98 protein-coding genes, 1 tRNA gene and 2 pseudogenes (2 of these 101 running past the window's edge) are annotated in these 115,343 nt (G+C 38.5%); 26 read left to right on the forward strand and 75 right to left on the reverse strand.

The annotated features are described in order from the left end of the window. The 9 genes and pseudogenes from MUN88_RS20710 to MUN88_RS20750 all read right to left on the reverse strand — a co-directional run. Positions 1–1,153, reverse strand: the 5' portion of a protein-coding gene (locus tag MUN88_RS20710; protein WP_244718911.1) for a heparinase II/III domain-containing protein. Its footprint begins 548 nt before the window's first position; the window shows 1,153 of its 1,701 coding nt (coding positions 1–1,153); the start codon lies at positions 1,151–1,153; its stop codon lies off the left edge, out of view. Next, entirely contained in the window at positions 1,150–2,760 is a 1,611-nt protein-coding gene (locus tag MUN88_RS20715; protein ID WP_244718914.1) for an AraC family transcriptional regulator, read from the reverse strand. Before MUN88_RS20715 ends, MUN88_RS20710 begins: the two co-directional genes overlap by 4 nt. Beyond that, entirely contained in the window at positions 2,738–4,564 is a 1,827-nt protein-coding gene (locus tag MUN88_RS20720) for a cache domain-containing sensor histidine kinase (protein ID WP_244718917.1), read from the reverse strand. Before MUN88_RS20720 ends, MUN88_RS20715 begins: the two co-directional genes overlap by 23 nt. A gap of 92 nt (positions 4,565–4,656) precedes the next feature. Further along, positions 4,657–6,048: an ABC transporter substrate-binding protein gene (locus tag MUN88_RS20725; protein WP_244718919.1), complete on the reverse strand. Its 1,392-nt coding sequence runs from the start codon at positions 6,046–6,048 to the stop codon at positions 4,657–4,659. A 108-nt stretch (positions 6,049–6,156) separates the two neighbouring features. After that, positions 6,157–6,960 (reverse strand): carbohydrate ABC transporter permease, encoded by an 804-nt coding sequence (locus tag MUN88_RS20730; RefSeq protein ID WP_369810011.1) that lies wholly within the window; start codon positions 6,958–6,960, stop codon positions 6,157–6,159. Between the two features lie 54 nt (positions 6,961–7,014). Beyond that, positions 7,015–7,965, reverse strand: coding sequence for a carbohydrate ABC transporter permease (locus MUN88_RS20735; RefSeq protein ID WP_244718923.1), 951 nt, complete (start codon positions 7,963–7,965; stop codon positions 7,015–7,017). Continuing rightward, positions 7,955–8,623: a YesL family protein gene (locus MUN88_RS20740; protein ID WP_244718925.1), complete on the reverse strand. Its 669-nt coding sequence runs from the start codon at positions 8,621–8,623 to the stop codon at positions 7,955–7,957. Before MUN88_RS20740 ends, MUN88_RS20735 begins: the two co-directional genes overlap by 11 nt. 164 nt (positions 8,624–8,787) lie before the next feature. Next, positions 8,788–11,763: an Ig-like domain-containing protein gene (locus MUN88_RS20745; RefSeq protein ID WP_369810012.1), complete on the reverse strand. Its 2,976-nt coding sequence runs from the start codon at positions 11,761–11,763 to the stop codon at positions 8,788–8,790. A gap of 39 nt (positions 11,764–11,802) precedes the next feature. Next, positions 11,803–12,102 (reverse strand): annotated as a pseudogene (locus tag MUN88_RS20750) (glycoside hydrolase); the annotation flags it as partial. A 200-nt stretch (positions 12,103–12,302) separates the two neighbouring features. Between MUN88_RS20750 and MUN88_RS20755 the strand changes: the two are divergent. From MUN88_RS20755 to MUN88_RS20800, 10 genes are all read left to right on the forward strand, one after another. Next, the gene (locus tag MUN88_RS20755) at positions 12,303–14,402 is read left to right on the forward strand and encodes an ATP-binding protein (RefSeq protein ID WP_244718927.1); all 2,100 of its coding nucleotides are present in this window, start codon (positions 12,303–12,305) and stop codon (positions 14,400–14,402) included. A 31-nt stretch (positions 14,403–14,433) separates the two neighbouring features. After that, on the forward strand, positions 14,434–14,790 hold the full coding sequence (locus MUN88_RS20760) for a hypothetical protein (RefSeq protein WP_244718929.1): 357 nt from the start codon (positions 14,434–14,436) through the stop codon (positions 14,788–14,790). A gap of 11 nt (positions 14,791–14,801) precedes the next feature. Further along, a complete protein-coding gene (locus MUN88_RS20765) occupies positions 14,802–16,946 on the forward strand; it encodes a CD3337/EF1877 family mobilome membrane protein (RefSeq protein WP_244718931.1) in 2,145 nt (714 codons plus the stop codon). A 3-nt stretch (positions 16,947–16,949) separates the two neighbouring features. Next, positions 16,950–18,056 carry a lysozyme family protein gene (locus MUN88_RS20770; RefSeq protein ID WP_244718933.1) on the forward strand — a complete coding sequence of 369 codons (1,107 nt, stop codon included), beginning with the start codon at positions 16,950–16,952 and terminating at the stop codon, positions 18,054–18,056. A 2-nt stretch (positions 18,057–18,058) separates the two neighbouring features. Further along, positions 18,059–18,634 carry a YddI family membrane protein gene (locus MUN88_RS20775; RefSeq protein WP_244718936.1) on the forward strand — a complete coding sequence of 192 codons (576 nt, stop codon included), beginning with the start codon at positions 18,059–18,061 and terminating at the stop codon, positions 18,632–18,634. Positions 18,635–18,654: 20 nt separating this feature from the next. Next, positions 18,655–18,930 (forward strand): AbrB/MazE/SpoVT family DNA-binding domain-containing protein, encoded by a 276-nt coding sequence (locus MUN88_RS20780; protein WP_244718938.1) that lies wholly within the window; start codon positions 18,655–18,657, stop codon positions 18,928–18,930. 74 nt (positions 18,931–19,004) lie between these two features. Then, on the forward strand, positions 19,005–19,205 hold the full coding sequence (locus MUN88_RS20785) for a hypothetical protein (protein WP_244718941.1): 201 nt from the start codon (positions 19,005–19,007) through the stop codon (positions 19,203–19,205). A 377-nt stretch (positions 19,206–19,582) separates the two neighbouring features. Then, positions 19,583–20,074 carry a peptidoglycan-binding domain-containing protein gene (locus MUN88_RS20790; protein WP_244718944.1) on the forward strand — a complete coding sequence of 164 codons (492 nt, stop codon included), beginning with the start codon at positions 19,583–19,585 and terminating at the stop codon, positions 20,072–20,074. 21 nt (positions 20,075–20,095) lie between these two features. Next, positions 20,096–20,725, forward strand: coding sequence for a hypothetical protein (locus MUN88_RS20795; protein WP_244718947.1), 630 nt, complete (start codon positions 20,096–20,098; stop codon positions 20,723–20,725). A 97-nt stretch (positions 20,726–20,822) separates the two neighbouring features. Continuing rightward, complete coding sequence (locus MUN88_RS20800; protein ID WP_244718949.1) at positions 20,823–21,359, forward strand: hypothetical protein; 537 nt, start codon at positions 20,823–20,825, stop codon at positions 21,357–21,359. 39 nt (positions 21,360–21,398) lie between these two features. Here the strand turns inward: MUN88_RS20800 and MUN88_RS20805 are convergent, their stop codons facing one another. From MUN88_RS20805 to MUN88_RS20905, 21 genes are all read right to left on the reverse strand, one after another. Then, positions 21,399–21,995, reverse strand: coding sequence for a DUF4030 domain-containing protein (locus MUN88_RS20805; RefSeq protein WP_244718952.1), 597 nt, complete (start codon positions 21,993–21,995; stop codon positions 21,399–21,401). 306 nt (positions 21,996–22,301) lie between these two features. Next, positions 22,302–22,697, reverse strand: coding sequence for a hypothetical protein (locus tag MUN88_RS20810; protein ID WP_244718954.1), 396 nt, complete (start codon positions 22,695–22,697; stop codon positions 22,302–22,304). Positions 22,698–22,844: 147 nt separating this feature from the next. Next, complete coding sequence (locus MUN88_RS20815; protein WP_244718957.1) at positions 22,845–24,566, reverse strand: glycoside hydrolase family 35 protein; 1,722 nt, start codon at positions 24,564–24,566, stop codon at positions 22,845–22,847. 154 nt (positions 24,567–24,720) lie between these two features. Next, positions 24,721–25,770: a LacI family DNA-binding transcriptional regulator gene (locus tag MUN88_RS20820; protein ID WP_244718960.1), complete on the reverse strand. Its 1,050-nt coding sequence runs from the start codon at positions 25,768–25,770 to the stop codon at positions 24,721–24,723. 625 nt (positions 25,771–26,395) lie between these two features. After that, positions 26,396–33,169 (reverse strand): immunoglobulin-like domain-containing protein, encoded by a 6,774-nt coding sequence (locus tag MUN88_RS20825; protein ID WP_244718963.1) that lies wholly within the window; start codon positions 33,167–33,169, stop codon positions 26,396–26,398. A 774-nt stretch (positions 33,170–33,943) separates the two neighbouring features. Further along, positions 33,944–35,287, reverse strand: coding sequence for a GH1 family beta-glucosidase (locus MUN88_RS20830; protein WP_244718966.1), 1,344 nt, complete (start codon positions 35,285–35,287; stop codon positions 33,944–33,946). A gap of 18 nt (positions 35,288–35,305) precedes the next feature. Then, positions 35,306–36,268 (reverse strand): acetylxylan esterase, encoded by a 963-nt coding sequence (locus MUN88_RS20835; RefSeq protein ID WP_244718969.1) that lies wholly within the window; start codon positions 36,266–36,268, stop codon positions 35,306–35,308. 266 nt (positions 36,269–36,534) lie between these two features. Further along, entirely contained in the window at positions 36,535–37,161 is a 627-nt protein-coding gene (locus tag MUN88_RS20840) for an SGNH/GDSL hydrolase family protein (RefSeq protein WP_244718972.1), read from the reverse strand. Positions 37,162–37,183: 22 nt separating this feature from the next. After that, positions 37,184–38,149, reverse strand: a complete 966-nt coding sequence (locus MUN88_RS20845; RefSeq protein WP_244718975.1) for a glycoside hydrolase family 113 — start codon at positions 38,147–38,149, stop codon at positions 37,184–37,186. 144 nt (positions 38,150–38,293) lie between these two features. After that, positions 38,294–40,756 carry a beta-mannosidase gene (locus MUN88_RS20850; protein ID WP_244718978.1) on the reverse strand — a complete coding sequence of 821 codons (2,463 nt, stop codon included), beginning with the start codon at positions 40,754–40,756 and terminating at the stop codon, positions 38,294–38,296. A 71-nt stretch (positions 40,757–40,827) separates the two neighbouring features. After that, positions 40,828–41,757 carry a glycoside hydrolase family 113 gene (locus MUN88_RS20855; protein ID WP_244718980.1) on the reverse strand — a complete coding sequence of 310 codons (930 nt, stop codon included), beginning with the start codon at positions 41,755–41,757 and terminating at the stop codon, positions 40,828–40,830. 38 nt (positions 41,758–41,795) lie between these two features. Then, positions 41,796–42,626 carry a carbohydrate ABC transporter permease gene (locus tag MUN88_RS20860; protein WP_244718983.1) on the reverse strand — a complete coding sequence of 277 codons (831 nt, stop codon included), beginning with the start codon at positions 42,624–42,626 and terminating at the stop codon, positions 41,796–41,798. A gap of 1 nt (position 42,627) precedes the next feature. After that, entirely contained in the window at positions 42,628–43,500 is an 873-nt protein-coding gene (locus MUN88_RS20865; protein ID WP_244718986.1) for a carbohydrate ABC transporter permease, read from the reverse strand. Between the two features lie 145 nt (positions 43,501–43,645). Beyond that, positions 43,646–44,995: an ABC transporter substrate-binding protein gene (locus MUN88_RS20870; RefSeq protein ID WP_244718989.1), complete on the reverse strand. Its 1,350-nt coding sequence runs from the start codon at positions 44,993–44,995 to the stop codon at positions 43,646–43,648. 742 nt (positions 44,996–45,737) lie between these two features. Next, positions 45,738–46,343 (reverse strand): YesL family protein, encoded by a 606-nt coding sequence (locus MUN88_RS20875; RefSeq protein ID WP_244718992.1) that lies wholly within the window; start codon positions 46,341–46,343, stop codon positions 45,738–45,740. A gap of 89 nt (positions 46,344–46,432) precedes the next feature. After that, positions 46,433–47,440, reverse strand: coding sequence for a substrate-binding domain-containing protein (locus MUN88_RS20880; RefSeq protein WP_244718995.1), 1,008 nt, complete (start codon positions 47,438–47,440; stop codon positions 46,433–46,435). 169 nt (positions 47,441–47,609) lie between these two features. Then, positions 47,610–48,785, reverse strand: a complete 1,176-nt coding sequence (locus MUN88_RS20885) for a glycoside hydrolase family 130 protein (protein WP_244718998.1) — start codon at positions 48,783–48,785, stop codon at positions 47,610–47,612. Beyond that, positions 48,785–49,957 (reverse strand): AGE family epimerase/isomerase, encoded by a 1,173-nt coding sequence (locus MUN88_RS20890; protein ID WP_244719000.1) that lies wholly within the window; start codon positions 49,955–49,957, stop codon positions 48,785–48,787. Before MUN88_RS20890 ends, MUN88_RS20885 begins: the two co-directional genes overlap by 1 nt. A gap of 106 nt (positions 49,958–50,063) precedes the next feature. After that, positions 50,064–50,612, reverse strand: coding sequence for a methyl-accepting chemotaxis protein (locus MUN88_RS20895; protein ID WP_244719002.1), 549 nt, complete (start codon positions 50,610–50,612; stop codon positions 50,064–50,066). 8 nt (positions 50,613–50,620) lie between these two features. Then, entirely contained in the window at positions 50,621–50,764 is a 144-nt protein-coding gene (locus tag MUN88_RS20900; protein ID WP_244719004.1) for a hypothetical protein, read from the reverse strand. A 68-nt stretch (positions 50,765–50,832) separates the two neighbouring features. Continuing rightward, on the reverse strand, positions 50,833–52,635 hold the full coding sequence (locus MUN88_RS20905; protein ID WP_244719006.1) for an ABC transporter ATP-binding protein: 1,803 nt from the start codon (positions 52,633–52,635) through the stop codon (positions 50,833–50,835). A gap of 176 nt (positions 52,636–52,811) precedes the next feature. On the opposite strand from MUN88_RS20905, the gene MUN88_RS20910 reads away from it, so the two are divergent. After that, the gene (locus MUN88_RS20910; protein ID WP_244719008.1) at positions 52,812–55,040 is read left to right on the forward strand and encodes an alpha-galactosidase; all 2,229 of its coding nucleotides are present in this window, start codon (positions 52,812–52,814) and stop codon (positions 55,038–55,040) included. Between the two features lie 637 nt (positions 55,041–55,677). Here the strand turns inward: MUN88_RS20910 and MUN88_RS20915 are convergent. The 5 genes from MUN88_RS20915 to MUN88_RS20935 are packed head-to-tail and all read right to left on the reverse strand — an operon-like array spanning position 55,678 to position 60,283. Next, a complete protein-coding gene (locus tag MUN88_RS20915; protein ID WP_244719010.1) occupies positions 55,678–56,451 on the reverse strand; it encodes a sugar phosphate isomerase/epimerase family protein in 774 nt (257 codons plus the stop codon). A 24-nt stretch (positions 56,452–56,475) separates the two neighbouring features. Then, positions 56,476–57,516: a Gfo/Idh/MocA family protein gene (locus MUN88_RS20920; protein WP_244719012.1), complete on the reverse strand. Its 1,041-nt coding sequence runs from the start codon at positions 57,514–57,516 to the stop codon at positions 56,476–56,478. Positions 57,517–57,532: 16 nt separating this feature from the next. Continuing rightward, positions 57,533–58,501: a sugar phosphate isomerase/epimerase family protein gene (locus MUN88_RS20925; protein WP_244719014.1), complete on the reverse strand. Its 969-nt coding sequence runs from the start codon at positions 58,499–58,501 to the stop codon at positions 57,533–57,535. Positions 58,502–58,521: 20 nt separating this feature from the next. Further along, positions 58,522–59,547 carry a Gfo/Idh/MocA family protein gene (locus MUN88_RS20930; protein WP_244719016.1) on the reverse strand — a complete coding sequence of 342 codons (1,026 nt, stop codon included), beginning with the start codon at positions 59,545–59,547 and terminating at the stop codon, positions 58,522–58,524. 4 nt (positions 59,548–59,551) lie between these two features. Beyond that, complete coding sequence (locus MUN88_RS20935; RefSeq protein ID WP_369809910.1) at positions 59,552–60,283, reverse strand: ThuA domain-containing protein; 732 nt, start codon at positions 60,281–60,283, stop codon at positions 59,552–59,554. Between the two features lie 219 nt (positions 60,284–60,502). On the opposite strand from MUN88_RS20935, the gene MUN88_RS20940 reads away from it, so the two are divergent. Continuing rightward, the gene (locus MUN88_RS20940; protein WP_244719020.1) at positions 60,503–61,267 is read left to right on the forward strand and encodes a helix-turn-helix domain-containing protein; all 765 of its coding nucleotides are present in this window, start codon (positions 60,503–60,505) and stop codon (positions 61,265–61,267) included. Positions 61,268–61,270: 3 nt separating this feature from the next. Here MUN88_RS20940 and MUN88_RS20945 read toward each other — a convergent pair whose 3' ends face one another. The 8 genes and pseudogenes from MUN88_RS20945 to MUN88_RS20980 form a co-directional block, all read right to left on the reverse strand. Next, entirely contained in the window at positions 61,271–61,948 is a 678-nt protein-coding gene (locus MUN88_RS20945) for a response regulator (protein ID WP_244719022.1), read from the reverse strand. A 182-nt stretch (positions 61,949–62,130) separates the two neighbouring features. Beyond that, positions 62,131–63,192, reverse strand: a complete 1,062-nt coding sequence (locus MUN88_RS20950; protein WP_244719024.1) for a hypothetical protein — start codon at positions 63,190–63,192, stop codon at positions 62,131–62,133. Beyond that, entirely contained in the window at positions 63,193–63,531 is a 339-nt protein-coding gene (locus MUN88_RS20955; RefSeq protein WP_244719026.1) for a helix-turn-helix domain-containing protein, read from the reverse strand. A gap of 20 nt (positions 63,532–63,551) precedes the next feature. After that, positions 63,552–64,673 (reverse strand): glycosyltransferase, encoded by a 1,122-nt coding sequence (locus tag MUN88_RS20960; RefSeq protein ID WP_244719028.1) that lies wholly within the window; start codon positions 64,671–64,673, stop codon positions 63,552–63,554. Positions 64,674–64,734: 61 nt separating this feature from the next. Continuing rightward, positions 64,735–65,199: a YveK family protein gene (locus tag MUN88_RS20965; RefSeq protein WP_244719030.1), complete on the reverse strand. Its 465-nt coding sequence runs from the start codon at positions 65,197–65,199 to the stop codon at positions 64,735–64,737. 445 nt (positions 65,200–65,644) lie between these two features. Beyond that, positions 65,645–67,645: an LPxTATN C-terminal sorting signal domain gene (locus MUN88_RS20970; protein ID WP_244724678.1), complete on the reverse strand. Its 2,001-nt coding sequence runs from the start codon at positions 67,643–67,645 to the stop codon at positions 65,645–65,647. 444 nt (positions 67,646–68,089) lie between these two features. Further along, positions 68,090–70,330: pseudogene (locus MUN88_RS20975) on the reverse strand (rhamnogalacturonan lyase); the annotation flags it as partial. Between the two features lie 756 nt (positions 70,331–71,086). Continuing rightward, a complete protein-coding gene (locus tag MUN88_RS20980) occupies positions 71,087–71,530 on the reverse strand; it encodes a DUF5392 family protein (RefSeq protein ID WP_244719032.1) in 444 nt (147 codons plus the stop codon). A gap of 154 nt (positions 71,531–71,684) precedes the next feature. Here MUN88_RS20980 and MUN88_RS20985 point away from each other — a divergent pair, with 154 nt between their 5' ends. The 4 genes from MUN88_RS20985 to MUN88_RS21000 all read left to right on the forward strand — a co-directional run bounded on the left by MUN88_RS20985 (position 71,685) and on the right by MUN88_RS21000 (position 74,626). After that, positions 71,685–72,404, forward strand: coding sequence for a metallophosphoesterase family protein (locus tag MUN88_RS20985; RefSeq protein ID WP_244719034.1), 720 nt, complete (start codon positions 71,685–71,687; stop codon positions 72,402–72,404). Between the two features lie 291 nt (positions 72,405–72,695). After that, entirely contained in the window at positions 72,696–73,079 is a 384-nt protein-coding gene (locus MUN88_RS20990; protein WP_244719036.1) for a GntR family transcriptional regulator, read from the forward strand. Continuing rightward, on the forward strand, positions 73,060–73,920 hold the full coding sequence (locus tag MUN88_RS20995; RefSeq protein WP_244719038.1) for an ATP-binding cassette domain-containing protein: 861 nt from the start codon (positions 73,060–73,062) through the stop codon (positions 73,918–73,920). The genes MUN88_RS20990 and MUN88_RS20995 overlap by 20 nt, the downstream gene beginning before the upstream one ends. Further along, positions 73,913–74,626, forward strand: a complete 714-nt coding sequence (locus MUN88_RS21000) for a hypothetical protein (RefSeq protein WP_244719040.1) — start codon at positions 73,913–73,915, stop codon at positions 74,624–74,626. The genes MUN88_RS20995 and MUN88_RS21000 overlap by 8 nt, the downstream gene beginning before the upstream one ends. Before the next feature lie 491 nt (positions 74,627–75,117). On the opposite strand, the gene MUN88_RS21005 is transcribed toward MUN88_RS21000, so the two are convergent. The 4 genes from MUN88_RS21005 to MUN88_RS21020 all read right to left on the reverse strand — a co-directional run bounded on the left by MUN88_RS21005 (position 75,118) and on the right by MUN88_RS21020 (position 77,809). After that, on the reverse strand, positions 75,118–75,711 hold the full coding sequence (locus MUN88_RS21005) for a histidine phosphatase family protein (protein ID WP_244719042.1): 594 nt from the start codon (positions 75,709–75,711) through the stop codon (positions 75,118–75,120). 8 nt (positions 75,712–75,719) lie between these two features. Next, a complete protein-coding gene (locus MUN88_RS21010) occupies positions 75,720–76,370 on the reverse strand; it encodes an HD domain-containing protein (RefSeq protein WP_244719044.1) in 651 nt (216 codons plus the stop codon). A gap of 64 nt (positions 76,371–76,434) precedes the next feature. Beyond that, positions 76,435–76,908: a tRNA (uridine(34)/cytosine(34)/5-carboxymethylaminomethyluridine(34)-2'-O)-methyltransferase TrmL gene (gene trmL, locus MUN88_RS21015; protein ID WP_244719046.1), complete on the reverse strand. Its 474-nt coding sequence runs from the start codon at positions 76,906–76,908 to the stop codon at positions 76,435–76,437. 70 nt (positions 76,909–76,978) lie between these two features. Next, positions 76,979–77,809: an amidase domain-containing protein gene (locus MUN88_RS21020; protein ID WP_244719048.1), complete on the reverse strand. Its 831-nt coding sequence runs from the start codon at positions 77,807–77,809 to the stop codon at positions 76,979–76,981. A gap of 194 nt (positions 77,810–78,003) precedes the next feature. On the opposite strand from MUN88_RS21020, the gene MUN88_RS21025 reads away from it, so the two are divergent. Both MUN88_RS21025 and MUN88_RS21030 read left to right on the forward strand, forming a co-directional pair. Then, on the forward strand, positions 78,004–78,393 hold the full coding sequence (locus tag MUN88_RS21025; protein ID WP_244719049.1) for a hypothetical protein: 390 nt from the start codon (positions 78,004–78,006) through the stop codon (positions 78,391–78,393). Between the two features lie 357 nt (positions 78,394–78,750). Then, positions 78,751–78,909, forward strand: coding sequence for a hypothetical protein (locus MUN88_RS21030; RefSeq protein WP_244719051.1), 159 nt, complete (start codon positions 78,751–78,753; stop codon positions 78,907–78,909). A 58-nt stretch (positions 78,910–78,967) separates the two neighbouring features. Here the strand turns inward: MUN88_RS21030 and MUN88_RS21745 are convergent, their stop codons facing one another. The 4 genes from MUN88_RS21745 to MUN88_RS21055 all read right to left on the reverse strand — a co-directional run bounded on the left by MUN88_RS21745 (position 78,968) and on the right by MUN88_RS21055 (position 82,621). Further along, the gene (locus tag MUN88_RS21745) at positions 78,968–79,477 is read right to left on the reverse strand and encodes a methylated-DNA--[protein]-cysteine S-methyltransferase (protein ID WP_305852485.1); all 510 of its coding nucleotides are present in this window, start codon (positions 79,475–79,477) and stop codon (positions 78,968–78,970) included. A 20-nt stretch (positions 79,478–79,497) separates the two neighbouring features. Next, on the reverse strand, positions 79,498–80,637 hold the full coding sequence (gene queG / locus MUN88_RS21045) for a tRNA epoxyqueuosine(34) reductase QueG (RefSeq protein ID WP_244719054.1): 1,140 nt from the start codon (positions 80,635–80,637) through the stop codon (positions 79,498–79,500). A gap of 53 nt (positions 80,638–80,690) precedes the next feature. Then, complete coding sequence (locus MUN88_RS21050) at positions 80,691–82,391, reverse strand: ABC-ATPase domain-containing protein (protein ID WP_244719057.1); 1,701 nt, start codon at positions 82,389–82,391, stop codon at positions 80,691–80,693. 156 nt (positions 82,392–82,547) lie between these two features. After that, a tRNA-Gly gene (locus MUN88_RS21055) sits at positions 82,548–82,621 on the reverse strand. A gap of 177 nt (positions 82,622–82,798) precedes the next feature. On the opposite strand from MUN88_RS21055, the gene MUN88_RS21060 reads away from it, so the two are divergent. Continuing rightward, entirely contained in the window at positions 82,799–82,933 is a 135-nt protein-coding gene (locus MUN88_RS21060) for a lmo0937 family membrane protein (RefSeq protein WP_244719060.1), read from the forward strand. A 48-nt stretch (positions 82,934–82,981) separates the two neighbouring features. On the opposite strand, the gene zupT is transcribed toward MUN88_RS21060, so the two are convergent. The 19 genes from zupT to MUN88_RS21155 form a co-directional block, all read right to left on the reverse strand. Then, positions 82,982–83,791, reverse strand: coding sequence for a zinc transporter ZupT (gene zupT / locus MUN88_RS21065; protein WP_244719062.1), 810 nt, complete (start codon positions 83,789–83,791; stop codon positions 82,982–82,984). A 505-nt stretch (positions 83,792–84,296) separates the two neighbouring features. Continuing rightward, a complete protein-coding gene (locus tag MUN88_RS21070) occupies positions 84,297–85,742 on the reverse strand; it encodes a PH domain-containing protein (RefSeq protein ID WP_244719065.1) in 1,446 nt (481 codons plus the stop codon). Then, complete coding sequence (locus tag MUN88_RS21075) at positions 85,732–86,214, reverse strand: PH domain-containing protein (RefSeq protein WP_244719067.1); 483 nt, start codon at positions 86,212–86,214, stop codon at positions 85,732–85,734. The genes MUN88_RS21070 and MUN88_RS21075 overlap by 11 nt, the downstream gene beginning before the upstream one ends. A gap of 14 nt (positions 86,215–86,228) precedes the next feature. Next, on the reverse strand, positions 86,229–86,855 hold the full coding sequence (locus tag MUN88_RS21080) for an ABC transporter ATP-binding protein (protein WP_244719069.1): 627 nt from the start codon (positions 86,853–86,855) through the stop codon (positions 86,229–86,231). Positions 86,856–86,858: 3 nt separating this feature from the next. After that, positions 86,859–87,608: an ATP-binding cassette domain-containing protein gene (locus MUN88_RS21085; RefSeq protein ID WP_244719072.1), complete on the reverse strand. Its 750-nt coding sequence runs from the start codon at positions 87,606–87,608 to the stop codon at positions 86,859–86,861. Next, on the reverse strand, positions 87,586–88,395 hold the full coding sequence (locus MUN88_RS21090) for an ABC transporter permease (protein ID WP_244719075.1): 810 nt from the start codon (positions 88,393–88,395) through the stop codon (positions 87,586–87,588). Before MUN88_RS21090 ends, MUN88_RS21085 begins: the two co-directional genes overlap by 23 nt. Next, positions 88,392–89,372, reverse strand: coding sequence for an ABC transporter permease (locus tag MUN88_RS21095; RefSeq protein ID WP_244719078.1), 981 nt, complete (start codon positions 89,370–89,372; stop codon positions 88,392–88,394). The genes MUN88_RS21090 and MUN88_RS21095 overlap by 4 nt, the downstream gene beginning before the upstream one ends. A gap of 18 nt (positions 89,373–89,390) precedes the next feature. Then, positions 89,391–91,001 (reverse strand): ABC transporter substrate-binding protein, encoded by a 1,611-nt coding sequence (locus tag MUN88_RS21100; protein WP_244719081.1) that lies wholly within the window; start codon positions 90,999–91,001, stop codon positions 89,391–89,393. A gap of 443 nt (positions 91,002–91,444) precedes the next feature. Then, positions 91,445–92,191, reverse strand: coding sequence for a nickel pincer cofactor biosynthesis protein LarB (gene larB / locus MUN88_RS21105; RefSeq protein ID WP_244719084.1), 747 nt, complete (start codon positions 92,189–92,191; stop codon positions 91,445–91,447). Between the two features lie 107 nt (positions 92,192–92,298). Then, on the reverse strand, positions 92,299–93,762 hold the full coding sequence (locus tag MUN88_RS21110; RefSeq protein WP_244719087.1) for a gluconokinase: 1,464 nt from the start codon (positions 93,760–93,762) through the stop codon (positions 92,299–92,301). 60 nt (positions 93,763–93,822) lie between these two features. Further along, positions 93,823–94,623, reverse strand: coding sequence for an ATP-dependent sacrificial sulfur transferase LarE (gene larE / locus MUN88_RS21115; RefSeq protein WP_244719089.1), 801 nt, complete (start codon positions 94,621–94,623; stop codon positions 93,823–93,825). Positions 94,624–94,659: 36 nt separating this feature from the next. Then, positions 94,660–95,430: an SDR family oxidoreductase gene (locus tag MUN88_RS21120; RefSeq protein WP_244719091.1), complete on the reverse strand. Its 771-nt coding sequence runs from the start codon at positions 95,428–95,430 to the stop codon at positions 94,660–94,662. 21 nt (positions 95,431–95,451) lie between these two features. Beyond that, the gene (locus MUN88_RS21125) at positions 95,452–96,720 is read right to left on the reverse strand and encodes a nickel pincer cofactor-dependent isomerase, group 22 (RefSeq protein ID WP_244719093.1); all 1,269 of its coding nucleotides are present in this window, start codon (positions 96,718–96,720) and stop codon (positions 95,452–95,454) included. A gap of 34 nt (positions 96,721–96,754) precedes the next feature. Next, positions 96,755–97,678 (reverse strand): AEC family transporter, encoded by a 924-nt coding sequence (locus MUN88_RS21130; protein ID WP_244719096.1) that lies wholly within the window; start codon positions 97,676–97,678, stop codon positions 96,755–96,757. A gap of 823 nt (positions 97,679–98,501) precedes the next feature. After that, complete coding sequence (locus tag MUN88_RS21135) at positions 98,502–99,578, reverse strand: Gfo/Idh/MocA family protein (RefSeq protein WP_244719099.1); 1,077 nt, start codon at positions 99,576–99,578, stop codon at positions 98,502–98,504. A 66-nt stretch (positions 99,579–99,644) separates the two neighbouring features. After that, positions 99,645–100,505 carry a sugar phosphate isomerase/epimerase family protein gene (locus tag MUN88_RS21140; RefSeq protein ID WP_244719102.1) on the reverse strand — a complete coding sequence of 287 codons (861 nt, stop codon included), beginning with the start codon at positions 100,503–100,505 and terminating at the stop codon, positions 99,645–99,647. Further along, positions 100,502–101,512 (reverse strand): Gfo/Idh/MocA family protein, encoded by a 1,011-nt coding sequence (locus tag MUN88_RS21145; protein WP_244719105.1) that lies wholly within the window; start codon positions 101,510–101,512, stop codon positions 100,502–100,504. Before MUN88_RS21145 ends, MUN88_RS21140 begins: the two co-directional genes overlap by 4 nt. A 20-nt stretch (positions 101,513–101,532) precedes the next feature. Further along, the gene (locus tag MUN88_RS21150; RefSeq protein WP_244724681.1) at positions 101,533–102,675 is read right to left on the reverse strand and encodes a Gfo/Idh/MocA family protein; all 1,143 of its coding nucleotides are present in this window, start codon (positions 102,673–102,675) and stop codon (positions 101,533–101,535) included. After that, on the reverse strand, positions 102,675–103,535 hold the full coding sequence (locus tag MUN88_RS21155; protein ID WP_244719108.1) for a helix-turn-helix transcriptional regulator: 861 nt from the start codon (positions 103,533–103,535) through the stop codon (positions 102,675–102,677). Before MUN88_RS21155 ends, MUN88_RS21150 begins: the two co-directional genes overlap by 1 nt. Positions 103,536–103,876: 341 nt before the next feature. On the opposite strand from MUN88_RS21155, the gene MUN88_RS21160 reads away from it, so the two are divergent. The 3 genes from MUN88_RS21160 to MUN88_RS21170 are packed head-to-tail and all read left to right on the forward strand — an operon-like array spanning position 103,877 to position 105,510. After that, positions 103,877–104,581, forward strand: a complete 705-nt coding sequence (locus tag MUN88_RS21160; protein ID WP_244719110.1) for a GTP pyrophosphokinase — start codon at positions 103,877–103,879, stop codon at positions 104,579–104,581. A gap of 16 nt (positions 104,582–104,597) precedes the next feature. Next, complete coding sequence (locus MUN88_RS21165) at positions 104,598–105,200, forward strand: TetR/AcrR family transcriptional regulator (protein WP_244719113.1); 603 nt, start codon at positions 104,598–104,600, stop codon at positions 105,198–105,200. Between the two features lie 22 nt (positions 105,201–105,222). After that, complete coding sequence (locus tag MUN88_RS21170) at positions 105,223–105,510, forward strand: DUF3817 domain-containing protein (protein WP_244719115.1); 288 nt, start codon at positions 105,223–105,225, stop codon at positions 105,508–105,510. A 1,071-nt stretch (positions 105,511–106,581) separates the two neighbouring features. On the opposite strand, the gene MUN88_RS21175 is transcribed toward MUN88_RS21170, so the two are convergent. Continuing rightward, complete coding sequence (locus MUN88_RS21175) at positions 106,582–107,154, reverse strand: TetR/AcrR family transcriptional regulator (RefSeq protein ID WP_244719118.1); 573 nt, start codon at positions 107,152–107,154, stop codon at positions 106,582–106,584. Positions 107,155–107,354: 200 nt separating this feature from the next. Between MUN88_RS21175 and MUN88_RS21180 the strand changes: the two genes are divergently transcribed. After that, the gene (locus tag MUN88_RS21180) at positions 107,355–108,116 is read left to right on the forward strand and encodes an SDR family oxidoreductase (protein ID WP_244719121.1); all 762 of its coding nucleotides are present in this window, start codon (positions 107,355–107,357) and stop codon (positions 108,114–108,116) included. Between the two features lie 120 nt (positions 108,117–108,236). Next, complete coding sequence (locus tag MUN88_RS21185) at positions 108,237–109,427, forward strand: M14 family metallopeptidase (protein ID WP_244719124.1); 1,191 nt, start codon at positions 108,237–108,239, stop codon at positions 109,425–109,427. A gap of 1,014 nt (positions 109,428–110,441) precedes the next feature. On the opposite strand, the gene MUN88_RS21190 is transcribed toward MUN88_RS21185, so the two are convergent. From MUN88_RS21190 to MUN88_RS21200, 3 genes are all read right to left on the reverse strand, one after another. Continuing rightward, positions 110,442–111,089 (reverse strand): hypothetical protein, encoded by a 648-nt coding sequence (locus tag MUN88_RS21190; protein WP_244719143.1) that lies wholly within the window; start codon positions 111,087–111,089, stop codon positions 110,442–110,444. 73 nt (positions 111,090–111,162) lie between these two features. After that, the gene (locus tag MUN88_RS21195; protein WP_244719145.1) at positions 111,163–112,080 is read right to left on the reverse strand and encodes an aldo/keto reductase; all 918 of its coding nucleotides are present in this window, start codon (positions 112,078–112,080) and stop codon (positions 111,163–111,165) included. 76 nt (positions 112,081–112,156) lie between these two features. Continuing rightward, positions 112,157–113,023 carry an ROK family protein gene (locus MUN88_RS21200; protein ID WP_244719147.1) on the reverse strand — a complete coding sequence of 289 codons (867 nt, stop codon included), beginning with the start codon at positions 113,021–113,023 and terminating at the stop codon, positions 112,157–112,159. Between the two features lie 114 nt (positions 113,024–113,137). Here MUN88_RS21200 and MUN88_RS21205 point away from each other — a divergent pair, with 114 nt between their 5' ends. Beyond that, positions 113,138–113,431: a hypothetical protein gene (locus MUN88_RS21205; RefSeq protein ID WP_244719149.1), complete on the forward strand. Its 294-nt coding sequence runs from the start codon at positions 113,138–113,140 to the stop codon at positions 113,429–113,431. Between the two features lie 61 nt (positions 113,432–113,492). Continuing rightward, positions 113,493–115,217, forward strand: a complete 1,725-nt coding sequence (locus tag MUN88_RS21210; RefSeq protein WP_244719151.1) for an ABC transporter ATP-binding protein — start codon at positions 113,493–113,495, stop codon at positions 115,215–115,217. An 11-nt stretch (positions 115,218–115,228) separates the two neighbouring features. Here the strand turns inward: MUN88_RS21210 and MUN88_RS21215 are convergent, their stop codons facing one another. Next, positions 115,229–115,343, reverse strand: partial view of a helix-turn-helix transcriptional regulator gene (locus MUN88_RS21215; RefSeq protein ID WP_244719153.1) — the 3' portion only. It continues 86 nt past the right edge of the window; 115 of the gene's 201 nt are visible here — the last part of the coding sequence; the start codon falls outside the window, past its right edge; the stop codon is at positions 115,229–115,231.

Consider the following 115,343-nt stretch of genomic DNA (forward strand, 5'->3'; position numbering starts at 1 on the left):
GAAATACCTGATTCTTTCCATAAAGAATGAATTGTCCGACATCATTGTGATTATGTGGTTCTTCATTATGACCTGCCTTTACAGCGAAGCTACCTTCTTTCTTACGAGATAGAAAGATTGCAGATTCCTTTAAGTAATAATTTTGCTTAGGCCAATCACTACCTTGCAGCCTGTCATCATACCATTGTAATTCCCGAATTGCTGGTGCCCATCTGCCACAATGATCCACAATCTCAGTCCGGGCCAGATACTTATTAGGCAGATGAACCTCAGGAAACTGCTGATGCAAATAATGCGTAAAACCAATCATTGGTGCTGCATGAGGGGGAGCATCTGAGAAATTGACAATGTGATTATCTGATAAGAAGATTTTTTCCTGAAACAACGCAATTTGCTTAACTTTCGGATCATGAAACAAATTAACCGGCTCAACCTTTTTCAACAAATCGGCATAATAACAGAAAAAGCCAAAGCCGTATTGCCAGTATAAATAGCCTTCTGTACACCCTCCATCTTCTTGAAACCCGGATAGATAATATTTCATCGTCTCATTGACACGAGTAAGGATCGAATTCCTCTCTTCTTCATCCGCTATTAAATAGATAGCTGCAGCACCGATTGATCCTCCGCATACACTCGCCCAATTGTGGGCAGCCCTCTCCCAATGAAAAGTTTGTTGTTTGAAAGGAGTGAATACTCTTCTGTCTACCTCAATCGCCACTTTGTCTATGAGGAAAGGATCCAGCCTCTCCTTATACATAGTCACCATTTCAGCTAGCATAAAGGCTGTTTCGGCTGCAAAAAGGTCAACTGTATATGCTAAATGATTCGTTTGTAGATACATTGTATAGCTTTGTTCTTCCCTGTCCGGATCCAAGTGGGCTGGCAAACACCAGGTAAATTCATTACATATTTGCCAGATTTCATTTTCCAGCAACGATACATAATGCATATCATGCGGACATACATACAGCATTAAACCAAAAGTTGTGACTCGTTTTCTTCGGTAGAAATATTGCTGTTCATAAGCTTCACGCTCTCCATTCGTCATAAACTCCCGATACGTTCGAAAATCAATCTCCGTTACTTTTTCCTGTTCCAATTGTGCAGCGTCTGCTCGCAGCTTTTCGATTACTCGATTTCGCCAGGTCATTTAGCATTTACCCCATTCCATTTGTTGCCTCTGAATTCCAGTGGGGTACAGCCAACCAGCTTCTTAAATACTTTGATAAAATAACTCTGATTGTCGTACCCCAACTGATCACAAATGTTACCAACGGAATCATCCGTTACTTCTAATAACTCTTTTGCCCGTTCTACTTTGCGTTGTTTAACATATTCAACAAAGGTTACTTGCATTTCTTTTTTGAATAACCTGCTGAAATAACTTGCATTTAGATAAAGATGTTCTGCCACTTCATCTAATGACAGCTTTTTGTGCAGATTATGAGAGACATAATAGCAGGCTTCCAACACGTCTTTATGATAATTGTTCTTCAATTGCTGAGCGGTTTCATCTAAGCATTTTTTGGCATAGTCTTGCAGCCAGTCTTGTAATTCATAGATGGAATGGAGAACAAGTACCTCTTCCTGTAATGCTTCCACATGATAATTGGAAGGTAAATAGGGCATCGTTCGTAATCGCATATTCACATCCAGAACCATACGCAGGAACCATTCTTTTACTACTTTAGGGTGAAATTGTTTTTGTATACAGAATTGAATCCACTTCTCTAAATAACGAGAAAAATCAGTAAGGTTTCGTTCAAACAAAGCTTGCTTCAATTGAGAAGTGACCTCTTGGTAATATGAGAAAATTTCCTGGTTAAAAGCCTCCCGTTCCATCTGTTTATCGATTGTTAAAATGGCTCTTGACCGGGCGTAGAACAATTGTGATTCATTGTGCAATATGGACAGTATTTCCGGTCTCAGTGTCTCAACATCTGTTTCATTACCAATTAAAAAAGCAAGATCAATATTCAAGAATTGCTTTAGCGCTTCTTGTAATGATTTCAGCAGAATCCGCAGTTCACCGTAGTTGTCATGCTTGATTGTGACTCGATAGGGATAAAAAATGAAGCCTTTGTTAGCCTCGAAATTCACACAAACAACCTTCAGTCCCTGCTGATGCTCTGTCATTTCCTGCAATACATTTAAAATCGCAAATTGCAAGGTATCTTCCGATATATAATTTTCTTTTACTTTGTAAAAATCCTCGATCGAAAATTGGACAGGAATATAAGAAGTCTGTTTATGTAAGACTTCTAAAAATCGTTTAGAAGATCCTTGGATTAGTTGACGTAACAGCTTTTGATTTTCGATATCCGTATTTATTTTCACCTTATGCTGTAACTGTTTTACTTCTACCAACTTCGTAATATCACGATCTAATTGTCGTTTGCAATGTAATAATATTTCTTCCAAATCATCGGGATTGAGTGATTCTTTTAATATATAATCTTGCACATCCAATTTTAATGCTTGCTGTGCATAAGAAAATTCATTATGACAGGAAATGATAGCGACTTGCAAGTTATCTTTCATTTCCTTCATCTTTCTCGTTAATTCGATACCATCCATCTTCGGCATTCCGATATCTGTTACTAATATATCTGGCATCTCTTCTTTGGCAGACTCATAGGCTAGAAGACCATTCTCATGTGAGCTCAGTAACTCCATCCCCAGTGCTTCCCAATCAATTGTTTCCGATAAAAATTCGATCGTTGGGTAATCATCATCAACTAACATTACCTTGTACATCCTCTTCACCACCTAAAGGAATAATGATTTCAATTGTTGTTCCTACTTTTTCGCTGCTTTTCACTAACATTTCAGGTTTTTGCCGATAAGAAAGCTGCAATCGTTCATATACATTAGTCATACCAATACTGGAAAATCCAGAATGGCTTGCTGGTCGTGTCGTATTCGTTGATTTTCCAAATGTTTCATTTACACGTGTTAGTGCAGCCTCACTCATACCGGCACCATTATCATGAATCAAAATGATAAACTGGTATTCATTTACATCAGCCTCAATTCGAATTTCGCCTTCACCCTGATTTAAACCATGAATAATTGCATTTTCTATTAACGGTTGTAGCAAAAATCTCGGCACCAGTTGGTCTTTGGTTCGATCTGTACACTCTATTAGTAATGTTACTTTATTTTTTTGGCGCATATTCATCAGGTTGACATAGTCACGAATTAATCCAAGCTCATCACGAAATAATATTTGATCATCTTGATTATCAATCGTCCAACGCAGAAGCTTAGATAACGATTGAATCATACCGGCACTGTCTCTATCACCAAAACGAAATACTTTCATTCGTATTGAATTTAAGACATTAAATAAAAAATGCGGATTAATTTGAGCCTGAAGCATCGCTAATTCGGCTTTTCTTTTTCTTTTATGTGTATGGCTAACCTCTGTAATCATCATATTAACGCGATCTAACATATTATTTAATGATTGTGAGAACTCTCCGATTTCATCTTTACTTTCCACCTGAGAACGAACAGACAAATCTCCTCCCTGGACCTTCCTGACTACACGTTCAAGATAGCGGAGCGGCTTGGTAATACGGCTCATTAAATAGGCCAGAATCAAAAAGAAAACAGCAAAAGAAACCGCTAACAAAATAAACACCTTTGAAAAAATGGCATTAATATTTGATGTCGCTTCTTTATAGGGAATCTTTGAAACCAGCTTCCAATCATTAAAGGTTAATTTCTTTTGCGTTACGACATATTTTTGACCTTTTAATTCTACGATTTGCGAGGACTGACGTGGATTCAATTGTGCAACGAATTCTGCCTTACGATTAATTTGTTGTGGGTCCTGATGGGATAAAATTGTATCATCACCGTCAACCAGCAATAGATCTTCTGATTCATTTTTGTTCATTAACACGGTTCTGACTTTTGTTTCTAAAAGTGTCACGATGACATAGCCATAAATTTCTTTGTTATTACTTCTTAACGTTTTTCCTACTGACAGCTGATAGGGATTCTGAATTTTTTCGTATTGGAGCATTGTCGGCTCTACTCCAGACCAGTATGTTTCATACCCGTTAACTTCCTCTAATTTATCGAGCCATTTCTCATCATACAACGAATATGGATCAAATTGTGCAGTCGTGTAATTGGTATAATATTTGCCGTTCTTCAGCAAAATGGTCACATAAGACTTTTCGCCAAGCAGTGTAATGTCCTCGATCGTTTTTTGAATTTGACGATCTTCCAAAAAGCCACTGTAATTCTGATTTTCCAACGCAGACAACGTCATATTGGATTTGTTTTTTAAAATCGTGTTTAATTCCGAATCAATTTGGACAAAGTTGGAAACGTTCAGCATATCATCTAAGATATGTGAAACATTCTCCTCTGTTAAATCCAATGCTTTGATCGCATTTTGCATTGCTTGCTCTTCCACTGCATCTCTTGTCAAATAATTATAAATAGATAAGGACAGGATGACAGGAATACCGATACAGATAAAGGATGCAAGAAAAACTTTAGAACGAAAAGAAGGAGACGTTAATCTCCGAAACAGTGCCCTCATGTACATCCTCCTCACGTTAAAAGAATGGTTGGGGACAACGGATTAACGCCCCTTGCTTAATTGTAATCGTTTTATTAATAGTGCTTCAAGTATTATTGATTATTTTCGATAATCTCGTTAGCCCGTTGATCCATTGCTTCAATCGTGGCATCAATATCCTGCTCTTCGTAGATCAATTTTTCGTATTCTTCATTCACCATTTCATAAATCTCTGCCTGATATGGCGCAGGAGGAATAATTTCAGATGCTTTTGAATTTTTCAATACAGAGATAAGCGCTTCTTTATCTACTTTTTCTGGATTATTTGTATCCTCTAAAATAGTCGTAACGATGCTTTCTAATTCATCATCACCTACACCATTCCATGAAGGAATATTCTTACCTTGGACGATTTGGCCTTCTGTTGTGTACCAACGGATGAATTCATACGCTGCCTGTTTGTGTTCAGAGCTGGATGCAACCGCCATGTAATCCGTTGTTACAGGTGTATAACCGCCTTCATCTCCTTCATCATTTTTAGGATATGGTGCAATGCCCACATTAAAGTTTAACGGGAATTGATCCGTACCACCAAGCTCGGTATTCATCCAGCTTCCAATTGTGACGAGGCTGGCATCTTGATTAAAGAACTGATCACGATAATGAAGTTGCTGTGACATAATATCGGTATAAGGTGTTGCGGACTTATCTTCTTTCTCCATTTGCCAACGAAGCTCTAATGATTTCTTAAACATTGGATCGGTAAAGTTCGAGCTGCCATCCGCTTGTAAAAATTCTGTATTTTCGGCTTTACTTGCTAATGCTAGTTTCATATATTCCATCCAGCCACCATTTTGCGGGCCATGGAAGTACGTACCATAATGGTCATCAGTCGTTAATTGTTTGGCATATTCAGCAAATTCATCCCAAGTCCAATCAGTCGGCATTTCAAGACCCGCCTCTTCTAAATGGTCTTTGTTCACCAGTACGTACCATGGGTTGAATTTACCTGGTAAAGCATAATAGCTGTCACCTAGCTTGGTGTTTACTTTATACTCTTCATTCACTTCAAAACCTTCTTCTTCAATAAATTCATCAATCGGTGCTACCATACCTAAATCCACTCGTTGTGCATAAGAAGCAGGATCACTAAACATTAATACATCCAACTGTTCGCCAGAGGACGCTGCAAGATCCAGTTTCTGCAGTGCTTCATTCGTGTCCCCTTTCTCACTAAGAATGACTAGTTCAACATCAATATTAGGATGGGCTTCTTCAAATGCCGGAATTGTTTCTGACCAATTATAGGAAGCTTCATTACCATGCGTGTGGAACATAATTTTAACCGGTTCATCTGAATCATTTGTTTCAGAACTTGTATCTTCCCCACTCGCATCATCAGAGCTTGAAGCTGGCTCATCCTCCCCAGCATTACACGCAGTCATCAAGATCGCGATACATGCCAAACCTAGCAACAACATCCATGCTTTACTTTTTAAATTCATTCAACAAACCCCCTGTTTCGTTTTTTGTAAACCCTTACAAATTAAATGCTATCATATAGGAAAATGATCACATATCACTATTTTTACCTTTGACAGCACTTTTTTTACTTACCCTTTCACACCACCTAGTGCAATACCATCAATAACATGTTTTTGTCCAAGTATAAAGACAATTAATAATGGCAGAATCGCAGATACAGCAGCCGCCATAATCAAGGTATAGAAGCTTCCGTTCAATGTCGTAAACTTCTGCATCGCAAGCTGAATCGTATATAGTGCATCCGTGCGCAAGAAAATTAACGGATTCTGATAGTCATTCCATGTCCAGATAAATCGCAAAATCGCATACGTTGCAACTGCTGGCCTAACAATTGGTAAGGCAATGCGCCAGAAAATCCGCCAATGGCCGGCGCCATCAATCTTGGCTGCATCAATAAAATCGTTGTGAATGCCTATAAAGAATTGCCGGAGCATAAACGTACCTAACACACTAAAACTACCTAATAATATCAAACCAATGTGGGTATCAAATAATCCTAAATAACGGTATAAAATAAATTGTGGCACTAGACTTGCTTGTGGAGGAACCATGTAGGTCGCTAACACAACCAGAAACAGCCACCCGCCTGCTGGAAATCGGACTTTAGAGAAACCATAAGCAGCCAAAGCAGAAACCGTTGCTGAAATAACCGTTGTTAACACAGCTACCTTTATCGAGTTCCAATAGTATAAATAAAATGGCTGTTCACCAAACCAGACTTCCTGATAGTTCGCAATGCCATTCCATCTCGAAGGAATCCATTCAATCGGATACTTAAACACATCTGCCTCGATTTTTAAGGACGTCGATAACATCCAAATGAATGGAAGCAAAAACGCAATACTGCAAAAGAATAATATAATAGTACTCACTAATTTCTTGACGTCAAAGCGTCGTTCTTTCTTCAAAACAATCACACCTTTCGATTAATAATTCACCCATTTTTTCTGTCCAATCCATTGAATGATCGTAATCAGGAAGACAAACAGGAATAAAACTACAGCGATAGCTGACGCATAACCGACATCTAACTCCAAAAATGCTCGTTCATATAAATGCCAAACAAGCATAGTCGTTGAATTTAACGGTCCACCCTGGGTCAGTACGGCAATTAAATCAAATACTTTAAAGGATGCAATAATACCTGTAATTAATAGAAAAAAAGATGTTGGTGAAATCATCGGAAACGTGATACTTTTAAACTTATACCAGCTGTTAGCACCATCGATGTCAGCCGCTTCATAGAGCTCTTTCGGTATTGACTGCAGACCGGCAATATACACGATCAGACTAAAACCGATGGAAATCCAAATATGAATTGTCATTAACGAAATTAATGCAAAATTGGGATCAGAAATCCAGGTAGGCGGATTATCAATTCCCAATGACATTAACACCTGATTAATCGGCCCCTGTGAAGGATGAAAAAGCACTTGCCATACCACTGCGATCGCAACAACACTAGATATATACGGCATAAAAAAGGCAACTTTAAAATAGCCCTTCAAGTAGACATTTTTATCAATGATTACAGCTAAAAACAAGGCAATGATCATCGTGATCGGGACAGTAAGAATAAAAACGGCATTGTTGATAATAGATTTAATAAATTTCTCATCGTTTAAAAGTGCACGGAAATTATCAAAGCCTACCCATTGCAACTGATCAATACCAGTGACAAATTTCCAGTCGGCAAAAGCTAAGATAAAGGTTGCAACAATCGGGAACAACACAATGACAGATATTCCGATAAACATCGGTGAAATAAATAACAGCCCTGCCAGGCTTTCATTTTTTTCTATTCTTGATTTTTTCGCTTTTTTGGAGGAATCTTGTTGTTGCCATTCCTCAACGGATGCTACTTGTTTACTTGCCATGGATAACACCTCTCTCTTTCAAAATGGAAGTATGTGCTGTTGGAATCATGATTGATTCAATTCTCGTTAAAGCAAATCGACTAAAGTACATGGCAATACATGATAAGCCACTGCCCATAAATAAAAAGCCAATCCCTGGGATTACCCAGCAAATGAAAAGAAAACTGATTAAAGATAAGCCCATCCAGACCGTTTGTAACGGAAACAATGTACTGATTTGTATCGCTCTTTTGATCAGGTCAATGAGCCTGCTATCTGGAAAGGTAATCATTAGACCAAACACATAGAGCAAGACAATGATCGACAATACGAATACAGTTGCACTACTGCTAAGAATAAGGTAATAGAAAATACCTGAAAAATTTTGTAACAATGCAAAATCGATATACAAAGCAGTGCCAGTGAGCAAAACAGCCAACCCCACTACATTACTTTTTACAAAATGCTGCTTAAACGCTTCCCAGAAGGTTTTCGTGATTGAAAAATCCTCTTGCGCAAGCCATTTACTATTTAAAGCGAACATTGCTGTAATCGCTGGGAAAATCCCAAAAATAATCCCTCCAGCCAATGTAAAGATGATGGCGATAATTTGAAGTAACGCCAGGCGATAGAGCCACTCACAAATCTTGAATATTCCACCAGATGTGTCAAACTGCATATGGCTTCCCCCTTCCTTACCCAAAATTATAAACGCTTTCATTTAATGAAAAATAGCACTATTTTTACTTTTATCGATAGATATTTGACATCATTGTATATGTAAATGAAGCTAGCTGAATAATGACTCAGCTAGCTTCATCTCCCTTCACTGCGAAATAGCCTTTATTTGATTCGACTTCGTCTGTCTCTCCATGCAAAACTCCCTATAATGAGCAAACATAAACCAGCAAATAATAAATTAAATTGGTTAGTCGCCGTATTTGGTAAGTTATTGTTACTCGCATTTTCTTCATTCTCCGTGTTTTCTTCCGCTGATGTCTTTGTCAATACCGCATAACTTGAAAATTGAGAAACCATAACGGTCAATGTTTGTTCTGGTTTATCATCCGTTGCAGCTTGTGCTTTCCATTGATCGCTCTCTTTATTGTAATAATAAATGTCTTTATCGCCGTCAACTTTTTCATCATATTCAAGGGTTAACTGAAAATTTTTGTTTGGTGATTCGGCACCTTCAGGATATTTAAAAACAAACGTGTAACCATCCCCAGCTTTTTGCAACCCAGTGTGATTGGCTTCCATGATATCTTTTTCATAAATCGCTAGTTTCGTTCCTGTTGGTAGATCGAATGGCATTTTTATTTTCGACTTTGAACCTTGAATTTTATATGTTTGACCTGCTTCAACTTCTTTATAAATCAAGTTATCTTTTTCACTTAGATTTATCTCGGAATATACAGGCTTTTCCTGATCAGAATCGTCAGTAGAGTCATCACTATCTCCCTCTTCTGAATCATCCTCTGGATTCGTTGGTTCAGGTTCCTTTGCAGTTATATGGATTGTATATGTTGCGGTGTCTTCTCCATTCTCTGCTGTTACTATTATTTTTGCTTCTCCGGGCACTGACTCTGGCAATACCGTTTCATAAGTTGCTAACAGATCACTCGTTTCTACCTGAATAACAGGTATTTCTTCACCTTGTTCTAATTCCATTTCATAGTTGTAATTAGTAGATTCAAAGTTTTTTAACGGTTGCTCATTTACCCATATATTGTCCAATGTGGTCTGATCACCAACAACTGGTACATCCCCTATTCCGTAAACCTCCATTTCCCTAATCGCAATACATGTATCCGCCATGGCCGTTAACTTTGCTCTTACCTTAGAAGTGGTGATCTCTTCAAAGTCAATAGTTATGTCATCTTCTGCTTCCACGTTGACATCTGATCCAGCTATTTTTATCCATTCATCGCCATTCCAATATTCCAAGTATAACGATTCTGGAGGTCTTGTACCGCCTTCATCATCATAGAAAGAGAAGGTAACGTGGGATAGTAATTGCTCTTCTCTAAAATCAATTTCAACCCAATCCTTTTCTCTCCATTCGTTTGGATCCCAATTTGTCCATCGTGCATCAGAGTAATCACCATCGTTTAACTGATTAACATCATCCCATTGTCCAGTAAACGAGGCTGAAGCTTTTGGAAAAGGCTGGTCACTTTCATTTAATGCCACATTTTCGAGACCACCTTTTACCACTTGTATATAGGCAATTGCTTGCATGTTTGTTCCTTCAATAACACCTTTTACAGTGAATTGTCCGAATTCAGCATAAGCATTAGAATCGACTTCATTCCAATTCACCGCTATATCCACTTTCTCGCCATTTGTTAGGGTTGCCGTTACTGTATCTGGTAAATTCGGCGCATTCCCTTTCACTGTTTTTTGTTTTAACACTTCCAATTCCTTTATATCACTAACATAAACCGTTGCAGTAGCTTTTTTTGCAGAGTTTGGAATTTCTCCCTCTACTTTAATCATACCTTCTGATTGATATTGGTCACCTTCGATTGACTCCCAATTGACAGAGACATCATCTTCTGTACCATCACTGTAATACACATGAACGGTTTCTGGAAGTGTAGGTTCTGTTCCAACTGACGTCCACACTTTAACATCCTCTACTTTTGCAATACCTGTTTCTGTGATTGTCCACTGTTGATTAGCACCAGAAGTTGCTTTCCACACCCCGACGGAAGCACCTTCATTCGTCGATTGATCACCTACATCTAAAAGGGTGCCACTCTCTTTGTTAATAAGGGTATATATACCGTTTCCTGAAGTCGAAAGCATCCATTTCTGTGCGTCTAAGTTCTGAAAAGGAGCCAATGTCACAGTTCCATCCTTATGGGTTAAGACCTGGCCGCCGGCAAGATTCTTTATTCGATATAGTTCCTTAGAGGTATATCCATCTGTAACTTTTAGTAATTGCCATTGTTGGGTTGTCCTGTCACGGTCTTTTGAAAATTGAACTACTGAATTATCATTCAGATCTAAAACTTTTTCACTGTTCACATTTTCTATATGGTATGATTTATCAGCTTTAATATGGCTTTCAGTTTGATCCACACCTGTTACACCATCAATCACAAAAGTGGTAACAGATTTTGGTTCAACTGTTGTCATTAATTTCTCTTTTTCTATCTCAATCGCTTCCCCTTGCTGCAGATTTGCTGAAGCTGAAGTAATATGGGGCGTGGCAGTCGCTGATGAATCCACTTGTTTAAATCCTGAGGAATCAATATCAATGTTCTTTTCCGTATCAGATGTATTTGTATAAACCACCACGGCTTGATTTCTAGAAGTATTAATGGAAGCAAGGGTATTTTCATTATCATTATTAATCACATGATCACCAGGACGAATGAATTTTGTATAGTTTGCCATTGTGTAATATTTTTTATTTTTATGCCATTCCAGTGTTTCAAAATTATCCGGAGTGAAATCTACGTGGATGAGTCCCCAGTTCATATTTTCGTTTTCGGCGTTCATATTTTCTTGGTCTTCAATGGCTTGCCAAAGTACCCAAGCTTTTGACTCCAAGTTGGTAATATCAGAAGTAATCCTTTCCGACAATGCTAAGCCTGGTTCTATGTTGTCAAAATCCTGAGGAATTCCACTTGGTCCCAGATCCACCTCTGACATCCACAAGCGTTTGTCCGCACCCTTAGCAACATCCCTCGCTGCATTTCTTTCAGCGGGCCAATACGTATGTACATTGAGTTGATCAATATTATTTCTGGTTGTCTGATCGTATTGATCCCAGTTTTGACGAAATTTCTGAGGGTTTGTTTCATCCATGGCAGCTACCTGTGTATCAAGATTTAAAGGCTCCAGCTGCTTACTCACTTCATTGATGATCTTGGCCTGTGATGCCGGGTCCCAATGTGAGCCTTCCTGTCTGTTTCCAGCACCCCAATAGTCCGTATTAGGCTCATTGACTGGTGACAATGTCTGAAACTGAATATTTTTTTCTTCTGCAAAGTATTTCACCACTCTAGTTAAATACGTTGCAAAATTTTGATATTGGTCTTCTTGGAGGTTGTCTTTTGATGAATTTTCATTTCCTGAGGTATAACCACTTTTTGTCATAAAATATGGGGCTGAGTTGGAGAAGGCTTCAAATGTATCAGCTCCGCGCTGTTGCGCTGCTTCAAGCCACCATTGTTGATTACTATCTTTGTTCCAATCCCAATGATTAGGGTTTTCTGGATCCCACCAATCTTCTTGTTCCTGCCAGTCCTCTCCAGCATTTTCTTATAGGTAAACGTTATTTTGATCGAGCGAAAGTAACGTTGGAAAATGAGGTATTCCTTCACGATTATAAGGTGTATGTAGCTGTGAAATTGAATAAAATGGATGCTATAGTTACTACTGATGTATCAGATTTTTTGAAGAAATTTGTTAAACGAGTTCGTGAAGACATTTCTAAAGTGATGACTTTGCAAACAGAAGCAGAAGACGATTTCAAATACTATGAGGAATTAGAAAAAGCTTTCTGGCAGAAAACAAGTTATCACAAAAATTATAATAAGTTAACCAAAAAAGAAGTTTACCACTTACTTTATTATCATTTCCACCGTACTAGCGATATGTTTGATGTTCCAAACAGTCAATATAATTTAACCGAAGGAGTTATTAAAAATCATTATGGCTATCTCACTATAGCACATCAAGATTATACAGAGTATATCAGCTTTCTTCCTATGGCTGAAATGCCTGTTACAGCTGAAAATAATCAATATATATTAGATATTATTGAAAGTACCGACTTCCCAGTTGAGTTTCAAATTAGATATCATTTCAAAGAAAATGAAAAGAATATACGACAAGTACGAAAATTAAAGCGACGTTTCCGTAATTTTGATCAAGAAATCCATTCAACGAATACAGCTGATGAAGATACTATTGTAGAGACAGCCAGTGAACGCATGGGTGATTTGTTGGATGATGTAAAAAAGAATTCACGTCAATTATTATATATGACGTTCACATTAGTAATATCGGATAGAGATAAACAATTGTTAGAAGAAAAGTATCAAATGTTGCAAACGATATTCAAAAATACTGGTTTTAAACTCTCCAGACCATTGGTAGATCAACTAACATTATTTTCACAATCGTTACCAGGTTCATTTACTGCTTATGATTACTTTGAGCAAGTGGTAGATGAAACCTATTTAGCACAATCTTCAATGGATATTAATAACAAAATTGGGAATCGTTTCGGTATGGTTTTAGGTAAAGTGGTGACTGGTAAAAAGTTAAGTAGCGTTGAACAGGCGAGGGAGATTAATAATAATATCGTGGTATTTAATCCAACTCTAACTAAAAGAGCGATTAAAGGAGCTGTACACACCAATGGTAATATTTTAATCACAGGACCTCCGGGAAGTGGTAAATCCATGTTGGTTAAATATTTCTTTACATGGTCAACCTTTTTTGGATCCAAAGTGTTATATATAGACCCGAAAAATGAGTTGCAACGGTATTATCAAGAAGCTTTGGAAAAGTATGGAGATATACCAGAATTTCGAGAAATGTATGAACGTATCAATTTTGTTCATCTATCGGAAGAAAGCGAATTTGCAGGAGCTCTTGACCCTCTTGTGTTTTTAGAAGGAGATAAAGCTATTCAAACAGCTATGATGATTTTAAATACGCTTGCGGAGGTTTCTGTTAACCAAGGTAATAGGAATGAATCCGTCACGATTTATGAATCGATTTTGGAGGAAGTGAACAATGCTGAAAGCCCTACTTTGACAGGGGTGGTTGATCGTATTATTGAAAAAGATGATACGTTAGGTAAATATATTGAAAAATACAAATATGGTATAGGGCGCATGTTGTTTGGTCAAGAGGATTCGCAAGGTTTAGATTTCAAAAGACAAATTAATGTTCTTGGGTTGCAGGGATTAAAACTTCCGACCTCCGACAATATGAATGATGAGGAACGTATAGGGCTTTGTTTAATGATGAGTATATCAAAGTATGTTCATACCTTTTCTACTAATAAAGGTGAAGATGCGCAAATTATATTTGATGAAGCTTGGATTTTGAAACGTTCTACTCATGGTCAAGATTTAATTGACGAAATGTTACGTACAGGGCGATCTTTAAAGACTGATATTATCCTCGTTACACAAGCATACGACGATTACAACGTGGACACCACAAAAGAGCAAATAGGTGTTAAATTTGCTTTTCGTCCTAAATCAGATGAAGCAATTAAACCAATACTACGATTCTTTGATATGGAAGAGAATCCTGAAAATATCGAAGTTGTTAACAGCTTGAAATCTGGTATGTGTCTTTTCCAAGATCATATAGGTAGAAATCAAGCGATTGCTATAGATATTCTTTTTGATGAATGGTTCGAAGCGTTTAAAACAACAGATCGCGAAAGTACAGCTATTCAGTATGAAGAAGTTTACAGTTAGTTCATAAAAGATGGTTAAGGAGGAAAAAGCAATGAAAAAACGTGCTATGGTGATGGGTGGTATCTTAGTTGTTTTGTTAACTGCTTGTGGAGGGAATAAATTAGACCTTGATTTAGAAAAAGTCCAAGAAATGACAGCAAAAGAAGCGTTGAATAAGAAATCAATTGAAAAAGATGATTACGAAGAAGAAAACATAGAGATTGTTAAAGTTTGCGAAGCGGTTAAGGTAGGAGAAGAAAATTATGGATTTGACGGTCAATACTTAGTTTATTGGCAAACAGATGATGGAGAATTTAAAAATGATTTTGTGATGCAAGATGATTACGATATTGGATATGGAACACAACGGTTAGTAGAAATTGAAGATCGCTGTCTTGATGTTAATTAGGAGGGTTGTTTTTGAAGAAACGCATATTTTTAATACTAGTGCTTACATTCGTTTGCTTCTTTATTCCTTCTACCACAAATATGGTTTATGCCGAAGATGGTCAAGAAAGAGAATCTCAAGAATATGATGAATCACGTTATGACCTTATGACCTATGCCGACAATAGTTGGTATGAGTGGGCGGATAAAACTGGTACATCTGCTGTATCTGCCATAAAGAACTTTTTGTGGCAAATCAATGTAGTAATTGCCAATATTACGCTAATGATTGTCTATCAATTATTTTCATTAGATATTGTCGAGTTAACCAGAGATTCTGTCATGGCGATAGCGTCAGGTACAGCAGGTTCATTAATTACCAATTTAGGTATGTTCGCTTTTGCAATTGCTTGTATAGGGATTGTTATTCGAGCTTACGTTCAACAGAACTGGCAAGCGTTCTTTAAGATCGTGACAATCATTATATTAAGTATGGCAATGTTGTTCTCTATATCTAGTGAAAAATTTAATTATGTAGATATAGCGCATGGTATATCTGTTGCGGTTGAGAATGCGGTAATGCAAGTTAATCCTTCTTTAACTGATGCGACTGATTTTGATGTATCCAGTGGTAGTGTCGGTGAAGATGTATCGGTTCAAGTAGAAAATAAAGCATATCAATCACTACTATATAAACCTTATTTATTACTTCAATATGGAACAACGAATGAAGATGATATTAATGCAGAAGGTAGCCTAAATGGAGATGAAACGAGGATTTCCGAGTATTTAAATGCAAACCCAACGACAGAAGATGGGATGGAATTAAGAGAAGAAATTGCTGAACGTGAATATGACATATTAGAAAACCAAAATATATTTGCGGGTAATGCATTTAAAATATCAGCTTACATCATGGGAGCAACCCTATCAACCATTATTCAAGCTGTTGTCTTTTTCTTCTTGGCATTAATGCGAATCATGTTGCAATTTGCGTTTATTTTCTTGTTGATTTTAGCACCTTTTATGCTATTTATATCGATTTTTCCGACTTTTGAAGGGTTAGTTGGACAATATTTAAAAGGTACATTTATGCTCATTCTATTTAAAGGTGGCACTATGTTTCTTGTATTGATAGCCACTAGTTTTATAGCTCTAAGTTATGATATGGCTGATATGTCAAACGATATTTACTATCGTATTTTTATCCAGTCTATTTTTAGTATTTCGATTATCTTCATGTATATGAAACGTCAATTTGTTTTCGATATGCTAAACGGTTCTAATTTATCCTTAACAGGAATGGGAGCAGGAGAAGGCATGGGAAGACAGTCTATGAATCGTTTTAGAAAGGGAGCGAATACGACAAAAAATATTGGAAAGAGAACTGCTGCAGGAACGAAGAAAACTGGAAAAGTGGCATCTAGAACTATTGGAAAAGCAGGAGCTATCGCTTCCGGTGTAAACAAAAAAACATCCAATATGTATGACCAAGCAGGTAGAAGTGTATCCGCCAAAGGCATGTCTATGAAAGATAGAGTTGGCGAGAAGATGAACCAAGCAAAAGACTATGTAAAGAAATCGCAACTTGGCGAAGTTGGACCAAAAGAAAGTCCGTATCACACACAAGAACAAGATCGGACGCAATCAACAACTAACGTATCTAATATCAATGAGGAGCGTACTCGAGATAAACAACAAAGTCATACTAAACAGCAATCTATTGGTCAAAAAGGAAGACAGGATAATGGTGCTAAACCTAATAATGCTAGATCAAAAGGAAACTCATATCGTGATCCACGTGTAGCTCAACAGAATCTAAAAGATTCCTCTAAAAATCGTAAAGACAAGTCGAATAAAACGGTTAAAGATGCAGGCGTTAATAGTAATCAAGCAAAATATAAATCTAAGAAAAATCAACAACAGACTTCACCAAAAAGAGATCAAGGGCGCTCAACAAAGAGACAGTCACACGATTCAGGAACTAAAACAAATAATCAATCCGTTAGCTCTAATGTGAACAGTAGTACAGGAAGGAATCCTTATGCTACAAGAGAAAACGTGCAAAGAACAGAAAGAGCAAACAGAGAAAACAAGAGTATTCAATCCAATCAAGGCGGTATGTTACATCAACGTTCTTTATTACATGGTGATGATAACAACAATGAAAGGATTTAAGGTATGGAAACAGCTAAAGAAATCGTAAAAGAAGTGGCAAAAAGAAAAGCTCAAAAAGTGGCTTTTCTGGTGTTTTTGAAATACATTTTACCGATTCTTTTAGTGTGTGCGCTAATTTTTGGGGTGTTATTTATGATATTAGCAATAGCCGGTAGTTTTGTTCAACAAGATGGAGGGTTAGAAGGTGGCGAAGCAGTTAATTTGAGTGAAGAAGTGTTAGCGTATAGACCAATTGTGGAGGAATATGCCACAGAATATGGTGTGGAAGAATATGTAGGGATTATCCTTGCTCTCATGATGCAAGAATCGGGAGGGCGAGGGGATGACCCTATGCAAGCGTCAGAAAGCCTATGCGGTAGTGTAGGATGTATCACAGACCCAGAACAATCCATAGAACATGGTGTTAAATATTTTTCGCAAGTGTTAGAACGTGCGGAAGGCGACGTGAAGCTTACGCTTCAATCTTATAATTTTGGCGGTGGTTTTATCGACTATGTCATGGATAATGGTGGTAGTTATACGCAAGAATTAGCTATTGACTTTTCTTCCATGAAATACGAGGAATTGAAGCACACAGGAAATTATTCTTGTGTTCGACCAGAAGCTGTTCAATATAACGCTTGCTATGGTGATATTTATTATGTAGATGCTGTTTTAAGGTACTATGATTACACATTGGTGATCGAAGGTGAATTCGCGATGCCAGTACAGGGGACTATGACAAGTGATTACGGAATGCGAAGTGACCCCCATACCGGAGAACAAGATATGCATACAGGGATAGATTTTGGTTGTATTAACCATGTTACGCCTATTTATGCTACGCATCCGGGGAAAATCGTCTATTCTCAATTTCATGTGAATAATAATGGGACGCCTGGTTACGGAAATCTTGTCATGGTACAGCATGGCGAACAATTCATTACGGCTTATGCTCATATGTCCAGTTTGAATGTAGATGTTGGAGAAACCGTCGATCAAGGTCAAAAAGTCGGTGTGTGTGGCTCTACAGGTTCGAGCACAGGACCCCATTTACACTTTGAAACAAAGACTGGTTTATGGGATGGGCATCAGAATCCTGCTGAGGTATTAGGGATAGGAGATTTATAGATATGGCGAATAAAAAAGATATGTTATTGAAAACCATTATTTTCATCATTGGTATTGGTATCGTGCTCTTCGTTTGGTTCGGTCTTCAGACGATTGATAACCAGGCACAGGAAATAGAACAACTGCAGGAAGAAATAAATAAGAAAGATAATACGATTGCTTATTTAGAAGAAGATAACGAATCCCAAACGGAAGTAATTGAAAAGACTGCAAGCAGTGTCATACAAGAGAACATTCAAGCTTTTGTCGAATCAACATTTGCAGTCCAGGAAGGGAACTATGAAGATCGAAAGGAAGTAGCTGATCAAGTCTTAACGCAAAGAATGATGCGTCAAGTCTTTCCAGAAGAAGAAGCATATGAAGTGATGTATGAATATGAGGTCAGTAATATTAAAAGTTATGTTAATGAGAGTGAAAGTGAAGCTGGTGCGTATGTGACATTTGAACAACGTACAACCAATGTGAACAATAATGAAGAGAATGATCAATATATAACCATGGAAGTTTTCTTGCAGAAAGAAGGAGAAAACTGGTTGATTAACGATTTTCAGCAACTCAATGCAGAATCATTATCATAAGTACAAAGGAGAGAGAACAAGTGAAGAGTACAGGTGTTGTAAGAAATACAGATGAGTTAGGTCGCGTTGTGATTCCAAAGGAGCTTCGTCGATCGTTGGAGATTAAAGAAAAAGACCCTTTAGAAATCTTTGTAGACAATGAAAAGGTTGTTTTGCAAAAATATAAGGCTATGAAAGAGTGTATGGTAACGGGTAAAATCAAAGAAAGTAATATGACGTTGGCTGATGGTAAGATAACATTAAGTCAGGAAGGCATGGATCAGTTATTGCAAGAAATAAAAAACAAATCTAGTTAATAGCAGTGTTCGCCCTTGATGGGCGATCTACTGCTTTAGCATAAATAAATACATAGTAAATGGGGGTTATATTGATGGCAGGAGGAAATCAAAAGAAAACATACGGTTATACGAAGAAAGTAGGAGAAGAAATAACCATTTATTTTACGGATGGAAAAGCGTTAAAAGGGAAACTCATAAAGGTTTTTCAATACGATATCATTATAGAAATTGTAAAAAATGAAGAACCTATAGAAGTGACTGTATTTAAAGGTGCTGTGAAATATATCATCTAAATTAGAAAGCTGAAGCTAATAGAATTTTACTGGCTTCAGCTTTTTTCTTTTGCTTCAGGTATCGAACCTTTGCAAAAGAACAGTCTGTCTCTTATACGATTATGGAGTAATACCAACAAAAAGCGGAAAACATACGTTAAGCAAAATTCAACACAAAGAAAGCTGATATTTCCTACGTTAAGTAATAACAAGAAAATTAGGTTTTCCGTAAATCTATAAGAAAAGCAACTGAGGGCGTTAAAACAATATGTTTAAAATGAGCTGATAGGATTAATTAAAAAAATACTATTAATTCGACAAAAAGAAACAAATTTTCCATTTGCTTTATGTTAGGGTACTAGAGTAAATAGAAATAAAAGGATATAGGAGGGTTTTTAATGAAGAAACTAAAAAAATACTTCATTGCTTTCATGTTGTTAACTTGTGTCTCCTTTACAGCAGTGAGTAGTGTTTCAGCCTATGAATATCGTGATAAAGCAACATGGGCAACAGTTGGTTACGGGTACACCACATCAGGGGGGTTTGTAGGTGCTGTTCAAGCTGATTTATGGGCAACAGGATATCAAACAGCAACAGGATCTGTAGATGAACTTTATGGTTCCAGGACCAATCAAGGTGTTAAGTATTTTCAGAATAAATACGGATTATCTGCAGATGGAATTGTTGGATCGAACACATGGCATAGATTTGAGCTATACACATATGATAGACCTAATAACAAAAGGGTATATAGCAATACAGGTAGTTCAATATATGAAGTAAGGTACGCTACTTATGCTCTGGGTGGACAATCTTTTTCAGTGAATTATTATCTATATAATACATCTACAGAAAGTACTGAAGCAAGTGGTTCGGTATATAATTATTAATATATAAAGGGAGTGTTTTTCTTGAAAAAAGTAATGATAAGTATTTTGTCATTTTGTGGTTTGAGTTTACTATTAGGTTTTACTATTTTAAACCTTTCGACTAATGAAAATGAACTAAATGCTAATGCCAATCCAAACAATAAAGTTAATGAAATTAAAACTGAAAGTATAAGCAATACTGAAAGTAACACCTTGAAAAAAAAGGAGATTAATCAAAAGTCTGAAACGGAAAGAACATATACTCCCTCTTCAGAAGAAATAGAAAGTTTAAACATACCAAAACAACTGAGTAATATAGCTACTTCTAAAAGTATTGAATCCACTTCGAATGAGGAAGTAGATTATATTGTGACAGATGATGAAACAGTTAAGGATGTTCGAGCTTGGCATAGAATAGGTGATAAGAGTATTTTAGTAGCTGAAGCAACCTATAAAAACGGTATTTCCATTCCGGAACTAAAACAAACAGTTAAAAGTTGGTATGCACAAAAAAGTTTTGAGGAAATAAAAGTTAGTGGACAAATAGCCATTTTACACGAACCTGTTCCTGAAGTATGTGAACTTCAAATAATTACTGAAGGAAAGTTATATACTGTAGCAGGTGCTGATCGAGAGACAGTTATAAATATTGCAAAAAGCATTAGTTTCTAATTCAAATAAATGTAATCTATTGAAATATTTGTAATGATATGTTATCGTTTGCATTAACAAATATTTTAGGAGGGTTACTATTAAATTAAGTAAATTCATGTGGTCATTCATTGCTGTTTTAGGTTTAGGACTCTTACTTAGTCCTAGTGCGTTTGCGGAAGAACAAACGACAATGAAGTTTTATGATGCAAGCGGTGAGGAAGTACATCCATATACTGATGAAGAACTCGAGCATTATATAAATGGCGGTAATAGTTTTAATAGCAGCGATAGATTACTAGAATCTAAAACAATTTCAACAGCAGCAGTATGGAGAAAGTATTATTTCGGATCAGTCACCATTAATTATAGTTGGTTTATATCAGGAGGAACTATTTGGGATCCAGATACAAGATCATTTTATAATCCTGGAGCAGTAAATATAGGTGAAACTAGTGGAGATGATAGTTTAACTGTTCATGCATATGATGAAGATAATACATCCACGCCAGTTAGTACAATAGAGATTGATTATGGAGTTGCAGGCGTCTCTGTTCCTTTCACTCACTTATCCAGAGGAGAAAGTTATTATTTTGAGTTGGAAGGAGATGGGATTACCATCAATAGTGGAAACGTTTGGTATGACCAAGAATAAATCCCAAAAAGCTGTTGCCTCATCTTGGCAACAGCTTTTTTATTCGTTTATTACACGAACCGTGTATGGATGATTGTTAATTAATTTCTTCATTTCAGGTGTATGTAAAAATTCCTCGATATGTTTTTTTATAGACTTATTTGGTAGTTGTGAGTGATTTTTAATTACTAATCCGACCTTCATGTTAGACGTATTTACAGACTTTAATACTTGGATGTTTTCTATGTGCTTTTTTTCCTCTAGATACTTTGACGCTGCAGAAGCTATATTTGACCAATTCTTTTCTGTTTTCACTTTCGACAAATCCTGTTGGTTAATGGTTACATGATAATTTAAATTTAAATCTTGAATTTTTTTATTGATTACTTCTTCTAGTTCTATTACATCTACCTTGGAACTGGTTAATATAGTCACGCTTGAATAAGCACTATTGGGGTCAGCTATGATACCATAATCCATATATTCATAGTCTTTGCTTTTTTCATGGAGAAAATTTTCAAATGCTTGTTCTGCACTAGCATGGCTTTCACTTATAGTTATATCATTTTCGTTTGTTTCATTGCTGTTATTCTGAAACCAAATAAAAATAATAACAAAAGTCAAAGTTACAATAACCAGTAGGATTTTATTTTTCATATAACATTCCCTTTTCTTGAAGTATAGTATTAAGTATAGCATTCCCTTCCTATCAGTCACAATACTTAAAAGACTAGCAAGACGATTTTCCTATAATAACGGAACAAGTAAAGTTGTTTAAAAAATAGGAGTAATTTTCATAAGTTTAAACATGGTGAGTTGCGTTGAAACAGAGGGTTGTTCATCTTTTCAAAAGAAAATGCAAATGAGAGCTTTATAGCAACACTTAAATCGTAGAAAATACCTCAAATCGCGATTCGGGGTTGCCTGAAGGTCTGCACATAGGTTGTAAGGCAGCAAAGAACGCTACCTAAGTGGATCATATTCAACGGGACGATTCCAATATCCAGGAACAGCACCACCTGGTCTCATATATTCCTCTGTTTCTGGTGAATCTTCTCCCCCGATATTATATCTGGCAATATTTAAATTTAAACCGCTTTCATTAAATAGCGCGTCAGCTAACTGATTACGAATTTGATCCGGCCATCCACCTGTTACATTGGCGAACCAAACTAATGCTGTGCCCCAGCCATCAAATGCATCATGCTGGTAACTAGGATCTAACTTGATAGTAGTATCAATAGCGCTTTGTTCATTTTGTGCAGATTCTTCGGCAAGGATTGAAACAGGACTGAATATTCCCATTAGCAAAATAAAAATGGTTGTAATTATACTGATTTTACGAACATACCTTTTCACTTTTTTCATCCTTTCTAATTATTAATCTGGCAACTTGACAATCGTTAAAAAAGTTGAAATAAGAAAGCTAACACCTCCTTTATAGAAATGTTCAAGAAGTTTGTAAAAAGTAACTTCTTTTACACGATGAAATAAGTTTATAAATTACTAAGACAATTTTGGCTCATCCACTAATTGGACAGAATCAGTAGCAGCATTTTCCAACTCTAAAATGACGATTTCGTTTTCTTCTTCATTTATTAATGGACCTGGTACATACAGTCTGCGCTGTGGTCCAACTGTCACCCAGTATCTCCCCAAGTTAAATCCGTTGATAAAGACATTACCTTTCGTAAATCCTTCCAGGTCAACGTAGGTATCCGCTGTTTCAGCTACGGTAAAATGACCTTTGAAAAATTTAGGATAGCGATTTTCCGATCCGGCATAGTTTTCAGGCAGTGTATCTAATTCAATAGCGTACATGTCCCAATTGAACCAATATTGTTCGCCCAGCCAAATGTTTTTCACTACCCCTTTTTGATCGCTTAAATGTTCTCCATAGTTGGCGTGGCCCATGTTTTCCACTAAAATTTCCAACACATTCTCTTGTCGTGGGAAATGCAAGGTTCTTTCCGTATCTTTATCGTTTTTATATACGGTATCCACATATACACCATTGATATAGATAAAACCTCGGTCATGAATCGCATCGATATCAAACTTTAAATCACCTTGTCTGTTTACTGTTGTTTTGTATAGTGTGTAACCGTAAGATTGATCGATTTGCTCCATTGATAATGGTGTAATATGTTGCACTTTTCGGCTAATTTCAGGTAGTGTATCAAAGATACTGACTGATTCTGTTACTTGAACTTCTCCAAAAGATTTAGTTTGAATCTTGCTCTGATAATCCTCCGGTACTTCTATATAATCTGCCAGTACTTCTTTTGCTTTACGGTATTTTTCAGTTGGCTGACCACTTTCTGTAAGTAAGCTGTCATAATCATAGCTTGTAATGGTCGGATAATAAATATCGTAATGATTGGCACCATTAAAAAAGCCGAAATTTGTTCCGCCATGGAACATATAGAAATTCACAGAACTTTTATGTGTCATTAATTCTCGAAAAACATCCGCTGCATCCTGCGCATCTCTCGTATGATGCTCACCGGACCAGTAATCAAACCAGCCAATCCAAAACTCCGCTACCATTTTCGGAGAGCCAGGCTTGAACTTATCTAATGTGGCAAACGCACTTTCCACTTTGGAACCAAAATTAAGCGTTGTCGTAACATCTGGCAGAGAACCTTGTTCGATAAATTCCGGACCGTCTGATGTAAAATAGAAAGTATCAAGGCCATGCTTTTGATACAATTTTTTGAGATAGGACAGATACTCCAGGTCATTTCCATATGCACCATATTCATTTTCAATTTGCATCGCAATCACCGGTCCACCATTTTGATACAAATGTTTTTTGAATTTTGGCAATAGCACATTATAATAGTCAGTAATATGCTTCAAATAAGTTGGTTCACTGCTTCTAAGTACCAGATTGTTCTCTTTTAACAGCCATGAAGGTAACCCGCCCATGTCCCATTCTGCACAAATATATGGTGATGGTCTCAAGATCACGTATAATCCGAGCTGATGAGCCAGTTCGATAAATTTCTCTACATCGCCAAGTCCTGAAAAATGAAACTCACCTTTTTTCGGTTCATGAAAGTTCCAAGGAATATACGTTTCCACTGTATTCAGACCCAGTGCTTTTAACTTTTGCAGGCGGTCCTCCCAGTGTTCCGGGACGACCCTGAAATAATGAATACCACCCGATAAGATTTGAAACGGCTTTTCATCTAAATAAAACTGACCATTTTTAGTTGTTAACATATTGTCTCCCCCCTCTATAAATCAATAATATGAAATGGATTTCATTATTATTTAATTATAGTATATCCATTCATTCAACAATTATTATATCACTATTTGAAATGGGTTTCATAAAATGATAATGTAATCCTTTTCAATAAGATTACATTTAAAGCTATTCTTTGTCAACCTCTTCTCTTTTTGCTAATTGACAGGAATTCCTTAACTGTAGCTTCGTTGGTACTGTACTCTTCTTTTTAGCGGATTCGCCATTTATTAATTTCACTAATACATCGACAGCAGTCTTTCCCAGTTCCTCATAGTTCTGGCTGACAGAAGTAATACCTGGAGGAAAATCCTTTGCCAAATAAATATCATCAAATCCCACTACAGAGATATCCTCAGGAACTCTAATGCCAAATTTATTCAGCGTTTTGATGACACCGATAGCTACGAAATCATTAACACATACAATCGCGGTTGGCTTTTCATTTAAATAAAGTAAGTGGTTAGCGAGTTCTTCTCCTGATTCAATATCGAATCCCTCATTCATAATCCATTGCTCATGGATAGGTAAATGATGTCGAGCAAGTGCTTCTTTAAAGGCGTTAACCTTTACTTCTCTTGAAGTTACACCTTGTTCTCCCCCTAAAAAAGCAATTCGTTGATGATTCAAATTGTGAAGTAAATCGATGACATTGGTGATTCCTTCTTTTTCATCTGTTTGGATTACATGAGCATCTACTCCTGCCATTTCACCATTAACAAATACTACTGGTACACGATCCATAATTCTATTCATCTCTTCTGCAAGCTTGGGATCTGTAGCTACTTGATTTATACGGCCACCTAGAAATAGAATACCATCCACTTGTTTGTCGATAAGGTTTTGCAAATAGGTAGATTCAACATCTGTATCATTCATTGAATTGCACAAAAAAGAAGTATAGCCTAATGACAATGCATGTGCTTCACTTTTTTGCACTAAGGTAGAAAAAAAAGGGTGATTAATATCAGGTAAAATAATTCCGATCATTTTCGATTGTTTATATAATAAGCTTCTAGCCAGACTGTTCGGACGGAAGTTATATTTCTCGATTATCGCATCTACCTTCTGCTTGGTAACAGGTTTTACTCTTTCGTTACCCGTTAACACACGTGATACGGTAGATGGGGAAACATTCGCTTCCTTTGCAATATCATAGATTGTGATGTTTTTTTTCATTTTTGTCACCTAAATTGAAATTCAAATTTTTATTCGAAACCGATTCCATTATACTATACTTTATAACTTATGATAAATGTTTATTATTACGATAGCTACCTATAATACGGATTATGTAAACTAACTAAGTGGTAATTTTGAAATCATTCGTATGCTAGGATATCGCTTCGCCCAACCACTTCGCGTCCTGCGGGGCACGGCTGAAGCTAACTTTGTGAAGAAAAGCACTTCACAAAGTGGATCTTCAGCACCTGCATGTCCCGCGGGAGTCTACGTGGTTGGTCTACGCTAGGATAGGTTTTCTACAACTTTTGTAAGAGCTAGCATTTTGAGCCCATAGTTGTCCATAAATAGCATTTGAATTAATAACTCAATGCCTAGCACCACTGCTTTTTACTATTCCGAACTTGTAGCACGTCACTAAAGCGGAGCATATTTCTGGAGCTTTGCTTAGCATATAAATCATTTCAAAATTACCACATTGTCATACAGTTCCACTTTACATAATCCGTATTATAAGAAGTTGCGTTAATGTTAAGCGAAAACTTTTTTTATTTTGCTTTAATGATGAATTATATGCTTTCTTAACTCGTAAATAAAGATCGGGCAAAATGCCCGATCTTTATTATTTTACAGCTTTTCTTCTTATAACGATGATCGCAACACCAATCAACAGGAAAATAATACTTGCTCCTAGATAACTAAATATATTGGTTGCTGTATTAGGCAGTTGCTCATCGGATTTATTTTCTTTTTCAGTTGATTCCTGTTTATCATGTTGATCAGATCCAGTTTCTCCTTTTTCATTCTCGTCAGAAGTCTGATCTGTTGATTGTTGATCACTTGCCTCCTCGTCTTCTGACGATTGATCTGTATTATCATTGGAATCTGCTTCATTGTCTGAGTTGTCCTCATCAGAAGTATCCTCCGCTGCTTCTGCAAACACACCATAGCTGGAGAAATGCGAAACATTCAATGAAATTACTTGATTTTCTTCATCAGTGTTTCCACCAACATGCTCCCATATATCCTCTGATGCATTATAATAATAGATTGCAATTTCATCTGTATCTGCTCCCGTTTGATACCCTAAAAAGATTGTAAATTCACCTGTCGGCTCTGTTGCATGATCCGGATACTCCATTTCCACATCAAATGCTTCGCCTGCTATCATTAGTTCAGCATAATTTGTATCCTTCACCTCAAGTGGATGAACGGTTATCATCGTACCTGCTGGTAAATCTTCCGGCATCTTAATTCGGGCACTTATACCATTAATCGTATAATTCTCTCCGGCAAAAACTTTCTGGGATTGACCTAATGTTAATTCTGTATCCACCACAGGCGGCTCTGGCTCTTCCTTATCCAAAACGGTTACGCTGACAACTGCCGTATAGCCGCCATCTGCTGAAGTGACTGTCACCAGTGCCCCTCCTTCTCCAACTGCCTTCATCACACCGTCTTCAGTCACTGATACGACTTCGGGATTATTGCTGCTGTACCACACGTTTTGATTTGCCGCATCTGCTGGCTCTACCTTCACATTAATCGATGCTTCTTCTCCCGTTGCTAGTGTTACTTCCGACTGCTCTACAGATATTCCATTAACGGAGACCACATCATTTTCTATTTCACTTGGAATATTCTCCAATAATGCGTCATACTCCTCCTGCGTCACTGGCAAGACTGTACCATGACGGGGACTGTCAGGTAAATCATATTCTTCTGAGATCCGCCATTCACCCGACGCTAAATCAGTCGTTTCAAAAGGAATATATCCTCGCCCTCCAAATTCATCAATGAACAAGTACCATTTATCCTCGGTATTTGATTTAAAAATGGCTGGGCCTTCTCCTTGGCTGATCGTTCCTTTTCCGATTCCTTCTGTTATTAACTCAAAATTCGGGTCCAGTACAGAATCACCTGATTCTTGTAAAATAAATTTGCCATTTGGAGCGTTTTCCGGATCATTCCCTCGTTCATCTTTGGTAAAACGATAGATTTTTCCGGCATCCTCAATCATTGTTGTATCAATCACAGAATAACCATAATCCAGATAAATTTCTGGTTCACTAAAGGTATGGAAATCACGAGTAGTCGTATACATCATTCGTTGATAGCTGTCCCCGGAGTTTCTGTTTTCTTCACTATCATACAATTTGGACGCCCAGAAAATAACGTATTTTCCGATGGATTTATCATAGAAAATTTCTGGAGCCCATGTGTTTCCTGCTTCTTTCGGAGCTACTTCGACCATTCTTTGTTCAGACCAATTAATAAGGTCTGTTGATTCCCAGACCATGATCGATCTGCTGCCTTCAGTCTGTGCTCTTCCCCAGTCACCATTTCCATGGATTTTCAGATCCGTTGCAATCATATAAAATTTATCGCCTTCGGGTGATCGAATGATAAATGGATCCCGTAAACCTTTTTCACCCATATCAGACGTAATAACCGGCTCTCCATTATTTAACTCCTGCCAATGTAAGGGATCATTGCCCTCACTTAAGGCAAAATATATTTGCTCACCATCTGCAGTACTTTCTCCTGTAAAATAACTGAATAAATATCCTTTGTAATCTTTTTCTTTCGGCAATTCCTTTACATTTGCGACAAAAGATTTAATAATAGTCTGGTCATTTAGTGTAATAGTAGCTTTCAGGTTAACCTCCTCATCTCCTTTTCCGTTGGCAGGACGAGTAACCTCTCCAGTATTACTGATCATTGATTCATCTTCTGACTTCCAGCTGATGACGGTACCATTTTCACCTTCTGTTGGCAACGTGATGTTACCTCGTACATCATTGATGTTATACACTTTTAATGCCGCTGCAGCTTCTTTCAATAAGTCGGTATCTTGTGGCAAACGCTTGACCGTAATTGTGAATTCTTTTTTCGCAGTGCTTTCTCCTATTGTTATCGTTGCAGTTAATACCACTTCTTGGTCTCCTTCATCATAAGCTGGACGAGTTACCGATCCCTCTTTTGACAGATAGGTTTCATTATTGGATTCCCAGCTAACATCTGCTGTTAATCCGTTTACTTTTACCTGGTTAGGCAAAGAAAGATCTTTGGTTACTTCACTTTCCAAACTCAATTCCGCTTTAGCCTGTTCAACAAGCTCCTGATCGCTATATCCAGTAATTTCTTGTTCACTCAGCGTATAGTTGTATACTTTAAAATCCTTTAAGATTCCTTCAAATGGTGGATCTGTATTATAAAGTGATTTGCCAATATAACCGATAAAATCCTCTCCATCTGTCACACCATTCTTCAAAATATTTTGTACGATATAGTCATGTTGAATGGAACCGACTGGTACATCATTTAGATACAGCGAAATGTTACCTTCTTCAAATGCTGCCGTAAACGTATTATATTCTTCCGTGCTGATGCTCGCATCTTGGAACAATAACTCTGTTTCTTCGTCTTTTATACCAAAACGAACCGTGTTATCCGCCTGATTCGGATTTAAGAAAATATAATTGTTGACGTTCGGCCAGTTCCCTTGTTTCGTTCCAATGCTATATAGCCAGTGATTGGCACCTGTGCTTGTCTTAAATGTTGTTTCAATCGTAAATGATTCATCAGTAATTAAACCTTTCGGCAAGCTAACATATTTCGATTCATCTCCAGCAAAAGGCAAAACTTTGACGCCGTCTTCCTGTTTGACATCCTCTGATGTAAATCCTACCAAACTGGCATCCATTTCATTCTCTGTTATGTCTATTAAATGATCACCTGACACAGACATATCATAATGGGCTAACAATTGATCCTCTAATGGTTCTGTTGGTTCATCTGGATCTGTATCATCTGATGTACTAGCTTCACTGATTACATCCATACCATCTAATGTCAGCCCTCCACCTTTTACAACGATTTCGGCAGTATGCTGTTCAACATCCAATCCTCTTATGTGATAAAATGTTTGTCGATCCCCTTTAGCATCAACACGGTAATCCTGCTCTATTTGCTCACCATCGATATATACATCCATCAAGGCGTCAGGAGTTGCACCAAACAGGTTAAAACCGCTACCTTCAAAGTCAAAGATTAATTTATTATCACTTTGTTCAGGCGTAGAATAAATATTGACACCTCGGTAATCCATATATGTTTCTTTCACTTCATTATCTCCGAGCGAAACTTTTAACGTATGCTCCTTATCCTCCAGATCACGAACAGAATAACGTATACCATCTTCACCGACATCATAATTACCTGCAACTTCTCCATCCAATTCAAACTGGTAAGTCGTGGCATTATCACTGCCTGCTAAATAATCAATCCCAGTTCCAGTAAAATGAATGTAAATATACGGGTTATCATTGAAATTAGCCCAAGCATTATTATCGTTAGCTCCCCAGGTATTACCGTTTTCCCTGTAGGCATACACAGTATTTTCTTGACTGCCTATCTCTGCATCTTCAGTAATGGCAGTAAAATCATTTGGTGCTAATGTTGTAACAGATTCTGCATCAATTGGTTTATCTGTATCAATTTCTGCTTTAACAAAACTTGTGTAAGATTCTTTCGAAACCACTTTCAGCGTATGCTCGGTATCCTCAAGATCCTCAGCAGACCATACTTCTTTTACAATCGAACTGTTATTTAAATAATTTGCTTCACCAACAAGCTCTCCGTCTAAATATACATCCGCCGTTCCGTTGTTAGGATTTGTTTCTCCATACAACCGAATGGCATTTCCTTCAAAGGTAATCTCAAAGGAATCGCCATCATTTCCCCAAGCATTGCTGCTATTGGAACCCCAATCTCCTGAATAGAAAACTTTATGAAGCGTTCCTTGTTCCGACGTGGTATCCGTATGTTCAACGAGATAACCGTTCCAAACTGGATAATCACTGGATGTTGTCATTTGTGTACGATTAAAATGGGCATAGCCAGATTGCATAAACTCCCAATCTCCCACATAACCAATTGGATTCCATTCGTCTTCATTATTTAAGGCCGCTCCTTCTGATCGATAGATTTGTCCTTGCGCATTATCTACTTTCAAGGATTTATATGGATAGCCTTCAATTGGTTCAATGCTCAAATTATCAATCAATGTTTCATAATAGCCTGTTCCAAGCGTAACTCGCCCAGCCATTACAGTTGCATCCTCATCAGTGTACGTTGCAATTGGTTCACCATCTAAATAAAGTGTAAACACATTTTCTTTGGCCTCAAAGGCTAATCGATGCCAAACACTGTTATCAAAACCTTCGGTTGTTCCTTGTTTGACTACACTTCCCATTTTTGAAATCTCGTATTTTCCATCTGCAAATATTTTGGCATTATAGGTTGCCTGAGAATCACTCCAGCCTGCTTTCACTTGACGGACTCCGATAAGCGCATAGTTATCTCTTCCTTGTACCGTCTCCGTATGTGTATCTAATAGAAAGTCAAAGGATGCTTTATAGTTCACCCAACGAAAATCTCCTATATTCGTATTCGGATTAACATCCGCTGCTGCTCCATCTGTTCCTCCCCAAACAGCCCAATCCGCTCCTATGATATCAGTTGTCATTTTTTGTTGAAGCATATTTCCGTGTGCTTCTGCCTCCGGAATATCAAGAGGTTCTTTTTCAAAACTGCCATCTTCCGCTTGTTTGGTTGCTTGTTTAACTACTTCGAAAGCTCCAATTTGATCCGTTGTATACCGGGGTGTCCCACCTCTTCTATCAACATAATCACGATCCTGTTCATCAAGCGGATATTCATCATATTCGAAATCATCGCTATATGGTAATGACATAATGGTATCTTCTGCTAAGTCAACAGGATCTGACTGATATTCAAAACCATCAATTTCTGCTGCCTTATCCAACGTAGTGATTGTCACAATCGAATATGGCTTAACCTCTACTTGATAAACACCCTCTTCAGGCTGTATGACATCAACATTTTTGAACCAGTTCGCATCATACGCCTCTCCTTCACTAGGCCCTTTCGTTTCCCAAACAAATACTTCGGCATTTTCTTTACCGCTTAAATTTTTTGCTTCAATTGTATAAGACCGAGTGTCATTGGTATTGTTTGCAAACACGGTCGTATAATCATCCGTTTCAGGGTCTTTCAATGTCATATAGTTATGTGTACTTGTATCGACATCAACACCGCCATCAAAAAAATCTCCATCACTAAAGGTGGCATCTTGGACATATTGCCAGCGTTCATTTTTCCCGGTGGATAAATCATCATGTTCTGTAAAATTCATGACATGTCTGACACCTTGAATACCACCATCCGCTTCATAAAAACCGGACCAAGGATCAAATGCACTAATTAGTTGCTTTGGATTGTATTGTGCACCTTGATAAAAAGCTGCAACCGACGGCTGAAAGTCAAAGGACACCGCATTTAATGGTTGATCATTTGCCCCTTCCCATGAATAGACAGAGATAATTCGGGAAGTTACATCAATAATCCCTGCACGGCCGCCCAAACCATTATAATCAGGTTCCATGTTGTCGCGATACCTTGCATTGATCATTGGAGAAATCCCTTCTGATACCCAGACTTCTTTTGGCTTTTTGCCCTCTTCTTTTAATTGTTCCTGTAACGTGTTTAATTCAGTCGAACCAGTTAATCCATAATGAGAACTGATCACATCAATTTCATCTATTAAATCAGGATTATCCAGTAACGTACGACTGATAGTGGCAGTATCTCGATAACCATCCGCAGCAACCAGTTTTATATCTTGATAATCTGCTTCATAATTCGGTTCATCTTTAATATGGGTTGTGAAATATTTCAGCCACTCTACTTCATTTCTGCCATTCCCATTTTGTGCTCTCTCGTTTTGAGAGATTCCGATATAATCCAACTTAAAGCCATATTCTTCATATACCGCATCAATCGTTTGTTTATACCATTGATAGCGGTCTTCATACTCATGATTTGCGGCTGATTCCCACGTCCAACGCGGCTCACCCCAGCGCAAAATTTCTGTCGTTATATCAGGATTAATCGATTTAGCATCTGCAGCAAATTGGAACCCTGCTCCTCGTAATACATTAGCCGGCTCGTCCTCAAATCGCATTGTAGCTGGCTCCGTTCCTGATGATGAATTAATATCAGCACCTAACTCCACTTTTACATGAGTTAATCCTGCACCTGTATCTTTATTAAATAATTGATTCATGATTTCCCAATATTGATCAGGATGCTCTTCTTTATAATCTAATAATAATCGTGACGTATTATTTCCTGAGACCGTACCAAATCCTTTAAAGCGGTTATGAGGATCAACATTTTCTCCATCAATTGTAATGGTTTTGGTAACGACTTCTGCTTGTGATTGTTGCATTCCAATTATTGATCCTGTAACCGTCAGGAGGATCAATAAAATTAAAAGACACCATGGCTTTTTAGTAAAACTCGTTTGCATGATTATTTCATCCCTTCCTTTAAGAATACACAACAACAGCTATTTTCATCATTCATTTAATAGATGACATATAGAATCCTTTTCACCTCCCACTTATTGGTTGCGCTTACATTATTTCATAACCTCTCTGCATTGTTTGCCACGATCTTTACTACTTTTATCATTTTTTTGACCTTTAGACGATTGGATGCTACCGATAATACAGATTATGTTAACTAGAACCGGATAACAGTGTGGTAATTTTGACATGTTTTGTATGCTTTAGCCAAGCTCCGGAAATATGCTCCGCGTCCAGTGGGGCACGGCTTCAGCTAACTTTGGAAAGAAAATTCTTTTCCTTTCCAAAGTGGATCTTCAGCTCGTGCTGATCACCACGGGGTTCTACGCATATTTCCTACGCTTCAGTGAAGTGCTACAATGTACGGAACAGCTAAAAGCAAGTCCTAGTTATCAGGTCCTAGATCCTAGTAAATTTCGATACTTAGAATGTAGGTGTTCTTATCAATAGATCTTATTATAAAAGATCAATCAATATCCTCGATCTTGCTACAGATGTAGAGTCTGTACCCTAGCGTAGGCCAACCACGTAGACTCCCGCGGGATCTTCAGCCGTGCCCCGCAGGACGCGAAGTGGATGGCCGGAGCGGTATCCCAGCAGATGAATTATTTCAAAATTACCGCTAGGCTAGTTAACATATTATAAGCACTCTTTTCTATAATATATTTTCTATAATAGAAAAATCCCCGCCTGATCAAATCAAGCGGGGATTGCGATTAACTTTCGAACCAGTTGTTTGCAATGGTTTGTTTGTACCAGTAGAAACTATCTTTCTTCGTGCGTTCCAGCGTTCGGTAGTTGACGTGGACAATTCCGAAGCGCATGGTATAGCCTTCAGCCCACTCGAAGTTATCCATTAATGACCAGGTGATGTAGCCTTTAATGTTAACACCAGATGCTATAGCACGACTTAATGCTGTTAAGTGCTGCTCTAGATAATTGATGCGACCTGTGTCATGGACGCGGCCTTTCTCTGGTTCATCATTGTAGCAAGAACCATTTTCGGTAATAAAGATTGGTACATCGCCGTAACTTTCTTTAATGCGTGTCAACACGTTATACAAACCTTCCGGGAAGATTGGCCAGCCGATATCAGTACGGTCGTAATTCATTTCGACTAACTCCCAATCAAGTAATCCTTCATTTTCTTTATATCTTGCAATATGTCCAGTGTAGTAATTGATTCCAAGAAAATCTACTGGCTGGGAGATCGTTTCCATATCGCCATCCTCGATTACTAATTCCACGCCTTTTTTCTTGAACCAATCAACCATAAATGTTGGATAAGTTCCTTTGAATACCGGATCCATAAACCATTCAATATACCAGCCAATTTCCCGATTACATGCATCAATGTCTTCCTGTCTATTGCTGAATGGCTCTAACCACGTTGTATTAGGTGCAAAACCAATTTCACCATCAATGCCAAGCTCGCGGAATTTTTGAACACTTTTTCCATGCGCTACTAATAAATGATGGGAAATTTGCGTTGCCAATTGTAAATCATGATTACCTGGAGCGTGCACACCAATATAATTAGACAAAAAAGAGATACACCACGGCTCATTCAATGTTAACCATTTATTGATTTTTCCAGAAAATTCATTGAACATCAATGTCGCATATTCCACAAAGGCATCAATTGTTTCGCGATTATTCCAGCCACCCTTATCCTGCAATGCTTGTGGCAAATCCCAGTGATAGAGAGTACACATGGGTTCAATTCCATTTGCTAAAAGTTTATCGACTAAACGATGATAGTAGTCTAATCCTTCCTGGTTCACTTCACCCGTACCATCTGGGAAAATACGTGGCCAGGCAACGGAGAATCGATAAACATCAATTCCAAGATCCTTCATCATTTCTACATCTTCTTCATAACGGTGATAGCTGTCACAAGCAACATCCCCATTGTCACCATTTGCGACTTTACCTGGAGTTTTCGAGAATGTATCCCAGATGGATACACCACGGCCACCTTCTTTTGCTGCACCTTCAATTTGATAAGATGCTGTTGCTGTTCCCCATTTCATATCTTTCGGAAACTGAATAATTGTCATGGTAAAACCCCTCTCTTATTATAAAATATTGATGAATTGCTGAAAAGCTTCATCCGCATGATTCGGTAAATGCTCATGTCCATATTCGTGATATAACGTCAAGTCTTTTCTGGAGCGAATTTTGTTATAAGCTGCAAATTGCGTTGATGGTGGACAGATTGGATCTCTCAAAGCTGTTAACCAATGCACACTTGCCTTGATTCGGTCAGCCAGATGCTGGATATCTATATAACCTAGTTTCGAAAAAATTTCCCGGTGCCGATGATGTGCAGGATCGAAGCAACGGAAAAAGTAAGCGATTTCTTCATAGGCAGAATGTTGAATGTCCATTTCCCATGCTCTTTCATAATCAGACAAAAACGGGTATACAGCAAATAAGTGCTTGATCGTTGGTTCTAATGCTGCACAAGCCGTTGCGAGTGCTCCACCTTGTGATTGACCGTAAACACCAATTCGTTCCGGATCCACCCCATCAATCGTCTGTAATATTCTCACTGTCTGAACTGTATCTAAAAACACTTGTCGGTAATACAAATGATCTGGGTTAGGATCATCTAAACCACGAATAATATGGCCTTTTAAAGTAGGTCCTTTCGTTACTAACGTATCCTCTGATCGACCGCCTTGTCCACGACAATCCATTGCTATTACCGTAACGCCTTGCGCCGCATATGCTAACTTATCCAGCCAATCCCCACTATCTACTGAATAACCATGAAATATAGCCAAACCTTGGCCAGTAGCAATTTCTTTGTTAGGTACAATTAGTTTTGCATGAATGCGAGAATCTCCTACTCCTCGGAAATACAGGTGATGACACGTTGCGAATGAACAAGTGACACCAGCTTCTTCCAACTCATAGGTTAAGGATTGTTGATCCAATTGCTGTAATGCTCGCTCCCAATAAAGGTTAAAGTCATCAGGTTTTTGGTTTTTCCCTTGATACTTTTCTAATTCGTGTAATGGCATATCTAGATGCATCGTATTCCTCCCGTCAGCGGTTAATTTTATGATGGACATAAGCATTTAAAGAATGTATGTAGCCATCAACACCTATCTCCACCAAGGAAACCGATTTCCTAATCTTCCAAAAAAATTTCACTTATTCTTAGAAATTTCAGATCATCAACATCCCATTACTATAGTTAACTGTGATTTCGGAAAGGACATCGGTTTCATTATATCATAATTCCGAGCGAATAAACACACTTTTTCGAGCTCTATTAGAAAATAGAGCTCGAACTAAACTATTCACTTATTTTTACAGCCCGTAACCATTCATGGGCCATCAATAAATTACCTGCACTATTCATATGAACGCCATCAACGGTAACATTATAGCCGCTACTTTGGACTAAATATTGAATAAAACGTTGGTGTGTTGGCACTAGAACCGCTTCGAATTCTGTTGCTAACACCCGTACAATTTCAGCATAGGCTTTTAATTTCTGATTACCGACAGAATCCACCTTTTCTTCAATTATGGTCGGTTCCATAAAAACGATAGTAGAAACACCTATTTCTTGTACTTGCTTTAATAAGTGACGATATATTGCTTCAAATTTTTCTTCGTCGACCTGTTCTAATTCCGGATGGTCGAGCTGACGCCAAACATCATTGATTCCTATTGAAATCGATACGGTGTCCGGTTTTAGATTAATCACATCTTCTTGCCAGCGTTCTTCCAGATCTATAATGCGATTCCCACCGATTCCTTTATTAAAAATTTCATAATCCTTCTCAGGGTGTAGTACTTTTAAGTAATCATGAATAATACGAACATACCCTGTCCCGATCCCCTCTTGATCGTCATGCTTTCCCCATTCCGTAATGCTGTCACCAATAAATACGATGCGGTTTCCTAAATTGGTCAAAACCATCTACTCCTTTATCCCACTACTTAGCTATAGAATACCATTGTTTCACAATTTTTTCTGCTTTCTTTCCAAAAATATCAAAATCAAGATCCTTGTCTGCTTCTTCGACCGGATAAAGCTTGGCTTTCCAGTCCCACCAGAAAAATCCTGCAAACCAGGGTTTATCCCAAAATACTTGAATCACAGACTGATAAAAATTAGCTTGTTCATCCTCACTAAACGGTAATTCCTTATGTTCAAAATCCCAGGGCATCGTCGCACATCCAAGTGCACTTCTACAGCCTATCTCCATGAACAGAATTGGTTTGTTATAAGTTTGATGTAATTTTTCCAGCTTGTGAGCTATTTTCTCCCACTCTTCGACCATATTGTTCACAGAATCACCAGGCTCTTTCGCAACCGGGTAGTATGCACTCGTCCCAATAATATCAACAGCATCGAACCACTCAACACCTTCTTCTTTGCCATGATTCGCATTGTAAATAATCGGACCATCATAGATATTTCGAACATCGCGTATAAGCTTACGCCATGATGCTGTTTGTCCTTCTGTATTAATCATTTCACAACCTATACAGAACATTTCGCACTCTAATTCCTTTGCTAATTCCGCATAATGCTTGATGAAATAAGTATACGACGAAAACCATGCTTGCCATTTTTCAGCTGCTTCCTCGGGAAAACCGATTCGCGCCCGCCAAATCCTATCTTTACAATTAACCACGGGTTTGAGACAGACTTTTAACCCTAAATTCTTCGCTTCTTTAACAGCGAATTGAATATCTCTGTCTGTCATCGTATTACTATAATCAAAGTGAATATTAGTCGAAGAATACGTATCCTGAAGAGCGAAGAATGACAAGGCAATCCATTCACTCCCAGTTTCTTTTAATTTCTGTAATGAATAAACAGCATCTTCTGTCTGATATGCTCCACGTTCCGTATTCCATCCATAAGTCATACCTTTTACAAATAACTCCTTCATCTTGTCCCCACCATTTCTCTCCTATCACAGTGCTAACCGCCATAATACTCAACTTCAAGCATCGAAAAATGCTAACTATGGCGATAACACACGATACGTTATTCTGGCATCGAGAGGATAATCCCCACCGATGCCATTTTCTCTTTATTGATGATGCGTAATATGATAAACGCTGCGAACCTCAAGTCCTCGCTTCAATTGATCAAGCGTTAATGTCCCTTCTAACTGCGACTTATCGATTGTAATGACCTTTGGTTCCTTTGCAGACAAATCGAAATAATTATCAGAAAGCACTGCATCAACCGGTAATTGTAGTTCAACGTATTTCGTGAACGCATCTGCTTGTACTTCAATCTGAATCTTCTGATCTGTTTCACTCACATTTGTTGCTAATTGAGGATTTAAAAATTCAAAATGCTTTGCTTTGGTAAAGATCACCGTTGCATGACTGTAATAGTTATCATCCATATAAAGTGTTGCCTCTAAATAACAATTACGCTTCCGTTGATCCGTTAACACTTCTGAAAAATCCAGTAACTGACACGATTGAGCGGTTGAGGCCGGAACATTCGCAGTGAAGTGACCTTGCTCGATAATTTCTGATTGATTGTTTCGAAGTTTCCATTCAACCTTGCAATCTATCTCTGTCAAACGATCGTTCGTAATATATATATCAGCGTCCGTTTCCCCTTCTTCGATTGAGAGCAATACAGGATCGTAGAATTTTTTTGTGAAATAATGCAATGCTTTCCACCTTCCGTAATAATCAATACTTGACCACGAGGCCACTGGCCAGCAATCGTTTAATTGCCAATAGAGTGCTCCCATACAGCGTCCTAAATTACGTCGCCAATGCTCCACCCCGTATTTTATCGCTTCCGCTTGCAGGAGTTGTGATGTATAAATTAATGCATCAAAGTCTTTTGGATACAGAAAATTTTCTGATAAATAGTACAAAATCTTACCATTGGCAGCGTCGTTTTTCTGATGTATTTCCATCACTCTGGAGAATATATTCCGATCTTCCGGTTTGGTAAAGGACTCTATCGTTTTCATATTCGGAAAGGACTGAAAGCCAAATTCAGAACAAAAACGGAAAAAATAATTTCTGTAATCCGTAAATGGCTTCTCTCCATGCCACACTTGCCAATAATGCATATCCCCAACATCAGGGTTGCGTGGGTTATCGAAGCCTCCTGTAGATGATGGCGAAGAAGACCAGTAAAACGTCTGTGGATCATACTGCTTCACAAGATCTGGCAGCATAATCTCAAATAATTTAATATAATCTCTGCGCCAGTCCGATCGTCTTGGCCACCCCCAATGCTCCATTGCTTCTTCCACTTCATTATTCCCGCACCAGATTCCAAGAGATGCATGGTGTCGAATTCGTTTGATTTGATCGATCGCTTCTTGACGAACATTATGTTCAAATGAATCCGTTAATCGATATACACTGCATGCAAACATGAAATCCTGCCATACAACTAGTCCATAGCGGTCACATAATTCATAGAAATAATCCTCTGGATAGTGTCCACCACCCCAGACACGAATCATATTAAAATTAGCTGCCACACTGTCCTTTAGTAAATTCTCCGTTCTGGCCCTTGATGTTCTTGGTAAAAGGTTATCTTCCGGTATATAATTGGCTCCTTTCATAAAAATCGGCTGACCGTTTACCACAAACTCAAATGATTTTCCCCATTGATCTTCTTCATGTTTTACCTCTATCGTACGCAATCCGATCGTATAGCTTTGTCGATCGATAACCTCATGTCCTTTTTCTAAAAAAACTTCTACCTGATACAATGACTGTTCACCGAATCCTGCTGGCCACCATAAAGCTGGATTATCCACAGGTATTGTGATAGATGTTTCTTGCTTTACTTGATTACAGACTTGGCCAATTGTTGTTCCATCCGGAGCTGTTAACCTTGTTGATAGATGATAATTCTCTGATACTATCTTTTCTAATGTTACTTGCACATCAAGTTGCACGTGGTTTGTGTCGTGTTGCTGCGTAATGTAAACATCATTGATGCGATTATCATTCCACATCGCTATTTCCACATCACACCAAATGCCTAAATCAGGAATTTTTGGACCCCAATCCCAACCAAACATACTATGAGATTTCCGTAGATGCTGGTAGCCTTCCATCGCATGATCTACACCAGCTAATGGATCTTTTTGCTGCATCTCCGTTATATAGGATACGGGTGAATATAGATAAACCTCTAGTACATTTCCGCCTTCATGAAGATAAGGTTTGATATCTACTTCATATGTACGGTGCATATTATTAGTTTCTAAAAGGCTTTGCCCGTTTAGCGTAATTGCTGCAATTGTATCAATTCCATGAAAAATAAAAGAAATATGCTGAAACGCTAATTGCTCACTATTCATGTCAAATTCTTTGCGAAACAGATAATCCCTGCTCGCAATTTCCGTAGCTTGTTCTTCATTATCTCGATAAAACGGATCGTCTATTACGTTTGCCTCGAGCAAAGTATGCATAACGGAGGCTGGTAGTGTCACAGCATAAGTATCTTCATCAGTAAGTGTTCTCATTTCCCAATTTTGATTGAAATTTAATTTTTTCATACGCCACCTCATTCATTCTATTTGTAAAAGAAAGCCGCACTATCCTATTCAGATAGAACGACTTTCATTCATTAGTTAGATAGATAAAAGTTTTTTATTACATTTTCAGCTGGTTTACCATAGATGGCATAATCACCATCTTTGTCTGCCTCAGATTCTGGATAAAGGATGGCTTTCCAATCCCATAATCCGAATCCAAGTACCCAGTCCCTTTTTGCTGTTTTATCAAACATATCCTGATAAAAAGCTTTTTGCTCTTCGAAATTTATTTCACCATCCATGGACCAATCATTTGGCACTTGTGCAGATCCCGTTCTGCTTGGACATCCTGCTTCTGCAAAAAAGAATGGTTTGTTAAATGGCTTGATAATTTTTTCAATACGATCCAATTGATTATCCCAATCACCCAATGGATAATAGCCACTTGATGATATCACATCTACCTCATCCCACCAGCTGACATTTCCTTCTTGGTATTTATCGGTATTATATGTGATCAGACCGCTATATACTTCCTTTACCTCACGAATCAACTGACGCCACTCTTGTTCTCTTCTTTCTGTTTGTACCATTTCACAACCAACAATGAACATTTCAGCATTCTTCTTGGTAGCGATCTTGGCATAATGTAATTGATAGTCTGTATAGCTTCTGAACCAATCACGCCATTTCGGTTCACAAGGGACATCAATATCAAAGAAATTAATATGTGCACGCCAAATGCCGTCTGCAGGATTTACCGTTGGTTTTATCATAATCTTCAAGTCTAGTGATCTTGCATAATCGATCATATCTTCTAATTCTTGATCGGTTACCATATGTTCTCCGTCATAAATCACTTCTGTCGAAAAAGCAGTTTCTTGTGTTGCTGCTAACGCAAATATTACATAATCACTAGCGGTTCGTTCCTTCATCAATTTTAATGATTCTTTTGCTTCTGCTTTTGTAAAGTCGCCACGTTTTGCCCCCCAGCCAAACGTAAAGCCTTTGATGTATTCCATTTCTCTCTCTCCTTTTCCTGTTGCCTTAATAACGTCTATTATTTAACCGATCCTGAAGTTAGTCCATTATAGATATATTTCTGCAAGGAAATAAACGCTATAAATGTCGGTATAATTGCAAGCATAATACCTGCACAAATAACTTCCCATTCAGAGCCATATGGACCTTTGAATTTAAACAATGCGGTGGATATTACTTGCAGATCTGTCTTAGGCATATATAGAAACGGTGTATAGAAATCGTTATAAACGTTGATGCCTTTTACAATAATTACCGTTACAATTGCTGGTGTTAATAACGGCAATATAATTTTTCGGTAGATTGTAAAATAAGACGCCCCATCAAGCATTGCTGATTCATCCAGTGAAACGGATATAGAACTCATAAACTGCAAGAAAATATAGATGGCAATAATATCTGTACCGAGATACAAAATAATTGCTGCCCATATCGTATTAAATAAACCTAGTGAATTAACAATCTGGAATGTTGCAACCTGAGTTGTTACAGCAGGAATCAATGTCGCTAATAAAAAGGCGCCTAATATTAATTTGCTACCCCTAAATTTAAAACGGTCTAATACAAAAGCAACCATAGAACCAACAAGTGTTGTACCAACAATGGAAACTAGTAAAATAATTACTGTGTTTTTAAATCCAGTCATCATGTTTCCTTCAACGAATGCTCTTTTGAAGTTTTCAAAATTTGTCCAATCTTCTGGAGGGGTTAATGGTCCAGTACTTGTATATTCAGCTCCTGTTTTGAAAGATGCAAATAATACAATCAAGATTGGTAAAATAGCAGCAAGTGCACCTAAAATTAACGACGCATATTTTATGAAATTACCTGCAAGATGTTTACCATTCATATTAATCGTCCTCCGAGAAGAATTTTCGTTGTACAGCTGTTACAATAATGACGATAAATAACAAAATAACAGCCATTGCCGATGCTAAACCAATTTTTCCATATTTAAATGCTGTATCTACCGTTTGAATAACAAACGTTGCACTTCCATTGGAACCACCTGTCATAATATAAGGGATTTCGAAAGCACTTAAAGCACCACTGATCGCTAAAATTAAGTTTAGCGAAACAATAATTTTAATACTTGGTAAAATAATATACCGGAATTGATGCCATCTGTTCGCACCGTCAATTTCAGAAGCTTCATAGACATCGTTTGGAATCGAAGAAATGGCACCAAGGAATATGATGAAATTGAAGCCCATATATCTCCATACAGATGTACCTGCTAATGAAATATTAATAACATCCGGATTCCCTAACCAGTGTGTTGTGAAATCTCCTAATCCAACCAATCCAAGAATGGTATCCAGTCCACCATCAGGCTGGAAGAATAATAGAAACATAAACCCGATCGCAACCCCGTTTAATAAATACGGGAAAAAGATAACTCCTTTAAAAAAGTTTTTCATTCGTACTTTAAAACTTAAAATAGTTGCAAAATATAAGGCTAAGCTCATTTGCAAAAAGGTCCCAAAGAAATAATACAAACTGACAGTAAATACTCGAAAATACTCCGGATCGGTAAATACTGTTTTATAATTCTCTAAACCTATAAATTCTTTATCACTAAATCCATTCCATTCAGTTAAACTGTACCAAAACATATTGGCCACTGGTAAAAAGCTAAATGTGCCTAACAACGTTAATGGAACGATAAGAAAAGCAACAATAATAATATTGCGTTGTGATTTATAACTTAATTTTGAGAACAAATCGATGCACCTCCGGTTAAAAACTAAATGAAATCTGAAAGAATCCTTCCCATATTTCATTTAATTTTTACATTTCTCTCTCTATTTTTCTGAAGAATAGGTGAGCAGCACCAACCATTATTGATTAGCCTGCTCACCACTTTCTTTATTCACCCACTATTTCTTCGTAGGCTGCTGACCAATCTTCGTTCCAGCTTTTCATAATATCATCATAAGTTTCATCTCGATTTCCAATAGCTGCCTCAATAATGATTTTTTTGTTTGGTTCTAACCAGAGACCAACTTCTGATTCTTTGTCTACTTCATCTAGTAATCCTTGTTTATCGTCTGGCGCTGGTGTTAGCATTTCGAATTGTGCACCTTCCTCTTGCGCTGTCGTTAATGCATCTGGTAATGGAATATCCTTCGATGCACTGATTCCGCCCGCTTGTTCTACAGAATAACCTGAATCATGAATGAACCAGTCTACCCAAGCAAAAGCAGCATCTTTATTTTCACTGTTTTTATTAATAGAGATATTTAAATCTGCACCTAGAGAGAAGATAGTTTCCTCTGCATCTGTAGGGAATGCCATCATTCCGATATCATCTGCATTTTCTCCTGCACCTTGAATTTGTTCAAGTGCCCATGAACCTAATACCATGGTGGCGATTTCACCGTTATTCATTCTTACTTTAGAAGCTTCCCAATCAGTAGTAAGGGGGTCTTCTTCAATAAGTCCTTTCTCCGCTACTTCATACATTAAACTATAATGTTCATAATGCGGATCGCCTTGATCAAATGGTGTTGGATCATCTAACATATCGACATTGTAATAATCAACATTACCTGCAGTAGTGGTAACAGCACCTTCCCACTGAGTTAATGGCCAACCGGCTGCATAATTTGTATACAAAGGCACTGCATTGGTGTTTTCTTTAACTTTTTCTAACGCAACGATGAATTCATCTTGTGTTTTAGGAAGCTCTGTAATTCCTGCTTCTTCAAATACTGCTTTATTATAAATAACGCCTGTATACGTTAAAGCAATCGGAATACCATAAACGGTTCCATCAACTTGACGCTCTTCTACACCTAAATACTTTTCTTGCATATCTTCTAACGTACCCATTGGCTCAAAGAAATTCGGGATATCTTCGATAGGAACTTGTACAGGTATGTATTGCACATCCCCATAATCTTCCGTATTCATACGAGGCATAATTTCTCCACCGTAATCTGTTAATGCTTCAAAATTCACATTTACATTCGGATAAATTTCATTAAACTGTTTCGCATATTCTTGATAAACAGTATCGACAATATCCGTTCTGTGCGTGATTACAGTAAGGTCTCCTTCAATCTCTTCCGGATCTTTCTCTTTCCATGTTTCGTATGTTGGCTGGTCAGACCCTTCTCCGGAACCTTCCTCTGAATCAGAAGAACAACCAGCAATTACGACGATAACTAACATTGATGCAAAAAACACTAACAACTTTTGGTTAAGCTTAAGCATGTTTTTTGACCCCTTTCCTTTAGTTCATAACTGTTTAATTATTTAGGTTAACGTTAAAGTAACCATAAATAAATAATAACCTGAAACCGTTTACTCGTCAATGCTTTTTTTGCTTTTTACACCAAAAATATTTAAGTTCACTTAATAGTTAATTACTTAATTCTACTTTCTTATCCGGTTATAGACCACTTCTTTATATTCTGTATAGCAAAACACAGTAAACTAGAACTGAAAACTAATCGTTAAGTTAATAAATTGCAGACAAAACCAATCAGCATTCCATTCCACTCTGCATATTGTGTATCACAATTAACCTTACTATTACATTCTTTTCAAATAAATCTATACAAATTACTTAAGTAAGAGTTACTAGATACTTTCTTGCTATAAGATAAACCGATCCTATATTTTATAAAACTACCACTAATACGGATTATGTAAAGTCGAACTGTATTACACTATGGTAATTTTGAAATCTTTTATCTGCTTAGCAAAGCTCCGGAAATTTGCCCCACTGTACACGAAGTGGTTGGCCGGAGCGATATCATACCACTAACTACAGTTCAAAATAAGCATTAAGCTAGCATTACATAATCCGTATTATCAGCACCGTACTTTTTCAATCTTTAGGCATAACTCTCTTCTGCAAATTCCTTTATTACAAATTCACAAAAAATGACCGGGACATGCTGCCCGGCCATTTTTCTATACTTTTGAATACAATTATTATCTTATAGATGGATCAAGTAGTAGCATCATGATGAAAGGGATGCTTAAAATTTCGGAACAACAATGACATGCTGATACTAAACAGACATGGCCCGAATGCAAGGAACGCAATTAGGTTCCAGTATAAAAGCAAATATAATACAACGATACAGAGCAATATAGCAATCGATAAAAGCGGCTTTTTAAACGATGTTACAAAAGCTAGTGCAAAAGCATCTTTTGTATGATAATGATAGAAAATAAAGTAATAAAGTACAAATACGACATTTACAATCAGAAGTGCAGCCAAATAGATTAATACAATCATGAAAGCTAATCGCAATGCCAGGTCTGAACGATTTAAATAAAACAACGCAACTTGCAGTAATACTAAGAGAATCGTAACTGCAAATGATACGCCACGATAAGATCGATATTTATTATAACACTCACGAAAAATCTCTTTTGTTTCCTCATCTGATGGTTGAAATAAGACAATTTTAGTTGTTTCCCACAATGCCGCTGTCGCAGGAATGAAACTATACACAATTACCCCTCTCAACAAATAAATCCAATAATAAAAACTAATTTGGAACAATGTGTAGATAAATTGAAACAAACGCTGAATCGACTCACTCATAACTTACACTTCTTTCTGTAACTGGATTGAATTCTTTTATCTTCTCAGTTAATTTCACAAAGCAAAACCAAGACAAAAGGCGCCTTGGTTTACTTTTTTTCATTTACAGAATCTCGATAAATAATTTTCCCCTTAACCGCCAATCTTCCGAACGAATTGGTCGGATCCTCCATTTTCTCACAAATGAATTTAACTGCATTTTTAGCCATCTCTTCGACATCTACTTCTACCGTGGTCAAATTCGGCGTAGTTAACGTAGCATAAATATCATTATCAAATCCGACAACCGAACAATCCTCCGGCACTTTATAACCATCATGACGCAAGCGTTCCATTAACAAATGCGCAACTTGATCACAATTACAAACAAAAGCTGTTGGCATCACTTCCGGTAAATCAAATGAGATAAATGCTCCACGTTCATTGCGATCACTGATAACATAGTCTTGATTTAACTGGATTTTATGCTCTAATAGCGATTTATAATAACCTAAAAACCGATCCTGTATACTGCTAGTTGAAAAAAGATTTCCTACATATGCTATATCCCGATGCCCTTGTTTAATTAAATAATTCGTTATTTCATAAGCACCATTAAAGTTATCGGTAATAACTGCATCGACATTACTGTTTTCGTCGTAAAAATCCAAAAATATCAACGGCATACCTAACTTTTTCATATGATTAATATAGTCTGTCTTAGGCTGTCCTAACAAAACAAACCCATCTACTCGTTGTTCATGATAAATACGTGGCAGTTTCAACTGGTCTTCATCATCGTCCGTCATAATATGGATGATCGCATAATACCCATATTCCTCAAGATGCTGTGCGATTGATTGATATACTTTTAGATAGAAGGATTGCGACATTCCCGTATATCGTTCAGGAATAATCACGCATATATTATAAGATCTCCCATCCTTCATTGATTTTGCTACTGCATTGTAACGGTAACCCATCTCATCTGCTAATGTTTTTATTTTCTCTTTTAGTTCATCACTGACGCCTTCCTTATCATTTAACGCTTTCGACACCGTTACACTACTTACATCCAAGCGTTCAGCAATATCTTTCATCGTGACATTCACTTTCATTTTTTCACCCCAATACATACTTTTCACAATTCTTTTCCCTATCATATCACTTTTTTAAATTAATTACTTAAATATTTTACTTTATATTAAGTAAAAATATAATAGATAGAAAACCTGCACCTATGGCAGCTTCATAAGTGCAGGCAACGTATGCACCATTAAGGAGTAACTATTCCTCTAACAATGCCTTATTCTGTAGTATTAAATCTTTTCTTTGCTGCGCATTTTCTAACGAACGATATTGATCCTCCGGCGTATGGAACGTATAATCTATCAATCGATCAATCGTTGTCGTGGCAACATGAATTCTTGTATCACTTGATGCATAATAGATAAATACATCATTATTTTCATCTACGGTCACGCCGTTACAGAAGATAACATTGGATACATCCCCAACTCTCTCCTCATCATATGGCGCAATAAAATGTCCGCCGGGAAGAGCAATTAATTTGGTCGGATCTTCTAAACTAGTCGCAAAGGTATACAATACATAACGCAAACCAGCTGCTGTATTGCGTACTCCATGTGCAATATGAATCCATCCTTTATCTGTTTTGATAGGTGCTGGTCCTTGCCCATTTTTCACTTCATATATCGTATGATATTTCTTACCATGGATCACTTTCTCTTCCTCAATAACAGGATTGTTGATATCTTTGGTTAAACCGAATGCAATACCACCACCAGAACCTGTTGATATAAAACCGTCTTGAGGACGAGTATAAAAAGCATATTGCCCGTCAACAAATTCAGGATGTAACACGACATTACGTTGCTGAGGAGAAGGAGTCTGAATATTCGGGAGTCTTTCCCAATCCTTCAAATCCTTTGTCCTGACAAGTCCCGCCTGCGCTACTGCACTGGACGTATCAAACTCACCAGCATTCGGATCTTTACTTTCTGAGCAATAGATTCCATATATCCAACCATCCTCATGCTTTACTAACCTCATGTCATAAACGTTTGTTTCTTCAGGATCGATATCTTCCCAAACGAGCGGACTATCGACAAACGAAAATTGATCGACACCATTATCACTTACCTCTAAGGCAAAAATTGATTTACGATCTACTCCTTCAAGACGAACGACCATATAATACTGACCTTGATGATAAATAGCACCAGGATTAAATGTTGCATTCACACCTAACCGCTCCATAAAAAATGGATTGGTTTCTTTATTCAGGTCAAACCGCCAATGTAATGGTACATGATGACGAGTTAATACCGGTTGTTGATATTTTGTATACACACCATTATAAAAATGTGAATCTGGATGATTTTTTTGATTAATTAATTTATGTTGTTCTTCCAGCAATGAAAAATATTTCTCATGAATCATTAGCCTAACACCCTTTCAATAAATTCTAAACAAAACCTACTGTTATGGTAGGACGTCTTCCAAGGCTCACCGACTGATCTTTCTGTCGGCTTTCCATTTGCTTCTACCGACCAATACCATTCGCCATGTTTCCGTTTATCGACGATATTTTGTTTGATATAGTCCCATAACTTTATAATTAATTGCTCAAATTTCGGATCATCTGTATTCTGATAAGCATTTAGGAAGCCAACCATCGCCTCTGCCTGCACCCACCAGATTCTGGTATAATCGTACTCCTCATTAATCTGCTCATTAATAAGGGAGCCATCCTCTTGTATAGCATAATCAGCAACATTATAAGCAATATCCAAAATCATCTTGTCATAGTTTGAGTCATGAAAATTAATCGTTTTCATCGTTTCATCCATCAGCCAACTCGCTTCAATATCATGACCGAATGACTTCATATCCACTAACGATTGCCACTCTTTATCAAAAAACACGTTTAAAAATTTGGTTTTCTCATCATAGATATTTTGATAATGCACGTGTAACAGATCAGTTAATCGTTGCTTCAGCGCCTGATCATAAGTTGCTTTATAAAGATTTGTATATGCTTCTAACACATGGATATGCGTATTCATCGTTATCTCCGCCATAACGCCGTTTTCACTGAGCATTTCATTATCAACGGGATGCCAAGAGCGGTCAAATTCTTCCATATAGGCTTGATTTTGATTATCATAGCCCTTTTCTTCAATTAAGTGATATATTTCCATAGCCAGATCTAACGCTTCCCGCGATCGACTGACTCGGTAGTATTCACTTAAAGCATATATCGCAAACGATTGGGCATATACATGCTTTCTCGTATCTTTCGGTTTACCTCGAAAATCTACTAACCAGTAAATACCTCGATGAATTCTATCATAAAGTTTATCACGTAAAAACGCATACAAATGATTCGCATATTCGAGATATTTCTCATTGTTCGTTACACGATAAGCAGCAGAAAAAGTCCAGAGAAACCTTGCTGTTGCAATGCCCCCTTTATCTGCCTCTTCCTCAATTCGTAACGAATAATCAACCTCGCCATAGAAACCACCGTTTTTTTCATCTTTTAAGTTCATCCAGAATGGGAGAATTTTTTGCTCGAGATGTTCTTTAATCTCTGCTGCTAATTGTTTCATAAGTCTCAATCCTTCCTTTTGTTTATCGATAACTTAATAAATTAATATTAATTAACTTATCGATAATTGTCAATTACTTATTTGCGTTTCGTTAAAACGATGATCATTAAATCTTGAAATTTGAAAAGTACGATTCCAACTCATGAGCCATCGCTGCTAACTCCTGTGAAGAAGCTAGTAACTGTTGCATTGCAGCATTTTGCTGTTCTGCCCCAGATGCAATCAAACCAATTCTTTGCGATGATTGTTCAGATATTGACTGGATTGTTTCGGTTGATTGATGGACTCGCTCTACTTGCCCATTCGTCACCATAATCGTCTCTCCAACACGGAGATGGTGATTAGTTAGCGAAGCAATCGATTGCGAGATATTCTCAAATACATTTCCTACCTTGGTAACTTTTTGTTCACTTAAAGCATTAATTATCCCACCAATCTTATCCATTTGTTCCTTCACAACATTCATGCGACGAGCTGTATCCTGTACATTTACTGAGCCATTTTCCACCTCCACCGCCGTCTGATTGTTAAGCTCTTGGACGTCTGCAATTGTATTGGTGAGCTCATTCCAGGAAGCTTGCATCTGGTTGATTACACCTGTTGTTTGTTCTACTGATTTCACTTGGTTCTCTGCGCCTTCAGCTACACCTGTCATCTCTGTCATCATTTGTGGGAAATAATAAATAACGCAAGTACACTTGCAAAGAAGATGTCATATCTTTTACTAATCCCCCCATTTTTCCATATAGAATAATTACGGAATTTCTTCAATACCGTCCATTTCGAAAACAGTTTCTTGGTTTTCATGTGTATCCCCTTTCATAACTACCGTTTATTATTTAACAACTCTCGTTCAACCGAGATGGCCGCATCACCTACCCATGCTGTACTGCTTCAGATGCCATCTTTATTTGATAGAATTCTCCTCTATTTGCTAACAATTGATCATAAGTTCCCGTTTCCACACATTGACCGTTATTCATCACAACAATCCGATCAGCATCACGAATAGTAGACAATCGATGCGCCACGATAAAAGTCGTTTTTCCTTTCACTAATTCTTGCATCGCATCCTGAATTAATTTCTCTGATATATTATCAAGCGCTGACGTTGCTTCATCTAAAATAACCATTTGCGGATTTCGAATGAATGCACGAGCAATCGCAATTCGTTGGCGTTGACCGCCAGATAGTCGATCACCGTGCTCCCCTATTTTAGTATCCAAGCCTTCAGGTAACTCTTTTATAATATCTTGCAGATTAGCCATCTTGACAGAAGCCTCCACTTCCTGATCGTTGACTTCCGCCAATCCATAGGTAATGTTGTCCCTTATGGAACCCGAAAATAAAATCGTATTCTGTGGTACAACCGCTATGTTCTTTCGGAAGCTTCGCATGCTTACATCATCCATCGGAATTTCATCAATTAAGATTCTTCCTGAAGTTGGACGATAAAAGCCCGTGACGAGATTTAAAATAGTAGATTTTCCTGCTCCTGACTCCCCGACAAAAGCAACCGTTTCTCCAGGCTTTACTGATAGACAAAAGGATTCAAGCACATGTTTATCTGTATCACGATATTTGAAATAAACATTTTCAAACTCGACTGAGCCATCCAGCTGTTTCAATTTCATCTTCCCTTGATATTCTTGTGTTTCTTTAGCGAATAGAATCTCAGAAATAGAATGTACGGATTCAAACCCTTTTGCCAATTGCGGATAAATATTAATCACACCAGAAATCGACATCAAAATTTGCGTAAAATAAGTTTGATACAGCACAACATCTCCTATTGGGATACTTCCTTGATAGGCTAGATAAACCGTAAACAACAAACATAATACCTGAAATAACTGAAAGGCAACCCAGTTACTTGCTCCAAAAAACGCTTCCGTTATGTCAAGCTTGTATCCTTTTCCTCGCACATGATGAAGCAATGAATCCATTTTGTTAATTTCTACTTTTTCCAGACCATGTGCTCTTGTTACCGGTATCATTTCAACCGTCTCTGCTACCTGTCCAGACATTTCTTCTACTTGTTCACGAAATTCACGATTTCTTCTATTTAATTTTCCGCGGAAGAAATAAACAATGACTATCGAAATTGGTATAGCAACTAAAAAAAAGGATGTGACGGACCAGCTTCGATTAGCAGTAACAGCTATCGCAACAATTACATTCATGAGAGCAGGCAATACCCCCAGCATCGTCTGCTTGGACATAATTTCAATCATTTCTACATCACGGAGAACCTTTGCTTGCAGTTTACCTGAACGTAATTCTCCATGATAAGATATCGAAAGATGTTGCAATTTACGGATTAAAGTACTTCTTAGGCTTGCTTCTACATGTCGAATTGCTTTACTCATAAAGCTGATATGAAGAATCTGACTTGGCAAATTTTGAATAATAACTACCGTAAGCACAATAATATTGATCCACAGCGTCCGAACATCTTGTTCACCTGGATTAGCAGCAAAGTTGATTAAATTAGCTGTGACTATAGGCAGTATCCATACAGGTGAATGTTTCAATAAAAAGAATATAAAAGAAACAAATAATTTCATATAATGACCACGATACATTACATGCAATGTCCTGAACAGCCTTCCTTTTACATCTTGCTGTTCTTCGAATCTCTTTTCAAAATCCAGGGAGATTCCATTATCTTGCGGCATATTCTCACTCCTATTATATATATTATTAAATAACCTAATGCATTAAGTAATATATTAAAACGTTAACAATGTATTTGTCCATTATTATCTATCTATTACAAAATATTTTTTGACAATATACAGAAACTTTACTATATTACAATAAGTAAACGTTAACTTAATTTGGAGGTGTTGACATGCCAATAGCTATTAATAGAGAACAAAGAGAATTTCACCTTTATAACGATCACATCAGTTACATCTTCCGTGTTTTAGAAAAAAGCGAACAGCTAGAACATTTATATTTTGGAAAGCGAATTCATCACAGAAAATCGTTTGAGCATTTAATCGAGCGAGAAGTTCGTCCCTCCTGTAACATGTTCGAAGGAGATCATACGTCTTCCATGGAACATACCAAGCAAGAATACCCAAGTTTTGGTTCTACCGATTTTCGTTTTCCTGCTCATGCCATTATTAGTGAAGAAGGTGGACACATCACCAACTTTACCTATCAAGAATATCGTCTATACCAAGGAAAAAAATCCTTAAAAACTTTACCGGCAACATATACAGAGGCTGACACAGAAGCAGATACGCTGGAGATCGATGTAGTCGATGACATCCTTAAATGTCGATTAACGTTATCTTATACTATTTATCAGGATAGGAACGTCATTACGCGACATGCTACTTTTAAAAATGAAGGGGAACTTAGTTACTCTCTTGAGCAAGCAATGAGTATGAGCGTCGACCTTCCTGACGATCAGTTCGACATGTTGCACTTACAAGGGGCTTGGGCAAGAGAAGCACATGTTGAAACAAAAAGATTATCCAAAGGCATTCAGTCGATCTACAGTAATCGCGGAGCAAGCAGCCATGTCTTTAACCCGTTTATCGCCTTAAAAAGATTTAATGCCGATGAACATAACGGAGAAGTTTACGGCTTCAGCCTCGTATACAGCGGGAATTTTCTTGCTCAGGTAGAGGTTGACACGTATCAGGTTAGTCGTGTCACAATGGGAATTAACCCACAACGATTCAGTTGGAAATTACAACCTGGTGAGAGCTTCCAAACACCAGAATGTGTAATGGTTTACACCGATAATGGGTTGAACGGAATGAGTCAAACCTTTCACAATCTCTATCGTGAACGCCTGGTCCGCGGATATTGGCGCGACAAAGTACGGCCGATCCTTATTAACAATTGGGAAGCCACCTATTTTGATTTTGACGAAGATAAAATATTGGAGATTGCAAGTACTGCAAAAGATTTAGGAATGGAATTATTTGTTTTAGACGACGGCTGGTTCGGTAAAAGAGATGATGACTCCAGTTCACTTGGAGACTGGTTTGAATATGAAGCAAAACTGCCAAACGGAATGGCTGGTATAGCAGAAAAGGTAGAAGGATTAGACATGCGTTTCGGACTTTGGTTTGAACCTGAAATGGTATGTAAGGATACGAAATTATATGAAGAGCATCCAGATTGGATCATTGCCACTCCGAACCGACGTGCTTCACATGGCAGGAATCAATTTGTACTAGATTTTTCCCGCTCTGAAGTGGTCGATTATATATATGACCTGATGGACCGGATTATCGCCAAATCAAAAATCTCTTATATCAAGTGGGATATGAACCGCCATATTACAGAGGCTTATTCACAGGCACTGCCAGCTGATCAACAAGGAGAAGTATTCCACCGCTATATATTAGGAGTCTACGATCTATATGAGCGACTTATAAAAAAATACCCTGAAATATTGTTCGAATCGTGTGCTGGTGGCGGTGCACGCTTTGACCCAGGTATGCTATATTATGCACCACAAACATGGGCAAGTGATGATACCGATGCAGTCGAACGGTTAAAAATTCAATACGGATCTTCGATGGTTTATCCGTTAAGCGCTATTGGCAGCCATGTCTCAGCAGTTCCTAATCATCAGGTTGGGCGACTCACCCCTATTGATACTCGTGCAGCAGTCGCTTATTTCGGTACGTTTGGCTATGAATTAGATATTACTCAGCTTACAGATACCGATAAAGCGAAAGTAAGAGAACAAGTGGCTTTCTTTAAACAGCATCGCCAATTAATAAGGGATGGAGAATTCCATCGTCTGCTCAGTCCTTTCGAAGGAAATGAAACGTCCTGGATGGTAGTCAGTCCTGATAAAAAGGAAGCAATTGTTGGTTATTATAAAACATTAGCAAAACCAAATGAGGCTTATCAGCGGATTAAATTAGCAGGACTCGATCCAAATAGATTGTATCAAGTAAACGATTCAACAACGCATTATGGCGACGAGTTAATGAATGTCGGCATCATCCTTGCCGGAAATTACACCGATCGTGCCGGTGACTTCTGGAGCCGTGAACATCCAGGAGATTACCAGGCGAATCTATTTGTCTTGAAAACTATACAATAGTTTTCAAGACAGAGGTAAATATACAACTACCCTATAATACGGATTATGTTAACTAGCGTTGAATCCATATTGAAATCTAGTTAGAGGTATAATGTCGCTCCGGCCAACCACTTCGCGTCCTGCGGGGCAAGGCTGAAGCTAACTTTGTGAAAAAGACCGCTTCACAAAGTGGATCTTCAGCACCTGCACGTCCCGCGGGAGTCTACGTGGTTGGCCTGCGCTAGGATTTGTACTCTACAACTTTAGGAATTGCTAGCATATTGATTGCATCCATAAATAACAGCATTTGAATAATATGATGCCTAGAACCACTGCTTTTAGCTGTCCTATAAGTTGTAGCACTTCCCTTAAGCGTAGGAAATATGCGGAGACTCCCGTGGAACCAGCACGAGCTGAAGCCGTGCCCACAGGACGCGGAGCATATTTCCGGAGCTTTGTTATGCACATACAAACTTTCAAAATTACCATGCTGCATTCAGTACCATTTTACATAATCCGTATTATAGGAACCAAGACTTCACTTTGAGCATAAATTCTTATCACTTCGACTTTATGACTGTCATTATATGCTTGTCTAGCGTACACATAGAAAGGTTCCGGTTATCGGCGGACGATAATCGGAACCTTTTTTAATAAGTTATTTCGTTACCTCGTTTTGAATAACGTTTTTTAGCTCGGTGACATTTTCTTTTGCGCTTTCTAATGGATCACCGTCGAATTGTTCCTGTTCGATGACATACCAGTTAACTCCTGCTTCTTCACCTTTTTTCCACAATGAAGCAATGTCTAATGTACCTTTGCCAATCTCTATGCTTCGCTTCTCTCCATTCTCCACTGTCATATCTTTAATATGCAGCGACACTACCTGATCATAATAAGCATCAATGGTTTGAATTGGTTCATAGCCGGCATGAGTAATCCAGTAACAATCCAGTTCCATTTTAACATACTCTTTATCTGTCTCTTCGAATAAAATATCAAAACCTCTTTTACCATTACCTAGATCAAAAAACTCCATATCATGATTATGATAGGCAAAGGTAAATCCGGCTTCTTTACATTTGCGACCGATTTCATTTAATTCTTGTGCAGCTCGGTAATAAGCAGATTCATCCGCTCTTAATTCATCTGGTAAGATCGGACAAATAATTAAATCATTGCCGATGGTACGATTATAGGCTAAGGATGCTTCTAATTGTTCTCCTGTTAAACTATCAAAGGGCATGTGACTGCCGGCAGCAGCCAGGCCAGATTCGTCCATTACCTGTTTTAATTCATTTGCTGGTGTGTCAAAAAATCCAGCAAATTGAACAGCTTCGTAGCCCATGTCTCCAAGTTTTTTCAACGTTCCGAGAAAATCTTTGGAAGTATGATCTCGTACAGAATATAATTGAATTGCTATTTTCCCCATTTTTATCGCTCCTTTTCCAAAAAATTATAGATTAATTGCTTTACCAGTTTCCGCTGATTGATACAATCCGTCGATTATCTTCTGAATATTTGTTCCTTGTTTGGCAAATTGATCCGTTACATTGCCATCGATACAGTCCTTAACAAAGGCATGAATCTCCTGATGGTGGGCATGTGCTTCTGGTAAATAAGCTGGCGTAATATCGATTAGTGTATCATGTTTTTCCTGGTACATTTTTAACGGAAAAATATCGGCACCACCTTTATTTCCCATCAAGGAAACCTGCATCGTATCTCGCTTCTCCACATTCGCCGCAAAAGCCGATTCTAACACTAATGATGCGCCGTTTTTGAACGTAATCATGCCCACTGCCATATCCTCGACCGTATAGTTTTGGTAATCCCAATTACCTAACAGGCCAACACCTTTTTTTGTACCAATTTGCTGATGGGTTTGACCGAGTACAACGGCCGGTTCCGGGTATCCCATTAAATATAGAGCGGTATCTAGCATATGTACACCGATATCGATTAACGGGCCACCGCCTTGTAACTCTTTATTGGTAAACACACCCCATCCCGGAATGCCACGTCGTCTGATTGCCTGCACACGACCAGAATATATTTCGCCAAGCTCACCGGCATCGATAAAACGTCTAGCCGCTTGTGTTTCTGCCTGGAAACGGTAATGGAAACCATACATTAATAGTTTGCCAGATTGACTAGCTGCCTCTTCCATTTGTTTTGCTTCGGTTTGACTCATTGCAGGTGGTTTTTCGCACAATACGTGACAGCCGGCTTGCAATGCAGCAATAGCGGCATCCTTATGAAATTTATTTGGTACACACACACTTACTGCGTCTAAATTCGCTTCAGCAAGCATTTCTTCATAATGTTCATATGCATGTTCAATCCGATGTGTGTCTGCAACTGCTTTTGCTTTCTCGTACACAACATCTGCTACTGCAACGATTTCGACTTGATCAGCTATTTGACTGTAGGCTGGAATATGAACATCTGTTGCAATGCCACCTGCCCCGATTAAACCAACACGTAATTTTCCCATCGTCTAATTCCTCCTTTTATACCCACCACATATCGGTCGGACTTTCCTTTATATTCACCGCTTGCAAATTGTCTACTGCTCGTTTGAAGCCTTCATCTACCGACATAATCGGATCTTCGTGTTCGATACTGATGACGTAATCATAGCCAAACGTGCGAAGCGCACTTATCATATTCGACCATTCTTCGAGCCTGTGTCCGCAACCAACCGAACGGAAATTCCAAGCTCTCGTTTGAATATTGCCATAGGGCTGCATATCTGTCAGACCATACATGTTGACATTATCCTGATCGATGTACGTATCTTTCGCATGAAAATGATGAATCGCATTTTCTTTTGCCAAAATTTTAATTGCTGCCACCGGATCAATTCCTTGCCACCATAAATGACTCGGGTCAAGATTTGCCCCTATTGTCGGACTCGTTTGTTCACGCAGCTTTAACATCGTATACGGTGTATGAACGAGGAAACCTGCATGAAGCTCAATACCAATTTTCACACCGTGTTTTTCTGCTAAAGCACCAATTTCTTTCCAATAAGGGACTAATTTTTCTTCCCACTGCCATGTCAGAACATCCGCATATTCAGTCGGCCAAGGAGCAACCGGCCAATTTGGCGCTTTTGCCTGTTCATGATCTCCTGGAGTTCCAGAAAAACAATTAACCACTGGTACACCTGTTAGACCAGCTAACTCAATCGTTTTTCTCAGCACCTCATCACTTTCTGTTGCAAATGACTTATCAGGAGTAAGCGGATTACCATGACAGCTGAACGCACTAATCGTAAGACCTCGTTCTTCAACCGCTTGCAAATATTGTGCTCGTTTATCTGGATCCGCTAACAACTCATCTAACTTACAATGTGCATCACCAGGATAGCCTCCAGTGCCGATCTCGACCGCATCCAAGCCGCTTGCTTTAACATGGTCGAGCATTTCTTCAAAATTCTTCTCTGCAAATAATACAGTAAACACACCTAGTTTCATTGTTAAACTCCTTTCATTCGTTACAGTTGGACCATTTGTTTTGACTGATTGGATTGTAAGGCGCCAAGAATAATTTTTAGCGATCTCAAACCTTCTTCTCCATCAATTAATGGTTTTTTATCATGTGAAATACTATCGATGAAATGATCGACTACACCGGAAGAGGCTTGCCCACCACTATCATTCGTCTGAATCTGTCCTAATTGATAATTCACCTTCGTTCCATCTGTGAAGGAAGCAATTAAACTGTAATCAGGGTCATCTTCTAAGCGGAGCATACCTTTTTCACCATAAATAACAGTAGCATTGTCTTCTCCTGCTTTATAAGCCCAACTAGCAGTGAGCGTACCAATGATCCCGTTCTCACTTCGCAAAATGGTTACCGCTTGATCATCGACATCACTATTCTCTTTCGCTGAGGCTTCGACCATTGCTGCTACCTCCGTAAATTCTGTGCCCAGAATATAGCGAATCACGTCAGATTTATGGACGCCAAGATCACCTAATGCTCCAATAAATGCTTCTTCTTTTCGGAAAAACCAACTGTCCTTGCCATCAATACTCCAGCCTTCAGGGCCACCATGTCCGAATGCAGTTCTAAAACTGTACACTTTACCTAATTCACCATTGGCGATCAGTTCTCTTGCCTTCTGATGACTGGGTACAAAACGTTGGTTATGAGCAATCATCAGTTTTTTGCCTGCTGCCTTACTGGCTTCAATCATTTGCTTCGCTTCTTCTTCCGATGTTGCCATTGGTTTTTCACATAACACATGCTTGCCATTTTCAGCAGCAAATATTGAAACCGGTGCATGTAAATAATTTGGCAGACAAACGCTGACTACATCTGCACCAGATTCCGTTATTGCTTGTTTATAAGCTGTATAAGCTGTCGCTTGGTATTCTGCGGCAGCTGATTGCGCACGATCTTCTTTAATATCGCATACTGCCACAATTTCTACTTGCTGATTTGCATGATATTCTGGTAAATGACGGTGAATCGCAATACTCCCACAGCCAATTACCGCAACTTTTAATTTTCCCATTCTTTTACTCCCCTTCTCCTTTTGATTTAATCTCTTCGATTGCTTTAGCATTCCCGTAAGTTGAGATGGTACGCTCTACTGGTTGTGCCCATCGAACCGCATTTTGTATGACCAGTTGAACGTCCTTGTGATAATAGGTTGGATATGATTCGTGACCTGGGCGGAAATAGAAGATTTTGCCGTGTCCACGTTTATACGTACATCCTGAACGGAAAACCTCTCCACCTTCAAACCAGCTGACAAGCACCAGTTCATCTGGGGCAGGTATGTCAAAATGCTCGCCATACATTTCTTCTTTTTCGATTTCTATATATTCTCCTATCCCTTCGACGATTGGATGAGTTGGATCTACTACCCACATTCTTTCTTTTTCATCCGCTTCCCGCCACTTCAAGTCACAGCTTGTGCCCATCAGCTTTTGAAATATTTTAGAAAAATGGCCAGAGTGCAGCACAATCAAGCCCATTCCTTCCAATACTCGCTGATGGACTTTTTCCACAATATGATCTTCAACCTCATGATGAGCCATGTGTCCCCACCATATCATCACGTCCGTGTTCGCTAGACGTTCCTCTGTTATACCATGATCGGGTTCGTCTAACGTTGCAGTCTCAACCGCTATGTCATCGGTTTCAAGAAATGATTGAAGCGCGTGGTGAATGCCCTGCGGATAGATATTTGCTACTTTTTCGTTATGCTGTTCATGCCGATATTCATTCCATATAAGTACTCGCATCACTATACTCCTTTACTTATCCTATTTGCGCAGAAAATGATAGAAATATAACAACAGGTAACAACGGGATAGTTTTTTGTCACTATTTGTTACCCCTTACATCAGCGCAATGATTTGCTTATTATAGTAAACGATAATAGACTTATTGAACATAAATGATATAATCATAACATGAACTATATTGCTATAATTAAAAACACTTAAAAAGGAGTACCTCGAATGAAGATAGGTTTTTGTGGATATTCATATCATGACCAACGCTTTTATACGTCCCATCATTCTCGCTACAATTCCTACCTTTTCCGGCTGCAGACAGAGGGACAGGCGCAAGTGCTTGTCCATCAACAAACAGAAACAGTTGAAAAAGGAGATTTATTAATCATTAAACCGGGTGAAGAATATCAGCTTCATGTCGCTGCTGGTCAGCAAAGTGGGGACTTTAATTTATACTGTGAAGGTGAGTGGATTGACGCTCGTTTTAAGCATGCTCCTACGTTAACTAATATTGTAGTAGATGATGCAGTGCTTGACCTTTGGCATCACCTGATTATTGAGGAAAGAAGGCCGGAAAAAGAAAGAAACAGCGAACTTACCAATTATTTGGTCAGTGCACTGTGTGTCGCCTTAGAAAGGGCTATAGATAAACGGTCTGATCCGTTATACCGGCCCTATGTTGTAACTAGAATGATGCGTTTTATTGAAGAAAACGCAACCAAACAGGGGCTAAAGGTCGAAGATATTGCAGATCATTGTAATCTCAGTGTTTCGAGAAGCGTACACCTATTTAAAGAACATATCGGGAAAACAATGATTGAATACGCACAATCAATTCGAGTGTCAGCCGCTATTAATCAAATGAAATATACGACAATGACCCTCGAAAATATTGCACAAAATTGTGGCTTTGGCTCCTATTCTTATTTTCATCGAGTTTTTAAAAAACATTATCAAATGTCACCCCGTGCATATCGCGATAAGATGTAACAATTAACCTGTCATATCAGAAAGCATTTGCAACAGCTCTACTCGATTTTTGATATTTAATTTCTTATAAATAATCGACAAATAGTTTTTGACTGTTCCTTCACTAATACCAAGCTGATCCGCAATCATGCGGTTCGTCCAACCTTTTTTCATTAATTGGATGATCTCTAATTCACGATTGTTCAGATCATTATTATGACTGAAACGCTCTTTGATATAATGTAATGAGCTCTCTCTTTCAATTCTTAACAGAGATTCTAATCGTTGTGAGAAATATTGCACCAGCTTCTGAGGAGCTACAAATTTACCGTCGATTATGAAACGTAACGTATCTTTGAATTCATCGAGACCGGAACTTTTTAATATATAGCCATCTGCTGAAACGGATAAAACCGTTTCAATCGATTCTTCGTCATCATAAGCCGATAACAACACTACTTTAATATTGGGATACAATTCTTTTAACTTCTTCGCACATTGCAAGCCATTCAACACGGGCATGTGAATATCTAATAAGACTAAGAAGGGACGAATTTCTTTTTCATCAATAAAATCAAGCACTTCCTGCCCGTTCTTTAACGTCCCGATTACCTGAAATTCATCCATATCCTCTACAAAATTTGTAATCATATCGCGAAAAAGTGTCTGAGATTCCGCAACAACTACCGTATGTTTTGTCATTTACTCATTCCTCCTATACGTCTGGTAAGCATAATTTCTCACAAAAATATTACCTTTATTCCTATCACTTACTTTATTATAACGTATATTTAATTCGTTTTAAAGAACAAAATAGTGTTATTTTACTATTTTTTATTACTTTTTTATTATTGCCACCTTTCCTTCGAGGTAAACCCTTTTTACTATATACTTTTTGATTGCCTTTCGATCTGACGAATGATCTGTATCGCGTTTAGCCACTTTGTCATAGCACATGATTTCTTATAGAACATATTATTGTCCAGTTTAACAATTGGTTTCTGTAGCAGTTCCGCTTCATGTCTCATCGATAATGGCTGATTCCATTCGATATAAAGATCAGATAATTGTACATACGGATATAGATTTGCTTTTTGACCGATAAAGATAAATTGCTCCAGGATCTGATATGTTGCTAAGTGCTGGCGAAGTAATGACTCAAATTGGTTATCCCCATATATATACCATATGAGCTGTTTTTGTATTTTAAACATTCTATAGCAAAAATAACTGAATTGTTTCACTTGCCAGCAGCTTTCGAAATTATTTGGAATCAGCAGTTTTATACCCTTGCTCTGTACTGACAGCTTCTCAAGATTGGCAACAGCCGACAATGATTCAGGATAATATGAATCGTTGTAATAACTGCAATTGTGCAATTCTTTCTCCTTCCGATCGTGATAACAAGACAAGGAAGGAGTATAAAGACGATCTTGTATGCGCAGAACAGGAAGAGAGCCCTGCCTATATTCAAGCTTCCGAACAGGTTCATAGTATATTTTTTTCTGTGCGGTCACAAGTTGGTCGATATAAAAAGCTGTAAGTCCACCTGACAGACTGATAGCTTCATCAAATGTTTCCTGTATCGGTGCGAGTTTATCTTTCACGTACTGCCAATACAAAAGGGCTAAAGATGGGAAATTATATTGTGCCTTTCGGATATGTGCAGGAATGGATATGGCTCTCGACAAGAAATGCCAATCTTTTTCTTCAGCAGTCCATTCGGCAGATTCGGTCAACACATAGTGCAGAGGAGTCAACAGATGTCCGATCTTTCGTAATGCTAATTGCAACTCTGGATGGTTCGCCAAAAGCTTAAAATATATCTTCGCTCCTGAAACAGTATGGCGACGAATCAGATATAATTGGTGCTCGATGGATAGCCCAGGGTCTAATGGATCAATGATAATTAATATCCTTGTCATTTTATCTTCCCCTTCTGCCATTTATTTTTTCTCTTTTTGACCGCTTTGCCATTTGATAAATTCAAAAACAATCCGATATTCCTCAAAATCTGAAGAAGTAATGCCTAATTCTTCAAATTTACAGATAAAGCGCTGCCACTTAAGATCGTCTTTCATACGTGTCTTTTCCTCATCTAATAAAGTAATCATGTCAACATCAAGTACCTCTGCTAATTTCTCAATAATATGTATGGATGGGTTATCATTAAGGTTGCGTTCAATATTACTTAAATATGATTTGGATATATCGGCTCTTTCCGCCAATTCGGATAATGTTAAGTTTTTCTTCTTTCTAATACGATTTATATTCGTCCCTATCATCTATACAACCTCAACTCCTCTTAGATTCCTTGATCACGAAGCTCCAAGTAGGTTTCCTCCGTTTGTCTGGCAACTGTTTGAATGTCGAGACCTTTCTTTTTTAGGATCGTTATATCTGTTGGTTTGCGATATTGCTTTTCATAAATGGCATGGATGGACTCCAGCCATCGAGCTTTATCATGCAACGGGATAAATTCGATTAACTCATTGCCTAAATCTATTTCTTCGGAAATACGATCACTGGCGAGGATTGGTATTCCAGCATATTGAGTTTTTACAAGCGAAGTCGGAAATCCATCATGGAGGGAGGGATAAACTACGACGTCGAATGCATGGATCCACTTATCGGCATTTCCCTTCCAGTCGATTACTTCGACAAAATCCTGTAAACGATATTGTTTAATTCTTTCTGTTATCGCTCCCTTTAATGAACCATCCCCTATTAAAATCAGCTTCGTCTGAGGAATTCGTCGCCTAAATCCTACAAAAAGATCGAGTAGAAAGGCATGATTTTTTTGTTGGCTTAATGCGCCTGCATGACCAATGACAAAATCATGCTGTTTGACTTTTAATGCTTCACGCACTTGTTTTCTTACTGAAGCAGAAATAGAGATTTGATCTAAGTCAAGTGCATTGTGAATAATACTGGTTTGTTTGGCCTTATGCTTAAATAACCACTTCGCCGCCTCAATCGAACAGGCAAAATAATCAGTTGCAAAGACCGTTACCAATGTTCCACTTAAGGAATAAAGCCATTTTTGCTGACTATTCTCTTCCGCTCCTGTATTATGACTGTGCGCTATCCGAACCGGTATTCCTACTCGTTTAGCTTCTATTAAAGGAAACGTATTTAATTGGTCCAAGTGACAGTGCATCACAATATAAAAACGGTGACCTTTAAAAAATTGACGTAAGCTCTTCTGGTATTCTTTCCAGCCCACTTCATTTAGCGACGATATCCGGTAGAGATGCCCTCCCAATCTCCGAACTTCTTCGTCAAACTCACCTTCCATCATAGTTAAAAAATCAAATTGTACTTTATTTCGGTCAATGTTACGATACACATTCAAAATCATTGTTGCTGTTTCACCGCGATCAAGCTGATCAACTACGTGAAGAATTCGCAAAGCATTCTCCATCATCTCTTCTTTCTCCCCATTTCCAATATAATTTCGTTCATTTTAAAGAACATTCATTTAAAAATTATGGTGCTGACTTAAGATCAACATCCTTCGCAGCACTCGATATTAATTGTACGCTTTCAATATTCAATACTGCAGCAAGATCGTTTTTTGCTAAACGTGCTAGTGTATTAGCGATTAACCGTGACTGATAGCTTTTGTTATCTGTTACCGATATCCGGACGACTTGTGCGTCGGCCACTATTTGAATGGATACCTTGTCTTCTAGCTCATGAATCGAATAAGGTAGCTGCAGTTCCTTGACTAATTTGTTCAGCATAGGTTGATCCGACATCATGACAGCAAGATCACTAATTGCCTCTGAATCGTCTGATTTCACCAATATTCTTGCTGAAGATTGGTGTAACGGTGAGGCTGATTCTTCATGCCAAGCAAGACCAAGCCACAGCAAAATTAATAACGAAAAGGCTAGAACCGAATATTGAAAACGTCTTTTATTATGTCGTACTCTTTTTTTCCTACTCATCTTATGTATCCTCACCAAATTCATTATAACGAACAATATATGCAAACAAAAACCGCTCAATAACAACCAAAAGGAACTTTATAAAGAACGTATTTTTATACTCTCATGATTTTATTAGATTGTCAACACCTATTTCTTATGATTAAAGTGCAGAATAACCCCTTCGTTATTCTTCTATAATCACCATTCTTCGACGATATAACCAGCCACCGTTTTGAAAGTGACGATTTTTTCTATTCTAAAAGGATGTTCAAAAATTCCGGGAAAAATCGCTGTGAACTTCTGCGTTGGCTTGCTTCTCCGTCCCTCATGTATGGATAAGCATACATTCCGGTACTCGAAGCTAAGCCGCTTGAATTTCTTTGCGCTTTTTGTCCTCCTTTTTTAACACGCACTCTAAAATTAAAAAGAAGCCCCACCTTGGTGAAGCCTCTCCTTAAATTGCTTATTTATTTCTCTGTAATTTTCTTCGATAGAGATAGATCATTACGAAACCTCCAGCTATTAATACGAAACCAATTAGCAAGAAATTGAACAGATTTGTAGCTGTTTCTGGTAATGATGATGATTCATATTGGTCATCCACTCCTTGATTACGATTGTCTGCAACCGTTTCTTCCTGAGTGTTGTCTGTATCAGCGTTAACAGTTTCATCGGTTATCTCGAATACACCATAGGTACTAAAATGCTCTACAGAACTTGTAAACTGATGATTGTCTGTATCATATTGACCTTTCAAATACGCTTCTTTCTTGCCAGCGTCATCAAGATAAACTAATCGCAAGGATTCTTCTGAAGAGACCTGTGCAGAGTCTACCTCAAAGGAAACGATCACAGGAGTACTTCCAAAGCTCTCGATTTCTTCTCCATCTACTACTAGTCTAAATGAAATCAAATTGGATAATGCATCTTCATGCTGCTCTTTCAAGGTTAAATCTACATCTTGAAAGAAAAACTCAACTTCACTTCCTGATGACATAAGTTGCTTTGGCAGCAATACACTTTCCTGTCCATTCGTAAGTTGAAGGTACGTATCTTTCTCCATACTTTCTATGAAGCTCGATTTGATATTAAAATAATCATTTGCTGTCTGAAAATCATAGATATAATCTTGTTTTTCCGTTTGTCTGACATCATCAATGATATAATTTTCCTCTTCCAGCACTTCTAATTGATTAATCGCTTCTTCGAGCATACTAACTGCCTGATCAATCTCTTGCTGTGTTTTTGCTTCTGTTAGTAATGCCTTCGCATTGGCGATAGCTTCTGTTAATATATCGAAGGAGGTATCACTATATACTTTCTCCACGTTCGTGTACCCTTTTGCAGAATACAACAATTCTTGTAAAACAGAAACATCTATTTGTGAAGAAATCGTTTCTTCCAGACTATTCATCGCTTCTTGCAAGTTCGAGATAGCCTCGTCAATTTCCACTTGATGAATGGCAGTTTCCAATACGGTTTCTGCTTGTTCAATTGTATCAGATAGTAACGTAAAGCTTTCTTCGGTATATAATTGATCCACGTTATCGATTGATTTTGCTTCTGTTATAATAGCTTGCAGTTCCTTCGTCTCTAACACCTGCACTGGTTCTTTCAAGTTCTTCATCGCTTCTGTTAACGCGGTCACAGCATTCTCAACTTCTTCCTGTTTGACAGCAGAATCTAACAATTTTTCAGCATTCTCAATTGCCTGCTTCAAAACTATGAAACTCTCATCGCTGTATGATTGATCATCGTTTGTAATTTGCTTTGCTTTAGATAAAACATCTTCTAGTTCAGCTGTATCCAGTAATGGGCTAACATAATAAATTTCTAAGCCATTTACACGCTCTGCTATTCCCAGATTCAACTGCCCATCCCTTACATGTGCATATGTTTCAAACTCTGCAAATTCTCCCTGTCCTGACGAGATCGCATCCTTGATTTTTGTTCCTTCTATTTTAAAGGTGGACCGGTTCGATGCTATATTGTCTCCACTAATGATTTTCAATCGATATATCCCGTTTCGGACATCTACTTTAAACTGATAGTCTTCTCCTGTAACAAAGTCCCTGCGAACATCATCTGGTTCACCACGGTCTCTTACATCTACCTCTTGATCTAAACCATAGCCCAGCGCTTCCGTATATACTAACGAATTCGCTATTTGGATTTGCCCATACTGTACAGGGCTTGAGTCAGAGCCAAAATCAAATTTACGTTGATAATCGGCTGCACTGACAACCTCTATGCCATTCACACGTGCCCATTCACCTTCAAAATACACATTTAACTGACCATCAGTTACTTCAACCGTTTCCTCATATGTGACGAACTCTCCTGCTGCAGATCTCTCACCACCAAGTATCTCTCCCTTTTCTAATGTAAAACTGGTAGTATTCAAATCCTGTTCTGCACCAGTTATAATTCGTACATCATACGTTCCATCTTCTAAGTCCAGCATAAATTCTTTTTGATTGACAAGAATGAAATCGCGTAACAGATCATTTTCCTTTTCTTGATCACGAAAACCATCTGTGCCTTCTTTAAAACCATATCCCTTCTCTTCACTGTAAAGTAATTGATCGGAAACACGTTTGTATCCATTTGCCAGTGGTGAATCTTCTGAACCAAAATCAAAATAGTATCCTTCTCCCAGTTCGACTAATTCTTCGAGTTGATCAATGGTTTCCTGAAGTTTCTGGACGGCAACATTCAGATCTGATTCAGTCACGAGTTTTTCAAGGTCTTGCTCTGCCTGATCAATCGCTTGCTGCAGAACCTGATAGGAGGTTTCCGTATAAGTATGATACTCATTAGAAACAGATTTTGCTTCTTTAATTAAAGAGATTAAGACAGATGTATCAATATCTGGTGCTTCTTCCTCGATATATTCTAATTGTGCTTTGTTAGGAACCTTGACTTTATCCCAGTCAATATCAGATGCCATATAAAAACTTGGGTAAGCCGGCTGATTATATCCAACATTTTGCCAAGCAATACCTGTCCGATATTGGATATCATGCATCAATGTGTACATTTTACGGTTCGTTTCTTCCCTGTTAATAAAAATTCGCAATGCATTACTATCCGTTGTCCGCAATACTAGTTCTTCTCGCCAGTCACCAACAATATCAGCAACAAGGGATGGATTTCCTTTCGTACCATTATTCGTCCGCGAATTTTCAGCGGTTAGTTGTGTACCTTTCTCCACATCTTCTATTGTCACTGCTTCATCGCCTGAACCTTGAATGATTTGCGTTGCCATGTCTGCTGACCATTTAATATTCATATTCGTACCCGCACCGCTTGCACCTATTACTTCCCCATCCGCAGAGCGTAAATCGGTAGCCCAAGTCTCCAAGCCTCGTTTTCCACGAACAATATCCCCTATCATGCCTCTTCCTGTATCACGGCCTGTATATTCACCATAAATGACAACCCCATTCGCTGCATCTCTTAAAGCAAATCCATATGGGGCAGAACTGCTTCCTTCAAAAACAGAATAGATTTCTAAACCTTTACGATCAGGGTTAATATCTGCAACATGCAAAGCATCGCCATGCCCAAGTCTTGCTTCTTCACCAGGATTACTGCTTCCTTCCGGTAATGTATCAAATGAACTGTATAATATGGAACCATCATGATCAATCGTGGCACCACCATAGACAATTTCTTGTTTACCATCGTCATCGACATCTGCCGTACTCAATTGGTGGTTACCTTGTGTTGTTAAAGAGGTATATTCTTCATTTCTGCCAGACATACCATGAGGACTATCGTTAAATGGATTAGTCATCGTCGGAAACCCGCTGTCAGCCGTCCATTTTTCTTCGATTGATGTACCATTAAAATCATAGGCTACTAATGCAGCTCTCGTATAATAACCACGAGCAAAAATGGCAGAAGGTGTTTTGCCATCCAGATAAGCAACACCCGCAAGAAAGCGATCCACTCGATTTCCTGGTTCAATCCGTGAATAAGCATAATCTCCCCACATTAAACCATCATCATGACGGCTGGGGTTGTAATCTACCGTATCTAATTCCTTCCCTGTTTCACCATTAAATACCGTCAAATATTCAGGTCCTGTTAAGATAAAACCTTTAAAACTGCGAAGATCATTGCGCTCACTTCTTGACGGTGCATATTCGTCAAAAAAATAATCAGCTAATTCCCGTGCATCCTGATCTGATAATGGATACTGATAGGATTTTTCGTCTTCTATTCCGAATGCTACTTCCAATGTTTTGGGCCAATTCCCTGCGACAACTTCTTCATGTTTATGCCAGCCTTTAAACATGTTGAGTACATATTCATAGTAATCCTCTGCACTCATACGATAATCATCTTGATGACTGTAGCCCGCTTCGACATCTGCTTCTGGCATCGTAATATATTCCTCACTGGCTGGTTCGTTGTTTTCATAATGAATTATTTTTGTACCGGGTGCCGTTTTAAACATGAGTTCAGATTTACCATTTCCATCAAAATCATAGACGAGAAACTGTGTGTAGTGAGCCCCAGAACGGATATTGACCCCTAAGTCGATACGATACAATAATTCGCCTTGAAATGTGTAGGTGTCGATATATGTGTTTCCTGTATATCCCTTTTGTGAAACATCCTTTGCATTAGATGGCTGCCATTTGACAACATATTCGTACTGCCCGTCCCCGTTCACATCACCCACACTAATATCGTTCGCATGATATGTATAAGATTCTCCTGCGGGTGTAGTTCCAGCTTCCGGCTGTTGAAGAGGTAGATCATAATGCCCCTGCTCCCAAGCCATTACTTCTTTACTCTTCTCTGCTAATTCCTTGCCATCCTGTACCGGAACGACATAATAACGATCTTCTTTATTGCCTTCTTTGTCCGTGTAATTTGTACTTTTGGTTACTTCTGCGATTTTTTGATCATTTCGGTAAACGTGAAAATCTGTCCCGCGCAAACCATAGTCAGAATAGGCACTCACTTCCTCTGACAAAAGCCGCCAGCTTAAGAAAACCCCTTCGTCTGCAGGTATTGCGACTAAGCCCCTGTCCAATTTTTCCAATTGAATATTTCTTTCTGCGGCACTGACTTTGCCTGTATCATGTTGTTGGAATATAAAGAAAGTTGATGGATGAAGTAAACTAAGAAGCATAATAAATATGAGAAAAATAGCTAGTTTTTTCGGCATATAATCCCTCCCTATTTAGATAAAACGACCATTAGAAACAGTGCTCCTCCTTCCTAAGCAGAAATTTATAATAGATATAGTGTTAAATACACCACTCAAAAAAACGCTTTCATTTCAGGGTGTGCAGCTCTTATACAGAACTATCTATGGTGGGTGATCTTTCATTTACAGGAGTTAACAAAATTAGTGTGGATTTAACAGTAATCGTAAAACGGATATGCTAAAAAGTCAATGCTATTACGGAAAAATGAACATTTTAGTCAGTTTTATTCAAACCCTAAAGAACTTTTTTTAGGTAATTGTAACGAGGAATCTTTTCATAACTTTTGAGATGGCCGTGCTTATTTCCGGAACTATGACAGGTGTTTTTTATCAAGAACTTCGCTATCAAATCATTTCCTTTTCGTTTCATATACCCTTTAAACTCTCGATGTAATCCATATAACTTATGGAAGCCTGTCACTTTCTTTAAAAATTAGTAAACTTGATCATTTTTATTATGCTACCTCATGTCTTTGTTGTAGATCTATACACAAGCGCAAGCCAACCACGGAACGCGGAGTGGTTGCCGGAGCGATACCTTAGCACATCAATTATTTCAAAATAAGCACAAAGCTATTTTACATAATCCATACTATAAGAACCCTTTTCCTACAAAAAAAGTCCTGTCCCTCAAGCATCGAGAAGGCAGGACTTTTCAAATATTTATGTGTTTACTTCCTAATCTTCCATCATCTTTTTTCGTTCATTTTCTTCATTTAAGAAATTCAAGAAAGTCTGTAATCCCATTTTCGGATGGGATTTGATCAATGAAATATAATCCTTCTTTTGATAGTCATTCACGATATTGCTCTTTTCAATCCGTGATACGATATGTTCCATCTCTAATTCTCTAATTTTTTTCTTGATATGCTTTGACTCTTTGTATAAAGCTAATCCTACTGCAGCCATTAGAGCATAGACAATGACAATAGCTAACATGCCATTGTCAAAGCCTCCGAAGAATAAAAAGAATATTAAATTCAAGATCGAGATCAACAACAATGGCATTGCAAACATCATATATCTGGCATTCTTTTTCATCAAAGGACTTATTTTATTAAATAGTTTCTCTAATTCTATCTTCATAAATGATGGTACATCATTTGTAAAAAACGAAAACATGCTGAAAACCTCCTTGATCTCAGTTTTACATAACATGAAATACCTATAAATAAAAGTCTTTCTATACTATATTATATGTGGTGGCGATTATGAACGTCAAATCTTTGATTTTCTGTCAATCATTGATTTATCATGAAACGAAGGAGGCGATAGAATGAGATTAGCATTTATTTCAGATATTCATGGAAATGCAGAGGCATTAAAAGCAGTACTTGAAGATATGGAAACAAAACAAGTCGATCGTATCGCGGTTCTAGGAGATATTGCCTACCGAGGACCTCAGCCTGCTGAATCGATTGAATTAATCCGATCATTAAACACAGATGTCATCAAAGGCAATGCAGATGAATGGGTAGTTCGAGGAATCCGAGAAGGTGAAGTTCCTTCAAAGGCAAGAGAAGCAATGAATCAGGAACAACAGTGGACATATGAGCAATTATCAGAAGAACAAATCGATTATTTATCCAATCTCCCTACAGAGTTAGTACTAGAAGAAGAAGGTATCCGACTGCATGCATTCCATGCAACACCTGATAGTTTATTTGATGCAGTAGCTCCCAACGCTTCCGATCAGGAACTTTTAGACAAGTTAACCGAACGACAAGATGCGGATATTTATTTGTATGGTCATATTCATACACCTTATCAGCGAAATGTGCAAGGTAAATCGATTATTAACTTAGGTAGTGTTGGCTTACCATTTGATCAAATTACGAAAGCTTCTTATTTGATTATTGATATTGTGAACGGACAAGTGCAAATCAGCAATGTTCGTGTTCCCTACGATATCGAGAAAGTTTGCCAGATATACCAGGAAGTTCATTATCCAAATAGTGAATTTATGCAAAACATTATTCGCTCTGCTAATAATTAAAACTGCCATTCCCAAGTATCCTTTTACTTGGGAATTTTTTGTGCGTTAGCGATGAAGAAGCTCGAGGAAGTGAAAAATTAGAATGTACAACGGATAAAGAAAGCATATAATGACCGTCACGAAAGCAAATCACAAAAATAATAATGCAGTATGGGTTCTTATAATATGGATTATGTAAAGAACTGTATATGTATATGGTAATTTTGACAGTTTTTTATGCTTGCATTTTCTCCCACTATGTTCTATAGTTAATTACATGACTAACGAACCGAAGAGGTGGTGAACCAAACATTGACAGACCGATTGAAGGAAGACCAACCTATTTTTCTACAAATAGCAGAAATGATTGAAACCAGTATTATAGATGGAGAGTTAACGGCTCACACTAAGATACCCTCAACCAATGAATTCTCCAAACATTATCAGATCAACCCTGCCACAGCAGCTAAAGGTATTAATCTGCTAGTCGATCAATTGATCATCTACAAGAAACGAGGTGTCGGTATGTTCGTTTCGGAAGAAGCTATACAAATCATTCTGGCTAAACGAAAGCAACGATTTTATGAGCAATTTGTTCATCCGATGCTGCAGGAAGCTAACCGGATAGAATTTAATTCATCACAATTAATAGCTTGGATTAAGGAGGAAATGGAAAATGATAATAAAAGCAACTAATTTGGCTAAATATTATCGGAGTGAGCGTGCACTCGGCCAATTAAATCTAACAATAGATGGGCCAAAAATAATTGGACTTCTAGGAAATAATGGTGCAGGCAAAACCACCCTGCTTCGCTTATTAGCTGGTCACTTTCAACAGACCAGCGGAGAACTTACCATCAATGATATTACTCCATTTAATCATCACACCTTAACAAAAGAAATATGCCTGATTATGGAAAATGATAATTTCCATGGCAGATTCAAAGTGCAGGATATACTAAAGATTTCGTCGATGTTTTATCCGAATTGGAATCATGAGTATGCCGAACGATTACGTCATTTATTCCGTTTGAAACCTAAACAAAAAGTAAAGACCTTGTCAAAAGGGATGTATTCGGCATTAGGCATCATTGTCGGATTAGCGAGTCATGCACCAATCACAATCTTCGATGAACCATATATTGGGTTAGATGCCTCTTCTCGTTCTGCTTTTTATGACTTATTGCTGGAATCCTATCAAGAGAATCCCAGACTTATCATTCTTTCTACTCATCTAATTGACGAGGTTAGTAGATTGTTTGAAGAAGCAGTTATCCTAAAAGAAGGCGAATTATTATTACATGAAACCGTAGAAAGTCTAGAAAAAAATCACACATTAGTAAGCGGTCCTTCCGAAACGGTCGATCAAATAACAAAAGGACGAAATATCATACATTCCACCACATTATTAGGCAAGAAATCAGTCGTCCTTTATCAGGATCATGTAGAGGCCAGCACAGAGGTGTCGTTTCAAAAAGTCTCATTGCAGGAGTTATTCGTTTACTTAACTAATGAAGGAGTGACAATAGATGCTTAAGAAGCTAAATCTGAATTTCTACTATTTTTGGAAAACATCCTGGACGACTATTTCTATCTTTTGGTGTATCTATTTCAGCTTTATTTGCCTTACGCTTATTTTGGCAATATCATTTAATAATAGCAGCATTTCGATGTCTGGAATAAATGTTGTGCCTGCAGTTATTTTTTGTCTGATTTTTGGACTGAATTTCTTTAAAGATTCTTTTCCACACCTTATTAAACTTGGATTAGACCGATATAGTTTTCTGCTATCAATATTTATATATATGATCGCTTTCGCGGTGGTGATGACTGTAATTAGTCAGGTATCTTCCTGGATAATAAAGGCGCTAACTACAGTATTCCAACTGGATAACTTCAGCTATATCAGCATGGTGGATTTAATGCAGAACGGTTTCAACCAATGGGAAATCTTCTTATATGAATTTTTTCTCTATCTACTGTTCTTTGGATTAGCCATTTTAATCGGCAGTATCTTTTTTAGGTTTGGTCAAAAGATCGGATTTACACTTCTGGCGATTCTCCCTGCTCTCTTTATAATCAAACCAGTTGGGCTACAATTCGTTAAAATAATAAATTATATCGCAGTTGATAATCCGCAATACCACATTCCATCACTATTATCGCTATCTGTCATAATTGGACTGTTTCTATGGCTGACAGTGTCAAAAGCAAGTGTAATTGATAAAACGATCAGTAAATAAAAAATCAAGAGGGTGGAACATGACAAAAATGTGCAAGTAAAAACGAGTCGTATTAAAACCTTTTTTGCTACTAATTTTAAACGATACGTAGTGGAAGCTACTGACAATTTGCTGAGACTTCCTGGAATATGATTGTTGATGAGTGGTGAAAGTGGAGTTCGTTTTACCTAGCAGAGCAGACCATTAAGCTCTTAACTTGAAGCGGATTTGGCCGATTGGAACTCTCTTTCGACCCAAAGCATTTGTGAAACAGAGTCGAAAGGTCTTAACAATCACCCCCCTGATTAAACACCTGCATGCAGTGAAAGTCGGCCCATAATAGAATCTTGCCATATCGTTTAGAAGATTGCTTGTAAGCTTTTTAAAAGTAAAAGATAATTCGTTGTTTATAGAAACGGCATAAAAAGAAAGCCGAACATACCCTGAATGTTATAATAACAATCCTTGGTATGTTCGGCTTTTGTAGAGATCTAAACCAGGCTCTACCTTTGCTATACAGAACCCTTTTCTTTGTATAAAGTTAAGTGTTTTGTTTGATTATAATGATGAATGTGCCATTTTTCTTCTAACCGTTCCATTAGATTAATGGAGCCATTAACGAGCTTGGTTTTGCCAGAACCAATGGCACCTTTTGAAAAATGAGACAGCAATGCATTAATGACTGCACCATGTGCAACCAGAATAATTTTCTTGCCAGCATAGCGTTGATGAACTTCTTCTAATCCTGCAACAACTCGTTCAATCAATTCTGGCATATCTTCCGCATTCGGGTACACGCCATCAGGAAATGCTTCCATACGTTCAAACACCGTCATACCCTCAGCCACACCAAATCTTCTTTCCCTAAACGCATCCATCTCCTCATATGGAAGCTGGACGTATTTATTAATGATATGGGCCGTTTCACTGGCACGTTTCAAAGAACTGCTGATCAGCATATCCCAATCTAATGTTAGTAAATATTGCCCGCATTCCTCCGCTTGTGACTTTCCATCATTATTTAGAGGTATATCTGTTTGTCCCTGGATCTTGCCAAGTGCATTCCAATCAGTCTCACCATGTCTGACTAAACATATACTTGTCATAATAAAAGTCACCTCCTCTGTTCTCCTATTTCTTCAAAAAATGCATCTAAATACATTTCCATCAGTTGATGGCGCTTTTCTGCCATGCGATAACCTGAGCTGGTATTCATAAGCTCTTTCAGTTTCAGCAACTTTTCATAGAAATGATGAATAGCACTTGATCGCCCATGACGATATTCAGCAACACTCATCTCGTCCCTAACTGGTAAATCTGGCTGATAAATAGGCTGACCTTTCTTTCCTGCATACGTGAAACACCTGGCAATTCCAACTGCGCCAATTGCATCCAATCGATCCGCATCCTGCACCACTAGCCCCTCTATCGTTTCAAGCGACTTACCATTTCCACCCTTAAATGACATATGCGTAATGATCGCTAGAATATGTTCCTGATCCGCATCACTCACTTGATGGTCTAATAACCAATTACGAATAATACGCAGTCCTTCCTCTTCACTTTCTACCACTTTATCATCGGCTAGGTCATGCAACAATGCAGCTAAAGTGACAACAAACAAATTCGCTCCTTCTTTAACAGCCAGCTTTTTTGCGGTAGTCGTAACACGTTCGATGTGATGCCAGTCATGCCCTGAACCTTCTCCTAGTAATGTTTGTCTAACAAAATTTTCAGTTGCAGCTATTACTTGTTCCTGTTCCAACCTGACACCTCCTATGTATAAGAACTTCTAATATGGTAAAAAACCACAACAAAACTGCTGTGGTTTAAACTAATCCTGGGAATCCTTGTTGTTTCATAACATCATAGACGATAATCGCTGCTGTATTGGATAAATTGAGTGAGCGAACCTTATCGGTCATTTGAATGCGAAGACAGCGATCTTCTTTTCCTGCTAATAACTCCTTTGGTATTCCATTTGTTTCCCGACCAAAGACAAAAAATAAATCCTGATCACTATTACTGAAGTCAAAATCAGAATAATACTTGGTACCGAAGTTTTCTATATAATAAAATGCACCTTGAGGAAATGTTGCATATAATTCATCGAGCGAATCATAATAATGAACCTTCACATCGTGCCAATAATCCAAACCTGCTCGTCGTAACATTTTATCATCGGTCGAAAAGCCGAGTGGACGAATTAAATGCAAATGAACATTCGTTGCAAGACAAGTTCTTGCAATATTTCCGGTATTTGCAGGAATTTCTGGTTGAAATAATACTACATGTACTGCCAATCTTTTCACCTCATATATGACTTTCTAACCTAGCCATTATACCACATTTTTTCTATCGTTGTACGATCCATTAACCAATCCGAAAAAAACGATAAGCACATTCAGGTGTCCATGCCGCAGAATCCTCATATGTCCAATAACGGTGTCGACTATTGTTGGTATGCGCATTAACCAGTGGCATATTTTGACTATCTTTTGCTACCACAATCGTGTTGTGATCCCACCTGCCATCTCCTTCAAAATCATAACAAATTACATCACCTGGCAATAAATCTCTTGGGTCGGAAACTTCTGTGCCTTTCAAACCGGAAGTAGCTCCGCTTAAATTCCAACGAAATGAATTAGCTACCGACCAGGAATAACTCCAATTATCCCCTTGATACCACCAGCCTTTGGAGCGATTAGGTGCCCCTGTCATTGGTGCCCCTCCAGCTCGCATACATTGCGAGATATAATTGGTACAGTCATTATCAGCAAAAAAATGATAAGCAGGATTTGCATCATTCCACCATCGTTCAGCATATTGAACAGCTGCTCTCCGGTCATAATCAAACCTGCTTCTCGTTTCATCTGTTATAATTGTAGGACGATGGGAATGATCAATTATCTTTTTCTCCTGATCATCAACAACTTGATCTCTCTCTACTATAGCAACACGCTCTTCCATCATTTCTTCATGATAATAATTTCCATGGTCATCTATTAACATTCTAAATAATAATTGATAGTGAAGCTTTTGCTGGTTTCTTTCAGTTACGATATGTTGTTTATTGCCAATCAGATCAAGATGTTTGATTTTTTTACCATTTTTTCGATGTAGTTCTTTTTTTCTTATTAAGGAATGATACTGATAATGCCACGACTTATCCCAATATTGTTTAACTAATTCCCATTCTGACATGATGTTCTCCTCCTTTGTTTCATATATATTCATCATGCAGAGCAAGTATTGCAACAATCAGATATCGAAGTTTTCTAGTTTTTACAATACATTTCAGTTCGATTAACAAAACGTTAAATAATCCATTTTTATGATTAATGACTTTTTATCCTGGGAATGTGTTTTGTGAACAAATAACAAGGAGGAAAATGAACATGACAAAAAAATGGTTATCAATGATAGGTGTAGCAGTATTATCAACAGGAATATTAGCAGCATGTGGATCGGACGGCTCGGATGAACCAGCGGATGACTCATCCACAAACGAACAGGCACCAGCAGAGGATGGATCTACAGAAGACGGCTCTATGAATGAAGATGGAACTACAGAAGAAGACGGTTCTTCAACTGAAAATGGATCTATGAGCGAAGATGGCTCGACTGAGGATGGTTCCATGAGTGAAGACGGAACTTCTGATGACAGCTCTATGAGTGAAGATGGTGCAACAGAAGAAGATGGTTCCATGAGTGAGGACAGTACTTCTGAGGATAGTTCCATGAGCGAAAATAGCGAACCCACAGATGAAGAAACCCAAAGCGAATAATTCCTGGTTAGTAAATAGACAGGGGCATCTGCAGTTATATATGCAAGAAAAGGTTCCGATTCACCCGAGATGATCGGAACCTTTTCTTGCTTTTTTAGGACTGCTTTCCTCCACACTAAAACTTTAGTGAAAGATCACTTCATTACTTGAAACACACAGAATAATTGGTAACTTTTGACGAATAACAACTCTCAATAGAAAATGTGATTGAACTTACCATATCTTCAAGGTTCTAAACATACCATATCAAATATTATTAATAATATGTAAAAATTGTTAAGTATTGTTAATATGTGTATCTAAATAGATCTTAATATCGTATATATAAGTAGACCGGAAAAAAAAGGAGGGGTGAAGATGAAAAAGAAATGGTTATCTATTTTTGCTGTAGCAATGCTGTCTGCAAGCTTTCTTACTGCTTGTGCAGAAGAAGGTGAAGGAGATACAGAAGAACCAGAAACTGAAGATGCTACAACAGATGAAAATGAAGAAACTACAGACGAAGCAACTGAATAATAAAAGTGGCCGGACAAGCCTACATAACATGTGGGAGATCTGTGATCTCCCACATGTTTCACTTTTGTTCTAATGACAATAAATATTCTTTTTTATCAAGCCCGCCACCATATCCAACTAATTTTCCATTCTTTCCAATTACTCGGTGACAAGGAACAATAATCGAAATCGGATTTTTATTATTTGCACCACCAACTGCTCTAACTGCCTTGGGTGATTCAATATAGCTGGCAATATCCTGATAAGAACAGGTTTTTCCATAATCTACTTTTGTCGCTAATGCTTGCCACACTTTTTGTTGGAAAGACGTACCATAGAATTTGTATGGAATCGTAAAAATTGTACGTTTTTGCTGAAAGTACTCTTCTAGTTGAGTAACAGTTTCCGTAAAACACTCCGTTGATTCATGCCATTCCAATGGCAAACCGTGCTTTTGACACCACTTGCGAACATCAGCCTCTTTTTCTTGCAAACTGCCATATTTAATGTAGACAAGATAATCTCCTTGCTGCAGCAACAGAATTGGACCTATTGGAGACTGGTATTCCATAAAGTATAATGCATCCATGTACAATCCTCCCAGTAAAACTACTGCTTTATCGTTTTAAATCGCATACCTTTTTCCATTTCTTCGATTACTTCCGGATCTGTTTCGCAAGTCATCGCTTCTTGAATCGCTTGAAATCCAGCTTCCGTGCCGATTTTGCCAATCGACCATGCCGCCGTCCCTCTAATTACCGGCCTTGGATCGTGGTACATTAACTCGATAAGCTGAACAAGTGCTGATGTTTCCTTGTAATGCCCCAGGGCCAGGATCGCGTTTCGCTGTAACGGTTTTTTTCCACGCCAGGAACCAGCCATTGGACCAAATTTTTCTTTAAAATCCTTGTTGGAGATGTTCAGTAAATCTGTTAAACGTGGTTTCACTAATTCCGGATCTGGTTCAAATTCAGGGTGGTGATGAAAATCAACACCTTTATTGTACGGACATACTGCCTGGCACGTCTCAAAACCATAAATGAAATTCCCTAATTTATCACGGTGTTCATCTGGCATGAATCCCTTTGTCTGCGTTAAAAAAGCCAAGCACTGTTGGGCATTCAGCCTCCCCGGCTCCACAAGTGCTCCAGTTGGGCATGCATCGATACACTTCGTACAAGTACCACAACCTTCTTCAATCGGTTGATCTGGTGTAAATGGAATATTGGTAATCATCTCTCCTAAATAAATATACGATCCAAACTCAGAAGAAATGATAAGCGTATTTTTTCCACTAAACCCTACACCTGCGCGTTCTGCAACGGCCCGGTCAGATAATTCACCAGTATCTACCATCGATGTATGACAAAAGTCAGGAACTTTCGCTTTTAAAAATGCAGCGAGCTTATTTAATTTTTCTCGAAGTACCACGTGATAATCGGTACCCCAAGACGCTCTGCAAAACATACCACGGCGGTCACCTTTAACGCTTTTAGGTGCGTCTTTTATTTTTGTCGGATAAGCAAGCGCAATGGCAATGATGGACTCCGCTTCAGGCTGAAGCTTTTTCGGAGTTGTTCTCTCTTCCAGTGTTCCTTTTTCAAAGCCTGATGCATAGCCTAGCGCTTGTTGTTCTTCTAACCTTGCTTTTAATTCTTTAAAGGGTTCGACACTTGCAAACCCAATTTGATCAATGCCTATTTCTTTACTGTAAGCAATAACCGCTTCTTTTAAATCTTGATATGCCATTACGCTCCCCTCCTCCCTGTTCGGGTAGTTAATCTGTTGTTAAATCTTTTTGTCTACTTTATCTTTGCTGTTCTCATTCTATTTAAGCATGCTGCCATCTCAAATCGTCTCGGTCTTGCCAAGTCACCCGGATGGTGTTCTGGAAATGGTGATAATGCCTGTAAGCCTTTATTGTCCAGCAATGCTTCTATATCATCAAGCAATCTTGCTAAGGATTTATCTTGTTTCAGCATACCTTTTGCATCCATATGTCGTAATAGCTCCGCTATCGTTCGTGTCTGAGAGTCGTCCACCAGTTGCTCTACATCTTGAAGGAGAATCGTGGTCTGTCCCATCATAATCGTTGAACGACCTTTTGCTTGAACTTTTTTCTTTTTCCCTTTTTGCAGCGCCAGGCTATTTGGCAAGAAAACACGGTTATTCATGTTATCGTCGAGCTCTTCTATTCGTTTTTTCCTTGATACAGGATAATCAGCTACTATTTTTTTTGCCTGCTCTGTTACATTGATCGGCTGATATTGATCCATCATAATCACGTCATCTGCGACTTCAAAATAATCACCAGATCCACCCATTACGAGAATAGTAGATAGTCCCAGCTGATCATACAGCTGTTTAATTTTATCTATAAAAGGAGTGATAGGTTCTTTATTTTGATGAACCAGCGCTTGCATTCTTGCATCACGAATCATAAAATTCGTAGCACTCGTATCTTCATCGATAAGTAATGTGCTTGTTCCTGCTTCCATTGCTTCTACCACATTAGTCGCCTGTGATGTACTACCGCTGGCATTTTCCGTTGTAAACCGCTTCGTATCCTGTCCATGCGGTAAATCATTAATAAAGGCTGAAATATTTACTGAGGTTACCTGTCTGCCATCTTCAGCCCTGATTTTGACAGCAGCTGGATCTGTTAAGACATACTCACGACCGTCTCCTGCAATGTGATGGTATACCCCTCGTTCCAGAGCCTCAAGCAATGTACTCTTCCCATGATATCCTCCACCGACAATTAAACTGATGCCTTTCTTAACGGCCATACCTGTCAGTTGTTCCTCTCGATGCGGGATTGAAAAGGCAACCCGATTTTTTTCAGGACTGTTAAATGGTACCGCCTGTTTTAATGGTTTATTACTAATCCCACTTTGTCTCGGAAGAATGGCACCATCTTGAATAAAAGCAATCCAATTATTATCTTTCATTTTTTGTCGAATAGCGGCATGTTGGTCTGCAAGCTGAGCACTCTTTTCTAATGCTTCATCTGTCACTGCAAAAATAGAATTTCTTAAAATCGATGGAATCGTTGTTAAGAAGAGTGTTTCTGCCTGTTTACCATTTATTTTTCGACCGTTCGCGGGAAGACCGATGGAGAGACATATCACCGTTTTATCATCTTTAATTTGCACTGCTGTTCGTTCCAGAATTTCCTGCCCTGGTTTGTCGATATGAATGAGTCCACTTTTGCCAGAGCCTTTCGAATGTATTGATGCTTTAGAAATCGCTTCTGCAACCGAACGTGCAATATGGTCCGCTACATATATGTTCCGCTGTTTATGCTCTTTCCATTCCTCTTTCATTTGACGATATGCATTCGGAATGATGATTCTAATTTTGGAAGGTGACGCAAATGGATCTCCTTGCACATAATCGACAGAAATCTCGTAACGATGAAAGGAATAACTGCCTTGTATCGATTTGTATGCTTTATAACCTTTTCCGTCAATATTTTTTAAGAGTTGTTGTAATTTATTCATGAATCAGAACCCCTCTAACTATTATGGTTTCACCATTAGAATACAATCTATGATTAGGTATAATCAAGTAATTTAAAGTTACTTAGCTATTCTCCTTCAAATAAAAAAACGTAATGCTTCATTTTCAAAACGAAACACTACGTTCACACCTATGTATGGAGCGGGTGAAGGGAATCGAACCCTCGACATCAGCTTGGAAGGCTGAGGTTTTACCACTAAACTACACCCGCATTTTATGTAAATCTTGAATAAAATGTTAAGAAGTATTTACATTTCCTTAACGAAACTATGTTTAAGATTATAACAACCTATTGTCGATAATGCAAGATTTTTCGGGAAAAAGTTTTAAATTTATTTGTTATGGGTATCTTATACATATCATCAATAGAATTAAAGGAGAGAAAAAAATGCTTTGGACTATTATTGGGATATTATTAGTAGCATGGTTAATCTTATTTTTATTTAAAATAGCTGGTGGGCTCATCCATATTTTATTAGTCATTGCACTGGTTGTATTTATTGCAAAGATGATAAGAAGCTGATAACGGGGATAATTCCCCGTTATCTTTATTTCTATGACAGAAGACTCCTTATATGAACAATAATAAACTTAGAGCCATAACCGCCATTCCAATAATCAGACCATAAATCGAAGTATGTGCCTCATCATATTTCTTGGCAGCAGGCAATAATTCATCTAGTGAAATAAATACCATAATACCAGCTACAGCAGCAAATATTAGACCAAACATCACATCATTTAAAAATGGCATTAAAAATAAATAAGCTGCAATAGCACCAACAGGTTCTGATAAACCGGATAAAAAAGATAATCGAAATGCCTTCTTCTTATCGTTAGTTGCAAAATAGACTGGAACGGAAACGGCAATACCTTCTGGAATATTATGAATGGCGATCGCTACAGCTATTGGAATACCTAACATTGGATCCTGTAATGCAGCCGTAAATGTAGCAATCCCCTCTGGGAAGTTATGAATGGCAATAGCCAATGCTGTAAAAGTCCCCATTTTCAACAGATTGGCATCATGCTTCTTCGGCTGTTTCTCCATGTCCTCTACTTTTTTCAATTCATGAGGGTTTCCTTGCTTCGGTATCCATTTATCGATTAACGCAATTAAAATCATTCCGCCAAAGAAGCCAATAACAGTCAGCCAACTCCCGTTTGTTACACCTAATACCCCAACAAGAGAATCCTTCGCTTTTACAAAGATTTCAATCATGGACACATAAATCATAACACCCGCTGAGAACCCAAGTGACCAAGATAAAAATTTCGTATTAGTATTAGATGTAAAAAATGCCAGCAAACTGCCGACACCGGTAGCAAGACCTGCCAATAACGTTAAACCAAAAGCGAAACCGACTCCTTCAAACCCCACCTGACAACACCTCTTTATCTATAAAATAAGATCATCCTTATATATATGCCTAAGTTTTCAAAAAGTTTCTCATAGGAAAGATGTTACACTCAACGAAAAAATTCGTCAATATTTTTATTTTATATAGTGTTGAGAATGGACTGAATGGCTTCTCTTGATCCGAAACTTGCTTGAAAGGTTTCTATAGAGCACAGATTATGTAAAGAGGAACTGTGTTACACTGTGGTTATTTTGATAGGATTTATATGCATAGAAATGCTCCGGAAATATGCACCGCAGGACGCGAAGTGGTTGGCCGAAGCGGTATTATACACTTAAAAAATGCCAAAATGACCTCTACGTTAGACATAATCCGAAGTATGAGAACCCTTCAATCTTCTGCAATTCGCTTATTGACAGTGATTATCTTCTTTGCTTATAAAAGAAAGCCAAACATAATACGAATAATTTCTAGTGAAATATCGTGTTATGTTTGGCTATATTTTGACTGAAATGCTATTGATCTTCATTCTTTTTGATACGAGTACCAATCTGCTAGTAAGTCTAGATCCTGTTCTCGCAATTCTCTTAAAATAAAGTGACGTCCCAAAAATTTATTTAGGATAGCAGTATCCATAGTAGCGAGCTTTTGCTTGCGATGCAGAATATGCTGTTTCCTTTGAAAGCTTTGTAATTTTTTATGCTGGATGAGTATCGTGTCCTTGCTAGTGTTACGTTTTTTTACCATTAGTTGTTCGCCTTTTATTTTATATGCTGTGGAACGGAATTGGAGATATCCTAGTAAGCAAGCGGCGACCGTAATAATAAGTGGAATCCAGGCATACTCAAAGAAAAGCACAGCGACCGTAATTGTCGCAAGCAACGGGAAGATAGCCGCGCGGAACAAATAGTAAGGTAACGCCTTTTTTGGCAATTTAGTCATATTATCTGGCTGATAGCTATATTCCGGTAATAGTTCCTCTAAGAAAGCAGCTACTTGTTTTTTTCGAATTAAAGGAAAAATTAATGTATGCATTTCTTGATTTTGTCCTATTTCCCCACTGGCGATCTCTACATACATAATGGCGAAACCGAGTGGCTGTCTTATGACCGATTCTTTAATTCCTACAGCCTGAATCCTCTTTAACGGAATGGTTGATTGTTTTTTCTCTAACAATCCTCTCGTAATAAATAATTCTTTCTCATATCTTGTAATGGTGAAATTCCAATATTGAATTAACGTTTGTAAAATGCCAAAGCACCATAAAATGAGAAACGTTAGTATTCCAAATGCAATCAGTACTTGCATCGCTTGAGAAACTACCCAATCTGTGACTTGGTTGTAGAAGCGATCAGGTATAAGGCTTTCTAAATCAGAAAACACTAAACCAAAGAGACCAAGAATAATACCAAAACTGGCTGAAGTTGATCCAGCAATGAGTAATTGTTTCACGGAGACTTTTCGTTGTGGATACTGTTTTGACACAGCGGCTTCTTGTTGTTCTGACTCTTCATTAACTGGTTCACTTTGTTTGTTATATTTAAGCTGTTGGTGTAATAATTGACCCTCTTCCATCGTTACAGCTGACAATGCAGCATCAATACGTTGATCACTACCTGCCGTTTCGATTTGTACCTTAGTTAAACCGAAAATTCGATGAATAATATTCTGGGATAAATCAATCGATTGTATCCGATGTTTCGAAATGGTCCGTTTCTTACGAATAAAAATGCCTTGTTCAATTCGTATTTGGTCTTCTTCTAATTGGTACGTATAGCGATACCAAGCTAAAACACTAAACACGATAAACAAAACAAGTAAAATCGCTGCTCCTAACAGAACATACAGCCACTCACCATTCCCAACAGTTACAATAGCTATTGGTAAGAGACCAACAATTGACTGACGGATTCCTTGAAATAAATTAAAGATCATCCCGGCAGGATGTAGTCGTTTCGGTTCATACATCATCTTGTTCCACCCTCGCCAATTCGGAGATCTGATCGCGCAAATCAGCCGCATCTTCTTCAAGCAATGCTGGAATTTCGTGAGTAGTAGCAGCAGTGGATATTTCCAATGTTGATAAACCGTACTTTTTCAAGATTGGACCTTGCTGGGTATCAACATGCTGGACACGGATCATTGGTACCACCGTTCTCGTGACGATTAAAATGCCATGCTGTATGTAAATTTCTTGATCATAAATCTGATAGCGCCACCTTCTCCAACGAAGCTTTGGAATAAAAAATGCAGTAACACCCCATTCCAACAACGTAACTACTGTAAGTATCATCCCAATCCAATAAGGGATGAAATCAACATAGTACGCGAGAATAAACGCAGCAATTGTTACTAATAAAGGAATAATAGCAAATAAATGCGCGGACAATTGCCATGCATTAATAGCACTTTCGTTAATCCGTTCTTCTGGTTCTCTTCTCATTAAACCTTCCCTCCTTAATATATAGTACGTCCGTCAACAGCTGTTGGTTTCATTAAATCACGAAAATGAAAAACATCGTCACATAGTTTTTCCAATAATAATACGTCATGACTAATGATGATTAAACCTATTTGATGTTGTCTGACATAATGGATCAACCATTTCCAAATATCAGCTTGTGCCACAGGGTCCAGCATTGTCGTAATCTCATCGGCAATAATATAGGAAGGTCTTGTTACCAGGCAACGATAGATACAAATACGTTGCAGCTGTCCACCTGATAATTGAGAAGGGTATCGGTAGAGCCAATCAGTCGGTATATTGCATGCTGCTAACAGTGAGTGGTCCAATTCTCCAGCTTCCTTCACGATTTTGTCGATACGCCACTTCGGATTGACTGCCTGCTCAGGATGCTGCCAGATCAATTGCACCGGACTTGCTTCATGTTTACGATGCTGCCAGTTTATTTCTCCCTTTTCCGCTTGCAAATAACCGCTGACAATTTTAGCGAACGTTGTTTTGCCTAAGCCACTGTCACCACTGAGTCCGATAATATTTCCTTGTTTCATAGTAATGGATACATTTTCAAAAAGCATACGCTGACTAGGTAAGCGATAGCTGATATTTATAACCTTTAGCATATGTTAACTCCTTGTAAAAAGGTTTTGGGGCAGCGATTGCCACATTTTTTTCGTGAATGGGTGTTGCAGTCGCTCCCCTTCACCGGTGAATTTTGCTCGATTGACTATTTCCAATATACGACCATCCTTGAGAACGGCAATTTGCTCTGCTAGTTGTAACGCAGCATCAAAATCATGCGTAATCAATAAAATGGACTTCCCAGCTTGTTGTACTTCCTTAAGTAAAGTAATCATGTCCTGCTTTGCTTTTTGGTCCAAGCCTGGGGTTGGTTCGTCAGCAATAACAACATCAGCTGAACTTCCGATTGCAATAGCAACCAGTACTCTTCTTGCCTGACCACCTGATAATTGAAAAGGATAGCGATCAGCAATTTCTGTATCTAAGCCTAAGCGAATTAATAAGGCAAGCATTTGCTGATGATGATCCCCTTTCTGCATTAATCCTTCTATTTGTTTACCAATTTTCATTAAAGGATCCAGTGCATCAATCGATTGTGGTATAAGAATAATGTTTTTTCCACGATGATTGCTTAAAAAACGTTGACCGCGATAAAAGACATCTCCTTTTTGCTCTAAATTATATGGAAGCATTTGTAATATCGCCTGTGCTAGCAGGCTTTTTCCTGAACCGCTTTCCCCCACTAATGCTAGGATTTCCCCGCTTGTAAGCGACAAATTAATATCCTGTAGCAAATAATGTCGGGACTGTTGATGGAAAATATCTAATTCTTTAATCGTCAATAAGTTGTTCATAACTGCGATCCCTTCCTATATAAGCTTGAAAAGCATGAGCAAATTGTTGGAATAAGACGACCATTACGACAAGAAGCAAACCAGGGAAAAAGACTAACCACCACATGCCATTTGATAAATATTGCATCGCTTCTGATAATATGATACCTATTGCCGGTACTTCAGCAGATAATCCAAATCCTAAAAAGGTAATAGCAGCTTCATGTAATATCGCATGTGGAAATATTAACGTAAATCCTACTATCAATTGCGGTATTAAATGTGGCAGAAAATGATGCCGAGCTCTCCACCAAAACCCTCTGCCAAGATGTTTAGACATCTGCACATATGGCATATCCTTTAATTGCATTAATTCAGCCCTTAACACGCGGGCGGTACCCGTCCAATGCGTGGCCATCAGACCAATAATAATTCCCTTCATTCCACCACCTAATACAAAGGAGATTAATATTAGGGTAACAAGATGCGGCAAACTTAAAAACAAGTCAATTAACCATGCCACTAGCTGATCCAACCGTTGATGCATTGTTGCAATTAAACTAAGCGTTAACCCAAGTAAAGTTGACAACAAAGCGGTTAATAACCCCACGGAAATGCTAAGCTGAATGCCTTTTAGTGTACGCTGCAGCATATCTCTGCCTAACCAATCGGTGCCAAAGAGATGACCTAAACTTGGTGCCTGATTTTTGACAGCTAAATCTATTTGGATTGCATCTGTTCGTAACATAGCAGAAATAAGATACAGCAGAACGAACAGAGAAAGCGGAAGAAACATGTTCTTCTTCATGATATATTCCTCCCTTTTCGCATACGAGGATCTAATACTACATAAAGAAGATCTGCTATCCAATTCCCAACAAAGACAAAGCATGTACTAATCAATACAATCGCTAGAAATAGTGGCACATCTCCTTCTAATCCGGCATCTACAACAGCTTGTCCCAGACCAGGATAACTAAAGACTTGTTCTGCTAATATTGCTCCGCCAAACAATTCACCAAAGGAAGCAAAGTGAACAGAAACTGCAGGTAAGAGCATGTTCCGAATGCCATGCCTTTTCAACAATACAAATCCTTCATACCCATTCGCTCTTGCTTGTGCTATATAAGGAGTTCTGAGTACTTCCCCCAGCTTCTCTCTTGTATGTAAACAAACATTGGCGATGCCGATAATACTTAATGTAATCGCAGGTAAAATCGCATGGTAGATCCGATCTGCGAAGGTAATTTCATCACTGGTCACACCAATCGGCGCACTTAATCCGGTCGGAAAAATACCCAGCCATACTGAGAAAGTTAATAACAGCAACAGTCCTAACCAAAAACCAGGAGTAGAAAGCAGTACTGAACAATATCCCCGGATTAATCGATCGATCCACGTTCCTTTTTTCATAGCCGCCAGCGAGCCTAGTAATAACCCAACGACACCTGAACAAAGCCATGCCATTGTCATTAATAGAATGGAAGAAAGAAACCGGTCAGCAATCACCTCGATTACTGGAATACGGTAGATCAATGATGTACCTAAATCACCAGTCAAAATGCTAGTCAACCATTTTGTATATTGGGTAATTAGCGATTGGTTCAATCCCCAATAAGCTTCAATAGCTGCTCGCTGCTCGGGACTTATTAACAACATGTCCGCGCCGATATAGGCACGAACAGGATCAATTGGCGAAAAATTAACAAGTAAAAAGGTGAGCAGACTGACAACAAACAGCAACGATACGAGTCGAACCATCTTTAATAGAAAATAACGTGCCATTTGTCTTTAACTCCTTCACTAGCCATCTTGTTGTAACTGCCATTCTGTAATAAAATCAGTAATCGGCCAGCCATGTCCATGTGGTTGCACCTTTTGTTCACCAATTTTCAAATTTTCATTGATGTAATATATATGGTTTAGATTTACTAGCCATACCCAAGGAGCATCACCAACAGCGCTTAGTCCGGTACTACCATCCCATTGAGCAAGCTTCCAATATTCATTCGCTTCTTTCTCTGTTTTAGCATTTAATGCCTGGTCTAAATAGTTATCGACTTTCTCATTGTGGTAATAATTTGCATTATAATAGTCGATCCCTTGCATACTAGAGTGATACAACGAATACAATTCAATCGGATTATGACTGCCCCAGCCCATCATAACGGGATTGGAATACATCTGCTTCTCAATTTCATTCCAACTGGCACTTTTTGTTGTTATCTCAATTCCAAAATCGTTCATCTGATCGGCAAATACCAAGGATAAGGATTGTCTCATTTGATCTCCCGACGGATAATAAAGTGTTAAGCTTGCTTTTTGACCATCCTTTTCAAATATACCGTCGTTTTCACGTTTCCAGCCTGCATTTTTCAGGATTTCTTCCGCTTTCACTTGATTGTTATCTTCAATTACTGCTTTGCTGGTTCCCCAAGGTAATCCATCCACACTGGAAAAAGCAACGGTTCCTTCCCCATTCAGTACACCCTCGACTATTTCTTCTCTGTTTACTGCATAATTCATCGCCTGACGGATAGCAAGACTGGATGTTATACCATTCCCAACCTTTTCACCTTCTTCATTTGTCGTAGGTTCAGGGTAGGGAAGCATCACTCCACGATTGTCAACACTTTCAAGCGATATTCGGTTCATCCCGTCAATCGATTGATCAGCAGAGGTAATCGGAACTGATAATACATCGATTTCCCCTGCCTTTGCAGCTGCAATCGCCTGATCCTCTCCCATAAATAAGAAAGTGAGCTGATCGAAAGCAGGCTGCTCACCATAATAATGTGGATTTCTTTCGACAATTAGCTGCTCTCCCTTACGCCATTCCACTATTTTGTATGGACCAGAGCCTACAGGGTTCTCCGCATAATCACTGTCATAAGCATGTTTAGGTACAATACCCAACGTTTGTAGTGTATGTATAAAGGTCGATTGCGGCTCCTTCAAATAAAAAGTTACTTCATAATTACTGTTTTTTTCTACTTTTTCTAAATTAGCAACGTCCACAACCGATTGTGCCTGTTTAGCAGTTTCATAGGTGAAAACCACATCATCTGCTGTTAACGGTTCACCATCTGAAAAAACTGCATCCTTTCGAAGCGTTACTGCCCATTTCTGTCCATCGTCCGACACTTGGTAATCAGTTGCTAAATCGTGAGTTACTTCGAGATCTGCATTTTCGGATAATAGTGTACTTTGAAATAATGGCGATCCATACCTTCCCCATCCGGTAGTAGGATCAAAACCTTGCTCCGGCTCTCCTCCAATCGCTAGTGTAAGCTGATTCGTCTCTCTTGCTTCTGTAGTGTTTGTGGCATCATTTGCAGATGGCTGCGGCTTTTCTGAGCAAGCAGTCAACAATACACCCAAGATGATCACACTGTATATTATTAGCTTTTTCATAAACTGTACTCCTTCATATAAAACTCTTCAACAAGCAATATTGTACCATAATTTGTCTCTATTACGTTTACTAATGTAATGATTTCAACCTCAAATCATCATAAACAAAATACACGATCGATCTTACTAGTTTAAAGCTACCTATAAGACGGATTATGTAAACTGAAACTATTTGGCAATGCAGTCATTCTGATAGATTTTAACTGCTTGGAAAAGCTTCGGAAATATGCTCCTCGTCCTGTGGGGACGCGAAGTGGTTGGCCGGAGCGGCATCCTAGCACTTGAAAAATTTCAAAATAAGCAATTAGCTAGCATTACATAATTCGTATTATAAGAACCAATACTTTTATTCTTTAATTTTTAGCGTGATTCACCTCTGCAATTTGCCTTAACGCGGTTTTTTTGCGTGTAAAAAATGCATCACAAGTTATGTGATGCATTCATTAGATTGAGCGGTTGGCGATCTGATGGATGAGGACGGCATTATAACCGCCTCCGAACCCGTTATCAATGTTCACTACACTAATACCGGACGCACATGAATTCAGCATGGTTAATAAAGCGGACAACCCATGAAAATTTGCACCATACCCAACACTAGTCGGAACTGCGATTATCGGGTGTGCCACTAAGCCGCCAACAACACTTGGCAAAGCTCCCTCCATACCTGCGATCACGACAGAAACCGTAGCTTCCCTGATTTCATCAATATGTGCAAATAAACGATGGATCCCAGCAACCCCTACATCATAGAAACGACGGACTTCGATACCACAAGCTTCAGCAGTTTTGGCTGCCTCTTCAGCAACAGGCAGATCAGAAGTACCGGCACAAACAATAGCAATATAACCATTGAATGTTTGTTCAAATTCATTATTCTTCAAGAACATTGTCCTACTGACCTCGTCGTATTGAAATTCAGGTAAAGCAGCAATAACCGTATCTGCTTTACCTTTTTCCATTCTGGTAATAAAAATATTATCACCTTTCGACAACATTGCCCGGGAAATATCGATAATATGAGAGGCTTCTTTTCCTTCACCAAATATTACTTCCGGAAATCCTTGTCGTTTCTTGCGATGATGATCAACCTTGGCAAATCCGAGGTTTTCAAAAGTTGCGAGCTGTTGCTGTGCTTCTTCTGGTGACAATTGTCCTGCTGCAACCTGCTTCAAAATCTCTTCTAACACATTTATCACATCCAAAGTGAGCTATTTAAATTTTTCATGGCCACTTTTGGTAGTTTTATGGCCACTTCAAATGATTTTATGGCCACTTTCCTGCATTTAATGGCCACTTAGAAATATTTTTCGATATCTTTTGCTAATTGCTGATATTTCGCGAAGATCTCTTGATAGGTTTGATGTTTCTCCATATTAGGCTGAACTACCTGATCAATCGGAATATTTGCTTTAATTTCTTCAAAGGATTCTGCTTTACCTATCGCAACAAGTGCTGTCCAGCTTGCTCCCCACGCTGCACCATGGTGAGTATCAGCTAATTGCACTTCCTGACCGAATACGTCTGCCAATATCTGCACCCATAGTGGTGACTTAGAGAGACCACCGTTAACAGAAATACTTGCCGGAGGGCCAGCTATTTCCTCTAAAGATTGGCCGATCTGATAAATATTAAATACGATGCCTTCTAAAACAGCGCGAACTAATTGCGGTCTGCGATGAGTAACACTTAGACCATAGAAATTACCACGCGCTTTCTGGTTCCAAACAGGTGCCCGTTCTCCATTGACATATGGAACAAAAAGCAAGCCATCTGCCCCAATTGCAACCTCCTCAGCACCTGACAGAAATTCTTCATGGGTACCTTCAAATTCCATCATTTCCTTCAACCACTGTAATGCAATCCCACCATTATTGGTTGGACCACCTATTATGGAGCTGTCCTCCGTAAAAGCATAGCTGAATGTTTCTCCATTATCATTCACGTGTTGACCACGGATAAGCTGGCGAATCGCTCCACTTGTTCCTACAGTCACTGCTACTTCTCCTGCTTTAATTGCACCATTACCTAAATTGGCTAATTGTCCGTCAGCTGCACCAATAACTAATGGAGTACCTTCCGGCCAGCCAAGTTCTTCTGCAATTTCAGGTCGCAATCCATTGACGTGTTCTGTCGGAGCAACAATATCAGACAATTGACTGCGATCGATCCCTGCTAATTGCAATGCCTCTGGTTCCCAATCTAGTGATTTCACATTCATCAATCCGGTAGCTGAAGCCATTGAATAATCGATAATACGTGCTCCGACCCAGTTAAACAACAAATATTCTTTCCACGACATAAAATAACTTGCTCTCGTATAAGGCTCATAGCTGTGTTCTTTCATCCAAACCAGTTTGAACAATGGTGACATCGGATGAATCGGTGTGCCAGTCTTACTGTATATACGCTGTTTAGTCTTCGGATCGAGCTGTTCAACAATTTCACTGCTTCTGCCATCAGACCATATCGACATGTCAGACAATGGGCTGCCGTCCTGATCGACACAAATTAATGAATGCATGGCACACGAAATACCAACAGCCAATACGTGCTGCTGATGAGTGGATGCAAAAATATCAGTAAGTACTTTTTTTGTTCGTTCTTCTATTTCTTCCGGTTTCTGTTCCACAAAATCCGTATCCGGGTAATAGGTTTGGATAAGCTGTTCTGCTTCCGCTTTCACTTTCCCCGTCAGATCAAAGGCTACCGCTTTGACACTAGTCGTTCCAAAATCAAGTCCAATTACTACTTCCTCCATAATGTCCTCCTTGACTACAATACCGAAAAGCTTTGGATCATCTCCAAAGCTTTTCTCCTGTTATGATAAAGCGCTGTTCATACTACCGCTCTTATAACCTACTAAATCCATTGTAACAAATTTATAGCCGTAACTGTGAAGTTTTTCTGTCACGCGTTGATGGTTGGCTAATAGTTTCTGCATATCCTGCGGTTCTACCTCAATTCTAGCAATCTCATCATGTGTGCGAACACGAACCTGTCGAATACCGATCATTTTCAAGAAGGCTTCTGACTTCTCTACTTTTGTTAATTTTGCTTTCGTGATCGTTTCGCCATAGGCAATTCGGGATGACAAGCATGCGAAAGATGGTTTATCCCATGTAGGAAGCTCCATCTCTTTTGACAGATCACGGATTTCCTCTTTATACAGACCCGCTTCCTGCAGCGGACCTCTTACACCCTGCTCTTTCGCTGCACGCATCCCAGGACGGTACTCACTCATATCATCTGCGATTACGCCATAGACGATATTTTGATAGTTTTTTGTTTTCATAATCGGCACGAGATGATCAAACAGGCTGTTTTTGCAAAAGTAACAACGATTTTTATCATTTTCGGTATAGCCTGGTATCGCAAGCTCACTCGTTTCGATTACCTGATGGTTCGCCCCAATAAAGCTTGCTAGTTTCTTCGCTTCTTCTAATTCACTAGTTGGGTATGTTTCGGAATCTGCTGTCACAGCAAGAACGTTATCTTTCCCTAACGTATCAACCGATACCTTCAACAAATAGGTACTGTCAACCCCACCAGAAAAAGCAACCACTACTTTCTTCATTTCTTGGAGAATAGAAACTAGTTTCTGATGTTTCTGCTCGTGCATGTCTTGTCTCCCTCCCTCAAATTGGCTTTTGTTTCATTATATGGTCATACTACCGAAACCGCCATCCACTCGCAGCAGTTCCCCTGTCACGAATCCACTCGCTTTATCAGATGCTAAATATACAGCCGCACCTTGTAATTCTTCCGGTTCACCAAAACGATTCATCGGCGTATGACCCATAATCGAATTAATCCGTTCTTCACTCAAAATTTTGCGGTTTTGCTCGGCCGGGAAGAACCCGGGAATAATTGCATTCACGCGTATATTATGTGGCGCGAATTCACGTGCGAGATATTGGGTTACACTATTGATTGCTGCTTTTGATGCCGAGTAAGTAAACACTTTGGATAGTGGTGTCGTCGAAGATACCGACGAAATATTAATGATGCTTCCACCACGTTGCTGCTCCACCATTTTTTTCGCGAAAATTTGTGTAGCAAATACAATACCTTTTAAATTAACGTCCATGATATTGTCCCATTCTTCCGTCGACAGTTCTAAGTAAGGAGTTGTGCTGTTCATGCCCGGCGCATTCAACAGAATATCCCAGCCGCCTGACCACGTCTCGATTTCTTTAGCTACTTGTTCAACCGTTGACAAATCGCTGACATCTGCTTTGAATGCTTTTGCGTCTCCACCAGTTGCTTCGATTTCCTGGACTACTTCTTCTGCTGTACTTAGATTACGTCCTACGATCGCAACTTTCGCACCTTGTTCTGACAACCCTTTCGCAATTGCAGCTCCTAATGTACTATTTCCACCTAAAGCCACTGCTACTTTTCCTGTTAAATCAAATAATTTACTCATCTGTTCATTCCCCTCTCCTGTTTATAGTAAATCGCCTTCAGCGTTAAATTCCCATTCGAACAAATCAGAACGTTTCTCTAAGCTTTGATGCGTTTCCACATCTGCCAACATATTTTCAGACACTTCTATTTCACCGATCTCCAGCGTATTCTTAATCCGTACCACTCTCGCTTTGGTAAAGTCGAGAATATTACAGGTTTTGATCGCTGCCTGGATTGCTGTTTTTTGATTCGGCATAGCGGTCGAGATATGTGTAGGTCCGACCACGGTTGATGTCAGTCCATTGGCATACGTTGCTTCACGATCCATCTTATCGACTAACCGCTGCGTCGTGAAATCGGCTGTACCTACTCCGTTTGCGTTTCCTTCTGTTTCCTCTGTCAAATCGAGTACCACCATCTTCGTGACCTCTGGTCCTCCATAAGCATATGGCGTCGGGTATCGTCCCGTTATGTTTGGATCCATCCCATCACCACTTATGTTCTTTCCAATCTCATCGATAATCAGAACATCAATCTGATCAAAGAATAATTTTGGTAAAGTTGTTTTGGCTAATTGTTGTAAATCCGGCTCGCGTTCCTCAATTTCTTCCGGTAACAGCACTTCCAATTTAGCCACTTTATCAAACGCATTCTCTACCGTCGCTACCGCAAACAGAATTGGCATTTTATCCAATATAATTTTTGCCATGGCTGGAACGTGCTCTGCCATATGTTTAAATCCTAACTGGTGACAGGCTTCTGCACCTTTTTGTTTTCCTAAACCGATACTGATCATTTTCATTATTCCACTTTCAACCGGTCCTCTGAATGCTGTATGCGGTTTCACTCGATTGATAACAACTATGCCATCTGCTTCTGAAGCAAGTTCATCAACATAGATCGGTAAGCCATTTTCTAGTTGATCAATTTGGATTACTTCCATCGATGAACGAATCTCAGCTCCGACAACCTCTTCTTTTACTCCGAGATGTTCAAGAACTGCCTTTTGACCCGATCCGGTAGCGCCTCCATGGCTTCCCATACATGGCACGATAAACGGCTTTGCGCCTTGTTCTTTTAGAAAATCAATCGTTCCTTTCGTTGTTTCTACGAGACGGTCGAGTCCACGGCTGCCAACTGCTACCGCTACCTCCATCCCTGGTGTTATGTTATTTTCCAATCCTTTCTGATTTAATTGCTGAGATAATACAGCACCTAAATCATCTACCTGTTCATCATTAAAGGACTGTTTTACCTTTGCCATTTTTGGGATCGGAATATGTTCAACAAGTTCATGTAAAATTCCCATCTTTCTCTCTCCTTTGCGTACTTCAGAATTTCGTTTACAGCAAGTTGTTCGCTACATAAATGACTATGGTAACCGTAACCATACTGGCTATGGTTGAAAAAAGCACGGTTTGTGCAGCTAGATCGGGATGGCTTTTGTATTCCTCTGCAATGACAGCACTATTGACGGACGTTGGCATAGCAGACGCGATCAATAATGCTTGTGCGATAACACCGTCTAACCGGAACAACAAAATAATTAAGAAGGCAACGACGGGTCCTCCAATTAATCGAATCGACATACTTGCATAAACTGAATATAAACCTTTTTTAAACTTAAACCTTGCCACCTGGGCGCCTAACGTCATTAAAGCTAAAGCTACCATCGAATCTGCAATATAGTTCGCAGAGACCCAAACAGGATCTGGAATAGGTACATTCCATGCATTTAACGCAACACCTGCAAGCATGGCATATAATACCGGCATTTTGAAATACCCTAAGGCTGCCTTCCATTTACCGTCTTTGGCTGCTCTTAATGAAAAGATACCATAGGAAAACAGGAAGATGTTTTGCAGCGTAAGGACAATAACCTGTATCGACATCGCAAAAGGATCACCACGAAACACAAGATCATTGACAGGTACACCATAATTACCAGAATTAAAGAACATAACACTATTAGCAAAAGTGGTTCGTTTCCCACCTTTAATCGCCATAACTTTGGCTACTACAATGGCTATTGCATATAAAATAACCACTAACAGAACAAAAAAGACGAATACATGTAAAAATAAATCAAAGCTGAATGTCGCCTCATACAAGCGGACGAAAATAAAAGCCGGAACAACAAAATAAATATTTAATTTCGCTAATGTTGCTAAGTCTAGTTGAAATTTAAGGTGTAAAGTAAACCCAATCGCTAACAAAATAAATATAGGTAGGATTACATCTTTGAAGATGACAAGAAACTCTGCCAAATAAAACCACTTCCTCACAAAATAACAACGTTGTTATTCACTATATTATCATACCCATACTAAAAAAGGAATGCTGTTTTTATTTTTTTCTTCCAACTATTGCTTTTTACGCGTAGTGGCCGGGACAAAAGAATGTTAAACAAATTAAAAGCCGAACCTAACATGACATGTCCTTAAACAAGATTCGTGCTACCTTCGGCTCTTATCTTGTTCTGTAAAGGTATACTGTGAAGTAAATTCTACAACAGATCGTGGAAAGCGTGAATCAAATGAATAGGGAAAACTTTTTATTCCAATTTGGTCATTTTGACATTTTTAATGTGCGTAGCAAAGCTCCGGAAATATGCTCCGCGTCCTGTGGGGCACGGATTCAGCTAGGCTACTACTTGAACAATTTCTTTGCTGTCTTGTGCCGAGGAAGCTTACTTAGAAGCATTACTTGCAGGCACAGACTAAGTGACTCTTCAACTCGCTCTGACGCATGCGGAGTCTCCGCATACTTCCTACGCTTAAAGGAAGTTCCTACAACGATTGGAACAGTTAAAAGCAGTAGTTCTAGGCATTATAAATTGCTTAATATAGTATGAACACGCGTTGATACCACTCCATATACTACCTCTTGCATCAATTGTAGAACAAGTACCATAGCTTCAGCCGTGCCCCGCAGGACGCGAAGTGGTTGGCAGGAGCGGTATCCTAGCATATAAACTATGTCAATATGGTCTCAACGCTAATTAACGACAGTATTAATTTAAATCTTAATTGTTCGCTTTCTAGCTTACTCATTTTTATTATATCCTCGCTACTCTCTCAATCCAACGCACTATTTGGTTACATCGATTGCTGCGGCTTGTGCCTTAAGACATAGTTCAGCAGCTTTGAATGCATGCTTTTGTGTCATCGCATTCTCTGTGCGATCAATACAGTCCTTAATTAATTCGCCGAAAAATGGATAACCCACCTTACCATTCAAATCAAAATGCTGCTCTCCTTTTTGATCGACTAAATACAGTTGATTCCCTCCTTTTTCGGTAGCTAAATCAACATATTTACGAATTTCAATCATTCCATCCGTTCCGATAATAAAGGTACGACCATCACCCCAGTTACTTAATCCATCCGGTGTAAACCAATCGACACGGAAAAATTGTGTTGCACCATTATCCCCTTTTAAAGTCGCATCACCATAATCGTCGAGTTCAGGATATTCAGAATGATTATAGTTTCCGATTTTACTATGCAATACTTCTGCATCCTCACAACCTGCGAAGAACAGAAATTGCTCAATCTGATGACTGCCTATATCGCATAAAATCCCGCCATATCGGTCCTTCTGATAAAACCAATCCGGGCGACTAGGCGCATTAAGGCGGTGCGGTCCGAAGCCGGTAATCTGAATAACTTTACCAATAGCACCTTGCTCGATTAACTGACCAGCAAATACAGCACTTTCCACATGAAGACGTTCGCTGAAGTATACCATATACTTTTGTCCTGTTTCTTCAACGACTTTTTTGGTCGCCTCTAGTTGCTCTAAAGTCGTAAATGGTGTTTTGTCTGTAAAATAATCTTTGCCTGCCCGCATCACACGATTACCAAGTGCACTACGCTCAGATGGGATTGCTGCAGCTGTTACTAACTGCACTTCCTTATCTTCTAACACTTGCTCGACAGACTCCGCTTGACGGGCTTGTGGAAATTTCTCCAAAAAGCGGTCCACCTTTTCCTGATCAGGATCATAAACCCATTTCAATGTTGCGCCCGCTTCGACAAGGCCGTTACATTGACCGAAGATGTGACCATGATCCAAGGCAACTGCCGCAATCACAAATTCCCCTTCCTTGACTACTGGATTTGGTTTTCCTTTTGGTGCATAATTCATGCCATCTCCATTACTCATGGTAAATTCCTCCTCATAATCTAGTATTCTATCTCCTATTGTAAGTGTTTTCAGCCAATGTTCCAATCAAAACCAATCAGCATATCCCATTTTTCTCAAATTTTCTGCCGAATCATGTAAACAATCGTATGGATCACGACCATATGTGTCATCCTGTTCGATTAAAAAGTATTGAGCTCCTGCTTCAATACTCGCCTCTATAATTTCTGGCATATTTAAATTTCCTTCACCTACTTCGGCAAATTCTATTAAATTGGTAAACTTATTAAAAAAGTTACTCATATCTTGGAAATCATCGTCTGTTAAACGCAAATCACCTATACGGTAATCTTTTAAATGTATAAGGGCAACACGGTCCTTATACTGTTTAATGAAAGATGCCGGATCAACGCCTGCACGGTGGATCCAATGAACATCTAATTCAAATCCTAATTGACTTGTATTTTCTTTCATTAAATCAAGCAAAAAGGTACCATCAATTCTTTGAAATTCGATATGATGTGTATGATAATAAAGTTTAATGCCGTCATTCGCTAATTTATGAGCCATCTCTTCCGCCTGGGAAATGAATGACATCATTTTTTGTTTATCTCCCATTTTGGTAAACGGTAACATTCCGATTCTAATAAACTGGCAATTTAAGTTTTTGCAATCGGCAACAATTTTGTCATAGTCATCTAGTAAATTTTCTTGTTCACGCCCAGGCATCATCGGCTCTAAAGGAGCACTAATAGCAGTGATTTCAATATCAAAGTCCTCACTTGCCCTCTTTAATTCGCGTACATTATCCTCCAACATTGGTATCTGGGAAACTTCAACTGAGCGAAAACCTAATTCATGCAACTTCTTCATCGTTTCATATGCACCTGTTTCTTCGACCTTTTGTTTTAGCATCATCATTTGCACACCTATTTTTGCTTTAGTCATTGGAATACCTCCATACTGATTTTTTCTTTCCGTTCAGACGATTGATAAATCGTATCAATCATTTCCATCGAAATTAGACCATCACTTGCATGAATATAATCAGAACCGTCCGTACAGATTTGCTGATAAAACTGATCGATTAATTTCGCATGGCTTGCTCCATAGTAAAACTTGCTTCCCGGTAGTTTGCGATCTTCTGCAATCTTTACTTTTTCTCCATCGTCTTTTGCAATGGTCAGTATACTGTCCTTAATAGTCAGTTTCGCCCTTTCTAATACAACCTGAAACTCGACAGACGAATTTTGTGCATTCGACACCGTTGCAAAAAACAGTCCAGTTGCCTGATTCTCAAACGTAATATGAGCCGTTGCTGTATCCTCAATATCATGACCATAATCCAATAATTGATCTACAGAGCCTCTGATCGCATCAATCTTTCCACCAATTAATTGCAATAAATCAAGTGTATGAATGGATTGGTTGATCATCACCCCTCCACCAGCTGTTGCCATTGAACCACGCCACGGTTTTTCATTATAGTAAGATTTTGGTCTGTGCCATGTTACAATTCCTTTTAACCCTGTTACAGCACCATATTCTCCACTGTTCACAATCGATTGAAGCGCTTCGACAGTTTCGTTTAATCGATTTTGCAAATTGACACATATTTTCACCTGTGGATATTGATGTTCCAGTGCAGCAATCGCTCGACTGTCGGTCAATGTATGTGCAAGTGGTTTTTCAAGGAGAACATGTACACCCTTCTCCACCGCTGCTTTAGTTACCTGGTAATGTAAATGGTGAGGAAGGCAAATATGCAAGCAGTCTAATTGCTCCACTTCTAACATTTGTTGATAGTCCTTATAGAATGACACACCCGGAACATGATGTGTGCATGTCTCATCAATATCACAAACTGCGATAAGCTCTACCTCTGGATGTTGCTGCAGAATCGGAATATGAATGTTAGAAATATCACCTAGACCAACTACTCCTGCCTTTAACATCAGCTCACCCCTCTTCCTGTCTATTTTTCCAACGCTCTCCGTTTTTCTAATTCCTGTAAATACAATTCTTCATCAATTGGCAAGCAAACCTCTTGATTCAACCAGCTTGATAAGTGCATGGCGTTTGCCAATTCCACACCATTTATGCCGTCACTCCCGGGAGCAATCAAAGGCGTTCCATCCAAAATATTTGCAGCGAAATTCTCTAGAACAGCTAAATGCTGTCCACCCCAGACACTGTCGAACTCTAATACTTCTTCTTCATATATAGCTTCAGGACCCTTTCCTCTGAGCAACGTCATCATATCCTGCATCGACATCGAGTTGCTCATTTCTCGCTCTGGTTTGTGCAGACGCTTCAGTGTGATTTTTTTACTATCATCCACTATGATTTTTCCTTTATCACCTAATATCTCTAAACGGTCCGTGCCCATCACATCATGGGTACAAGTAACAAATACACCTGTTGCGCCATTTCCATAGTCAACAATCGTAGTAACATCGTCTTCTACCGGAATATTTCTCTGATAACCATACTGAGCCTTTGTATAAACTTTCTCTGGCATACCGCACATCCATTGCAACAAATCTATCTGGTGTGGTGCTTGATTGACAAGAACACCACCGCCTTCTCCATCCCAAGTTGCGCGCCAAGAACCCGCATCATAATATCCTTGTGGACGCCACCATGTCGTAATGATCCAATTTGTTCTTCTAACCCCACCTATTTCACCACTATCAATAATTTCCTTCACTTTTTGGTAAAGTGGATTGGTCCGTTGATTAAACATAATTGCATAAGTTAGCGCAGGCTTTGTTGCCGCAAATTCATTGATTTCGCGTACTTGCTTCGTATAAACGCCCGCCGGTTTTTCTAATAATGCGTGAATATCACGTTTCAGTGCTTCGATTCCCATCTCCGGGTGCAAATAATGTGGGACACACGTAACGATGGCATTGACGTTTCCACTGTCCAGCATTTCAATATAGTTATTATAAAAAGGAACTTTCGGATATTCAGATTGTGCTCGCTCTTGTTTAGCTGAATCAATATCACATATCGCACCTATTTCCATGTTACGGATGCGTCCTTCTTTAATAAAATTGGCATACGCACCACCCTGCTGACCTAACCCGATGATTCCTAATTTAACTGTTGACATCATTCATCACTCCTTTTATATATTTCAAGGCGTTTCTGCCGATAGCTTCTCGCAGTCATACCGACATGGTTTTTGAAGAATCGACTAAAATGTGAAACGCTTTCAAAACCACATTCATTTGCTACTTGTTCCAATGTTTTGTCTACTTCTACCTCAAGTAGAAATTTCACCTGTTGCAATCTTGTGGCCATAACATATTCCATCACGGTATAACCTGTCATCTCTTTAAAAACATGTGACACATAAGATTTACTTAAACTCAGTTCATCTGCAATTTTTTGAATCGTTAATTTTTTGTGAAAATGTGTTTGAATATAACTAGCAATGGTTTCCGCGTGATAGGCTTTGTCATGTTTGTGATTTACCTGTTTGTGCGACGATACCTTACCCAACCGGTTAATGAAGATCAGCAAATGAGCAAGCATGGCCTTGATCTCCCATATTTTCTCTTCGGGCGGAAGCTGTTGATCCACATAAATTGCTCTCATGCTTTTAAATAGTGCTTCAATTTCATGACCAAGTTGTTGGTTCCTCGGTCGGATTAAACAATGGTGAATGGAACGGAACACATTAAGCAAGCTACTGGCATTCATTGATTCCAACAGCGGTTCAATAAATTCAGGTGAAAAATGAATATGACTGCGGATGTATTCACTATTGTCAGGTATGTTGGGCTTATGCAACGCAAGTCCATCCATTAATAAGATATCTCCCGGTTGTAAATCATAAATTTGATTATGAATCAAATAGCGGCAAACCCCTTTATGAAATAAGAAAATTTCAAATTCCTGATGTGAATGTGCCCTAATATTAGAGAACTGACCTTCTATCCGGTAATTAATCATTACGTTATCTGCCATCTCATCACCTTTATTTCTTCATAGCCTTATTTTATTGTAAACGATTAGATAATAGAATGGCTAAAAATGCTTGATTTTTTTATTTTTTTGACTGAGAGTGCTTTTTGTTGGAGCAGTCAGAATCCAACAGCCCATTTAATATCAAAAGAAGGCTGGCATCCGACAAAACATGTGTAGAATGAAACTTATTTTCAAGTTATCTGTTATTTCACTAAAATATCTTTATTTCAAACCGATATAATAGATGCACTCCTCCATTGTGATAAAAAAGTACATGGCTGTCAGGAATCCACTTATACTAGCAAATAAATAACAAACAACTAAAAGGAGATTGTACAGATATGGAAACACATTTACAACAATTAAGAGTTGAACTCGTTCGTTTTATGATGGTGTATAAGTTTGCCTTAGAAGAAGTCCATACGAAAATCAATATTCTGCAACAGGAATTTCAATATATGCATGATTATAATCCGATCGAGCATGTGAAATCCCGTGTGAAATCACCTGAAAGTATCTTAAAGAAAATAAGAAAAAAAGACATCCCGCTATCGATAACAGAAATTCAGGAAAATATTCGCGACATAGCCGGTATCCGAATCAATTGTTCGTTCAAAAAAGATATCTACCGCATTTCCCAAATGCTAGAGAATCAGAAGGATATTACCGTTATTCAAAAAAAAGACTATATAATAAATCCTAAATCTAATGGTTATCGCAGTATGCATTTAATCATTCAAATCCCTATCTTTATGTCTGATCGTGTTGAAAACGTATTTGTTGAAATTCAAATTCGAACGATTGCGATGGATTTCTGGGCTAGTTTAGAGCACAAGATTTACTATAAATATAATAAAGATATACCAGATAGACTAAAAGCTGAATTAAAGGATGCCGCATCTTCTGCAACAGAGCTTGACAGAAAGATGGAATCTATCCATCAGGAAATTAATGAAATCAAGCAACAGACAGATCTTTTATCTGATCAGGATGAAGAAATGATCTTCCCAATGGAATTGTTAAAGGAGATAGTGGATAATAATTAATAGAAGGAGCAGAACATTGCCAAAGGAAACGTTTTTTAACTTACCAACTGAAAAGAAACAGAAATTATTAGATGCGCTGCATAAAGAATTCTCAGAGCAACCACTCGCGACTGCCTCGATCGCTCATATTATACAATACGCCGATATACCTCGAGGCAGCTTTTATCAATATTTCGATGATCTGGAAGACGCCTATTTCTATATTTTTAATCAGCAAATAGAACTGGCTATGGTTAAGTACATCTGGATTCTGGAAAAAAGTGAAGGAGACATATTCCAAGCATCTATTGAATTGTACCGTATTATAATTCAAGAGGAAGATCACTTTACCTTCTTTAAACATGCTTTTCTTAATATGAACTATAAAATCGAAAAATGTCTCTCAGGTATCTTTGCTAATGAGGAACGTTTCGAACATTTTGAAGACATTTATAAAAGACTTGACTTACAATCTCTTAAACTAGAAAAAAAAGAAGAAATATTTCAATTGATGAAGTTGATTTCCGCGATTACTTTGCATAATATTACAGAGAAGTTTTCTAAAGAATTGTCACTGGATGAAGCTGTTCAAACGTATCAGACACAATTGGCTTTCATCAAATCAGGTGTTGTTCAGTAATTTTTGTTTAGGGAGGTAGGAGATGAACCATATAAACAGATTTCGTATTATCGGCTTCTTGGAAGGAAGTTCTTTATTGCTTCTATTATTCTTGGCAATGCCCCTGAAATATTGGGCGGGATTACCAGAAATTGTTACGGTATTTGGCAGTGTACATGGTGGTCTGTTCATTGTATACATATTGTTTACTATTTACACAACTATCACAGTCCGATGGCACTTCATCTGGTTTTTAAGCGCTGTTATTGTTGCTTTCATCCCGTTCGGTAATTTCATTCTGGACAAGCGAATCCGTCTATCATTTCAATAACAAGATGACGATTTGGGCAACCCAACATATCAAGAATCTCAGCTAACATAATTCGTGGTATGTCCGCATTTTCTTATGCTTTATCTATAAACTATGAAGTAACTTCGTATATAACCGTAAAAAATGAACGTGATGATCAGCTTTGAGATCATATTGACATATATACTGTGCTTAAATTCCGCTCCTGCCAACCACTTCGCGTCCTGCGGGGCACGGCTGAAGCTAGGCTGCTACTCGACTTACTTCTCTGCTGCCTTGCACCGAGGAAGCCTACTTCGAAGCGTTACTAGTAGACGCAGGTGCAGACGTGGTAGATCTTCAGCACCTACACGTCCCGCGGGAGTCTACGTGGTTGGCCTACGCTGATGTTAATATTTTACAACCAATGTAAGAGGTAGCATTTTGAGCGGTATCCATATTTGTCTATACTTCATTTAAAAAATGCTTTAACTGCAGGTAATTAAAATTTCTTAATCCCAGTATGACTAGCAATAGAATAGAGTGTCTGGAGTAGCTACCTTTTTTAATGAATGATATATGTTCCTATATTCAAAACACTAACAATAGTGGGGAGAGTCTCTGTATATTTCATACGCTTAAGTCAAAGTTCCACAACGAATAAAATAGCTAAAAACAGTGGCTATAAGCATATCATGTACTTATAATGAAGATGCTTATTTATAAGCGTAATGTAAACAGGCCAATATACTACCTCTTTCCTCAATTGTAGCAAGTACCTTAGCGCAGGCAAACCACGGAGACTCCCGTGGGATCAGCGCGAGCTGAAGATCCACTTAGGAAAGAAAATTCTTTTCTTTCCTAAGTTAGCTGAAGCCGTGCCCCACAGGACGCGGAGTGGTTGTCCGGAGCGATATTTTAGCACACAAACCATGTCTAAATGATCTCTTGGAAAATTTTCACATTATATATAGCTAAATGGTCATTACTTCGCAGTTTGCTTCTACTCTGTAACTAAAACAGTACTTATTTATATCTTGAAACTTCATTTTCTAGCATACACACTTCTGTTATCATTTCATTCCGCTTAGCTGTGACAAGGGGTGATGATTGTCATACATGTCGATTCATTTGAAGGATTGCGAGAAATTGATTAGCTATATATGACGCACTATATTTAAAATCCTGCTGAATCCATTCTATTATTAATCCCCACAGGGCATATGCCTGATAACTGGCGATCAATTCAAGGTCAATGGCTTGATTCGGTTGCTGGGAACTAGCTGCTTCCTTCATTAAATCTTTTAATTTTTGGCAGATCCTACTTTGCAAACCTTCCAATGCATTCGATTTAGCTATCACCGTATAAAAGTCGTTATAACTTGCAACATGTTCGAAGATTTTGATCGACGACCCTGTTAAATTATCCACATTTAACTCTTTAAATTGATGTAAAGGCTCACGATAAGACACGATCAGATCTGCTATCACATCATCCACCATCTCTTCTAACAATTGCTCTTTATATTGATAATGCTTGTAAAACGTTCCCCTGTTCACATCCGCCTTTGTCACAATTTCCATAACTGTGATGTGTTGGAGAGTTTGTTGTTTTAATAAAGACATCAAGGCTTTTTTGAGTGCTTTTTTCGATTTTCGAACGCGACGATCCTGATATTCATTCATGTATATATTCTCCCTGTTTGTTTAATAATAGGTAGTAATTGAACATAAGAAACATATTTGTCTAATAGTCAACAAAACAAAGTCTGATTGATGATTGTTTCTCCCATATTGGTATATTATACTATAAACAGGTGTTGATTAACATACACCTGTTTATTTTTTAGGTGACGTTTACAAAAATGTCTGAGGAGGAGTTAGTTATGAAATTACAAAACAAAGTAGCAATTGTAACAGGTGCGGCTTCCGGTATGGGTAAAGCGATTGCAGAACGTTTCTCAGTAGAAGGAGCAGCAGTTGTATTAGCTGATTTAAACGCAGAAGGTGTTAATACGCTAGCAGATGAAATAAACAATAATGGTGGAAAAGCAAAAGCTGTTGAAGTAAATATTTCCAATCTTGATGACATCGATCAAATGATTGATACAGCAGTCAATGAATTTGGAACATTAGATATACTTGTCAATAACGCAGGAATCATGGACAGTTTTGAACCAGTGGCAGAAGTGGATGATGACCGTTGGGATTTAATTTTTGATATTAATACGAAAGGTGTTATGCGTGCGATGCGAAAAGCCATCCCTGTCTTTTTAGATAAGGGACAAGGAGTCATTATTAACACCGCTTCTTCTGGTGGATTAAATGGTGCTCATGCGGGTGCAACGTATACTGCATCGAAGCATGCTGTCATCGGGTTAACAAAGAATACTGCTTTTATGTATGCACAGAAGGGTATTCGTTGTAATGCGATTGCACCAGGTGCAGTAGCTACCAATATCTCGAACTCAATGAAAAATGTGAGCCAGTATGGCAGCGAACGACTTAAATTAAGTCAGTCCCTTATTCCAAATGTAGGATCTCCTGAAGATATCGCGAATGTCGCATTATTCCTTGCATCTGATGAAGCTTCATTTGTCAACGGTACAACCATTACAGCTGACGCTGGATGGACGTCCGCATTTTAATCAAATAATAACTCAATATCAGCCATTACTGAATTTCAGTAGTGGCTTTTTTGCTTTTATTCATAGTTCTTGCTCCCAGTTCATAAAATGAAATAGCAGCAAAGAACGGAGGGTAATAAGATGATCGTAATTGTCAGACAGGGTGATTCTCTATGGGATTACAGTCAATTATTTGGGATTCCACTAACACTTATCGTCGCATCGAATAAACAGGTGAATCCAAACCAGATGATGATTGGCCAACAAATAGCCATTCCTGGATATGAGTTACAAACGCATACGATTCAATCAGGTGATACATTATGGGGAATTGCTCAAACCAATCAAATGCCAATCGACCTTTTATATTTAGTTAATCCTGGTATTCAGCCGATGGCTTTACAAATCGGTCAAAATATTAACATTCCTCGCCGAATTACAAATTCTATTATTTCGGATGTTGATCATTACACCTATGATAAAATGCGAGCAGATATACAAAGGCTTCGTAACCTATACCCCTTTATGGATCAGCAAATTATCGGCAATTCCGTATTAAATAAAGATATTATCGAACTGCGGATTGGAACCGGAACTCGTCAAAAACACATTAACGGTTCTTTTCATGCAACGGAATGGATTACTACCCCGATTATTATGAAATTTTTGAATGATTATGTTTTAGCTCTGACAAACAGTCAGCAAATACGTGGACTTAACTTATTACCTTTTTTTGAATCAAACACACTGTCTTTAGTACCGATGGTTAATCCAGACGGTGTCGATCTCGTCTTAGATGGAGCTGATGCAGCAGGTTCAAAAAGAGATTTTGTCCTATCGATAAACGACGGAAATACTGATTTTTCTGAATGGAAAGCAAATATAAATGGAGTGGATCTCAATAATCAGTACCCAGCGTTGTGGGAAACAGAAGCTGATCGTAAACCGACATCGCCTCAGCCTCGAGACTTTCCTGGCTATCAACCACTGTCAGAGCCCGAAGCGATAGCTATGGCAAATCTAGCCCAACAGTGGCCATTTGAGATCTTGAATGCTTTTCATACACAAGGGCAAGAAATTTACTGGGGTTTCCAGGGCTTAGAGCCTCCTCAGTCTGAAACTATCGTCGAAGAATTCAGCCGTGTCAGCGGCTATGAAGCTATCCAATATGTTGACAGCTATGCCGGTTACAAAGATTGGTTTATACAAGAGTTTCAACGTCCTGGTTATACAGTTGAACTCGGTATCGGGGTCAATCCATTACCAATTTCCCAGTTTGATGAAATTTATGAAGATACATTAGGGATCATGCTGGCCACTTTATATATGTAAGTAACAGAAACAAACAGACTATTTTAGCCAACGTGAATGAACTGGAACCAAAGAAATGTAAATAAATAAAGCCGAAGTAATACAAAATGACACCTAACCAGATTCGTGTTACATTCGGCTTTTTTCTTACGCTTTATCTATAAACTATGAAGTAACTTCGTATATAACCGTAAAAAATGAACGTGATGATCAGCTTTGAGATCATATTGACATATATACTGTGCTTAAATTCCGCTCCTGCCAACCACTTCGCGTCCTGCGGGGCACGGCTGAAGCTAGGCTGCTACTCGACTTACTTCTCTGCTGCCTTGCACCGAGGAAGCCTACTTCGAAGCGTTACTAGTAGACGCAGGTGCAGACGTGGTAGATCTTCAGCACCTACACGTCCCGCGGGAGTCTACGTGGTTGGCCTACGCTGATGTTAATATTTTACAACTAATGTAAGAAGTAGCATTTTGAGCGGTATCCATATTTGTCTATACTTCATTTTAAAAATGCTTTAACTGCAGGTAATTAAAATTTCTTAATCCCAGTATGACTAGCAATAGAATAGAGTGTCTGGAGTAACTACCTTTTTTAATGAATGATATATGTTCCTATATTCAAAACACTAACAATAGTGGGGAGAGTCTCTGTATATTTCATACGCTTAAGTCAAAGTTCCACAACGAATAAAATAGCTAAAAACAGTGGCTATAAGCATATCATGTTACTTATAATGAAGATGCTTATTTATAAGCGTAATGTAAACAGGCCAATATACTACCTCTTTCCTCAATTGTAGCAAGTACCTTAGCGCAGGCAAACCACGGAGACTCCCGTGGGATCAGCGCGAGCTGAAGATCCACTTAGGAAAGAAAATTCTTTTCTTTCCTAAGTTAGCTGAAGCCGTGCCCCACAGGACGCGGAGTGGTTGTCCGGAGCGATATTTTAGCACACAAACCATGTCTAAATGATCTCTTGGAAAATTTTCACATTATATATAGCTGAATGGTCATTACTTCGCAGTTTGCTTCAACTTCGTATTACCTGGAATTTAGGACAGCACTTATTTATATCTTGATTGTGCGAGAAGGACAAAGTATTAAAATTGCGAGTTTTAATTTCCACGGTCCTGTTACTTCCAAATCTTCGCATATTTTTTCGATACTTAGAATCTTCCTCTAACTCGATTAAGGACAATGCCACTTTTTCGATCTCTGGATTCTCTGTCACTTGATAGATATTATATAGATTTTGGATCATATCATTTCGTCTTAACGTGTAATTTTTTTCATCTGTGCCATTGATAAATCGGTCTGTCATCCGATCAACGACAAGCCTCTCGTGTTGCTCACCTGCTAAGGCAATTCGCCATATTGCTTGTAACGTATGTCTTGCGGTTACGAATTTTTCGTCATAGGTTACTTGCCACACCTGATCGAAATCCTCTAGTATCCGATTCTCAGGATCACTAATGGCTAAATAAGACAAAAACTGGCCAGCACGTGAGCGATCATGGGCATCCTTGCTCGATAAATCTTCGACAAGCTTGTCCCACACTTCATAAGCCCAATCAACTTCTTTTTTCATTTCCGCAATCAACTGATTATATGCTTGATATTGTTTGTTACGATCTTTGCTTTTCAGATTTTCGAAGTAGGATTGAACAGCATTATTCACATGTAACACCCTTTGCTATTTATTCATTCTATAACGAAAGCTGTTTATCTCTCGATAAACAGCTTTCATACAACTAAGGTAATTTATTTCCTGCAACGCGGTATATATCATACCACTCTTCCCTTGATAGCGTGACATCTGATGCTTTAGCTATTTGGGAGATTCTTTCCGGATTCATCGAGCCAATTATTGGTTGCATGTTTGCCGGATGTCTTAGAATCCAGGCGATTGCAATGGCAGATTTTGATACACCTTTTTTGTCTGCATATTCTTGAAGTTTTTCATTTAGGACCGGGAATTGATCGTTATCAACAAAAACCCCTTCAAAGAAACCATGTTGGAATGGCGACCACGGTTGGATCGTCATGTCATGGAGACGGCTGTAATCGATCACGCCACCATCACGAACAATGGACGGATCATGTTCCATATTTACATTCAGTCCAGCATCAATCATTGGTGTAAACATTAAGCTGAATTGTAATTGATTCGCAATAAGGTCCTGTTCCACTGATTTTTTTAACAACTCAATTTGCACCGGATTGTGATTACTTACACCAAAATGACGAACCTTGCCACTTTGTTTTAATTCGTTAAAAGCTTCCGACACTTCTTCTGGTTCCATTAACGCATCTGGCCTATGTAATAACAATATATCAAGATAATCTGTTTTTAACCGTTGTAAGCTTCCTTCCACAGAACGAATAATGTGTTCTTTGGAGAAGTCAAAAAAGCCGTCGCGAATACCGCATTTTGATTGAATAACCATTTTTTCACGAATCGAAGGATTCATATCAATCGCATCAGCAAAAATTTCTTCTGATTTACCAGCTCCATAAATATCGGCATGGTCAAACATATCAATGCCTGCTTCCATACTCTGTTCGATGACCCGGTTGGCCTCTTGTGTCGTTAACTGATCCATGCGCATGCAGCCGAGTGCTATTTCACTAACTTGCAGACCGCTATTTCCCAACTCTAACTTGTTCATTACCATCACCTCTCTTACATGTTAGCACATCGCTAATTTGTAAGCGATTAAATTGCTTGTCCAGCACCTATACATGTTAAGTTGTAGCTAGATACAATGCTCCTTTAATTCCCGCTTCATCTGTTAATCCAGGTGGCACAATATACTGATCAATCTCAGCTTCTGTTAGATGCGGCGAGCTGACATATTCATTCAGCATTTCTAACACTTTTTTGCGAACTAACGGAAAGAGCTGTTGTTGTTTCATCACGCCTCCCCCCATTATGATCCTCTCTGGTGACAAAATGTAAATATAATTCGTTAATGCTTGTGCAAGATAAAATGCTTCCATTTCCCAGACTTTTTCATTTTCGGCTAACTCATGGCCTTTCTTGCCCCACCTTTTTTCCAATGAAGGTCCAGCAGCAATCCCTTCCAGACAGTCGTGGTGATAAGGACATGTCCCTTCATAGTTATCATCAGGATGGCGAGCGACTTTAATATGCCCCATTTCCGGATGCGAGAGCCCTTTCAATGTTTGACCGTTGAAATAGGCACCCGCACCAATTCCAGTACCGACTGTGATATAGAGACAGGAGTCAACGTCTTTTGCGTTTCCCCATTTTACTTCAGACATTGCCGCTACATTTACATCGGTATCTATCATCACTTCTACACCGAGTTTATCTTTTAATATAGCGCCTAACGGATAACCTATCCAATCAGTCTTCGGTGAATTTTGGATTTGGCCATAACTCTTGCTTTCCTGATTTATATCAATAGGACCAAAGCCTCCAAGTCCCAACCGTTCAATTCCTTTTCCTTCAAAAAACATGATCACCTTTGGCACCGTTATCTCCGGATGCTCTGTCGGAATGACCGTCTTTTCAAAAATTTCCCCATGTTCATCACCGATTGCTAACACAAATTTGGTACCGCCTGCTTCAATTCCCCCAAGCTTCATTTCTACACCCTCCAGCTATATGCTTTTTTCACTCTTATTGTAGCATAATCTCTTTTGCAAATAGAATAACATACTCTTTACTTCTGCATACTATCTAAAAAAAGGAGTATGAAAATGGAAGTATTCTATCTAATCGCTATTTTATCAGCCAGTCTGATCATATTATTGAAACATTGGGGGTTGCTCATGATACAAGTGGCGGCTCTGATCATCGTCAGTCTGTTTGCATCTGCTACATTCTTATGGTTAATTATAGCCATTCAATTACTGGCAGGAATCTGGTTGCTTCTGAAAACCTTACAAGCAGTGGACTATAACTATCAATTAGAGCTGGAAAAAACACATCGAATCGAGCAACATTGGACAAAAGGCCATCAATCCGGCACGAAAAAGAATTTTTTATCATAGGTAGGAAAGCATTATTCTGCTATAATATGTGAATCATCTTAAAAAAGGAGTTATACATTCCATGTTAAAGCAGTTTTTTTCTTATTATAAACCACACAAACGCTTGTTTATTATTGACTTTAGCTGTGCTGTGTTTGTGGCAATTCTGGAACTTGCCTTTCCTGTTGCTGTGCAATGGTTAATTGACGAACTTTTGCCAAACGGGGAATGGGATAAGATTGTGACGGTCAGCATCCTATTATTAGCAGTTTATGTCCTGAGCACGTTCATGCAATTCATCGTCAGCTACCTTGGTCATAAACTAGGAATCAATATTGAAACTGATATGCGCGAAGAGTTATTTACGCATGTGCAAAGACAATCTTTCCGTTTCTTTGACAATACGAAAACAGGTCATATCATGAGTAGAATTACGAACGATTTATTTGATATCGGCGAACTTGCTCACCATGGACCAGAGGACTTTTTTATTGCCATCATGACATTTACCGGCGCATTTTGGATTATGTTCACCATCAATCCTACCCTTGCAATCATCGCACTCGTCATCGTTCCATTATTAACAGTATTAGTGACCTATTGTAATATCGCGATGAATAAAGCATGGCATCGAATGTATCATAATATTGCTGACGTCAATGCACGTGTGGAAGACGCTGTTTCCGGTGTTCGAGTCGTACAGTCTTTTACTAATGAAGATTTTGAATTAAATCGATTCAACCAGGACAACGGTCGTTTCCGTAAAGCAAAAATTAAAGCATACAAAGTAATGGCAGGAACACATTCCAGCATTTACATGATGACACGCTTCCTAACGCTGATTGTTTTAGTAGTGGGTGCCTGGTTAAGTTTCAATGGAAGTTTATCGTACGGTGAATTAGTAAGCTTCGTATTATACACTAATGTACTTATTAAACCAGTCGATAAAATCAGTGCCCTCTTGGAACTCTATCCAAAAGGGATGGCAGGATTCCGTCGTTTTCAGGAGATCTTAGCAAAAGAACCGGAAATCAAAAACGATCCGAACGCTATGGAAGTGGACAAGCTAACTGGAAATATTCGTTTTGATCACGTTGACTTCTCCTATGATGGTCATCAACAGGTATTAGAAAATATCAACTTGCAAATAACCCCTGGTGAAACAGTTGCCTTTGTCGGTCCATCAGGTGCTGGCAAAACAACAATTTGTTCACTTATTCCAAGGTTCTATGATGTCAATAATGGCTCGATTTCGATCGATGACCACGACATTCGTAATATAACAAAAAAATCGCTCCGTTCCCAGATCGGTATTGTACAACAGGACGTTTTTCTGTTTACAGGAACAGTCCGTGAGAATATCGCATATGGAAAACAGAATGCAACAGATGAAGAAATAATGCTCGCAGCGAAAAAAGCACATCTTGATCAGGTGATTGCCGATTTACCAGACGGCTATGATACACAAATTGGCGAACGTGGCTTGAAACTTTCCGGTGGTCAGAAACAACGGATGGCGATTGCCAGAACATTCTTAAAGAATCCGCCAATCCTTATTTTAGATGAAGCTACATCTGCATTGGATACAGAAACAGAACGAATGATTCAGCAATCTTTAGATCAACTCGCTGAGAATAGAACAACGCTTGTTATCGCCCACAGATTGGCTACAATAAAAGATGCAGATCGTGTTGTTGTTGTAACAAATGAAGGAATAGCCGAACAAGGAAGTTATCAGAAATTACTCGCTATGGACGCCGTGTTTGCCCGCCTTCACAAAATTCAATATGAAAAAAATGAAGACTAAGTGCGATGCACTTAGTCTTCGTCATTCCAAAACAAATCATCTAACGTTTTATTGAGTGCTTTACAGATCGCGATGCACAATTGTAGCGTCGGATTATATTTACCTTGCTCAATTAAACCGATTGTC

This window comes from Gracilibacillus caseinilyticus (genome assembly GCF_022919115.1).
GTDB lineage: Bacteria > Bacillota > Bacilli > Bacillales > Amphibacillaceae > Gracilibacillus > Gracilibacillus caseinilyticus.

Coding starts and splice junctions, on each gene's coding strand:
- MUN88_RS20980 (WP_244719032.1), bottom strand. CDS start 71,530: ATGTTTTCGTTTTTTACAAATGATGTACCATCATTTATGAAGATAGAA.
- MUN88_RS20875 (WP_244718992.1), bottom strand. CDS start 46,343: ATGAGTGAGTCGATTCAGCGTTTGTTTCAATTTATCTACACATTGTTC.
- MUN88_RS20715 (WP_244718914.1), bottom strand. CDS start 2,760: ATGTACAAGGTAATGTTAGTTGATGATGATTACCCAACGATCGAATTT.
- MUN88_RS20800 (WP_244718949.1), top strand. CDS start 20,823: ATGTGGTCATTCATTGCTGTTTTAGGTTTAGGACTCTTACTTAGTCCT.
- MUN88_RS20735 (WP_244718923.1), bottom strand. CDS start 7,965: ATGGCAAGTAAACAAGTAGCATCCGTTGAGGAATGGCAACAACAAGAT.
- MUN88_RS20870 (WP_244718989.1), bottom strand. CDS start 44,995: ATGCTTAAGCTTAACCAAAAGTTGTTAGTGTTTTTTGCATCAATGTTA.
- MUN88_RS20890 (WP_244719000.1), bottom strand. CDS start 49,957: ATGAAACAATTAGCAGCAGAGATTAAAGAACATCTCGAGCAAAAAATT.
- MUN88_RS21030 (WP_244719051.1), top strand. CDS start 78,751: ATGAAAAAGAAATGGTTATCTATTTTTGCTGTAGCAATGCTGTCTGCA.
- MUN88_RS20790 (WP_244718944.1), top strand. CDS start 19,583: ATGAAGAAACTAAAAAAATACTTCATTGCTTTCATGTTGTTAACTTGT.
- MUN88_RS21070 (WP_244719065.1), bottom strand. CDS start 85,742: ATGATGTATGAACCGAAACGACTACATCCTGCCGGGATGATCTTTAAT.
- MUN88_RS20820 (WP_244718960.1), bottom strand. CDS start 25,770: ATGAAAAAAAACATCACAATCTATGATATTGCAAAGGAAGCGAATGTT.
- MUN88_RS20950 (WP_244719024.1), bottom strand. CDS start 63,192: ATGGCAGAAGGGGAAGATAAAATGACAAGGATATTAATTATCATTGAT.
- MUN88_RS20850 (WP_244718978.1), bottom strand. CDS start 40,756: ATGAAAAAATTAAATTTCAATCAAAATTGGGAAATGAGAACACTTACT.
- MUN88_RS20720 (WP_244718917.1), bottom strand. CDS start 4,564: ATGAGGGCACTGTTTCGGAGATTAACGTCTCCTTCTTTTCGTTCTAAA.
- MUN88_RS20910 (WP_244719008.1), top strand. CDS start 52,812: ATGCCAATAGCTATTAATAGAGAACAAAGAGAATTTCACCTTTATAAC.
- MUN88_RS21000 (WP_244719040.1), top strand. CDS start 73,913: ATGCTTAAGAAGCTAAATCTGAATTTCTACTATTTTTGGAAAACATCC.
- MUN88_RS20760 (WP_244718929.1), top strand. CDS start 14,434: ATGAAAAAACGTGCTATGGTGATGGGTGGTATCTTAGTTGTTTTGTTA.
- MUN88_RS20940 (WP_244719020.1), top strand. CDS start 60,503: ATGAAGATAGGTTTTTGTGGATATTCATATCATGACCAACGCTTTTAT.
- MUN88_RS21170 (WP_244719115.1), top strand. CDS start 105,223: ATGAACCATATAAACAGATTTCGTATTATCGGCTTCTTGGAAGGAAGT.
- MUN88_RS21090 (WP_244719075.1), bottom strand. CDS start 88,395: ATGAAGAAGAACATGTTTCTTCCGCTTTCTCTGTTCGTTCTGCTGTAT.
- MUN88_RS20825 (WP_244718963.1), bottom strand. CDS start 33,169: ATGCAAACGAGTTTTACTAAAAAGCCATGGTGTCTTTTAATTTTATTG.
- MUN88_RS21120 (WP_244719091.1), bottom strand. CDS start 95,430: ATGAGTAAATTATTTGATTTAACAGGAAAAGTAGCAGTGGCTTTAGGT.
- MUN88_RS21140 (WP_244719102.1), bottom strand. CDS start 100,505: ATGACTAAAGCAAAAATAGGTGTGCAAATGATGATGCTAAAACAAAAG.
- MUN88_RS21150 (WP_244724681.1), bottom strand. CDS start 102,675: ATGTCAACAGTTAAATTAGGAATCATCGGGTTAGGTCAGCAGGGTGGT.
- MUN88_RS21005 (WP_244719042.1), bottom strand. CDS start 75,711: ATGACAAGTATATGTTTAGTCAGACATGGTGAGACTGATTGGAATGCA.
- MUN88_RS20835 (WP_244718969.1), bottom strand. CDS start 36,268: ATGCATCTAGATATGCCATTACACGAATTAGAAAAGTATCAAGGGAAA.
- MUN88_RS20965 (WP_244719030.1), bottom strand. CDS start 65,199: ATGAGTAGGAAAAAAAGAGTACGACATAATAAAAGACGTTTTCAATAT.
- MUN88_RS20915 (WP_244719010.1), bottom strand. CDS start 56,451: ATGGGGAAAATAGCAATTCAATTATATTCTGTACGAGATCATACTTCC.
- MUN88_RS21155 (WP_244719108.1), bottom strand. CDS start 103,535: ATGGCAGATAACGTAATGATTAATTACCGGATAGAAGGTCAGTTCTCT.
- MUN88_RS20900 (WP_244719004.1), bottom strand. CDS start 50,764: ATGAAAACCAAGAAACTGTTTTCGAAATGGACGGTATTGAAGAAATTC.
- MUN88_RS21110 (WP_244719087.1), bottom strand. CDS start 93,762: ATGGAGGAAGTAGTAATTGGACTTGATTTTGGAACGACTAGTGTCAAA.
- MUN88_RS21200 (WP_244719147.1), bottom strand. CDS start 113,023: ATGAAGCTTGGGGGAATTGAAGCAGGCGGTACCAAATTTGTGTTAGCA.
- MUN88_RS21135 (WP_244719099.1), bottom strand. CDS start 99,578: ATGAGTAATGGAGATGGCATGAATTATGCACCAAAAGGAAAACCAAAT.
- MUN88_RS20770 (WP_244718933.1), top strand. CDS start 16,950: ATGGAAACAGCTAAAGAAATCGTAAAAGAAGTGGCAAAAAGAAAAGCT.
- MUN88_RS20925 (WP_244719014.1), bottom strand. CDS start 58,501: ATGAAACTAGGTGTGTTTACTGTATTATTTGCAGAGAAGAATTTTGAA.
- MUN88_RS21210 (WP_244719151.1), top strand. CDS start 113,493: ATGTTAAAGCAGTTTTTTTCTTATTATAAACCACACAAACGCTTGTTT.
- MUN88_RS21075 (WP_244719067.1), bottom strand. CDS start 86,214: ATGAGAAGAGAACCAGAAGAACGGATTAACGAAAGTGCTATTAATGCA.
- MUN88_RS20725 (WP_244718919.1), bottom strand. CDS start 6,048: ATGAATTTAAAAAGTAAAGCATGGATGTTGTTGCTAGGTTTGGCATGT.
- MUN88_RS20855 (WP_244718980.1), bottom strand. CDS start 41,757: ATGGAATACATCAAAGGCTTTACGTTTGGCTGGGGGGCAAAACGTGGC.
- MUN88_RS21745 (WP_305852485.1), bottom strand. CDS start 79,477: ATGGATGCATTATACTTTATGGAATACCAGTCTCCAATAGGTCCAATT.
- MUN88_RS20945 (WP_244719022.1), bottom strand. CDS start 61,948: ATGACAAAACATACGGTAGTTGTTGCGGAATCTCAGACACTTTTTCGC.
- MUN88_RS20895 (WP_244719002.1), bottom strand. CDS start 50,612: ATGACAGGTGTAGCTGAAGGCGCAGAGAACCAAGTGAAATCAGTAGAA.
- MUN88_RS20955 (WP_244719026.1), bottom strand. CDS start 63,531: ATGATAGGGACGAATATAAATCGTATTAGAAAGAAGAAAAACTTAACA.
- MUN88_RS20960 (WP_244719028.1), bottom strand. CDS start 64,673: ATGATGGAGAATGCTTTGCGAATTCTTCACGTAGTTGATCAGCTTGAT.
- MUN88_RS20935 (WP_369809910.1), bottom strand. CDS start 60,283: ATGCGAGTACTTATATGGAATGAATATCGGCATGAACAGCATAACGAA.
- MUN88_RS21025 (WP_244719049.1), top strand. CDS start 78,004: ATGACAAAAAAATGGTTATCAATGATAGGTGTAGCAGTATTATCAACA.
- MUN88_RS20995 (WP_244719038.1), top strand. CDS start 73,060: ATGATAATAAAAGCAACTAATTTGGCTAAATATTATCGGAGTGAGCGT.
- MUN88_RS20745 (WP_369810012.1), bottom strand. CDS start 11,763: ATGGATGAAACAAACCCTCAGAAATTTCGTCAAAACTGGGATCAATAC.
- MUN88_RS20785 (WP_244718941.1), top strand. CDS start 19,005: ATGGCAGGAGGAAATCAAAAGAAAACATACGGTTATACGAAGAAAGTA.
- MUN88_RS20930 (WP_244719016.1), bottom strand. CDS start 59,547: ATGGGAAAATTAAAAGTTGCGGTAATTGGCTGTGGGAGTATTGCGATT.
- MUN88_RS20740 (WP_244718925.1), bottom strand. CDS start 8,623: ATGCAGTTTGACACATCTGGTGGAATATTCAAGATTTGTGAGTGGCTC.
- MUN88_RS21080 (WP_244719069.1), bottom strand. CDS start 86,855: ATGCTAAAGGTTATAAATATCAGCTATCGCTTACCTAGTCAGCGTATG.
- MUN88_RS20885 (WP_244718998.1), bottom strand. CDS start 48,785: ATGATTCATGAGAAATATTTTTCATTGCTGGAAGAACAACATAAATTA.
- MUN88_RS21060 (WP_244719060.1), top strand. CDS start 82,799: ATGCTTTGGACTATTATTGGGATATTATTAGTAGCATGGTTAATCTTA.
- MUN88_RS20860 (WP_244718983.1), bottom strand. CDS start 42,626: ATGAATGGTAAACATCTTGCAGGTAATTTCATAAAATATGCGTCGTTA.
- MUN88_RS21185 (WP_244719124.1), top strand. CDS start 108,237: ATGATCGTAATTGTCAGACAGGGTGATTCTCTATGGGATTACAGTCAA.
- MUN88_RS21180 (WP_244719121.1), top strand. CDS start 107,355: ATGAAATTACAAAACAAAGTAGCAATTGTAACAGGTGCGGCTTCCGGT.
- MUN88_RS21100 (WP_244719081.1), bottom strand. CDS start 91,001: ATGAAAAAGCTAATAATATACAGTGTGATCATCTTGGGTGTATTGTTG.
- MUN88_RS21205 (WP_244719149.1), top strand. CDS start 113,138: ATGGAAGTATTCTATCTAATCGCTATTTTATCAGCCAGTCTGATCATA.
- MUN88_RS20880 (WP_244718995.1), bottom strand. CDS start 47,440: ATGAAAGTGAATGTCACGATGAAAGATATTGCTGAACGCTTGGATGTA.
- MUN88_RS21095 (WP_244719078.1), bottom strand. CDS start 89,372: ATGGCACGTTATTTTCTATTAAAGATGGTTCGACTCGTATCGTTGCTG.
- MUN88_RS20905 (WP_244719006.1), bottom strand. CDS start 52,635: ATGCCGCAAGATAATGGAATCTCCCTGGATTTTGAAAAGAGATTCGAA.
- MUN88_RS21050 (WP_244719057.1), bottom strand. CDS start 82,391: ATGAATAAATTACAACAACTCTTAAAAAATATTGACGGAAAAGGTTAT.
- MUN88_RS21085 (WP_244719072.1), bottom strand. CDS start 87,608: ATGAACAACTTATTGACGATTAAAGAATTAGATATTTTCCATCAACAG.
- MUN88_RS20775 (WP_244718936.1), top strand. CDS start 18,059: ATGGCGAATAAAAAAGATATGTTATTGAAAACCATTATTTTCATCATT.
- MUN88_RS20805 (WP_244718952.1), bottom strand. CDS start 21,995: ATGAAAAATAAAATCCTACTGGTTATTGTAACTTTGACTTTTGTTATT.
- MUN88_RS21145 (WP_244719105.1), bottom strand. CDS start 101,512: ATGTTAAAGGCAGGAGTAGTTGGTCTAGGTGATATTTCTAACATTCAT.
- MUN88_RS21160 (WP_244719110.1), top strand. CDS start 103,877: ATGGAAACACATTTACAACAATTAAGAGTTGAACTCGTTCGTTTTATG.
- larE (WP_244719089.1), bottom strand. CDS start 94,623: ATGCACGAGCAGAAACATCAGAAACTAGTTTCTATTCTCCAAGAAATG.
- MUN88_RS20920 (WP_244719012.1), bottom strand. CDS start 57,516: ATGGGAAAATTACGTGTTGGTTTAATCGGGGCAGGTGGCATTGCAACA.
- MUN88_RS20830 (WP_244718966.1), bottom strand. CDS start 35,287: ATGACAATTATTCAGTTTCCGAAAGATATGAAATGGGGAACAGCAACA.
- MUN88_RS20815 (WP_244718957.1), bottom strand. CDS start 24,566: ATGTTAACAACTAAAAATGGTCAGTTTTATTTAGATGAAAAGCCGTTT.
- MUN88_RS21195 (WP_244719145.1), bottom strand. CDS start 112,080: ATGAACAAGTTAGAGTTGGGAAATAGCGGTCTGCAAGTTAGTGAAATA.
- MUN88_RS20970 (WP_244724678.1), bottom strand. CDS start 67,645: ATGCTGGACTTAGAAGATGGAACGTATGATGTACGAATTATAACTGGT.
- MUN88_RS21175 (WP_244719118.1), bottom strand. CDS start 107,154: ATGAATGAATATCAGGATCGTCGCGTTCGAAAATCGAAAAAAGCACTC.
- MUN88_RS21020 (WP_244719048.1), bottom strand. CDS start 77,809: ATGTCAGAATGGGAATTAGTTAAACAATATTGGGATAAGTCGTGGCAT.
- MUN88_RS20985 (WP_244719034.1), top strand. CDS start 71,685: ATGAGATTAGCATTTATTTCAGATATTCATGGAAATGCAGAGGCATTA.
- MUN88_RS20845 (WP_244718975.1), bottom strand. CDS start 38,149: ATGAAGGAGTTATTTGTAAAAGGTATGACTTATGGATGGAATACGGAA.
- queG (WP_244719054.1), bottom strand. CDS start 80,637: ATGGCATATCAAGATTTAAAAGAAGCGGTTATTGCTTACAGTAAAGAA.
- MUN88_RS21125 (WP_244719093.1), bottom strand. CDS start 96,720: ATGGGAATTTTACATGAACTTGTTGAACATATTCCGATCCCAAAAATG.